Below are 100,051 nucleotides of genomic sequence, written 5' to 3'. Positions count from 1 at the left end.
CGACCGCCTGAGCACCACCGATATCGCGCGCGCCATCGGCCTCAGCCAGCCCGCGATCTTTCGGCATTTTCCGACCAAGGGCGACCTCTGGCGGGCCGTCGCCAACGACATCGCGGATCGCTTGCAAGCTGACTGGGCCGCCGCCGAAGCGGGGGCCCGCGGCCCACAAGCGCGCCTCAGGGCACTGATTGGCGCGCAACTGACGGCCATATCCGGGACGCCCGCCCTGCCGTCGATCCTGTTCTCGCGCGAGTTGCAGGTGGACAATCAAGGCCTGCGCGATGTGATCCGCGGGCTTCTCAGCGCGTTCCAGGGTCGCCTGGTCGCCGCTATCCGGGATAGCCAGACAACGGGCCAGCTGCGCCGGGACGTCAGCCCCGAGGATGTCGCCATCCTGCTGACCTCATTGGTGCAGGGTGTCGCGATCCGCTGGACACTGGGGGCGCGGAGCGGATCGCTGGTGCAAGAGGGCCTGCGCCTGTTCGAGGTGCAGATGGCGCTTGTCCGCGCGCCGCAGGACATGCCACATGACTAGCCCGCGCACAGGTTCCCGCGTTGCGGGTGGCATTGCCATCGCCTTCGGCGTTCTGACCCTGGTTTCGGGTGGCACGACGCTTCTGGGGGCGCTCGATATGGGGGCCGTGGTGGCCTTCGTGCTGTGGTTCAACACCGGGGCCGGGCTGGCCTATGTCGTCGCGGGCATCGGTCTGTGGCTCGGGCGGCATTGGGCCTTCCCCCTCTCGCTTGCGATCTTCGCGGCGACGCTTCTGGTGTTCGCGGGCTTCGGGTTTCACGTTGCCCGTGGCGGAGCCTTCGAGATGCGCACGGTTCTTGCCATGGCCCTGCGCAGTGCGGTCTGGGGGGGTATTGCCATCGTGGCATGGCGAATGCGGGACCACGAGCGATGCCGGACGGGGTAAGGCACGGACGCGCGACGAATACGGCGTGATGGCCTCGATATCATCCTCGACCACACCCACGGGATCGTCTGGCCGACCACAATCGGGGAGCAGCTCATGCCGGGCGCGTCACGGGGCCCGCTGCTTGTTCGGCGGCATTCGCCGCGCCGCGGCGGCAATCGTGATCACCACCGAGATCAGCATCAATGCCATGATTATCGAAAACGGGACCGCGACGACGATCATGACATCCCTGACCGAACCGACCCCACCCACCGCCATCACGGCGCCGGTGATCGCGGCGATGACCAGGGCCCACATGATCGAATGGATCGGGGTTTCGGACTGACCGCTGCCAGCAGCACCGATCGACTTGATCGCGATGATGGCCGCGGTCGAAGCCGCCACGATCAGGACCAGGAAAAGAAAGACGAGAACCGCTTTGAGAACGGTGGCCATGCCGGGAGAAAGCATGATGTTCACCGTCTCGTAGATGCGAAAGGCATGCTCGGCAGAAAGGATTGATCCACCGGCGGTCCCGTCCAATTCCAGAAGAAGCGCAGATCCTCCTGTTCCAGAAAACCAGACAATGCTCGCGGCTGTCGGGCCGAGAATGGCACAGAGCACAAACTCCCGGACGGTGCGCCCGCGCGAGATCCGGGCCAGAAACAGGCCGACAAATGGGGCACGGGCGATCCACCAGGCCCAATAGAATACGGTCCAGTCGCTCTGCCATTCGCGCTGCGCCTGACCGGCCCCGGACGCCGAGGCGTCATAAAGACCGGCCATCTGGGTCGGCAGGTTGCGCAGATAGGCCAGCGTCCCCTCGGAGGCTAGGTTGATGACCGCACGGCCACCGCCAAATATCACGAACACGCCGAGGATCGCGAATGCGAGGTAGACGCCGAGCTGAGAGGTCCATTTTACCCCCCGGTCCACGCCCGAGACGGCGGACGCAATGGCCACCGAGATCGACACAACCAACGCGGTCAGCAATGCGGTCAGCGGTGGGTTTCCTGCCTGGTCGGCGAAAAACCGGCTTCCCGTCAAGACGAAAAGACCCGAGGAGATCTGCTCGAGCCCGAGCACGATCGTCGTGATTATGCTCGAGATGATCGCAAGGATTGAAATGACGTCAACGGCGTGGCCGAACCCCCCTTCGAGATGCTTCCCAAACAGAGGCGCAAGGCCCGAACGCATGGTCAGCGGCTGACCGTAGCGGTGGCAGGCCAGCCCGAGCGCAAGAGCGACCATGGCGTAGGAGGCCCACGCGGTCAGGCCCCAATGCAGGAACACGAACTGCATCGCGGTTGCCACGCCCGCCTCGGATGCGGGCAAGACCTGTCCGGCCATGATTTCGGGATTCTGTGCGAAGTGGGACATCGGCTCGCTCACCGAGAACGCGAGGATGCCGGCACCGATTCCGGCACAAAACATCATCGACAGCCAGGATAGCGTGCTGTGCTGGGGCACTGACCCTTCAGGCCCAAGCCTGATCCGCGCCGATACCGGCAGACAGACCAGTACCACGCAAAAGACCAGGACCGCTGCTAAAAGGAAATTATACCAGTTCGCGAAGTAGGAAATCGTTGCGTCTTTCAGGAAGGTAAGCGCATTTCCCGATGCCTCGGGCAGCATCACCATGAAGATGACCATAATCAGAACGAGAAACTTGGCCGATATGGCGACCACGGGGTTGAACCCCTCGTAGATGCCCTGCTTGACAGTCCGGATTTCGAGACATGTGGTGACATTCGCCAGGGCGGATATGGGGGTCAGCGCGCCTGCGGCTGGCCAATGGATTCCGGCAAAGTTGTTACCGGCAAATTGGGTTCGTCTTGCCATTCGCAAATGTCTCCCCTTTTGTCCGGGCCGTTTCGGGATGGCCGCGCTTGCGCAGGGGACATCGGTTCGGAACCGGGTCGGCTATGGGAGCATTTCCACTGTTTTCGGGCCCCGTGTCCGTGATGTGGTTCACATAAGGCCATTCATTTTCTTGGTGTCAGGGGTATTGGACGATACCTGGGCCGGTCGCGAAACAGGTCACCATTCGGAAGAACAGGTTGGCATCGGGGGGGCGTGAGACCCAACGGGGACACAACAATCCGGCGGGTGCGAGGTGGAATACAGGCATGATCCCAGGCCGTGGTTCAGACCACGCCAGGGGCACCCAACTCGCAGAGGGCATCCAGGTCGCGCACCTTGATCCTGCCGCGGCCGATCTCCACGATGCCGCGTTCCTTCAGCGCTGTCAGCGATTTCGAGACGGTTTCCCTGGTGGCCCCGATATGTTCGGCAAGCTCGCCTTGGCCAATGCGAATGGCGCCGTCTTTCCCGACGGTCTGAAGCAGGTAAACCAGCCTGCGGGCCAGCCGCACGCCGACCGGCTGGAACGCGTAGTCGTTCAGTTCTTCGCTCATCCAGCGCAGGCGACCGATGGTGAGATACAGAAGGTCAATGGCCAGGTCCGGGTTGTTCCGGAGTTCTTCCTGAAGACGGCTCCCACGGACCTTCAGGAGCCGCGAATGCGCTTTGGCGGTGACGGTCGCGCTGCGTCGCCCGCCATCAAAAAGCGCAATCTCACCAAACACGGTTCCGGGCTTGAGCAGGATATGCGCCAGCCTGCGGCCGTCGCCGGACAGGGTGCTGATTTCCAGCAGCCCGTCGCGAAGCACATAGAGGGCATCCGCTTCATCGCCCTGCCGGAAGAGATCCTGGCCCTTGCGCAAGGTGTTCTCGGTGCCGAGTACGGCCAGCTTGTCCAACAGTTTGCCAGGCGCGGCGCGCGAGACGCCAAGAACGCCGGGAAACCGATCGGCATGTGGGTCGCTGCTGTCGCTCATCCCGAACAAACCTGGCATTGCGGCGCGGGCCTGGGTGGATGGTGCAGCGCCTCGCCCCGAAAACCGACCGCGGGTGGTTTCTTGCTGGCCGCGCTCACGGGGCGCTCAATTTCTGGTTCGCGGCGGTCAGTTTGGCATGCGTGTCCCGCGCGAGGCTGCCCTGGAGGTGAAGTCGCAATTCGGGGTTTTTCCTGCAAAGCTGGTTCAGCGTTTGCGCATCCACAGCGAAATAACGCGCCTTCCGGGCCAACGTAACCGTTGCGCTGGCGGGACCGCCGTCAAAGCAGGTCAGCTCTCCGATCACGCTTGGAGCCACCAATGTGCCGACGGGTTTGCCGCTTGCCGACACGTCGGCCATGCCATCGGACAGGAAATACAGGAACCCGATTTCTTCGCCCTGCGTGGTGATCTGGATGCCGGCATCGGCATCGACCCAGGTGCCGGCGGATAACAACTGCCGCGCATCGGGCGGGGCAAGGTCGGGAAACCAGGCCGCGATCAGATCCTGCTCCTCCTGGGAAAACCGGGCCCGGCTGGTCAAGAGGTAGTAGCGTGTCATGCCGACGATGCTGATCACAATCCAACTGATCTGGATAATCGCGGACCAGAGGTTAAATTCCGCTGTCAGAGACGCAAGGATAAACGCGGCTGCCGACAGGTTGAGCAGCGCGTAGGTATATCCGGCACCTCTTATCCTGCCGGTCTGAAGCGCGGCGTAAGAGCCGAGATACAAGGTGACGCCAAGAAAGCCCATGACTTCGAATGCGGCAGCAGGCAAGAGGTTCGACATGGTGCGGTTACCCGTTCGGTTAAAGGTTTCGGCTTTCGAGCGGATTGCAACTCAATGGGTGTTTTCGGGGGGTCTCGATCAAGTCCGCCAGGTGGCTTCAAACGATTGTTAACGCGTGATCGGTCGGCACTCCATAGGTTCGATATGCACCGAAGTCTCCGGGCGTGATCAGAGCCCGGTCGATGCCCGTATCCCGGACAGCCGTTCGAGTTCCGCCGCAAGGCCCTCTTGCCTGAACAAACGCTCGGCCAGATCAAAGCTCTCGCGGGCGGGGTCGGCCTTGTTCGCAGCTGCAAAGATCAAGCCGAGGCAAGTGTGAGCGCGGGCGACGAACAACCCCTTGGGCTGATCGAACTGGGACAGAAGATCGCCCAGAAGGGCTTCGGCTTTTCTTCGCCCGGTCATCCGCAGGTAGATTGCCATGGCGATGTCGGCGAGACCGAGTTTGGGAGCCGGAGCGTCGATCTTGAGATCACCGGTGATCGTCAGGAGAAGCTCTGCCCGGTGCAGCAAGAAGAAGCGGCGGGTTTCGACATGGCCTTTTGCCGCGATCATGGGTTCAATCCGCCGCAAGTGCCGCCAGCCACGCCAGATCCGTCCGTGCGCAAACAGGGCGAAACCGATTTGGATCGTCGTCGCATACCGCGACGTGAGTTCGCCGCGTTCCAAAAAATCGTCGTGGATGGCCTGACGCCGTTCCAGCGATCCGGGGATGCCAAGGGCGAGTTCGGCCGCAAGTTTCAAACCTTCGAAAATCAGTCTCACTTCGCTGTTTGCGGGCGCGATGGCCAGCCCGGTTTCGGCCAGTGAGATTGTCGTATGGCTGTCATTGGCCTCTACCGCGTTCAAGGCGCGATTCCAAAGTCCGACCAGGTAGATATGGGTTTGGCTGTAGGGATCGCCGCGCGCCTCGATCTCGTCATTCACTTCGGATGCGCGGCGCAACATCCCGTGTGAACGATAGGCGGCCATCATGTGAAACATGCGATTGGCGTAGATCGCCGGATCGTGCAGGTCTTCGGTGAAGGCGCGCGTCTCCTCGAAGAGCCGTTCCACCTCTTCGATTTCGCAAAGCCCGCTGTCGCTGAGGGCGCGCATCAATACGATCTTGGCATAGGCGATGGTTCTCTGATGGCCAAGGCGGGTCGCCATCTCAAGCGCGTCGGTCGCCATCTGTCGGCTTTCTGCGAAATTCGACATGTGGCAATGCGCCTTGGCGGTCAGGATAAGCATCAAAGTCAGGGTGGGCGAGCCTTCGTCTGTGCGCAGGCGCGGCAGCCAGGTATCTGAAACCTCGATCACGGGCCTGAAGCGGTCCATCATGTCCAGGCAGCGCAGTTGCATCGACACCGCGTCTTCCAATTCGTCCTGCCCGAACTTGGCCGCATCCGCATTGATCAGGCGAAAGGCGCGATCCATAAGCGCAAGACAGCTTTCCAGCGCATAGAAACCATAGGCCTTTCGCGCGGCTTCCCGCAGATACTTGACGGCACGTTTCGGCTCGTCAGCCTTTTCGAAGTGATCGGCAAGGACATCGGCAATTCCGGTCGCCCGATCGCCGGTAACGCTTTCCAGGGCTTGCGCCACGGATAGGTGCATTGTCTTCCGGGTCGATGATGGAAGCGTGGTGTAGATCGAGTCGCGAAACAGAATGTGGCGAAACCGGCAGGTGCCCCGGGGATCGGCCGGATCGGGCTCGACAAGCCCCTCTGCCGCTTCGAGCAGCCGATCAAGATCCGCATCCGAATGATCGGCCACCATTCCAAGCACGTCGCGGCGGAAGCTTCGCCCCTGCACCGAGGCCGCGCGCAACAGCCCCTTCGTGGCAGGTTCGAGCTGGTCAAACCGCGCCAGCGCAATGTTCTGGATTGCGCCAATTCGTCCGGCTTCGACTTCGCCGGCGCGATTTGCCGCGTGGTGCAGAATCTCGATGGCGAAGAACGGGTTGCCCTCGGACTGCCGTGTCACCCGTTCGACAAGCTTTTCATCCGCTGCCTCACCGACAACGGAGCGAGCGATGGTCCATATGTCTGCGGCCTGCATCGAACCGGCCTCGATACTTTCGATGCGGTCTGTCGGCATCCGTTCGGGCCAGCCCACCGGCCGCGTGGTGCCCAATATGCGAAACGGGGCCGGAGCGGACTGTATCACCGCCCTGAGAACTTCCAGACTGAGCGGGTCAATCCAGTGCAGATCCTCCATCGCAATCAGGCACCCCTCGTCCTGACCCAGTGAGATCAGGCCAGCAGTCAGGGCACGGAGCAGGGCGGTCTCGTCAAGCGAAACCGCCTCGGAGCCCGACGACTCCTTTTCCGCAACCAGGGTGAGCAACACCTTTCGATCAGCCGGTTCGGAGGGCAGGATAGGGGCCAGACTGGATTGAAGCGCCTCGGTCGACATGCCGTCGTGCCAACCGCTATACCCCCGCAAGATCTCGATCAGTGGGGCCAGAGGCCGGGCGGTCGTGATTGGATGGCAAGCCCCGACGATAAGCCTACGGTCACCCAGTCGGGCCGCGAATTCACCCAGGATGCGCGACTTGCCAATGCCCGCCTCGCCGACGATCAGGCCCGCGGGGCGACGCCTGTAGTTCTCCGAGTGCCAGCGCATCAACTGGGCAAGCTCCGCGGCGCGGCCGACAAATTCCCCCCTGTTCCCGCCGACCCCTTTCGGCGGGCTGGGACCATCTGAAATCACCTCAAGCAATTGAAATATCGGAACCGGCGCGGCGAAACCTTTCAGCTCACGCGGGGGCAGCGGCCTGAAGTTTGCCAAACCCGCAGTGTCTATGGCGACGCTTTCCGAGCAGATCACGCCGTTCGGGTCCGCCAATGATTGCAGTCGTGCCGCGAGATTGATCGTGTTTCCGCTGGCCCCGATTGTTCCATCCGTATCACGCCGGGTGATCAGCACTTCGCCAGCCGCCAGCCCCACCCTAAGCTGGGGTGCAAGGCCAAAACGCGCCTTGTATTCCCAGGACTTGGCGCGCACCGCCTCGCATAGCTCGAGCCCGGACCGGCAGGCGGCCAGGGACGCGCGATCAATGGAGGTCGGCGCGCCGAACAGGGCGAAGAACCCGTCCCCCATGTCGTTGATGATCGTCCCACCATGAGCCGCCACGACGGATTGCGCGACGTCGAGGACATCTTGCAGAAGTAGAAAGCTTGCTTCCGGTCCGAGACGCTCGCTCATCTCGGTTGAAGCCAACATGTCGACCATCATGACCGTCGACAGCCGCAACTCGCTCTGCGTGTGCAGTTTCTTTGGCATTCCGACCTGAGGATCATCGGTATCACCAGCCATGGAAGCACCCGGTTTTGCGCGCCGCGCGGACACCGCTACGGTCTTTGGGTTCACGCTTCGGAGACCGCATCAGTCCGCGGCTGCGTCGTTGTCGAGAACCCGCATTATTCCGTCGAAGACATCCTTATCGGCGTGTTTGCCGATGATGCAATCATTATGCGCATATCCTTCGATCAGGGTCCGCGTGAACAAACCCGCGTCACCCGGCATTTTTTCCTTCAGCCATTGCTGCGTGTAATAGCCGCTTTCCGGCTGAACGATCTGGTTGATTGTTCCCGAGACGATGTGGATCGGCAGTTTCAGGCGTTCGGGATTGCACAGGTAGATATCTTCGCCCGTGCTCGACACCGCCATTCCGCGCTCCATGATCAATCCGAGCTGTTCAAAGGGGCTGGTGGCAATCTCGCCGAACATCTGCCGCATCGCGTCATGGGTCGCCTCATTCAGGTTCTTATGGGCGATGACCGGGCCATACAGGCCGTAAATGCGGTGACAGGTCGGGCTGTAGCAGACGTGATCAATGCCAAAGGGCGCATTCCAGTCGACGGAATTGTGCAACTCGTCGAGGGGGATCCGGTACCCCTCGGTTCCGGGTTGCGGCGACACCGGATTGATCTTCGGAATTCCATCCTTGAGAAGACCCTTGATGGCCTCCCAATCGGGGCCGTCGCCCAGTTCGTTCCGGACGATGCCGGACAGAAACGGGGGGAAGCCATTGCTGAAATCATGGGCAAGGCCCAGTTCGGATTTGACCACGTTGAACCAGTTGGCTGCCGGGTGGACGGTGAATTGCATCAACACCATCCGACGCACCTGTTCGGTCGGGACATGCCCGCCCAACAAAGCCATCTGCGCGGTCAGCGCGCCGACGCAATGGGCGACGATCTGAAGGGATTCCGCCTTTGCTTCACCCAGCACATGGGTCACCGCCCTGGGCCAGTCCTGGGCTGCGACATCGTCAAGCGTATAGTCCGTCTGCGTTGGCGTGACCCGGGGGCTGAGCCGGCTGTCGAACCCCCAGACGTCGTAATTCTGTTCCAACAGGCGCTTGACCAGCGACGTCTCGGTGGTCTTCAGGGCGAAGGTCAGCGATGTGGTCGACATGCCCGGCGCCAGCAGGATCGGCCCTTTCACCGGCTTGTCGGGATCAGGTGGCGGGAAATGGAACAACCGGATCGGTGGGTCGTCATCGGTCTTCGGAAGTGAAATCACCTTCAGCCTGGAGCCGCCATATTCCTCGCCATCTTCGGGCAGGGCCTTGAGCGTATCGTCGCTTTGTGACGGGAAATCCTCCATATAGGCCGGGAAACCGCCATAGGCGCGGAAAACCAGCCCTGCAAAAACCTGGGCGATCCCGGCGCCGAAATACGCCTCCAGCCCTGTCGCCAATTCGCTTGTCCAGTTGTCGCCGCCACTGGTCGCGCCCTTGTTCAGCAGGGTCAGAAAGGCGCTCTGCAGCAGCGTGGGCTTGGTCGATGTCCGTCTTGCCTTTGGCGGTTTGGCCATCGCCGCACCAAAGGTGGAGCTCGATATTGCCTGCGTGGCCTGATCTTCAAGATCCGAAACCGCAACGGCGCCTTCGAACCCGGTCCTGATCGTTTCCATCTGCGCGGCCAGATCCTGCAGGTCGAGCCTGATGATGCCTTGCAGAGGGGTGGCCGCACCAGCCGGACCTATGGGTTCCAGATCAACATAGAGCGTGGTCAGATCGGTCCACCAGAAGGATCCGGGGGCCCGCCGCAGATATTTGGTGCCTGTCATGGTCCAGCTTGTCCCGGCCGTTTCTTCCGGCGTCAATGTGCAGGTGTAGGTCATCAGCCAGGTTTCGACCGCATTTTCATCCGGCACCAGCAGATCGAATTTGCCATCCGATACGGTGTATGTGACAGGATCTTCGCCTTCCCCGGCAACAAGATGAACGTTTCCGCCAAGCTTGGCATCGGTGACAGATGCGATCACGTTGCCCTTCGCATCACGGCCGAGCGTGGACGGGGCGCCGACCGTGAAATCCGCCCGCAGAGACCGCTTGGCAGCATGGCCTAGCCCCGCGGCAACCTCGTAGTGGTTGCTGATGTCGTGGTCTTGTGAAACCCGGCGGTCAGAAATGTACCCACGCATGGTTTCGTCGAACCCGAAGCTGGGTGAAACATCGCCGAGCGCATCGAAAAATGCGTTCAGAAACGGTTGCAGGCTACCCTGCGATTGGCTCTCGCCGCCGGCCAGGAACAAGCCGCGCAGATCCTCGGCCAACTGCGCGAACCCGTTGCCAAGGTCGCCGTATTCGTAGGTGCCGTTTTCGTTCGACGGTATTGAAAACCCGACATCAATGAGGAACGAGGCGACGTCATTGAAGTTATAATCTGGTATCATGCCCACCAGGAACGCGGTGATTTCGGCCAGTATCGCTTTCCAGTTGGGCTCCTCTGCCTTGCAGGCTTCGGCGATTGTCTCGGCCAGCGTTGCAGCGGCACCGATGCCCATGGCGATCCTCGGCAAATCCAATCCGCCCTGCGCCGCCGGGTCGTCCGGGAGGGGTGGCGGGGCGGCACCGGCGTCGACCCTTTTTTCCGCTTTCTTCGGCGCGCCGACCAGTTGGTCCATCGCGCGTTCGGTGATCGCCGAAATCGTCAGCAGCGGATTGACGCCAAGCGCTTTGGGCACCACCGCGCCGTCGCAGACCAGGAGGGTTTCATGGATCGTATTCTGACCGTCACCCTTGTAGACCCGGCAATCCGCATCGGTGACACCGTCGGCATCACTGTCGGACATCGGGCAACCACCCAGCGGATGGACCGAGACGATGTTGCGACCAAATTGCTTTTGCCAGATCGGGTTGGCGATGTAATTGGCCCAGATCGCATCGGATGCTTCGGTCAGTTTCTCATTGTCGCGTATGAAAGACGGCTCGCTGCCCGCGCCTTCCCAGTCGACATGGACATAGCCCAGTTTCTTCGGGTCTTCTGGTGCTCGGTATGTCAGATTTCCCGACGCGCTGTCATGCGACATCAGCAGATAGGACTGCATCTGCGTCATCACGCCCTCGTAGCTGAGCGTGGCCGGATCGCCGCCCGATTGCAGCGCCTCTCCCAACCCCTGCAACGCGCCTAGCCGGGCCCGTGTATCGGGGAAACCGGCGTAATCGGCGGTCAGCACATCTTGCAGGAAGAACGCAGGCGGATAGATGGCGGCCAACGGCCCCGGTGCGACACCGTCCTCGATCACCATGCCGGTCTCAAGTGGCTTGTCGTCATCCATGTCCACGCGGATGACACCGGTGATGCAGGGTCCGGGCTGAAAAGCCGGCGAAACCGACGACCCGCTTCCGGCGGTATGGTCCAAGGGAAGATTGCTGCCCGCCCCGATACTGTAGAGCGGGGTGGCGGCCTCGTCCGAACCATTGCTGCCCGGCAGGTTGGCCCCAAATCCAAAACCCAGAACGTCGCCATTGGCCGAGAATTTGGTTCCCAGCGCTTTCGACAGGGGCAGCCCGTGCACATCCTTGGAACGGGCAAGAATTTCAGTGCTTCCCACAGCCCCGGCGGCCAGGATCACCATGTCGGCCGCGATGGTTTTCCGGGCCTGTCCATCGACCGACTTCGACCGGTCGAGCACATGAACCTTCCAGCCGCCGCCCTTGACCGGCTCGACCGTGGTGACCTCGGTTTCGGTCACGATCTCGGCGCCCGCACGCTTGGCATCGGGCAGGTAATTCATCAGCAGGGTGTTCTTCGCACCGTAATTGCAGCCCGAACAGCAATCGCCGCACATGGTGCAACCGGCCTGATTGAAACCGAACGCGTTCAGGCCCGCCTCGAACGTCACATTGATTTCGGCGCGCTGGAAATCCTGTTTCATTGCCGCCGCGCTTTGTTCAAGCGCCTGCAGTTTGGGCGGGTTGTGTTCCTCGGGAAGCTCGATCGCGCCGAGGTTTGTCATCACCCTGGCAAAATGCGCCGACAGGACATTTCCAGGCGGTTCCGGTTCTCCGTCACCCTCGGCGGGCTTTTCGTTATCGCTCGGAAGATAGGCCCGCGGCCAGCCGGACTTGAACACCCGCATGTCGGGCTTGATCGAAACGCCCGCATTCACCAGAGAACCGCCGCCCAGGCCGTTGCCGACGATGACATGAACGTCATCGTTGACCCGCAGTTCCATCATTCCGTTGGCATCCGGGTCAAGCGGGCCCTCGCGCGCCGTTATCACCTGCAATTCCTTGCGCGCGCCCACCAGATCCCTGGGGTATTGACCGGGCAATATCTCGCGCCCGCGTTCCAGCAAGCAGACGGGCTGTTTCTCCGGCGCCAGACGCGAGGCGGCAATGCTGCCGCCATAGCCCGATCCGACGATCACCACCTTGAAATGGGGCGACTGCCCTTGCGCGAACAATTCGTCGAGGGATATTGATATCGGCGCCATCGTGAAGCGTGTGCCCGTTTGATCCGTCACGATGTTCCCCCGGTTTCGTTCTCACGATCATTGCCCGTCTGGTGCTGCTCCATGATGTAGGCTTGCTTGACGCGATAGGCCTCGGCTGCCTTGGCGCTGAACGCATCCCAAAGACCCTGGTTGGCCGAAACCGCGCGCTGCAGCCCCTGCGCCAACGGGTTTTTGTCGGGCGTGCCGTCTGCCGTGACAACCCGAACCTTTGAAGGCGCTGCATCGTCGGCCTGTTGCGGGACGTCGCAGACACGAAGCGATGCGACGTTCAGATCCTCGTCGATGAACACGACCGCACCCCCGAGACGGGTGCCGAACATCGGTGTGTCCATATCCCAACCGCCCGTGTTGTAGATCGCCGGTGGCGTGGCAAAGCCCGGGACGGTGACGCGTGTTTCAAACGGCTTGTGCGTATGTCCGAATATGAACGTCAGATCCTCGACCTCGGCACCCGGAAGTTCGTCGGATATCTGGCGTTGAACCGTGTCCGAGATATAGGTTTTCAAGCCCGCCAGACTGTCGGCGCCGAGGGTCTCGTGATAGCTGAAACGCTCCATCTGGCTGAAGTTGCCCAACGTGCTGTCGACAAAGGCCCTGGCGGCGTTTTCGGTCCAAGTCCGGGCCTTCGCCGTGTGCGGCAATGGCAGGCCCGCGGCCAGCTTTTCGGCCAGGATATGGGCCAGCCTGTGGTCGAACCGCAGATCCTGGCGCCCGGTCATCAGCGCATGGAAAGCGCGTGTGATATCTGTGCCGAGCTCGCCATTGTCGCCGTCGGTGGACCATATGAAGTCGATCCAGCTGGAATTCAGCCGCTCAAGCGTTTCGGCGTCGAACGAGATATTTGGCGAGCCGTTCAGCAGCGATGTCAGCGTCGACATCAGCCGGTACATGGACTCGACGAAATGGCCATGGTGAAGGACGACCATCCGCTTGTTGTCGTCGGACCTTAACCCCATGTTCGGATAGAACGTTGTCGCCGGTTTGAACCCCTTGTCGGTCAGGATCCGATCCATCAACGCCGCCGCGGGCTGCGTCTGGGGGTCGGCAAAAGCAGGGGTGGTGTGCACGTATTTGTCGTCCGCCTCGGACGCGCCGATCATGTCTTGAAAGCGCGTTACCGTCCACAATTCGTGGTCGTGATTGCCGGGCAGGAAAATGAACGGGCCGAACGCATCGCCGGCCCCGGCATTCATGAGCGAGTCAAGAAACGCGCCGAACGTCTGGATGGAAGATTTGGGCGTTCCGAGGGACAGGTCGAATATATCGCCGAGCAGCACGACAAAGGGCAATTCCTCAGGCTGCGGAGCGGGGTCAAACGTTTCGAGTGTCTTGATCAGCGCCGCCGAAAACGCGTCACGCAAGGGACCGGCGCTTGCCCCGGTGCCGGAGGTTCCGTCAGTCGCAGGCGTATCGGTGAGCAGCGCCGAGTGCGATCCCAGGTGAAGGTCGGACAAACAGATGTATTTGATCTTCGATTTCGATGCATGCATTGAATTGCTTGTTGAAAACTCACCTTTTCCATCGCTCCGAACGGTAGTCTGAATACCTTGGTATGACCAAGACATTTCTGTCCATGAGCCGACCCGGGGTCGTGTCAGTGGGCCTTGTGTTGCGGCCGGTCAGGCCGGTGCGGGCGTTGTTGCGGAACGCCTGCCCGAGGCATGACTGCCCTTACCCCGCCGACATGCAGCGCGCGCCCTGTTGCCCCGGTTTCCGAGGCGCGGGCCGCAGGTCGATATTGCGTGACTTCAATCTTGCCTAGCAATTTTGTTTTTTGATAGGTATAAACGTGCCAAGCAAAAGATGGAAATGATAGGCATGACCTCTCTGAGCAGCATCGCAATGAGTGCCTATACCGACCTGGTGCGGCTTCTGAAGGATGACGCCTTGTCCGGTGTGGAGGGCAAACCGACCCTGAAAGAGCGGGGCGACAAAGGTTATTGGTACGCGGCGCGGCGTGTCGGCACCGAGATGCGGTTCATCTATATCGGCGAAGACAGCGACGAGACGCGCGCGCGCATCGCCCGCATCGAGGAGCTGCGCGCGACCGCGAAGGATCGGCAGGCCGAGCGGTCGCGGCTGGTCCGGCTCTTGCGGGCGGAAGGCATGACGCCCACCGACCGGGCGACCGGCTCCATCCTCTCTGCGATGGCCACGGCCGGCACCTTCCGCCTGGGCGGCACCATTGTGGGGACGACTGCGTTCCGGCTCTATGAGGGCGAGCTTGGCATCCGCCTGCCCCTGGGCGGCATGGCCAATACCGGCGATATCGACATCGCGCAGTTCGAGAAGCTCAGCCTTGCCTTGCAGGATCAGGTCGATCCGGGTCTGGCCGAGACCTTCTCGGCGCTGAAATTCGATCCGGTGCCCGGGCTTGCCAGGGGTCGGACCTGGCGATGGGCGCAGGGCGGCAGTGGTCAGTTGGTCGAGTTCCTGACACCGGCCTTCGGCGAGGAGACGATCCGCAACCTGCCCGCGCTTGGCGTCGGCGCGCAGGCGCTCAACTACCTCAACTTCCTGATTGCCGAGCCGATCCATGCGGCAGCCCTCTACCGGTCCGGTATTCTCGTGCAGGTGCCGCGCCCGGAGCGCTTTGCGATCCACAAGCTGATCATCGCCGATCGGCGGCGCGAGGGGGCAGGCAGCCTCAAATCCGCAAAGGACCGGGAGCAGGCGGGTTTCCTGATCGAGGCGATGGCCGAGGACCGTCCCGATGATCTGGCCCGGGCCTATACCACCGCGCGCGAGGTCGGACCGCGCTGGCGCGCGCATATTGACACTTCGCTGAAGCGCCTGCCCGAGACCAGGACCATCCTCGAAAGCCTGGGCGCGTCGTCGTCAGGGCGATGACCGATCCCGCGCGTCGGGTCAGATAATGAACCTGTCCCAACTTCCATAATGTTCCTTGCTGCGCTTGCCGCGCGGCAGGCTGAGCGCGATGAGAGCGATCCCGGCGAGGATGCCGACAAGGCTGCCTGCGACCGTGCCGCCGTCCAGGAACCACGGCGCGGTGATGAGCCAGAGGCCGAAGAGGATGTTGAGGAACCGCAAGGGCCGCGCGACCTCGGCCCAGGCGATGACCGCCGTGGTCAGGACCAGGGCGCCGAGCAGGTGGTCGCTGTTGGCCATTGCCGCGTCGTTGCCGAAGATCGCGCGCGACAGCATCAGGACAGCACCGATCCCCGCACTAAGCCCGAGCGTCCATGGAACGGTGACGCCGCGCGCGCTTTGCCGGAAGACCTGCATCGGGCGCGCGTCGAAGCTCATTTCGCCGCCCGTCGTGCCACCGGGCAGCGCATCGCCGCGGAAGAACGCGCGCCAGAACGGCCTGCCCCGGCGCGTGTTCCAGACCATGAACTGCACCATCGCGACAATCTCATCGAGCGAGAATGGGATCATGATCAGCATGGCCAGCGCCGCCAGCAGGCAGATCGTGCAATAGGTGCCGATGGTGATCGGCTGGATGATGATGAAATAGATGCTGACCACGCCGAGCGGCCCGACCACGATCCCGAACAGCGCGACCATCCAGGGCATCGTGCGCCAGCGCAGGCGGCTGCCCATCACGCCCATCAATATCTCGAACATGTAGCTCATGGCGCCCAGGCCGCCATCGGCAATGGGCCAGGCTTTCGACACTTCCGAAGTGATGATGTATTCGGTCCCGTTCAGTGCGACGGGCGAGGAAAAGAACGGCTCCCACACGGCATCGACATGGCCGAGCTGATAGGCCGACAGAATGCGCGACAGGATGAAGCCCACGACACCGAGCGCGATGATCGGCAGGCGCTGGACATAGGTGGAGGGGCAATAGGTCCAGCCGGGCGGGATGTCGCTATCGTCCATCATCCCCTCGCGCGACATGCCCGGCATCATCGGGATCAGGATCGTCAGGGCGACCACCAGCGCGCCGATCAGCGTGTCATTGGCATAGACGGCCGCATCCGGCGTCCAGAACACCAGCGGCGCGGCCAGCAGCCAGACGCCGAGCGCGGCATTCGCCCATTGCGCCCAACCGTTGCCGGGGCGCAGCGACAGGGCGGCAAAGACCATGATGGCCAGCCCGGTGAAGACATCGTTCCACGCGGTCAGCCAGCTGCGGGTCGCGGCGGCCCAGAGGCCGCGATCCTCCGTCACGCGAAGGACCGCCGCGCTGAATTCGGTCTGGTCGAAAGTGCCGAACACCGATGGCGCGGTGGCCAGCCACAGGCCGAGAGCCATGACCAGCCAATGCACCCAGAGCATCGAGAAATGCATCTGCCGCATGTGTTGATCATGCTCGCGCATGGCGGTGTCCGCGTCTGCCTCGGTCGGCGCCTCCTCGGTCGCCTCTTCCGCGGCGGCGGTCTCGACCTTGGCCGCCGAAACGCGGGCGGCGTTCAATCCGTTCGCCTCATACCATCCGTAGGGGTCGTCCTTCAGGCGCTGAAGGATGCCCGGAATGTCATCGCGCAGGCTGTGTTCGGGCGTCCAGTTCAGGTGCTTTTTCGCCGCCGACAGGTCAAGCTCGTAGTGGTCGCTGGAAATATCGACCATCCAGGCCTGGATGAAGGCATCCTCGCCGAAGACCTCGTTTTCGGTCCAGGCACCGAGCTTGGCCAGTTGCGGCGGCACGTTCCAGGTGATCCAGTCCTCGCCATGCAGCTCGCGCCCGATCAGCCGCTGCAAGTCTCCGAACGGGATCGGGTCGGTTTCACCCAGAAGCACGGGAAAGACGTCCGGCAGTTTGGCGCGCCGGTCAACGATGCGTTCCACCGCGTCGAGGAAATCATCCAGGTGCAGAAACGCCTGCCCGCGCGACAGATCGCCGGGATAGACCTTGCCGTTGAAGCGTCGTTCGTGAATGCGCGCGATCTGGTGGGCCAGGAACGCCGATTTTCCGGTGTCGTCATAGATACCGGCGGGGCGCATCAGCACGAGTTTCTCATCGCCCCGCTCCTCGCGCAGCACCTTCTCCGTGCGCACCTTCGATGCGCGGTAGGGAAACTTGGGTTCGAGAGGATGATCCTCGTCTATCGGTTCCCCCGGCTCGGTCGGCGCATGGGCCAGCATGGTGGAGGCAAAGACGAACTGTTCCAGCTCGAACGCCTGAAGCCCCTTCAGCAGCCGCCGTGAACCCTCGACCGTGACGGCATCATAGGCGGGATTATCCTCGCCGCTGAGATCGAAATAGCCCGCAAGGTGAATGCAGGCGGCGATCCGGTCGCCATAGGCCAGCCGCACACGATCAAGCGCGGTATCGACGCTTGCCTGATCGGTGATGTCGAAACAGACACATTCGGCCTGATGCGGCGGGTGCGGCGGCGCGTACCGGTCAAGCCCGACGACCCGGTAGGTTCCGTGCAACCGGCGCACCACGGCGGACCCGAGATACCCGCTCGACCCTGTGACAATTACGACAGGCTTGTTGTCATCCGACATGGTGCTGCTCCGGCTTCAAGCTATGTGCGCAGGAATTTCACCAGCGCCGAGAGCGCGAGACCCAGAGCCACCACGACCAATTGCCAGGCGATTCCCACGCCGGGCATCATGCCGTCCCCCATCATTCCGCCATCGACCATGGATCCCGCCCTTCGTTCGAATTCCATGGGTTCCCAACGATCGCGTCGGCATCTGGTTCCAATTTCCAGCGCCGGACGGATGGACGCAGCGTTTGCGAGTCATGTTGATCGCTACAGACCGCCTTCGACGATGGGCAATGCCCCGTCTAGACGGTCTGGTTCATGTTTTCGCCCCTGGCTGACGACCGCACATCGGGACGGTCGCCGGATCAGGGGGCCGGGATCACACCTTGTTGGAGGCGTCGCTCGAATAGGCGAAAGGGTTGATCCTGTCCTCGGATCAGACCGTGTTCACCTTGGGATAAAGGAAGACCTGCGCGCCGATCTCGACGCGGGGGTAGAGGTCGATGACATGCTCATTGGTCAGGCGGGCGCAGCCGTTCGACACGGCGGTGCCGATGGTGGCAGGCGCGTTGGTGCCGTGGATCCGCAGGTAAGTATCGTGCCCGTCCGCATCGTAGAGATAGAGCGCCCGCGCGCCGAGCGGGTTCTCCGGCCCGCCGGGGACACCGTCGGCGAAGCGGGCATAGCGTCCGGGTTCGCGCCGGATCATCGCATCCGTCGGCCGCCACCTCGGCCATTCCGCCTTGCGTTGCACGGTGAAGGTGCCGGCCTCGTAAAGGTTCGCGCGACCGACACCGACGCCGTAGCGGATGGCCAATCCGCGATCCAACATGAAATAGAGGAAAAAATCGTCCGGTGTGACGTGAATATCGCCGGCCAGCCAATCGGTCCGATAGGTATTGACGAGTTGCGGCAGGAAGCGTTCGGGCAAGGTGGCGGGATGCGCCAAACTGCCGGTCGCGCCGAGGGCCGCGGTTGCGCCGATGCCGGCAATGAAGGCCCGACGGGCCGTGTCCATGGTCATAATTTTTTCCTTTCTATCAATTGTTGGGACAGCGGGGCCAACCGCCCTAACAATCCCAGCTTCGCTTCTCTTCCTTTCACATGGCCGTCCTGGCCTTGTCCTTCGTTACCAGCGCCTACTGCGCCTGTTCCTCACGCACCTCGTCCACCAATCGCTGAAGAACCTCCTGTTCCACCGCGCCCGGAACCAGGTTTTCACCCAGAATGAATGTCGGCGTTCCCGTGATGCCCAGAAGATCGGCAAGCCGCATCGAGGTCTCGATATGCTCGGCGACCTCGGGGGCCTCCATGTCGGCGCGCAGCTGGTCGATATCCAGGCCGATCTCGGCCGCGATGGTCAGGACCGAGCGTTCCTCGGCGCGGCCGCTCATGTCCATCATGGCCCAGTGAAACTCCTCGTAGAGCCCCTGTTGGCGCGATGCGAGGGCTGCGCGGGCGGCAAAGACCGAACCTTCGCCGAGGATCGGCCACTCGCGATAGACCAGGCGGATACCGGGATCGGCCTCGACCAGGTTTTCGATGGTCGGTGCGGCGCGGCGGCAATAGGGGCAGTTGTAGTCGAAGAATTCCACGATGGTGACATCGCCATCCGCGTTGGCCAGCACGGGCGCGTTGGGATCCTGTTCGAGCTGCTCGCGCTGTGCGGCGATCATGTCGGCGCTGCCGGTCACCCGTTCCTGCGCCGCACGTTCTTCGAGGATTGCGATGGCCTCCACCAGAATCTCGGGATTTGCCAAGATGGTCTCGCGCACCAGTTCACGCACGCGATCCTCGGTCATGGCGTCCTGGGCCGTGGCGGCAAGCGGCAGGACGAGCAGCAATGCAGCGACGAAAATTCGTTTGATCAAGGTCATTTCAACGGTCTCCCTGGGCGGAAATTTCCGCCTCTGTGCGAACGGCCTGCATCTCTTGGATTCTGTCAGGCCATGTGGATTGAATATAGGCGAGAATATTCCAGATTTCCTGTGGTGTCAGGATGTCGGCAAAACCCGGCATGCCGCTGTCGAAGGGAAGCCCCATACGGGCCATCACCTCTTCACCGCCAAGTGCCGTGTAGTTGTAGAGCACCGCATCGGAATGGTGCCAGGTATGCCCGGTGTCGTCATGGGGCGGCGCGGGCAGGATGCCATCCGGCCCCGGTGAGCGCCAATCCGGCTGGCCCTCAAGTTCGGCCCCGTGACAGGCGGCGCAGTTCTCGGCGTAGAGGGTGGCCCCCTGTGACAGGTCCACAGTCTCGGGCATGATCGGCAAATCCTCGGAGGCCGTCTGTGCCGAGGCATTCCAGGAGGGCGCGACCAGGCTGGCGATCGCGATGACGGCGAGGGGAATGTGCAAGCGTTTCATCATCATGCCACCCGAACCCAGGTCATCATGCCCGACACCGCATGGGACAGCATATGGCAATGCAACAGCCAGTCGCCCGGATTGTCGGCGGCAAAGGCGATCTCGCGGCGTTCCGCGCTGTCCATCAGAAGCGTGTCGCGCATCGGACCAAGCGTGCCGTCGGCCAGAACCTCGCGGAAATGTATTCCGTGCAGGTGCATGGCATGTGGAAAGGCGGTATCGTTCGAGATCGTCAGCCGCGCGATCTGTCCCCTGTCCAGCGTGGCCAGGGGGGTGTCCGGCATGCCGACCATCCCGTTGAAGGCCCAGAACTGGTTGGCCTGGGCCATCTCGCGGAAGCCCGTCTCCTCGCCGTCGAGCATGGCCCCGCGGAGCGTGCCCATGGCGCCGCCCTCCATGTTCAGGGTCAGGTCGACGCTGTCGCCCGACAGGTTGAACGCATCGCCGGGATTGGGCGGCAGGGCGTCCGGTGTGCCGCGCCGTGCCAGGCTGGCCTGACCCCGGACCTGGAACGAGACCTGCGGCGTGCCGCGCGCCTCATCGGCGCGGGCCAGATAGGCCGTGCTGCCCTGTTCGGCTATGACATCGACGATCAGGTCGGCACGCTGGCCGGGGCCAAGCACAACCACCTCCTCCAGTGGCTCGGGCGCGGGCAGGGGCATCCCGTCCAGCGCCATGGTCCAGCCCTCGAGCCCGAACAGCCCGAGAGCGAAGATCCGGGCATTGGCCGCGTTGATCAGGCGCAGGCGCAGGCGTTCGTTGCGCTGCACGGTCATGGTCTTGTCGAAAATGCCGTTGGTGAGGACGAGATTGCCCAGGCGTCCGGCATGGCTGCGGGCATGCGCGCTCTCGAAATCGCCCGAGATCTGCCCGGTTTCGGGGTCGATCAGCCAATCGTCGAGCACCAACACCTCCTCCCGGTCGATATCGGGCGGCGTGTCCTCCTCGACGATCAGCGCCCCGTGCAACCCCCTTGCAACCTGCTCCATCGAGCGGTTGTGGGAATGATACCAATAAGTTCCCGCATCGGGCAACACGAAGTCGTAATCGAAACCGTCTCCGGGCTCGACCGCCGCCTGTGTCAGGCCGGGCACACCGTCCATCGCGTTGTCGATGCGGATGCCGTGCCAGTGAATGCTGTGGGCCTGCGGCAGGCTGTTGACCAGGCGCCGTTGCAGCCGCCCGCCCTGGGCCACGCGCAGGACCGGGCCGGGGGCGGTGCCGCCATAGCCCCAGATATCGGTGGCGGGATAGCCGTCGGGGGCCAGCTGGACCGATGCGGTCATCGCTTCGATCGTCTCGAACGCGACCGTCGCCATCGCCTGACGCGGCAGCAAGCCGAGCAGGGCGGTGGCCGCGGCAGAGCCTGCCATGAACTGTCGTCGGGTTTGCATGATCGTCTCTATCCTTCAACATCCGTGTTTTCCGGGCAGATGGCCCTGCCCGGAAAAATCAGGTCTTCACTCCCGGACCCAGTCTTCATCTTCGGGATCCATGAGATAGGTGGCAATCGCCAATCGGTCTTCCGGGGTCAAGAAACTGGTGCCGTATTGCACCACCTCCCCCATTCCGCCGCCAAGGACATCCCCCGACGGCGTGATGCCTGTTTCGAGCGCATAGACCAGTGAGTCCACCGTCCAGCCCCGGTCGATCAGATGCTCCAGCCGAATCGACGGCGCATGATCGCCGCCGGGCAGCGCGTCATTGCCCGCATAGAAGGACGAGGTAATTCGCGCGCCGACGATGTTGCGACCGGTATGGCAGGCGCCGCAATGGGCCGCACCACGGGCCAGTTCCCGGCCCCGGTTCCAGATATCGCTGCGCCCGTCCACCGGTTCCGTTTCCGGGTCGGTAAGGAACGCGGCCCGCCAGAGCTTCAGGGTCCATCTCAGGTTGAAGGGGAACCCGACGTCGTGGTCAGGGGCCGCTTCGGCGACCGCCGGCACGGTCTGAAACGCCGCCCAGAGATCCGCAATATCCTGATCCGTGAAATCCGCGTAGAACGGATAGATGAAGGTCGGATAATAGGGCTCACCCTCCGGGCTGATGCCCTGGCGGATGGCGACGGCAAAATCCTCGATGGTCCAGTCCCCGATGCCATGCACGGGATCGGTGGTCAGGTTCGGGGAATAGTAGGTGCCGAACCGCGTCTCCAGTTCCACGCCGCCCGCAAGCGGTGCGCCGCCCCCCTCGGCATTGGTGTGACAGGCGATGCAGCCGCTGGCACGGGCCAGATAGGCCCCGCGACCGACATCGCCGTCAAGCCGGATCGGGTCGGGTCGCGTTCCGATGGGCCAGAGGATGACGGCACCCGATGTTGCCGCAACCACGCCGATGAGCAGCCCTGAAAGTTTCCACCACTTCATGGATCAATTCCGTGCTGCGCGAAATTGGGTATGGCAGGCCGAACAGACCTGTGCCGCAACCGTGAAGACCCGATCCACCGGCATCTGCGCCAACATCTCGGGGTCGGGTTCGGTGGCCGTGCCGCCGCCCATCATGGAGGGGCCGCCACCCATCATGGTGGAATTGTCCACCGGTTCGAGCATCGCCGATCCTGGCGGGTTATCGGCGGCCTCGGCCAGCGCCCCGGCGACGACTTCCATCCGCATTGCCATCGCCTCGAAGGTCTCCCAGTCCTGCCAGATTTCCGCCCGTGCATAGGAGGCGGCGTCGTCGCTGCCTTCGGGAAACAGCGCCGTCATCGTCTCGCCCGCATGGCGTTCGAGCGCGGCCGCCGCGTCGAGCACGGCCTCGCGGGCATATTCGGTCCGGCCTCGCATCATGGGCGTCAGATCGCGCACCGTATCGCGCATCGCGACCATGCCATCCATGCGTTCGCGCACGATGCCGGTGGCACCCTGATGCGACGCGGCAAGGGTTGCCACGAGCAGGCCCCCCGCGGTCAGGGTCGCCAGCGTCTTCTTCATAACTCGGTCCTCGGTCTTGATTGTCTTGGGGGTTACATCAAGACCGGCCCTCGTGGGGGCGGGGGATCATAGACCTGGATGAAGGGCGCCAGGTGGTGACCGGGATGGATCAGCGAGACGAGAGCGGCACGCCGCGCGAAGGACACGCCCTGCTGCCCGTTCATCACGCCCGAGAGGGAGCAGTTCAGTCCGGGATGGCAATGACCGCCGATCTCGGGGTGATCCGGCGCCGACTGGCCATGATCATACGCGGCAAGCGAATGGCTGTCCTGCGCCTCGGGCGCCTCGTCGATCCGGTCGGTGATCGCGCCGTTGGCATCCGGCAGCGCATTGGTCAGCAATCCGAGCACCATGAGGGCAATCAGCAGTAGCGACCGTATCGGTTCGTTGATGTGGAAGAACCACCGCATCAGGAAATGCCGTTCTCGCGCTGCAACTCGCGGATATACCGAACGATGGCCCGGACATCGGCGTTGGTCAGGCCTTCGATGACCGGCATGTTGCCGAATTCCCAGTGATGCGCAGGCACGCCATTGCGCGCGGCCATCAGGAATGCCTGGTCGGAATGGTGATTGGGTCTGTAGGTCGGATGGATAAGCGGCGGCGCGACGCCGTTTTGTCCGGCGGCATTCGTCCCGTGGCACGCGGCGCAGGCAACCTCGAACACGCGCTGTCCGACCTGCGCCTCGGGAGACAGTTCCGCTGGCAGGGCGACATCGACGATGGGCCCGCCCGCCTCGACATCGGAAAGGTCGGGTGGCTCCATGGAATGGGTCGGCGCGGTGTCTTCGCGGGTGAGGAAATTGGTGGCGGCAAGGGCCAGGCCGATGATGAAGAAGGCGGCGATGCCGAGACCTGCTTTTGACATTTGGGCGTACTTTCGTGGAAATTCCGGCGGCGGGGGTTTGGGGGGTCAGATAAGGCGCACCTGGGTGCCGAGCGGGGTGCGGTCGTAAACCTCCTCGATCTGTTCGTTGAACAGGCCGATGCACCCGTTCGAGGAGCGGCGTCCGATCTTGCGCGTGTCCTGGGTCCCGTGGATTCGGTAATATTGCCAACTGAGATACAGCGCCCGCGTCCCGAGCGGGTTGGTCGGGTCGCCGCCGGGCACATAGGCCGGCCATTCGGGGTTGCGCTCGCGCATTGACGGGGTGGGGGCCCAACCGGGGTTCTCGCGCTTCTCCACCACTTCGGTATAGCCCCGGCGGGTCAGTTCATCGGTCGCGGGAACGGAGGTGGGGTAAAGCCGCATCTCGCCATCTGCCGTCCAGTGCTGAAGGATCCGCCGATTGGTGTCGGACAGGATGACCCCAACCCCCAGGGCGTCGAAGTGATCGCGCCAGTCATGCACTGCGAAAGACGATATGTTGCGCCGGGTTTCGGCACCTGACGCGGGGCCGTCGGCAGAGGCGCGAAGCACGGTCGGGGCCGCCAACGCAGGCACTCCGATCGCCGCCACCGTCAGCATCCGACGTCGCGTGATGGTCTGTATCTTGTGTCTGCTCATGCCTGCCATTGTCCTCGAACGCGTTTCGTTTACTTTTCGAGCCTTCCAGCCCGGGAAGGTCAATCCAAATGCGGCTTACAAAGTCGTGATTATTGTATCGCTATGTAACATTGACCTTCCAGTGCTGGAAGCAACTCAATGGTCCGAAACAGCGATTAACAGCCGAGGTGATTCAGGTGAGCAACAGGTCAGATCAAAGTCAGACCGGAAATCGGTTTGCCAGGTTCGGGATGATTGCGTGCTGCCTGATCATGGTCGCACCCATCGCGATTGTGCTGCTGACCGGCGGGGTTGACGCGGTTCTGGGCAATATCGGCCTGTTCCTGCCGCTTGCGGCCTGCCTTGGGCTGCATGTGGTCATGCACCGCATGATGGGCCGATCCTGTCACGGGGCGGCGGAATCACCCGAAACCGAGGCTGCCCCGCAGCAGGACGTCGTGCCGGTCGCGCGCCGCGGAACCGTTGCACAAAGCCATTGAGCATGCGGCCTCTTTGGCGCAAGGTCGGCTTGTTCGGCCTTTTGCTTGGACTGGGCGGCTGTGGTGTCGCGCTCCGGCAATGCCCCAATCCGGCGCTGACGATGGATGATGTCGAATCGGCTGTGCCGGGCGCCGGGGCCAATTGCCGAGCCGTTGAAAACCTCGGCGAAGGCGTTTACCGGGTAGAGTGCGACGGCAACCGCACCGGCTTTGTCGTTCGTTAGCCGCGGACAAGATCAAGAAAGGGAAACCGATGGGCAGAATGTCCTCCTTCCGGTGGGTAATCGCGCTGGTCGCCGTGGTCCTGTCCATGCCGCTGCCCGCCATGTCGGCGACCTCCGATGTCGTATCCAGCCCCGCCCTCGAGGTCAGGCTGGTGACGGCGGAGAACCAGGTCGCGCCGGGGGCAAGTTCGATCTCTGCCGGTCTCGACATGTCGTTGTCGGAGGGCTGGAAGACCTATTGGCGCAGCCCGGGCGAGGTGGGCCTGCCGCCCGAGCTGGATTTCACCGGATCGGACAATGTGGCCGAGGTCGAGATCCTGTGGCCTGCACCGGAGCGTTTCACCGCCTTCGGCATTCAGAATTTCGGCTATTCGGGAGAGGTCGTGTTGCCCGTCCGCATCCGTCTGGAGCGGCCGGGAGAGGCTGTCAGCCTGCGGGCCGAAGCCAATGTGCTGGTCTGTTCGGACGTCTGTGTGCCGTCCAGTTCCACCTTCGCGCTCGATCTGCCCGCGGGGGGGGCCGGAACGCAGGACGCGATCGACCGGACCTCGGCGGCGCGGATCGCGACCTTTGCCGCAAGGGTGCCGCTCGTTGGCCCGACCGAGGCGATCTCGGACGTTGCCGTCTTCGTGAACGAGGATGACCGGACGCTGACCGTCACGGCACAAGGAAGCCATTCCTTCGAGGCCCCGGACGTGTTTCCCGAAATGGGCAGTTTCACGGCGTTCGGCGAACCCGATATCCGGCTTGCGGATAACGGGCGCGCGCTATGGGCGCAGTTTCCGATCTTGTCGCTGGACCCGGACGCGCCAGCGCCCGTGATCACGCTTACCGATGGCGATCTGGCGCGCACGGTCGAGGCGCGCCCCCTGGACGCGTCCCCGCCGGCCCCGTTTGCACTCCAGGTCGAGCGCAGGCCGATTTCCGCCCTGGTCTGGATCGGGCTGGTCGCCTTTCTGGGCGGGCTCATCCTGAATGTGATGCCCTGCGTTCTTCCGGTGCTGTCGATCAAGCTGGCATCGGTGATCACCGGAAGGGACAAGACCGGCGGGGAAATCCGCGCCAGGTTTCTGGCCTCGGCCGTCGGGGTGATGGCGTTCATGTGGGTGCTGGCCGCAGCGACGTTCGGCCTGCGCCAGGTCGGCGTCACGGTGGGGTGGGGATTGCAGTTCCAGAACCCCGGCTTCCTGGCCCTGATGGTCGTCATCCTGTCCATCTTTGCCGCGAACATGCTGGGGCTGTTCGATATTTCCTTGCCGTCGCGGATGCAGACCCGCCTGGCCGACAGCGGCGCGCGGCGCGGCTATGGCGGGGATTTCGCCACCGGGGCCTTTGCCGCCATGCTGGCCACGCCTTGTTCCGCGCCCTTCCTGGGCACCGCCATCGCCTTTGCGCTGACCGGCGGCATCGTCGATATCGGCGTCGTGTTCACCGGGCTCGGGCTTGGCCTTGCCACGCCCTATTTCGCGGTCGCCGCCTATCCACGCCTGGCGCTGATCGCGCCGAAGCCGGGGCGGTGGATGATCGTGCTGAAGGTGGTTCTGGGTCTCTTGCTGCTTCTGACCGCGGCCTGGCTGGTCTGGGTCTTGTCGGGCGTGGCCGGACCGGTTTCGGTGTCGGTGACCGTCGGGCTGGTGATCGCCCTGATCGGTCTGCTGACCGTGAAGCGCGTGCCGCCGGTTGCAAGATGGGCCGGCATCGCGGTGCTGGCCGTGGCCCCGATCTACGCGGCGGGCCAGTTCGCGGATCAGGACGGGGCGGTCCGGGAGGCGGGCACCGAATGGATCAACTTCGACCGGGCCGCGATTGCCCGCCATGTCTCGCGCGGAGAAACCGTGTTCGTCGATGTGACCGCCGATTGGTGCCTGACCTGCCAGGCCAACAAGGTTCTGGTCCTTGACCGCGACCCGGTGGTGGAAGCCCTGGCCGCGGACGGTGTGATCGCCATGCGCGCCGACTGGACGCGACCCGATGAGGATATCTCGCGCTATCTGGCCGCCTTCGACCGTTACGGCATCCCGTTCAACGCGGTTTATGGCCCCGGCGCCCCGGAAGGGATCGTGCTGCCGGAGCTTCTGAATGCCGAGGTGGTCATGGAGGCGCTGCGCGAGGCGGCGACCAGCGCGGTGGCCGCCGCCGACTGAGCCCCGCCGCTGGCGGGCAGGTCAGTCTACAAGATCGGCTGAAAGCGCCTCGAAGCTTTGCCGCGCAGGACCGGTTTCGGGAAGCAGCGGCTCGGCGCGGGCAAGGGCGTCGCGCGCGGCATCGAGCTCGCCCAGAACCCGGTACGCATTGGCCAGCCGCAACCAGCCCTCCAGGTCGTCCGACTCCTCCTCCAACCGGGCAGCAAGGCGCGCGACCATGGATTGCACCATCGCGGCGCGATCCTCGGCGCTCAATTCCGCCGCGGCCTCCATGTCAGCCGCACTCGGGCCGGGGGTGTCGGTTCCGGCCATCAGCATCATCGGGCCGACAGGTGCCCGCCCGATGCGTTCTCCGATCCGGTTCAGGCGGGCGACAAAGATCTCCATCCAGGGGGTGATCTCGGTTTCGACCGCAATCCGGTTCGCCAGGGCATCATAGGCCATTGCGCTGCTGCCGGATTGTTCAAGCGCGATGGCCTGATAGTAGACCGCTGCCGGATTGAGCGGATCCAGTTCGACCGCCCGGTCAATCGCGGCCTCGGCGGGCGGTGTCACGATCCCGTCCTCATTGGCAATCATCGCCTCGGCCAGTTGCGAGAACGTGGCCGAAGAGGCTTCGGAACGCTCGGAGGCGACGGTAAACGCCTCGACCGCCGAGGAATAATTGGACATCCGCATGTATGTCCGGCCAAGCAATATCCAGCCCTCATGCGCACCCCCATCCGGTTCGGCCTCCAGGCGGTTGCGCAGTTCGGCGGCCAGGCCTGCCATTTCGTTCGCCGCCGCGCGTTCCGCCCCACGCTCGGCGAAGGGCACGCTTGGCACGTCGGGTTGACCCAGGACGACGTAGAGCCCGACGCCGCTGGTCAGGACGACCGCGAGGACAGGAACCAGAACCCAGGCGCCGCGCCGAGGCGACGAGGCAGTGCGGGTCTGCGCGCCCGAATAGGCCAGCAGCCGCCGCTTGACCTCGATCCCGGCGTCGCGGGCTTCGGCACTGTTGATCAGCCCGCGCGCTTCGTCCCGCTCGATCTCCGCCAGTTGGTCGCGCAGAATGGCAACCGCGCCTGCCTTGCGGTCCCCCCTGTTCTCATCACCCCGGCGCAGCGTCAGCAGCACGAACAGGATCGCAACGGCCGCCATGGCCGCGAAGATCAGGAAAAGCGTCATTGGCGGGTCTCCGTCGTTGGCGGGGTGTCGATGACCGACCGGAGGGCGTCCTCCTCTTCGGCGGTCAATTCATCTGGTTTCTCATGTTTTTTTCGCCGTGCCTGCCGAATGACGGCGATGCCGATGGATGCGGCCAGAAGCACCAGGACCAGCGGCGCAAGCCACAAGGCATAGGTCTGTGTGTTGAAGGGCGGGCGCAGCAGAACGTAGTTGCCGTAGCGCGCGACCATGGCTTCCAGAACCTCGTCATTGCTGTCACCGGCAACGATGCGCTCCCGAACCAGCACCCGCATGTTGCGCGCGATGCCGGCGTTGGAACTGTCGATGTCCTGGTTCTGGCAGACGACGCAACGAAGCTGCTGCGACACTTCGCGCGCGCGGGCCTCCAGCGCCGGGTCGTCCAGCATCTCGTCCGGCTCGACCGCCAGGGCGATGGTCGCGGAGGTCAACACCACTGCGAGGACAAGAAGAAGTCGGGTGATCATGTCATGCCTGCCTGCCGGGCCTGGGCGAGGGCGGTCGTGAAGTTACGAATTGCCACATCGCCCAGGATCGGACCAATATGTTTGTAAAGAACCGTCCCGTCCGGGCCGACGATGAAGGTTTCCGGAACCCCGGTCAGGCCCCAGTCGAGGCCAACGCGCCCGTCGATATCGGAGCCGATACGTACGTAGGGATTGCCAAGCTCGTTCAGCCAGCGGGCGGCATCCTCCGGCTCGTCCCGGTAATTGATGCCGAACAGTTGCACGCCTTCCTCCGCGACCAGGCGGGTCAGAACCGCGTGTTCGGCCCGACACGGGACGCACCACGAGGCGAAGACGTTGACAATCACCGGTGCATCGTTCCCCTCCAGATCAGCGTTCGAGAAGCCCGGCACACCGGTTCCCGCAACCTCTGGCAACTCGAAAACGGGCGCAGGCCGGGAGATCAGCACGGACGGGATGGAGTTCGGATCGCGTTCGGGGTTCAGGCCCCACAGGAAGAACGCACCAAAGACCAGAGCGACAATGACCGGGCTGGCGAAAAGAAGGCGCTTCATGGGTTTACTCCGCGGGGGTTTCAGCGGCCGCGGATCGGCGGGCCGAACGGCGTGGCGCGCCGATACGCAGACGCCTGTCCGACAGCGACAAGCCGCCACCGAGAACCAGCATTGCCGAACCGATCCAGATGAAATTCACCAGTGGTTCATAGAGGATGCGCAGCGTCCAGGCCCCCCGCGCCTCGGCCTCGGCATTGGCGGGTTCCGTCAGCGAGGCATAGAGATCGCCTGCCAAGGTGGAGCGGATTGACGATTCCGTCGTGCTGTATTGCGCGACGGGATACTGCCTGCGTTCGGGGTAGAGTGTCGTCACGTAGTCGCCGTCGCGTTCGACGACGAGGGTTCCCCGGTTGGCGACATAGTTCGGCCCGGTGATCCGCTCGACGCCTTCATAGACCACATCGAAGCCGGCAATCGAGATCTCCGTGCCCGGCGTGACGAACACGATCTCTTCCGATTTCCAGGCCGTCGATCCGACGAAACCCACGATCGCGACGGCAAGACCGAGATGCGCCATCGTCATCCCATGGGCCGCGCGGGGCAGGTTCTTCGCGCGGCGCAGCGCCTCCCGGAGGGGCACCTCGCCAAACCGGATCCGCCCCGCCCATTCCATCACCGTGGCAAGGAGAAGCCAGACGGCAAGCGCAAGGGACAGATAGGCCAGAACCGGCCCGCCTTCGGTCAGGTACCAGACCACCAGCGCGGTCAGGCCCGACAGCACGGCCGCGAATTTCAACCGTTGCAGGACACCCGCAAGATCGGCGCGTTTCCACGACAGAAACGGCCCGATCGCCATGACAAAGACCAAGGGCAGCATTATCGGGATGAAGGTTGCGTTGAAGAACGGTGGCCCGACGGAAAGACGTTCTCCGCTGAGGGCTTCGATAAACAACGGATAGAGCGTGCCGAAGAGGACGGTGCCGGTCGCCGAGGCGAGCAGCAGGTTGTTCACGAGCAATCCGGCTTCGCGGCTGATCGGACGGAACAGGCCGCCGGATTCAAGCGCCGGGGCGCGCCACGCGAAGAGCAGCAGGGATCCCCCGATGCTGATCCCCAGAAGCCACAGGATATAGAGCCCGCGTTCGGGATCGACGGCGAAAGCGTGGACCGACGTGAGCAGCCCCGACCGCACGATGAAAGTGCCCAGAAGCGACATGGAGAAGGTCAGGATCGCAAGCAGGATCGTCCAGCTTTTGAACGCGTCGCGTTTCTCGGTCACGATGGCGGAATGCAGCAGCGCGGTGCCCAGGAGCCACGGCATGAAGCTGACATTCTCGACCGGATCCCAGAACCACCAGCCGCCCCAGCCAAGCTCGTAATAGGCCCACCATGACCCGACAGCGATGCCGGCGGTCAGGCTGATCCAGGCCGCCAGCGTCCATGGCCGCACCCACCGCGCCCAGGCCGCATCGACCCGCCCTTCGATCAGCGCGGCGACAGCGAAGGAGAACACGATCGAAAAACCGACATAGCCGAAATAGAGCAGCGGCGGGTGCATGGCGAGGCCGACATCCTGAAGCAGCGGATTGAGATCCTGGCCATCCGCGGGGGGCGGAAAGACCCGCTCGAACGGGTTCGACGTGAACAGCATGAAGCTGAAGAAACCGACGCTGATCCAGGCCTGCACCGAAAGGGTCCGGGCGCGCAGCCCCTCCGAAATATTGGTGCCGAAGAACGACACCCCGGCCCCGAACACGGTCAGGATCAGCACCCACAGAAGCAAGGAGCCCTCGTGGCTGCCCCAGGTGCCCGCGATCTTGAACAGAAGCGGCTTGAGCGAATGGGAGTTCTCGACCACGTTCAACACGGTGAAATCGCTGACCACGAATGACCGCATCAGCGCCGCGAAGGCAACCAGGGTGAAGGCCACCTGCGCCAGCGATGTTGCCCGCGCCGAACGCATCCAGAGCAGGTTGCCACGGGACGCGCCGAGCATCGGCAGCACGCTTTGAACCAGCGCGAAGCCAAAAGCGAGCGTCAGCGCGAATTGTCCGAGTTCAGGGATCATGTCGTTCCTCGATATTCGATTTCGGGATACGGGCGGAAATCACCCGGTGCGGTTTCAGGCCCATTCACGGAGGCCGCCGTATCGATCGGCAGGGTGAGGGTGGCGATCAGACCCCCCTCGGGCGCGTTGGACAATATGACATCGCCGCCATGTGCCCGCAAGATACCACGGGCGATCGACAGACCCAGGCCGTGCCCGCCGGTATCCAGGGACCGCGATTGTTCCAGCCGGTGGAAAGGCGCAAACACGTCCTCCAGCAGGTCGTCGGGAATGCCCGGACCATCATCGGCAATGCGGATTGCCAGAACCTCGCCCTGAACGTCATAGCTGACCCGCGCGTTGCCGCCATAGCGCTGCGCGTTCTCGATCAGGTTGCGCACCGCACGCCGGAATGCGAACGGGCGCACCGACACCGAAACCTCCGGCCCCGGCGCAAGCGAGACAGGAGTGGTCAGTGTCTGGTTGATGTCGCCGAGCATCTGCCCGACCTGGACGCGCTCGGACGCCTCGGAGGCACTGACGCCGCGGGCATAGGACAGGGTCGCATCCAGCATCCCCTGCATCTCTTCGATGCTGGAGGTCAGTGCATCGCGGGTTTCCGTGTCATCCACCATCTCCGTTCTGACCCGCAGCGCCGTCAGCGGCGAGCGCAGATCGTGGCCAATGGCGGCCAGCATGCGCGTGCGATCCTCGACAAACCGGGTCAGACGTTGCTGCATGATACCGAAGGCCGCCGTCAGATCGCGCACCTCGGTCGGGCCGGTCGGTTCCACAGGCTCCATATCCTCACCGCGGCCCAGACGTTCGCTGGCCACGGCCAGGCGTCTCAAGGGGCCGGTGATCCCTGTCATCAGGAACCAGAATCCAGCCGCCAGAAGAACCGCGGCTGTCCCCACGAAGGTCACGGTCGAGCCCCAGGCCCATTGCAGCGGGGGCCGTTCGAACCGGGTCTCGACATTCAGCCAATCGCCCCCCGACAGCGCGATCGAAACGCTCATCTCCAATGCCGACAGATCGCCCCGCATCATCGCGACGTGCATTTCTGCCATATCGGGTGAGAGATGCGACAAGGGCATGATCGTCCCCTCGACGTCATGCACATCTACCCTGATCTCTCGGGTGAACTGATCGCCGAGCAGCCTTCTGATCCTGTCCTCGACCGGTCCGGCGACATTGTGATCGGCTTCCTGAACCTGCGGGCTTTCGGTCACGTCAAAACGAACCAGGGGTGAATTGGCGGCCCGCAGGATGGACGCGTGCAATTCGATCGGGGCCTCCTCCAGAAGGCGGGCGACGCTTGCGGCACGACCTGCCGCTTCGAAACCCAGTGCGGCACGAACGGCAAGGCTGCGTTCATCGACAAAGAAGAACAGGCTCACGATCTGGGCCGCCAACAGAACGCCGAGAAGAAGCAGGATCAATTGTCCGCGCAAACTCGAGAAGAAGCCGCGGATCACGACGCAACCTCCACGTCGGTTGCCAGGCTGTAGCCGCCGTTACGGACGGTCGTTATGATCCGCGGACGCATCGGGTCGGCCTCGATCTTGCGGCGCAGGCGGCTCACCTGATTGTCGATTGTCCGGTCGAACGGGCCGGCGGATCGTCCGGCGGTGAGGTCCAGAAGCTGTTCGCGGCTGAGGATCAGCCGGGGCCGTTCCAGGAAAGTGATCAGCAGGCGAAACTCGGAATTGGAAAGGCTGTCCTTGATCCCCGTATCCGACAGCAGCGCGCGCCGATCCACGTCAAGGCTCCAATGGGCGAACTGGACGGTTTTTCCAGCCAGGCGCCCGGCGAGGGATTCCAGGCGGTCGCTGCGCCTGAGCACGGCCTTTATCCGGGCCAGAAGCTCGCGCGGGTTGAACGGTTTGGGCAGATAGTCATCCGCACCGATCTCAAGCCCGATGATCCGGTCCATGTCATCGCCAAGCGCCGTCAGCATGATGATCGAGCACGACCCCGAGGCGGACAGCCTGCGACAGACCGACAGCCCGTCCTCGCCCGGCATCATGACATCCAGCACGATCAAGTCGAAACTGCCGACGGCAAGTTTCTGGTCCATATCCGCGGCATCCGTCGCCGAGGTCGCCCGCAAGCCGCTTTTTTGCAGGAACCGTGTCACGGCATCCCGGATTTCGCGGTGATCGTCCACGACGAGGATATGGGGGCTTTCTGACTTCATCGCGTAAGTCCTATGCAAAAGGACGGGGTGTTTCCGCCTCGGAATTGTCACGGTATGTAACAAGGGCGGAAAACACGACGGCGCGATACATTTCCAGCCCACGGATTCCTGTACGCGGAACCGGTGACATCGCGATCATCCATCACCCTCGGATCCGCAAGCCCGGACAGTCAAGAGCGGAGCGGATAGCAGGTCGTTCGGCCACATCTGTTCCTTTTCCGTTCACGGCCTTGGGGTGGGCCCTCTTTCCCCGAGCGTGCGCCTTGCCGGTCGCGATCCGCAGGTTGCGGCTATGCCGTCGTGTCAATCAGATCCTCATCAGGGCATGTCGCGGCAAGATCGGCCAGGATCGGGCAATCCGGGCGGTGATCTCCGGCACAGGCGTGAACCAGGTGCGAGAGGGTCGCACGCATCTGCGCAAGTTCCGCGATCTTGTTGTCGATACGTTCGAGATGCTGTTCGGCGATCTCCTTGACCTCGGAGCTGGCGCGCTGGTCATCCTCATAGAGCGCCATCAGATTACGGCAGTCTTCTATGGTAAATCCAAGCGCGCGGGCGCGGCCCAGAAAGGCAAGCTTGTGCACGTCCCTTTCCAGAAAGTTGCGATATCCGTTTGCGCTCCGCAATGGCCGCACCAGGCCGATCTCCTCGTAGTAGCGGATCGTCTTGGGCGGCAGGCCGGACTTTTCGGCGACGTCTCCGATGTTCATGTCGTAACCCTCCTCATTCCGCGGCGACGGGGGTGGGGACCGGCACAGCGCTTTCGGTGACGACCGGCGTCTCGGCCTCGCTCATTGCGGGGCGCACCCAGCGAAGCCGCAGCGCATTCGTCAGGACGAAGACCGAGCTGAACGCCATTGCGCCCGCCGCAAGCACGGGCGACAGCAGCAGGCCGAAGGACGGATACAGCACGCCTGCGGCCACCGGGATCAGGGCGACATTGTATCCGAACGCCCAGAACAGGTTCTGCCGGATGTTCCGCATCGAGCGCGCGGACACCTGGAACGCGTTCACGACACCCCGCAGATCGCCCGACATCAGCACGACATCGGCCGATTCGATGGCCACGTCGGTTCCCGTGCCGATGGCGATGCCGACATCGGCATGGGCCAGCGCCGGCGCGTCGTTGATGCCATCGCCGACGAACGCGATCCGCTGGTGGTTGCCCTTCAACGTGTCCAGCGCCGCCACCTTGCCATCGGGCAGGACACCGGCGAACACATGGTCGATGCCGATTTCCCGCGCGATGGCATTTGCCGTTTCCGCCTTGTCGCCGGTGATCATGGCCACCTTCAGCCCGAGATCGTGCAGGGCGCGAATGGCGGCGGTGCTGGCGGGTTTCACCGGATCCGCCACGCCGATAACTGCCGCGACCTTTCCATCCACCGCCGCAAAGAGCGCTGTCCGTCCCTGTTCCGCGATACGGCGTTCCGCATCCGCCAGGGACGCGATGTCCAGACCTTCACGGGTCATCAGACGATCCGCGCCGACCAACACATCGTGCCCGGCAACCTTGGCCCGCACACCGAGACCGGTGATCGACTCGAAAGCCTCGACGTCATGGCGGGCCGCCCCCTCGGCCTTGGCCGCCCGCACGACGGCATCGGCAATGGGGTGTTCGGATTGTGCCTCGACCGCCGCGACCAGCGCGAGCATCTCGGGGCGGTCAAACCCATCGGCCAGCACAAGGTCCGTCAGTTCCGGGCGCCCTTCGGTCAGCGTGCCGGTCTTGTCCAGGGCCACGACATCAACGGATGTGAGTTCCTGAAGCGCGTCACCCTTGCGAAACAGAACACCCATCTCCGCCGCGCGTCCGGTGCCCACCATGATCGAGGTCGGCGTCGCCAGACCCATGGCGCAGGGACAGGCAATGATCAGGACCGACACGCCCGCCACAAGCGCATAGGACAGCGCCGGCGATGGCCCCAGCAAGAGCCAGGTCAGCACCGTCACCACGGCCAACACCATGACCGCCGGAACGAACCAGAGCGTGATGCGATCCACAATTCCCTGGATCGGCAGCTTGGCACCCTGTGCCTCTTCCACCATTCGGATGATCTGGGCGAGCGTTGTATCCGTCCCGACGCGCAGGGCGCGAAACTGAAAGCTGCTGGCCCCGTTGACGGTCCCTCCGGTCACGTGGTCGCCCTCTGCCTTCTCGACCGGAACCGGTTCACCGGTAATCATGCTTTCATCGACACGGGCGCTGCCTTGGGTCACTTCCCCATCCACCGCGACGCGTTCGCCGGGGCGGACAACCAGAATATCGCCAACGCCGATCTGTTCGATGGCAACATCCGTCGGCTCGCCGTCCACCAGGATCCGCGCGCTGCTTGGCTGGAGACCGAGCAGCTTCTGGATCGCGGCGCCGGTGCGGCCCTTGGCGCGTGCCTCCATCCAGCGCCCCAGAAGGACCAGCACGACAATGACGGCGGCCGCCTCGAAGTAGACCATGCGGGACGCTTCGGGCAGAAGCGTGGGCGCGAACAACGCGGTCAGCGAATAGAGATAGGCCGCGCCGGTGCCGACAGCCACGAGGCTGTTCATGTCGGGCGCGCCCTTCAGCAACGTGGCAAAGCCCTTGGTGTAGAAGTGCCGGCCGGGCCAGAACATGACGATGGTCGTCAGGACGAACTGGATCATCCAGCTTGTCTGGTGGCCGATCGTGCGACCGATCAGCTCATACACGCCCGGCACCAGATGCGCGCCCATTTCCAGCACGAAAACGGGCAGCGCAAGGGCTGCCGCAAAGATCGTCTTGCGGGCGAATGCGCGGGCTTCGTCTTGCTTGCGGGTGCTGCGGTCCTCGGAGGACGTGTCGCCGGTTGCCTCCGCCGGGTAGCCGGCCTCTTCGGCGGCCTTCAGCAGATCGGCCAGATCAAGCGATCCCTCGGCAAAATCGACGGTCGCCGTTTCAGACGCAAGATTGACATTGACGTCGAGGACTCCGGGCACCGCTGAAAGGGCTTTCTGCACGCGGCCCACGCAGGAGGCACAGGACATGGAGGAAATGTTCAGCCGCACCGATTGCGTTCGGGCAGGATAGCCCGCCTGGCTCAACGCCTCGACCACGTCGCCGACCCGGGATCTGGAATCGACCTGCGCCTGCGCCGTTTCGGTCGCGAGGTTCACATTCACCTCGGTAACGCCGGGCAGGGCGGAGAGAGCGCGTTGGACCCTGCCAACGCATGAAGCGCAGGACATGTTCTGGACTGAAAGCCGCAGGCCTTGTGAAGTTTGCATCGACGTCTCCTTGTTCATCCCGACAGCATTTAAGGCTTCCATTAACTGGAAGGTCAATGGAGTTCAAATAACTTTTTTCTCCTTGACCTTCCCATGTGGGAACCACCCATCTTCGTCGCCAGGATAAAGGAGATCACCATGAACAGATTCACTGTACCCGACATGAGCTGCGGGCATTGCACTGCGGCAATCGAGAAGGCGGTCAAGTCAATCGACCCGACAGCGACGGTCGCGTGTGACCTTGAGACCAAGACCGTTGCCGTCGAGACCTTCCTGAGCGAACGCGCCGTGTCCGAAGCCATCCGCGAGGCGGGCTACGAACCGTCATCTCTTGCCGCGACATGAGAGCCACCGGGGGCTGACATCTCCCGTGTCAGGTGCGAGATGCGGGGCAGGCCGGTCTTGACCCGCATCTGATCGGCCGCATCCAAGGCGTCTCCCAAGCGGGGTCTTCCGACACGAGGGCAAACTCGCGGAACTGTTCGATGCGGCTGACCGGAAACGCCGGACAGCGGAGGCCGGGATAGGCTGAGCCCGCGGTTCGGACCCAGTATCGAACTTGAAAGATCTTGCGATAGTGCCCGTCTTGTCACCTGCGGCACAAGATGTCGTGGCGGCTGGCGGCCGCTATCAACGCTGCGAGGGGTGTCGGGATCGTTTCGGATGACCGGGCCGATTTCAGGGCATACCGGCTTGGATGGTATCCAGGAGATTCCGGACAGAGTTTTGTCGCGCAATGTAACGGCCTCTCGATTTGCGACCCGCCGATACACGGCATGGAAGTGACTGGTATTCCATCGCAAAAATCACGTGCCATATAGGTCTCATCGCAACACCGGATACGAGGTTTTCCAAATGAAACGCACTACTCTTCTGGCAGCAATCGCAGTGACAACGGCCATCGCTGGCAGTGCGGCCGTCGCGAAGGCCAATCATGGCCATGGCGGCCAACCGAATGCCGCGTCGCCCGCGGGCACCATGCAGGACGGCGGTCCCGGCATGGGCGGCATGATGGACATGATGGGCGGCATGGACGGCATGATGGACATGATGCGGCAGATGCACGGCGGCATGATGGGCGGCGGCATGATGGGCGGCACCATGATGCAGATGTTCGACGCAGATGGCGACGGCACCGTGACGCCCGAGGAAATGCGCGGCCAGTTGGAGGCAAAACTCGCCGAATACGACAGCGACGGCGACGGCGCGCTCTCGATCGCCGAGTTCGAGGCCCTTCACAGCGCCATGATCCGCGAGATGATGGTGGACCGGTTCCAGTATCTGGACGCCGATGGTGATGGATCGGTCACGTCGGAAGAAATGACCGCACCGGCCGACATGATGGACCGCGCGCAAATGATGCGCGATCGCATGATGCCCGCGCAGTCCGACATGGACGCGGACATGAGCGACGGCAACATGATGAACGACAACTAAGCGATCGGCGCCGGCGCAATGCCGGCGCCGCATCCTTCTGGCCTTATGGAGGTTTTCATGATGGGTTTTGGTATGGGCGGGATCTGGATGTTGCTCCTCATCGTCTTCCTGGTGTTGGGGATCTTCGCATTCGTCAAATATCTGTCCAGGTAAATGAAAGGAAACCGAGAATGGCATATACCTACGATCGCATTCTGAACGACACCGGCATCGACGACGCCGAAATGCGCGTTCGCGCGGCCCTTGAGGACAAGGGCTTTGGCGTCCTGACCGAGATCGACGTCAAGGCGACGATGAAAAAGAAGATCGACGTCGATATGGCCCCCTACCTCATCCTCGGGGCCTGCAATCCCGGCATGGCGCACAAGGCCATCGGGATCGAGCCGCGGGTGGGCGCGATGCTGCCCTGCAACGTGATCCTGCGGGAGGTGGACGGCGGCACCGAGGTCAGCGCCATCGACCCGGTCGCATCCATGCAGGCCATCGACAACCAGCAGCTCCACGAGGTCGCGGGCGAAGTTCGCGACATGCTTCGCAAAGCGGTCGATGCCGCTTGATCGCACTGCATCCGGCATGAGGCCGCGAATGGCACATTGGTCTATCCCCCCCGGGATCGCCAAGGCGGCCATCGCGGCCTTTCTGGTCGTGGGTCTCGCGATCCTGTTCATCGGGCCGCTTGCGGGTGTGATCGAGCGTATCGACGGCGACCGGATTGCCGGATGGGTCGAGGCCGCGGGGCTTTGGGGTCCGATGCTGGTCATCGCCCTGATGACGGTCGCGATCGTCGCCACGCCAATCCCGAGCGCACCGATCGCATTGGCGGCGGGGGCGGCCTACGGACATGTGCTGGGGACCGTCTACATCGTCGTCGGTGCCGAACTGGGCGCGCTTGCCGCATTCGCACTGGCGCGATTTCTCGGCCGCGATGCGCTTGTCCGCTGGCTTGGCGAAAAGGTCGATGCGGGCTTGCTGGGGTCGCAGAACGCGTTGACATTCACGGTCTTCGTCAGCCGCTTGCTGCCGTTCATTTCCTTCGACATCGTCAGTTACGCCGCAGGGCTGAGCAGGCTGCACTTCTGGCGGTTCGCGGTCGCGACACTGGCCGGAATCATCCCGGCAAGCTTCGTTCTCGCCCATTTCGGCAACGAGGCGGTCAGCGGCAGCTCGTCCCGCGCCACCTGGGCCGCCATAGGGTTGGGTGTGCTGACGCTGACGCCGCTTGTTGTCGTGGCCGTGCGGGACTTGCGAAGGCATAGGGTGCGCCATGACTGATCGCCGCGCCCCGGTGCGGCCTCCATCCGATCTGACGAGCGCCGTCAGATCGACACGTAGAACGCGCCGTCCGGCGATCGCTGACGGCTTCCAAGCCAATCCGTTGTTTGAGGAAACCCGGCCATGCTGACCGCCGCCATACCATTTCCGGACATAAGCCACGAGCTGTTCTCGATTGAGATCGGCAGTTTCACCTTTGCGCTGCGCTGGTACGCGCTTGCCTATATCGCCGGCCTGTTGATCGGCTGGCGCCTCTGCGTGATGGCGGTCAGCCGGCCGGCACTGTGGTCCGGGGCCGGTGCGCCGCTGGACCGCCGCCAGATCGAGGATCTTCTGACCTGGATCATTCTGGGCGTCATCCTCGGCGGGCGGCTCGGCTTCGTGCTGTTCTACCAGCCGGAATACTACCTGGCCAATCCGCTGGAGATACTGAAGATCTGGCGGGGCGGCATGTCCTTCCATGGCGGTTTCCTTGGCGTTGCCACCGCGGGGCTGGTCTTCAGTCTGCGCCACAAGGCGTCGGTGCTCAGCGTGGCCGACCTGCTTGCGCTGGCGACCCCGCCGGGGCTGTTCCTCGGGCGGCTCGCGAACTTCATCAACAATGAGCTCTGGGGCCGGCCCACCGACGTTCCCTGGGCCGTGATCTTTCCGGGGGACGCCGCGCAGGATTGCCTCGGCGTCGTTTCCGTTTGCGCCCGTCATCCCTCGCAGATTTACGAGGCGCTGCTCGAGGGCCTGCTCCTCGGCACCGTTCTGATCTACCTCGCCTGGCGGCGCGGTTGGCTGAAGATGCCAGGGGCGCTGACCGGGACATTCCTGGTCGGATACGGCGCTGCCAGAAGCTTCGTGGAGCTTTTCCGCCAGCCGGATGCGCAATTCGTCGCGCCCGGAAACCCGGTCGGTCACGCGATCCATTTCGGCGATTGGGGTCTGACGATGGGGCAGGTGCTGTCCGCACCCATGATCCTGGTTGGGCTGGCGTTGATATTGTATGCGGTCAGGCAATCGAGAACGGCAACCGAGCGGGACTCCAGCCTTGCCGGGTGACGGGTCGTCGTCACTGATGGGAGAGACTTGGAAAATGCCACGGTATCAAAGGGACTGACCGCCGACCATCGACCGATGCCGTCCCGGCGGATCGACCTGATGTAAGCCGGAAGCCCTGTTTGTGTAACGATCCCGAAAGCTCGGCGTCTACTGCTTAGACTCTGATGCTTTGGGCCATGGCGCATGAGAAAGACAGGCAGACCGGGCTTGAGGTCCGACAGCCATGGTCGGCCAAGCGTCGGGACACGGGGATCAGGTGGCATCGCAGCACCAAAGATCGCAACAAGGAGACGTGAAATGACCACAACCCTCCATCTTGCCGTCCTCGCGGCGATCCTGTTCCCGGCCCCGACCTTCCTGGTCTTCGGGGGCCTGTTCAACGCCATCGCCAACCGCGGGAGGGTCGCATGACACGCTTCAACCGTCCCTCGCTGCGGTTTCTCGGCGCTGCCGGAACTGTTACCGGATCGCGCTACCTGCTGGCGATCGGCAGGCGGCGTATTCTGGTCGATTGCGGCCTGTTCCAGGGCTTCAAGCAACTGCGCGCGCGAAACCGGAAACCCTTTCCGGCGCGACCCTCCACCATCGACACGGTGTTGCTGACGCATGCGCATCTGGACCATTCCGGCTATCTTCCCGCACTGATCCGGGCCGGCTATGGTGGCCGCGTGATCTGCACCCGTGCCACGACCGAGCTATGCGGTCTGATCCTGCCGGACAGCGGCCACATCCAGGAAGAGGAGGCGCGCTATGCCGCGCGCCGGGGGTTTTCCAAGCACAGGAGTCCGAAACCGCTCTACACGCTGAAGGACGCCGAGGCGGCGCTTGATCGGTTCGATACCGTGGATTTCGGGCAAAAGGTCGATCTGGGCGACGGTATCACCGCGACCTTCATTCCGGCAGGGCATCTTCTGGGCGCGGCGCAGATCCGGATCGAATTCGGCGGAACGGTCATCCATTTCAGCGGCGATCTGGGGCACGACCCGGACCCGTTGATGCCTCCGCCCGACCCCTTTGCCGGTGCCGATGTTCTTGTCTGCGAATCCACCTATGGCAACCGCGCCCATCCCGACATCGACGCCGAGGCGGAACTGGCGCCGGTCTTGAAACGGGTCTTCGCACGGGGGGGGACAGTCTTGATCCCGTCTTTCGCCGTCGGTCGCGCCCAGGGGTTGATGCTGCATATTTCGCGGCTGATCGAGCGCGGCGAGATCCCGTATGTTCCGGTCTTTCTCAACAGCCCCATGTCGGTCGACGCCACCGACATCTACCACCGGCACCATGACGAGCATCGTATCAGCCGCGAGGAATGCGTGGCGATGTTTGAACTGGCCAAGCGGGTGAACACCGTCGCGCAGTCCAAGAACCTGAACACCCGCCAGGGGCCGATGATCATCATCTCGGCAAGCGGCATGCTGACCGGCGGGCGCATCCTGCATCATCTGGCCAGTTTCGGCGGCGACCGCCGCAATGCGATTCTGCTGTCGGGCTTCCAGGCGGGGGGCACGCGCGGTGCCGCTCTGGCCGATGGTGCGCGTCACCTGCGGATGTTTGGCCGCGACTACCCCATCGAGGCCGAGGTCGTGCAGCTTCGGTCGTTCTCGGGTCATGCCGATGCCGAGGAGATCCTGCGCTGGATGTCGGCCGGTCCTGCGCCGCGCATGACCTATGTGACACATGGCGAGCCTTCGGCATCCGATACCCTGCGCTTTCGCATCAACCATGAGTTGGGCCGACCGGCCCGCGCGCCCGACCATCTGGAAACCGTGTATCTGGACCATCCGCGATGACCGAGACGCTCGCACTCGTCCCCTCGGGAATAGACACATACCGCCAACCGGTCGTCTACATGCACGAAGACTGCCACATCTGCCGCGCGGAAGGGTTCGCCGCCGAGACCCGAATTCGCATCGACCTGCGCGACCGCTGGATCATCGCCACGCTGAACGTGGTCGCGCGCGGTGCGTGGCTGGCCGTGGATCAGGCCGCGCTGTCGGTTTCAGCCTGGCAGGCGCTGAAGGCGCAAGCCGGCGACCGGGCAGGGTTCTCGCATCCCGAGCCGCCGGTTTCGTCGTCAGCAATCCGGGCCAAGGTCTATGGAGGGCGTTTGCGGCAAGAGGATTTTGCCGCGATCATTGGCGACACGCTCGACAGCCGCCTCTCGGATCTCGACCTCGCCGCATTCATCACCGCCAGCGCCGGAAACCGCCTTGACGAGCGGGAGACGGTGGCCCTGACCCGCGAAATGCAGGCTGCGGGCGAAACGCTTGATTGGGGTGGCCAGACCGTCCTGGACAAGCATTGTGTCGGCGGGTTGCCGGGCAACCGGACAACCCCGATCGTCGTTGCCATCATTGCAGCGGCAGGGCATCTGATCCCCAAGACGTCGAGCCGGGCAATCACGTCCCCCGCCGGGACTGCGGACACGATGGAAGCCATGGCGCCGGTGGCGCTGGACGCCGCGGCGCTGCGCAAGGTGGTCGAAGCCGAAGGCGGCTGCGTGGTCTGGGGCGGCGGGCTGAACCTCAGCCCCGCTGACGATCACTTCATCCGCATCGAGAGGCCGCTGGATTTCGACAGCGTCGGACAATTGGTCGCCAGCGTCCTGTCAAAGAAGGCGGCTGTCGGCGCAACCGATGTGTTGATCGACCTGCCGGTCGGGCCAACGGCCAAGGTGCGCTCGGCGCAGGCCGCGGCGGCCCTGGGATCCCGCCTGAGCGCGGTCGGTCAGGCCATCGGGCTGCGCGTCGCGCTTCACGAAAGCGATGGCACGGCCCCGGTCGGGCGCGGCATCGGCCCTGCGCTCGAGGCGGCGGATGTGCTGGCGGTGCTCCGGCGTGCTCCGGCTGCGCCGACCGATTTGCGCGACCGTGCGCTGGACCTTGCCGGTCGGTTGCTCGACATGGCGCCGGGTGCTTCTGGCAAGACGGGCAGGGCGCGGGCAGAGAAATTGCTCGACAGTGGCGCGGCAGACGCGAAATTCATGGCGATCTGCGCCGCACAGGGCGGGTTTCGCGACCCTGGCGAAGCGCCGCAGCGCGCCGAGATGCTGGCCCCGGCGGCAGGATACATCACCGCCATCGACAACCGTTTGATTGCCCGCATCGCAAAGCTTGCGGGCGCACCGCGCCAGCAACGGGCGGGTGTGCGTCTTCTGGTGCGGGTCGGGGAACCCGTGGAGACAGGACAACCGCTCTATGAAATCCACGCCGAGACGACCGGAGAGCTGGCCTATGCACGCGCATATGCCGAGGCCCATGCCGGCGCGCTCAGGCTGTCGGAGGATACCGCATGATTCTTGTCCCGTTCCCGGACATGAACCCGCTCGCGCGATCGCTCGCGCCGGCATTGGATGCAGATCTCTCTTTGCTCGACTGGCATCGCTTCCCCGACGGTGAAAGCCTGATGACCCTGCCGGACGACATGAGAGATGCCGATGTCGCGATACTGGCGACGCTTCGTGATCCTGACCGCCTGGCCCTGCCGCTGCGGTTCGCCGCACAGACGGCCCGAGAGCTGGGGGCCCGGAATGTCGGGCTGATCGCGCCCTATCTGGGCTACATGCGGCAAGACCGGCGCTTTCGCGATGGACAGGCCATCAGCGCGAAGCTGTTCGCGGGATTTCTCGCCGAGAGTTTTGACTGGCTGGTGACGGTCGATCCCCATCTGCACCGCATCGCGCGGTTGGAGGATGTCTTCACGATCCCGGCCAGGCGGGTCGCGTCCGCCCCGCGTCTGGCCGAGTGGATCCGGACCAATCTGCCCGATGCCGTCTTGCTGGGGCCAGACAGCGAAAGCCAGCAATGGGTCGCCGAAGTGGCCCGGCTTGCCGCACGGCCCTACGAAGTCCTGCGAAAGGTCAGGACCGGCGATCACCAGGTGGATATCAGCGTGCCCGAGAGCGCCGCTCTGCTTGAGGGCACTCCGGTGATACTGGATGACATCGCGTCTTCCGGCAGGACGATGGCGCGCGCCGTCGAGCGATTGCTTGCAGCCGGAACCGGTTCGCCGGTCTGCCTGGCCATCCACGCGGTCTTTGCGGAAGGGGCCCATGACGTCATCATGTCAGCCGGAGCCGCCCGGATCGTCACCACCGATACCATACCGCACCCCTCAAATGCGATCGGAACCGCCGCTATGCTCGCCACGGCGGTTCGATCACTTGTGTCGGGTCTTGACCTTCCATCTAGTGGAAGGAATAGGTTGACACCGACTTGCTCCGATAGGAATTCCCAATGACCGATCACGCTCATCACTCCGCCCCCGAAGCCGACATCTATGTTTGCCCGATGCACCCGGAGGTGCGGCAGAACGGTCCGGGCGATTGCCCGAAATGCGGGATGCACCTTGTGCCGGAATCGGAGGCCGGTGCCGATGCAGGGCACGGCCACCACGGGCATGAGCATCACGGGCACGACCACCAGGCAAGCGCCGCCCCGGCGGACGGCAGGTATGATACCGTCCCCGCCGGATATGACGGGGCCGTCTATACCTGCCCGATGCACCCGCAGGTTCGTCAGGTCGAGCATGGCTCCTGCCCGATCTGCGGCATGGGGCTGGAGCTTGAATCCGGTATCCCGGCAGAGGATGGCCCGAACCCCGAACTGGTGGATTTCACCCGCCGTTTCTGGGTCGGCACGGTGCTGACCATTCCGCTCCTGATCCTGACCATGGCGCCCTATGTCGGGTTTCCCGAAGTGCGCGAGATTTTCGGCGAGCGCGCAACCCTCTGGATCGAACTGGTCCTGGGAACCCCGGTGGTCCTGTGGTGCGGCTGGCCCTTCATGGTGCGCGGCTGGAATTCGTTCAAGACGCTGAACCTCAACATGTTCTCGCTGATCAGCATGGGCGTGATGGCGGCCTGGATCTTCAGCGTCGTCGCCGTGTTGGCACCGGGCATATTCCCCGATGGCTTCCGCGACGAGGAAGGACATGTCGGCGTCTATTTCGAGGCTGCGGCGGTGATCGTGACGCTGGTGCTGCTTGGCCAGGTGATGGAGCTGCGCGCCCGTGAAGGCACCGGCAAGGCGATCCGCGCGCTGCTGGACATGGCGGCCAAGACCGCGCGGGTGATCCGCGACGATGGCTCCGAGGAGGAGATCCCGCTGGAGGATGTGCAGGTCGGCGACCGGCTGCGCGTGCGCCCCGGCGACAAGGTACCGGTCGATGGCGTGGTTCTGGATGGCCGGTCCTCGGTCGATGAAAGCATGATCTCGGGTGAACCCGTGCCGGTCGAGAAGACCGAGGGCGACCCGGTCACGGGGGCCACGATCAACGGCACCGGCAGCCTGGTTATGGAGGCGACGCGGGTCGGGTCCGACACGATGCTGAGCCAGATCGTCGAGATGGTGTCGAACGCGCAACGTTCGCGCGCACCGATCCAGAAATACGCCGACCGGGTGGCGGGGTTCTTCGTTCCCGCCGTGATCGCAATCGCGGTCCTCTCCTTTATCGCCTGGGCGGTCTGGGGGCCTGCGCCCGCGCTGTCCTATGCGTTGATTTCGGCTGTCGCGGTCCTGATCATCGCCTGTCCCTGTGCGCTTGGGCTTGCCACGCCGATGTCGATCATGACGGCGACGGGACGGGGCGCGCAGGCCGGTGTTCTGATCAAGAACGCCGAGGCGCTGGAGCGCTTCGAGAAGGTCGATACCCTGATCGTCGACAAGACCGGGACGCTGACGATGGGCAAACCACAGCTTGTCGCCGTCCTGCCCGAGCCCGGTCATGACGAGGCCGAGGTTCTGCGCCTCGCCGCCTCGCTGGAACGCGGATCGGAGCACCCTCTGGCCGAAGCGATCGTGCGCGGCGCGGAGGAGCGTGACGTGAAAATGGCCAATGCCAACGATTTCGAGGCGGTCACCGGCAAGGGCGTCAAGGGTGTCGTGGACGGCCAGGCGGTCGCGCTCGGCAATCTGGCGATGATCCGCGAACTGGGGCTGGAGGCGGGCGAGTTGACCGCCAAGGCCAATGACCGCCGCGACGAGGGCGAGACGGTGATGTTCGTGGTGCTGGATGGCGAGATCGCCGGTCTTGTCGCGGTCGCCGACCCGGTAAAGGAGACCACCCCCGCCGCGATCAAGGAGCTGCACGATCTCGGGTTCCGCGTCATCATGGCGACCGGCGACAACGAACGCACCGCCAAGGCGATCGGCGCGCGTCTCGGCATCGACGAGATCCGGGCCGACGTGCTGCCCGAGGACAAGGCGCGCATCATCAAGGAATTGCAGGCCGAGGGCCGCAAGGTCGCGATGGCCGGGGATGGCGTGAACGACGCACCGGCGCTGGCGCAGGCCGATGTCGGCATCGCCATGGGCACCGGCGCCGATGTGGCCATCGAAAGCGCGGGCATCACGCTGGTCAAGGGCAACCTCGACGGGATCGTGCGGGCGCGGCGGCTGGCGCGGGCCACAATGCGCAACATCCGCCAGAACCTGTTCTTCGCGCTGGTCTACAACGCCTCCGGCGTGCCGGTCGCGGCGGGCGTCCTGTTTCCCGTCTTCGGTATCCTCATCAGCCCGATGTTCGCCGCCTTCGCCATGAGCGCTTCGTCGATCTCGGTGGTGCTCAATTCGCTGCGGCTGAGAGGGGCCAGAATATGAGACAGGACATCATCCGGGGCACGCTGGCCGCTCTCGCGCTCACCGTCACGGCGAACATGGCGGCTGCGCACGAGTTCACCGCGGCACTTCTCGTGACCGGCGAGAACCGGGAGGCGCGTCTCGCCGAGGCGGTCAACGGGTTCCTGCTGGCGGCGGACGAGCGCGACGGGCATCCCGCCGAAACGTCGGACGGTCACCTGGGCGGGGTGGATGTGCAGCTTCTGCCGCTGCCTGCCGAGGCGGCGGGCCAGGTCGCCGGGTTGGTCGGAACGCCCCGGACACCGGCCGACGTCCTGGTCGTGATCGGACCGGAACCGGACGCATCCGCCGCCGCATCGCCTGCTTTCGCGGGCGTCGTGCTGCGTCCCGGCGTGCTTCCCGACGGTTGGGCTGCCGAGAATGACGCCAGCAGCTTTGCCGCCCGCTACCAAAGCACCTACGGAACCGCCCCCACCGAGGCCGCTGCATTGGGATACAACGCGGCCCGGCGGCTGGATATCGCGATCCGCCCGCTCGACGGGGTCGCGCCAGCAGCGGCGCTTGAGGCCGCCCTCGCAGAGACCGCAAGCGGCATGGACTGGCAGGCGGACGTTCGATGAAGGAAAGACCAGGCCCCGGTTCCGGCGTTGCCCCCACAAACCCCGATGACGCGGCCATATCGGACCGGAGCATCGTGCCCGCGCCGCTGCCCCCCATGCCCGCCTTCGCCACCGGCGATATGTGGGCTTTGTGTTGATGATGGCGGGTGTTCTGATGCAATGGGCGACACTGTTGACACTTGCAATCTTCCCGGTGCTGGTCTGGATGTATGCACGTCTCGCCCTCGCCGAGGAACCCTGTAAGCACCACGCCGCAACTGTTCCCGCGTTCACTCCGCACCGGCGGGCGGGCCTGGTGAGTACAAGCAAGAAACGGACAGGAATATGACAAGACCCAAGAAGATCGGACCCCCCGCGACAGCGACCCGGAAAACGGTGGCGATTGCCTCGCTGCTTGCATTCGGATTGGCAACGGGCCTGTTCGCCCAGTCCGATGAAGTCGACGCCGACCGGCCAAGAGTGAACACCGAGATGCATGGCGCCGCCGCCGGGGCACCCGCGCCCAGTCCCGATTCGGTCATCGTGCCCGAAACCCTGCGCGCACCTTCCTATTTTGGCCAGATCGCGTTCGAGCAAAGCTGCGCTGCGTGTCATGGTCAAAACGGCGCTGGCGGAACCGGCAATGGTCCGCCGCTGATCCATCCCATCTACGAGCCGGGTCATCACCCGGATGGGGCGTTCCTGCGGGCAGCGACGGCAGGCGTGCAGTCGCATCACTGGAATTACGGCGATATGCCCGCCGTGGAAGGGGTCACGGAAGAAACCGTTGGGCTGATCGTCAGCTACATCCGCGAAATGCAGCGCGCCAACGGGATCGAATGATGGCAAGACGCCCCGACCCGCCGACGGTGCAGGGAACCGTCGTGCTGATCGGAGGCACGGGCGATGTCGGCGGGCGGCTGGTCCGGCTGCTCGTCGATCATACGGCAGCCCGAATAGTGCTGGTATCGCGCACTGGTGCCGGGGCGGGCGATCGGGTCGAGGCGCTGCGGCTTGATATTGCCGGGAGGGACGCCGCCGGAAAACTGCCGCCTGGCGCGACGGTGGTAAACCTGACCGAAGCAACCCCCCCATCGGTCGCGGCCGAAATTGTCCGCAACGGCGGACGTTTCCTCGAGACCTCGGCGTCACCGGATTACCTGACGGCGCTGCGACGGGACGTGCCGGAGGGCGGCGGTCCGGGCACCGCGGTTCTGTGCGTCGGGACCGCGCCCGGCCTCAGCACCTTGATGGCAGCCGAACTCCTGCGCGATACTGAGGCAGACAGGGTCGATATCGGATTGGAACTTGGCATGGGGCGCCATTATGGACAGGCCGCGACGGAATGGTCGATCGGCGCCCTCGGCCGCCCATATCGGCTGTCCGATTCCGCAAGCACCCTGGTCGCGCCTGGTGCCCTCCGACGGCTGTTTGCTTTCGGGCGGAACAGTCGGGCGCGACCCGCGCTTGGGATCGGCTTTGCGGTGGATGGTGTCGCGGATGGTTCGGGCAGCGGCCCGCCGGCCCTTGTCCGTACATTCCTGGCGATTGATCCGCCTTTGGTGACGCGCGCTGTCGGCCTGCTCTTGCGGCTCGGTCTCGGCCCTGTGCTGTCGCGGCGCAAACGCGGCGTGACGCGGGCCTTGGGGCGGCTGCCGGAACTGGGCCAGGCGCGCACCCGGATCGCCGTCGAGGTGCGGGATTCTGACGGCAGCGTCATTGCCTCGCGCCATGTTTCTGCCGGGGATCAGGCCGAAGTGACGGCGGCGATGATCCTCGCCACGATCCGCGCATTGTCGGCGGCGGACAGGCAGATGCCCGGCCTGTCAACCATCGTCGATCACCTGACATTCGCCGGGGCGCTGAACGATCTGTGCCTCCTCCTGCCGGGCATGGCCGTCGAGACCTGGTCGACCGGGCGCATTGGAGGAAACCCGTGAACCGCACCAGGAACCTCCTGCGGTTGGCCCGGATTGCCACCGTCCTGGCGAAAGACGTCTGGACGCTCCGGCGATATGATCCGGCCAGCGGCGACACTGGTGCACCGGATCGGTTCGCGCAAAACCTTCTCGCCCTGGGGCCGGTTTTCGTCAAGCTTGGCCAGATCCTCAGCACCCGCCCCGATATTCTCCCCGAAAGCTATGTCGCGCGGCTTGCGGAATTGCAGGAGCATGCGCCCCAAGTGGATTTCGCCACGGTGCGGCGCATCGTCGAGGATGAGCTGGCAACGCCGCTGGAAACCGCCTTTGCCAGCTTCGAGGCCGAACCCGTCGCCGCCGCGTCCCTGGCCCAGGTGCACAAGGCAAGCCTGGCGGATGGCACGGCGGTCGCGGTCAAGGTGCAGCGACCGGGGCTGGAGCCGCTGTTCCACCGCGATCTCGACGCGCTCGACCTTGGGCTGAGGATCGCGCGGATGGTGCTGCCGCGCCGCCTTCGGCGCACGAATTTGCCGGCGTTCCTCTCGGAGTTTCGGCGCTACTCGCTGGCCGAGCTCGATTTTCGCGCCGAGGCGGCTGTCATGGACCGGTTTCGCGGGAATCTCGCCGGGCAGGACCGCATCCGAATTCCAAGACCCTATCGCGACCATGTGACAGCCCGCGTGCTGACCATGGACTGGGTCCAGGGCCTGCGCCTGTCCGAAGTCTCCGCCGCCCTTCCCGAACAAACCCGGTCCGCACTGGTCGAGGCGCTTGTGTCGATGCTGCTGAAGATGTTCGTGTCGGACGGGCTGTTTCACGCCGACCTGCATCCCGGCAATATCGTCTTTCATGCCGACGGCACTGTGACCCTGCTCGATTTCGGCATGTATGGCGAGTTGAGCGCGGCGCAGCGCGACCGCTTCGTGCTGTACTGGATGGCCGTGGCACAGCGACAGACCCGGCGCGCCTATCACCATTTCAGCGCGCAGACCGAGGCCCTTCCGGGTGCCGATCACGCGCTGTTCCGGCAAAGATTCGAGGGGCTTGCGGCGAAATTCTACGCAGCCCCCTCGCGCGAGGCCAGTCTTGCGCGAACCTATCTTGCGATGATGCGCGCGGGCTACCGCGCCGGTTTCGTATTCCCTGCCTCCCTGATGCTCCATGCCAAGGCGCTGACCACCGCGGAGGCGCTGCTGTTCGTGCTGGCACCCGACGCACGGTTCGACGATTTGTCGCGCCCGTTCATCGCGCGCGAGGTTGCCGCGCGACTGGCGGCCAGCGACCCGTTGGGGCGCCTCTCGCAGGTGCTTCCCGAGCTTCTGCTCACCGGTGCCCTGCCGCCCGCCGAGGCGATTGACGAGACCTGGGACGCTACCGCAACCCAGAAAATGGGGCGCGGACTCCTCGAGGCCGTCATCCCATCCGGCGAGGGAATTGGCCGCGCCGCGCTGACGATGCTTTTCAGTCACGTCGCCCGGCACCATCTGGGCAACGAGACCGACGCGATCCTTTCGGACACCTGGGCGGGGTACGATCGGCTTGAACGCGACCTTCCGCTGGCGCCGAATGTCGGCGCAATCCTGACAACGCATCTTGCCGCGCTGACGCTTGCGCTGCACCGAACGCTGGTCGCGCGAGGGCGGTCAGAGGCGCAGAGCCACGAGGTCATCCATGCGATCGGCTGGGACATCTACGATCGAATGGCCGATCCGCCGTTCGAGATCGCCCGCGCCATCACCTCCGATCCGGCCAAGCGAATGCGCATCGCGACGGGCCTGTTTCGCCATTTCCCCTTTGGACCACCGGCCTATGGCTGGCGCGACGTCGAGGCGGGTGGCAATGTCGTCGCCTTCGACTGCACGAAATGCCCGGTGGCCGCGTTCTTTGCGGCCCATGAGGCGTCGGCGCTGTGCACGGCAACATGGTGCGCACTCGATTTCCCGGTGGCCGAGAAATGGGGCGGGCAACTGGTGCGTCCCAAGACCATTGCCGGGGGGCATGATCATTGTGATTTCAGGTGGCATACCGCGCCAGTGTTGGACAAAGACAAAATCGGAGAGGCAGCAGAGCATGCAGGACAAGGATAGAAACGACACCTACCGCGAAGGCTCGATCACCCTGGGCGGTGCTGTCGCCATGGGAACGGGCGTGATGATCGGCGCGGGCATCTTCGCGCTGACCGGGCAGGTCGCCCAGCTTGCCGGACCGCTCTTTCCGCTTGCCTTCATCGCGGGCGCAATGGTGACCGGCTTCAGCGCCTACAGCTACATCCGGATGTCGAACAAATGGCCCTCCTCGGGCGGGATCGCGATGATCCTGCAAAAATGCTATGGCCCCGGCGCGGTCGCGGCGGCCGCCGCCCTGCTGATGGCTCTGAGCATGGTGATTGCCGAAAGCCTGGTGGCGCGGACATTCGCAACCTACGTCCTGCGCGCCTTCGACATCGAGGGCGGGCCGCTGGTGCCGACCCTCGCCGTGGGCGTCATTGTCTTCGCCTTCCTCGTGAACATCGCCGGCAACCGGTCGGTCGGGCTGTTCTCGCTGATCATGGCGGCGATCAAGATCGGCGGCATCGGATTGTTCGGAATCGCCGCGATATGGTCCAGCGGCTTCCAGTTCTCGGCCGCGTCCGAGACCGCGCAGGATTACAGCGTGACCGGCTTCATTGCTTCCGTGGCATTCGCGATCCTGGCCTTCAAGGGCTTCACCACCATTACCAATAGCGGGGCCGAAATCACCGAACCGCACCGCAACGTGGGCCGGGCGATCATGTTTTCGATCGCCATCTGCGTGGCAGTCTATCTGCTTGTTGCCTTCGGTGTCGGCTCGAGCCTGACCATCGACGAGATCGTCGCGGCACGGGATTATTCGCTGGCCGAGGCCGCCGAACCCGCCCTGGGTCAAACCGGCTTCTTTCTGACCGTGATCCTGGCGGCGGTGGCAACGGCCTCCGGCGTGCTGGCCAGCGTGTTCGCCGTGTCGCGGATGCTGGCGATGTTGACGGATATGAAGATGATCCCGCATCGGCATTTCGGAATGTCCGGCCCGATCCAGCGGCATACGCTGGTCTACACCGTTGTCATCGCGTCCCTGCTGGCAGTGTTCTTCGACCTCGGCCGGATCGCCTCGCTCGGCGCCTTTTTCTACCTGGTCATGGACATGGCCGTGCACTGGGGCGTGTTCCGCTACCGGCGAGAGGAAATCGGTGCCTCCGGCGCGGTGCTGCTTGCGGCATTGGCGTTCGATGCCGTGGTGCTGGTGGCGTTCACGGCGATGAAACTTCAGAGCGATCCGCTCATCGTGCTCTATGCCGTTGGCGGCATCGCCACTGTCTTCATATTCGAACGGATCTACCTGTCGCGGTGGCTGGCGCCCGGCCAGGCCGCACATGACCACTGATATTTTCCGGCGCGACGGCAGACTGGCAGAGGCCGGACCGGAAAGGACATCGTCCCGGCAATGACAGGGCTCCGATTCATGCCTGGAGCGCGCGGATCAAGGCGGCCAATGCGGTCAGCGCCAGGACGGAAAGCCCGAACATCAGCACCGCGGCAAGCACATATCCCGACCGGCCGGCAACTCTCCGCGCCAACCCGCCGAGCCTGTCTGAACTCTCGATCGCGGTGACATAGAGCGGCAGCGCGCTCACCAGCGTGGCATAGAGATAGACGCCGGAGATGTTCTCGAAAAGGACCGAACGCGCCAAAGTCGGCGCCACCACCCGAAGCGCGGTCGCGCGGCTTCCTCCAAAGGATCCGAACCAGTCGGCCGACAGGACATAGATCACGGCATGCAACGCGATGAAGCCGACAACGCGGACCGGCATATCCACGAGGAGCACAAGCGTGATCCCGTAGCGCTGGTCCGGCTTCGAGACGATCCACGCATACAGGAAGAAACTCACGTAGTTTACGGCAAAGACAACCGGCAGACCGTTGGTAATGACCTGCCGCATGAACCTTTCAAGCGGAGGTCCGCCGCCCGCCAACATGGCACCGAACCCCGGTGTCAGCGCGACAAAGGCCAGGAGCGGCGGCACCAGGGCGAGCAGGCTGAACACGAAGGTGTTTCGCACGAAGTGGATAGCGGGCATATGAATGGCGAAGTATCTTTGCATGTTCATCAGTCTTCCATGCTCAGCGGCAAAAGGTCGATGGGCATGCTGGACGGCACGAGAACTATTTCGTGTCCTGGAGGATCGCAGCATTCGTGTCGTCACGATCCGCCAGTGTCTCGGCGAGCATGGGTTTCGTCCTCGTCTTCCGGCTGGCCGTGACCGAAAAGGTCGGCCTTTTCATGCGCACGGTCTTGATGTTCAAACTCCAGGCTGGAATGACCGATACTGAATTTCTCCTTCAGCCGGTCCTTGATCGCGCCCTTGATCTTCTCGGCCTGATCCCAGCCGTCGGCCGTCAGCACGACGTGGCAATCCAGCGCCGGTTCGTGCTCCTGCATCTGCCACAGATGTACGTGATGAACGTCTGCGACACCGTCGACACCCCGCATCGCCTCGACGACCTCGTCGCCGTCGATCTCCGGCGGGCTGCCGAGCATCAGGGTTCGGATCGGGCCGCCGATCTCGGTGAAAGCGAGATAAAGGATGTATAGAGCGATGCCGATGGTGATCGCCGGATCGACCCACCGCATGTCGTAGAGGAGGATGAGCGAGCCGCCGATGATGACCGCGACGGAAGCCAGGGCGTCCGACAGGTTGTGCAGGAACAGCGCGCGGATGTTCACGCTGCCTTTCTGCATCGAATAGGTAAGCATCGCCGTCAGCGTGTCGATGAATAGCGCGATGCCGCCCAGGATCACCACCGTCCAGCCCGCCACCTCGGGCGGGTCGATCATGCGCATGCCGCCTTCGTAGATCAGGTAGAAACCGATCAGGATCAGCGTGGTGTAGTTGACCAGCGCCGCGACGATCTCGATCCGCCCGTAGCCGAAGGTCATGCGCTCATCCGCGGGCCGCCGCGAGATTTTCCGGGCGGCAAAGGCGATTACCAGCGATGCCATGTCCGAGAAATTGTGCAGCGCATCCGCGATCAACGCGAGGCTGCCGGACAGGATGCCGCCGATGACCTGCGCAACCGTCAGAAGGCTGTTGGCCCAGATGGCGATGGAAACGCGGCGGTCGCCGGATTCGGGGTCGATATGGGCGTGACCGTGATCATGCGGCACGGCTTGTCTCCTCGTGACTCAAGTCGGATCAACCCGCGGCACAACTCTCCGGCGGATCGTTCACGAGGGAATGTAGTCTCTATAGCGACTATAGCTTCAAGCCTCGATTTTCAGGCGCTGTCTTCACCTGACTGTTCGTCATCGTGCACCGCCTTGTGGTGCTCACCATGCGCGTCTTTCAGGATTTCGACGCCCCCCCAGGCCGCTATGCCAGCGACGATCACGCCCACCACAAGGTCCGGCCAGTTCGTCCCGAGCCAGGCCACGAGCCCCCCCGCGACGACGATACCCAGATTGGCGGCGAAGTCGTTCCAGCTGAACGTGCTTGCGGCGCGGATGTTCACATCCGGATCGCGAAGCCGCGCCAACAGCCAGACGCAGACCGTATTGATGACCGCTGCCACAAGGGCCATCGCGATCATCATCGTGCCAAGGGGATCCGACCCGCCGACATAGCGGCGCCAGGCATCGTAAAGAATGCCGAGGGCGAAGAGGATCAGCAGGCCGCCCGAAACATTTGCCGCGCCTCGCTTCCACTTGGCGGAGCGGGACAGCGCGAAGAGGCTGATCGCGTAGACGAAACTGTCAGACAGATTGTCGAGCCCATTGGCGATAAGCGCGCTTGAATCGCCGAAGGCACCCGAGGCGAAGAAAGCGATTGCCAGCCCGATGTTGAGACCCAGAACGATCCAGAGTGTACGTCTTTCCGATGCGTTCTTCTGCTCTGCCATGCCCGGTGACCAAATCTGATGAATAGCCGAAGAGAAACCAATACCGGCCTACTTGGGTTCCTCAAAGGCCCTCAGAATGGCTCAGGCGCCGATCTCTTCATGGTCGGTCAGGCATTCGGAATGATCGCGCAGCACCTCGAGCACACGGCAATCGGCCGTCTGCCCGCCGCTGCACTCCTGCACCATCCGCTTCAATTCCGTGCGCAGCGCCTTGAGCCGCGCCAATCGTTGCTCGACCTGCTTGAGCTGCCGACGCGCGATCGCATCCGCTTCGGCGCAGGATTTTCCCGGATGATCGCCGAGATCGAGCAGTTCGCGGATCGCCTCCAGCGAGAACCCCAGTTGCCGCGCGTGCCGGACGAAGGACAGGCGATCCAGCTCGGCATCGCCATAACGGCGCTGGCCGCCCTCGGTCCGGTCGGGCTCTGGCATGAGGCCGATCTGCTCATAATACCGGATGGTCTGCACTTTCGTTCCGGTCTTCTTGGCCAGCGTCCCGATCGTCAGCATATCAGGCCCTCCCCATTAGCTACAGTGTATGTAGCTTCAAGCCGCGCGCGTCACAAGCTTTACGTGGCTTTTGCAGATCGGTGATTATTGGCCGATCTGTAACATTGACGCTTGAACCTGCACTAGCCAGAGGATGTAAATGCACAGAAATAATGGAGAATCGACTTCGGGCGGATACTGAAACCGTGGGGGTTCGGCAGACGCCGACATTCTTCATGAATGCAAGGCCGCTGGAACCGTTCGACGAGGCTGAATTGCGGCGCGACGTGGCCGCGGAATTTGCGGTCGCGCAAAGCTGAACACCGGTGAAGGGAAGAAACAGATGAAGAGGCCGCGCTGCGGAAATGCCGTAACCGTCCTTGCAATTCTTGCGGGATTGTCGGGCCCGGGACTGGCCGGATCGGAGGATGTCGTGATCGCGGATGCCTGGGCCCGCGCAACCATCGGCATGAGTCGGCCCGGTGCCGCCTGTCAGACCCTGCGCAACACCGGCGATGCGGATGTGACAGTGATCGAGCGCCATGTACCGGCCTCTGACATCCAGCGCCTGCTGGAGGATCGGCCGGACGCGGTCGGCCGCGCGGCGCCGGATATGCCCTCCGGATCGACCGAGGTCTACAGAAGCGACCCAGACTCCTGACAGATTCCCAAGCGAGGCATTAGAAATTGGAATCCCTCTCCCCCATGGCGCTTGGCTTTTTCGGAAGCCTGGCCGCCGGATCGCTGACTGCGATCGGCGCGGTGCCCGTTCTCTTCGGGCGTCTCCCCTCGCGGGCCACGCGCGATCTCCTGCTTGGCTTCGCGGCAGGTGTCATGCTCGCGGCTTCTTTCTTCTCGCTGATCATCCCGGCCCTCGACGCGGCCGAACTGCAGTTCGAGAACGCAGCCGCCCCCGCAGCCATTGTCTGCATCGCGATCCTGTTGGGTATGGGCGTGATCGCCATCCTGAACGAAAGGTTGCCGCATGAGCATTTCAAGACGGGACGCGAGGGACCGGAAGCCGCCTCGCTGCGGCGCGTCTGGCTTTTTATCATCGCGATCACCATCCACAACTTTCCCGAAGGGCTTGCCGTCGGCGTCGGGTTCGGGGCTGACGGAGTTTCGGGCGGCTTGCCACTCGCCATCGGCATCGGATTGCAAAACGCCCCCGAAGGTCTCGCGGTCGCGGTCTCGCTGTTGGGCGAGGGCTATTCCAGGTTTCGCGCATGGGGCATCGCCGCCCTGACCGGCCTCGTCGAGCCGGTTGGCGGGCTCCTGGGGGCCGGGATCGTCAGCATCTCGCAACCGCTGTTGCCGTGGGGCCTTGCCTTCGCCGCAGGTGCGATGCTCTATGTCATCAGCCACGAGATCATTCCCGAGACACACCGTTCCGGCCATCAGAACCGGGCAACGCTCGGCCTTGCCCTGGGTCTGGTGATCATGCTGTTCCTCGATGTCTGGCTTGGCTGACCCAGCCGGGCAAATGAATTCACCCTTGCTTTGGCCTGGCTGCCTCGGGCGGCGGCTTTTCACGACTTGCAACAGGCCGGTCCTCGGCCTGACATCCTGACAGCGGAACCACCGAGCAAGCCGCGCGGCAGATCTATTCCCGTTCGAGCCGCCTTTCAAAAGCCGCAAGGGTGGCATCGCTCACATGATGCTCGATCCCTTCCGCATCGCGTTCCGCGGTCTCTTCATCAATGCCCAGGCTGAGCAGAAATGCGACGACGATCCGGTGACGCCGCTTGCAGGCCTCGGCCAGCTCCTGTCCCGTCTCGGTCAGGAATATCGAACGGTAGGGCTCCCTCCGGACAAGGCCGACGGTTTCGAGCCTCGAGACGTTCTTGGTCACGGTGGGCGGTTTCACCCCAAGCCGCTCGGCAATATCGACCGGCCTGGCCTCGCCCCGTGTCTCGATCAGTTCCGCGATCAGCTCGACATAGTCTTCGGCCATCTCGCTCTCATGCGCCAGGCGCACGGTCGCGAACCCATCGGCCTGCGCCTCGGGTGCCCTGTCGGTCGCTTCCCGCCTGTATGGCTGCGGTTTCGTCATCCGCCCACAGTGCCGCGAGAGATCAGGATTGACAACGAGGGATTGACAACAGGTTTCCTTGGGGTAGATAAATTAGCCATGTCTAACTTATTCACCCAGAGGCCAAAGTGATCCGAGATTTCGCGACAGTCCTGCTTGCCACAATCGCGGCTGTGTTCGTTCTCGCGGGCCCGGGCGCGGCGACCCCCGCCAGAGAGGCCCCCTGGCTTCCCGAGGCGGCGGCGTATCGGCTGACCCTGTTTCTCGGCAATCTCGAACCCGTGCCCTGGGACGAGGTCGCAACCGCCTGGTCCGAACCCTATCGCGGGTCGGAATTCACGGTCGGCGGGTTGGCATGGCTCGGGCGCGAAAGCGCGGTTGACACCGACCGGCTGGAAGCCGCCATCGCGCAACAGGACCGGCAGGCGGTCTTTGCCGAGGCAACGAGGCTGATCGCACTCAGGATCGAAGAGGAACTGGAACGCGCCGTCACGGCGCAGGATCCGGCGGCGGCGCAGCAGGCCGTTCGGACGGGCCGGGAACTCTACCGCGCATTCGCGGATGGCATCGCCGCCGCCGATCCGGAGGCCGCAAGACGCATCGGCATTGCCTGGCTGGAGCTCAACAGCAGCACCGGATTCGCCGGTGTTCTTGGTGCCGGGGCCACCCCTTCCGACACCGACACCATGATGGCCGCGCGCGCAACCATCTCCGATTACATCGCTCAGAACTACCTGGTGGAGGATTTCGCGCCCCGCCAAACGCTGAGCACCTTGCCCGAAATCGCCGCTCTGGGCGACAGCAACGTCGAGGTGCCGCCCGCCCTGCCACCGGGCTCGGACATCTTCGATCAGGATCCGCTGCCACTGCTGGTCCTCAACTTCGAGGAGCAGGGCATCGACGAGACCGGCCTGCCGCTGGTGGCCTATGGCGACATGCTGTTCGACAGCGCGCAGATATTCGGCGGCCCGGCGCGCGATCTCGGGATCGCCTGCTCGACCTGTCACAACCGCTCGGACGTCAACCAGCGGCTGTTCATTCCCGGTGCCAGCCACCAGCCGGGCGCGATCGACGTCGATGGCGCCTTCTTCAACCCGATCTTCAACGACCGGCGCGATGACCCCATCGACATTCCCAGCCTGCGCGGCCTGCGCTTTACCGGGCCCTATGGCCGCGATGGCCGCTTTGCCAGCCTGCGCGACTTCACCCGCAACGTGATCGTCAACGAATTTGCCGGTGACGAGCCGACGCCCTTCATGCTGGATGCGCTCCTCGCCTACATGCTCGAATTTGACTTCCTGCCGAACTCCATGTTGACGACCGATGGCCGCCTGACCGATGCCGCCCCGGACGCGGCGTGGCGCGGCGAAGTGATCTTCAACACGCCCTTCGCCGGGCTCGGGGACCGGTCCTGCGCCAGTTGTCACATTCCGGACGCCAATTTCCTCGACCGGCAGGCCTATGACATCGGCTCGGTCACGCCGGCCTATGCAGGCGCCCGTGCCGGGGCGATGGATACGCCCACGCTGCTTGGCACGCTCTATACCGCGCCCTATTTTCACGACGGGTCGCTGCCGACCCTGGGATCGGTCGTGGATTGGTTCGACGAGACCGCGTCACTCGGCCTGAGCGAGGCCGAGCGGGCCGACCTGACCGCCTACCTGGAGACCGTCGGCGCGGCGGATGCGCCCTATGAGGCGTTCGACGAGGAGAACACGGCCTTCCGCCTGGCCTTCTCAGAACTGACGACCTTCGCCTCGACGCTCGACACGCTGCTGCCACGGCGGGACGCGGCGCACATCCTGCTTCTGACCGACACCGTCGCCGCGGACCTTGCGGCGGATGCCAGCACAATGGCGAACCTTGCCGCGCGGCCCGAAATCTACGCGCTGGCCGAACGGCTGGTCGCGGTCGGGGCTGCCGTGCGCGATGAAGACTGGGCCGCTGCCGAAGAAAGCTGGTCCGCGTTCCAGTCCGAGGCCCGCGCACTCGAAGAAAGGGCATTTTGATGGCAATCCGCATGAATCGCAGGATGCTGATGATGATGGCCGGTGCGGGCGCGGTGTCGCTGGCGGCGCCTCTCCTGGCGCAGGGCACGGCATTGCGCATTGCCTTCATTCCGCAGGAAAACCCCGAAAAGCTGCTTGGCGACATCGAGGCGATCACTGGCTGGCTGGCGGCGCAGATCGGCGTGCCGGTCGAAGGGTTCGTCACCATCGACCACGCCGCGGCGGTCGAGGCGTTGCGAAATGGCGATGCGGATATCTCCTTCATGGGCGCGCTGCCCTTCGTTCTGGCCGAATCCGAGATCGGGGCCGTGCCGCTCCTGTCCGAGGTCTACCGGGGCGCGCCGAGTTACACGGGGCGCATTTTCGTGCGCCGCGACAGCGGTATCGCCTCGCTGGCCGACCTGCGCGGGCGCGACATCGCCTTTGCCGATCCGATCTCGGAATCGGGCTACCTCTATCCGCTGGCCGAGTTCGAGCGGGCCGGCCTGATCGACGGCCCCGACGGGGCCGGGGCGTTCTTCGGCCGCATCTTCTTCGCGGGCGGCTACCAGCAGGCAATGCAGGCCATGGCAGAGGGCCTGGTCGATGCGGCGGGGGCCAGCCAGTATGCCGATCTTCTGCTGACACCCGATCAACAGGCTGATGTGACCTGGATCGCGGAAAGCGAACCGATCCCCAGCCACCTGGTGATCGCGCGACCAGGGCTGGATGCCGATCTGCAAGGCCGCTTCGTCGATGCCATGATGCAGCTCAACGAGCCGGAAAACCGTGACAGGCTGCGCTATCTCTACGGCCCCGATGGCTATGTCCTGGCCGATTCAAGCGCCTATGACGGCGTCCGCGAGATGGCACGGCGATACGGGCTTTTGCGATGAGCGGTGCGATTGAAATCGACGACCTGGGCTATTCTCATCCCGGCATGGCGCTTCCGGCGCTGAGGGAGGTTTCTCTCGTCGTGCCGCAGGGCGAAAGCGTTGCCCTCATCGGGCCGTCGGGGGCTGGCAAGACAACGCTTCTGGCATTGCTCGACGGCAGGCTACAGGGTTGGTCCGGGCGGGTTGCCGTCCTTGGGTCATTGCTCGATCCCGACCGACCGCCGCCGAAAGGCCGCCGCGCGGATACCGGTTTCGTGTTTCAGGAATTCGCCCTGGTCGAGAGGTCGACGGTTCTGCGCAATGTCCTCAACGGCCGCCTCGGGCGCATGTCTCCCTTTCGCGCCCTGATGGGGTCGCCGACCACCCGCGACCAGGAGGTTGCGCACAGGGCACTTGTCGATTGCGGCATCGCGGACCTTGCCGGACGCAGGGTCGACAGCCTCAGCGGCGGGCAGCGTCAGCGCGTGGCGATCGCGCGCTGCCTGGCGCAGGAACCCCGGCTGATCCTGGCCGATGAACCGGTCAGCAACCTCGACCCTGCCCGCGCGGGCGAAATCCTTTCGCTCTTGACCGGCGCGGCGCGGGCGCGCGGGGCAACGGCGCTGTTCTCCTCGCATCAGCCCGACCTGGCGCGCCGCTTCGCGCAACGCATCGTCGGGATGCGAGGCGGGCGGATCGCATTCGACGCCCGGACCTCGGACGTGACCGAGGCCGCGACGGCGGAACTTTACCGCGATGAAGCGCCGACACCCGCAATCGGCCTCAGGGCGGTGTCGTGATGCGGTTTCGGAGCGGTGGCAGCTTCGCGGCGGGCCTGCTGGTCGCCGCGGCGGTCCTCTGGTCTTTCGCCACGACCGATGTGGAACTGTCGCGCCTGATGTCGGCCGGCCCGCGCATTGCCGATTTTCTCGGTCGCATGTTCCCGCCGGACCCGACGGTAATGCAGGAGATCATGACCGGCAGCGCGGAAACCCTGCGGATCGCCATTCTCGGTTCGCTCGGGGCGGTGATCCTGTCGATCCCCCTTGGCATAGTCGCGTCCGAGACGATGGTATCGCCCGCGCTCTATCGACCGGTTCGGACGCTTCTGGCCGTGATCCGGGCGATCCCGCTGATCCTGGTGGCCATGCTGATGGTGGGGGCGGTCGGGCTGGGTCCGCTGCCCGGTATCATCGCGGTCGCCTTTCATGCGACGGGGATGCTCGCCAAATTCTATGCCGAGGCGATCGACGGTGTCTCCCGCGCGCCAATCGCTGCGCTGGAAAGCGCGGGTGCCGGTCCGCTGGTGCGGCTCAGACACGCGATCTGGCCGCAGATGGCCCCCGTCGTCGCCCGCGACACGATCTTCCGGTTCGAGCTGAACCTGCGCGAGTCGCTGATCCTGGGGATTGTCGGCGCGGGCGGGATCGGGTTCTACATCCAGACCTATGTGCGCTCGTTCCAATATGACAAGGCGGCCAGCGTCACGATTGCCGTTGTGGTCATGGTCATCGCGATCGAGATCGTCAACGCCGCGCTGCGCCGCCGCTTTACCTGATCCTCACGCATAGATGTCGATAGGCGTCCCATCGCGCACCATGGCATAGATCTCCTCGATCTGGCGATCCGAGACCGTGATGCAGCCTGCTGTCCAGTCACGGACATTCGTCGGGTCGATGCCGCGCCGTGGCCCGCCATGGATGAAAATATCGCCGCCCGGTGACCGGCCCTGCGCCTCCGCGAAGGCGATATCCGCCTCGTTCGGATAGGAAATGCCGATGGACAGGTGAAAAAGGCTGTCCGGGTTGCGGCGATCAATCAGGTACGAGCCCTCCGGCGTCCGACCGTCCCCTTCGAACTGCTTGTGACCCACGGGCGCGAAACCCAGGCCAATGGGATAGCTCTGCAAGGTGCCTTCCGCGCCATCCAGAACCAGCAGGCGCTGCGCCTTGTAAACGCGCAGCCGCGTGACTTCGGGCCCGTCATAGGTCCGGAACCTGCTTGCGCAGGCCGACAGGAACGCGGCCACGCCGCTCAACAGCATTATCCGCCGTGAAACCCTTGATTTCAGCACTGCCCGACACCCATTCTTGCGAGGTCTTGATAGCCACGGTTGATACGGTATCGGGCAGGCCGGATCAATGCCCGTGCGCCAGTGCACCCTTCGCCATGTGCTCGCCCACGGGTTTGCCGCCGGAAGGCGGGGTCTCGGCCCGATGACCGTTCAAAAGCCGCAGCGCATTGGCGACCACCAGCAGGGACACGCCCACATCGGCGGCAATCGCGCCCCACATCGAGGCCATGCCAAAGGCGGTCAACCCGACGAACAGCGCCTTGGTCGCCAGCGAGATGCCGATATTCTGGTGAATGATCGACATGGTCCGGCGCGAATGACCGATGAGCCAGGGCACGCGGCCGATGTCGTCGGTCATCAGCGCGATATCCGCCGTTTCGATGGCCGCGTCCGATCCGACGGCCCCCATGGCAATGGCATAATGCGCCCGCGCCATGGCCGGCGCGTCATTCACGCCGTCGCCGATCATGGCCACCACGTCGTGACGTTCGACCAGCTCCTCGATGGCGGCCACCTTGTCCTCGGGCAGCAGCTCGGCGCGCACCTCGTCGATGCCGACTTCGGCCGCGACCGCGCGGGCGGTGCGCTCATTGTCCCCGGTCAGCATGATGATGGATTTGACACCCTGCGCGTGCAGCCGGGCCACGATCCCCTTGGCATCGGGGCGGATGCGGTCACGCAACTCAAGCACGCCGGTCACGCCGGTTTCGTCACCGACCGCCACCAGCGTGCTGCCCGCGCCTTCGATCCGGTCGCGCAGATCCGCCGGAATCGCATTGCCGAAACCCTTCTCCTCGGCAAAGCGGTCCGAGCCGAGCCAGATGGCCCGGCCATCCGCGCGCCCCTCCAGGCCGCGCCCCGGCACCGTGCGCGTGTCTTCTGCGGCGGAAACCTTCACGCCGTCGTTCTCGGCCCGCGCAAGAATGGCGCGCGCCAGCGGGTGCGAGGATCGCGCCTCCAGACCGGCGGCCATCGTCACCAGGTCACGCGCAGAGGTGTCGCCCAGGGGGTGAACCGCCGCCACCTCGGGCTCGCCCATGGTGATCGTCCCGGTCTTGTCCATCGCCAGCGCCGTGGTGCGGCCCGGCGCCTCGACATAGGCCCCGCCCTTGATCAGCACCCCGGCCCGCGCCGAGGCGGTAAGCGCCGCAACAATCGACACCGGCGTCGAGATGACCAGCGCACAGGGGCAGGCGATGACCAGAAGCACCAGCGCATTGTAGAACCAGTAATCCCAGGCCCCGCCCATGAGCGTCGGCGGCAGCACCGCAATGGCAATGGCCAGCACCATCACGATGGGCGTGTAGATGCGGGCGAATTTCGCCACCCACTGTTCGACCGGCGCGCGTTTGGAATGGGCATCGCCCACCATGCGGATGATCTTGGCCAGCACCGTGTCCGACGCGGCCTTGGTCGCCCGCACCGTCAGCGTGCCTTCGCCGTTGATCGTGCCGGCATAGACCTCGTCGCCGGCCTCTTTCGGCACCAGCGCGCTTTCGCCGGTGATCGGGGCCTGATCGACGGCGCCAGCGCCCTCCACAACCTCGCCGTCCAGCGGGATACGGTCGCCGCCGCGCACGATAAAGCGGTCATCCACCGCGACCTCGGCCGCCGGAACGTTCGCCTCGGTCCCATCCGGCCGGATCACCCGCGCCGTGGGCGGCGCAAGGTCAAGCAGGGCGGAAACCGCGTTGCGCGCGCGCCCCACGCTCCAGCTTTCGAGATAGAGCGAGAGCGAGAAGAAGAAGGCGACGGTGGCGGCCTCGAAAAATTCGCCGAGGCCGATGGCACCGGCCACGGCCACGACCATCAGAAGGTTCATATCGGGCGACAGCCGCCGCGCCGAAGACCAGGCCTTTGGCGCCACCAGCCAGACGCCAAGGACGATGGCGACCGCGAACAGCCCCGCCTCGACCAGGGGCATGGCCGTGTCGTCATGACCCGAGAAGATCCCGATCGCGCCCGCCAAGCCCGATTCGGCGATGTGATAGAGGAAACCCGCCGCCCAGAACCCGCCACTTAACGCGGTGAAATATTTCTGCCGCGCCAGATGCGCGGCCTGGTCTTCCGCCGCGTTATCGGCATCCCATGGCTTGGCGCTCATGCCCGTGCTTGCGACCAGTTGCGCGACCTCGTCATCCGAAATCCTTTCGGCGCTGTCGAGAACGGTCATGCGCCCATTGATGACGTCGAACGCGAGATGTTCTGTCCCGCCAATTTTCGGCCCGACCACCCGGTTCAGGATCGCGACCTCCTCGGCACAATCGAGGCCCGAGACCTGAAAGCTCCTGCCATTCGCCGGTACTGGTTGCGCCGCCACGGCGCCAGCACCCGACCCGCAGCAGGCCCCATCCGCGCCATGCGAACGGGAGTGCTCCGACCGGGCCTGGTTGCCTGAATGATCGTGGCTGTGATCATGGCGCTGGTCATTGGAAGACATCGATTCGACCTCACGATTAGCGAATTCGAATCGGATATAGTCCCTACAGCCACTAGAGCTTCAAGAGGGGTATCGGCTGATCCTTTCGACCAGAACAGCCACGGATCAGACGCAGACAGGCCTTGGACGAAGCTCGGCTGAACGTCGTCAAAGGCCGCCGGTTCAACTATGCGCGACCATGCCATCCTCGGCGGGATAGAGAACCGCCGTCGAGCCGATCTCTACATTCGGGTAGAGGTCGATGATATGGGGCATCACCATCCGCACGCAGCCGGAGCTGGCGCGGCTGCCGATGGACCAGGGCTGCGGCGTGCCGTGAATCCTCAGGTAGGTATCGCGGTTGCCGACATAGAGATACAAGGCGCGCGACCCGAGAGCATTGGTCGGGCCAGGTTCCATCCCGTCCTCGTATTGTGCGTAAACCTCGGGCTCTCGCTCGATCATGTTCCGTGTCGGGGTCCAGTGAGGCCATTCGACCTTGCGCCGAATGGTGTATGTCCCGGGCTCGTAGAGACCGCCCCGCCCAATCGCCACACCATAGCGCATCGCGGTGCCGCCTTCCTCGATGTGGTAGAGGTAGCGCGCCACGGCATCGACATGAATGTCGCCGGGGGTAAGCCGGTCGTTCGCGGCGACCCGCTGCGGCAACAAGCGCGGATGCAGACCCCAGGGGTTGGTCGTGGCCGGATCGTAGCCGAGCGGCGTCACTTGCGCGTCCCAGGCCGCCTTCTGCGCCGCGTCGGGCCAGGTGCTGGCCAGGACCGGGGTAGAAATCGCTGCCGAAAACAGCGCCGTGGTCGTCTGGATGAAGTGTCGTCTCGTCAGCATGTGCTTTGCTCCGCTCTCGTGATCACCTGTCGCTGGCCCTGCCAACCTGAATTTAGCAGTGCCTGGGGCCTTCAGCAATTATCGGTTCAAGACAAAATGCCCCAGGCGAAGGCGCGTGCCACGAAGATTGTCGTCGTCCGGGCCTTTGGCAAACCCGTTCTTCAAAGATCATGGGCCGGCATCTTGTCCTCCTCAGACGCCTTGCTGCCCTCGACAGGAATTTGCGCCACACCGGTCAGTGGTGCGAGTTGTCAAGAATATACGCACATCGCCGCCCCCCGGTTCCGTCTGCCGTCTTTTTGACTGGCATGGACTTTCTCAACTGTCCTCGCTCACGCCACTTCGGTCAGCGCGTCGATGACGGGACATTCGGGTACGTCGTCGCCGGTGCATTGTGCCACTGTAGACGACAAGACCTGTTCGATGCGCCTGAGATCCGCGATCTTGGCGCGGACCGTGGCGAGATGGGCCGTGGCGAGGGCCTGCACCTCTCCGCAGGTCTGCTGCCCGCCATCGACCATTGCGAGCAGATCGCGAACCTCGTCCAGCGTGAACCCCAACCCGCGCGCGCGCAAGACGAAGCGCAGCCGCGTGACATGACTGTCATCGTAGACGCGGTAGTTCTTGCTGGAGCGCGGCGGCTCCGGCATGACGCCGATAGTCTCGTAATAGCGGATCGTCTCGAGGTTGCATCCCGTCAGTCTGGCCAGATCTCCGCGCCTCAGGATCTTCACCGACCTGTGATCATTCTTCACGTCAGCCCCCCTTGAGCCTGTATCGGCTACAGACCCTAGGTTGAGATCATCAACCAGGCAAGGACGATTCGAACCATGACTGAAACCACATCCTCGGGTCAGGCGACGGGCGCAGGCGACACACCGGTCGACGACAGAAAGGCTTGGGCGACAACCGGGTTGGGCTTTTTCGGCGCGCTGGCCATGACCTCATGCTGCATCCTGCCGCTGGTACTGGTCAGTTTCGGCGTGACCGGCGTGTTCATCGCGCAACTGGGCGTTCTCTACCAGTACAGGTGGATCACCTTCGCGCTGAGTGCCGCCTTCATCGGCTACGGCTTTTACAAGGCCTACCGCCCGACCCCGGCGGAGGCCTGCGCCGATGGCACCTGCGCGCGTCCCATGAACCGGTCCCTCATGCGATCCCTTCTCTGGCTCGCCACCGCGATCGTCGCCGTCGCGATGATCTTCCCTTACCTTGCCCCCTACGTTCTGTCCTACTGAAAGGCCAAGCCCATGAAACCGATCCAACGCGCCATCGTAGCCTTGGGAATACTCGCAGCGGCTCCCGCCAGCGCCGAAGAACAACGCATCAATATCGGCGTCGGCGAACTCACCTGCCCGACCTGCTCGTTCACGGTTGCGGCAGCCATGCGGGGCGTCCCCACGGTCGAGATCATCGACTTCACGGAAGGTGAGGAGTTCGGCACCGGCACCTATATCGTGGCCTTCGACGATCAGGCGGCCAACCCCGACATGATCATCGACGCCGTCCTGTCCAACGGGTATCCCGCCGAGTTGCTCCAAGCGGGGGATTCCTGAGCACGGAAGCGTGGGCAGGGCCATGGATGACACGCAGATGCTCCGTCTTCTTCCGGCCTTTGTCATTGCCGCCCGATGCTCATGATCCGCGGCGGCGGTGGCATCCGAATGACACCCGATACACGGTATTGAAGAGAAACACCCCATGACAAGCAGTTACGACCTCATCGTGATCGGTGGCGGCACCGCTGGAAATGGCGTGGCCCGGATGGCGGCGGATGCAGGCTGGAGCGTTGCCAGCATCGACAGCGAACCCCATGGCGGCACCTGCGCCCTGCGCGGCTGCGATCCCAAGAAGATGCTCGTTGCCGTCACCGAAGGCGTCGAATGGGCCGAAAACATGAAGGGCAAGGGGCTGGAGGCGCAGCCTTCGGTCAACTGGCCCGACATGATCGCCTTCAAGCGCGGCTTCACCGACACCATGCCGCCGCGCATCGAAGGCGGAATGGAAAAGGCGGGGATCGACGTGCTGCACGGCGAGGCGCGGTTTACCGGCCCCGATACGATCGAGTTGAACTGCAAGACCCTGACCGCGAAACATTTCCACATCGCCACCGGCGCGCGGCCGATGACGCTGAACATCCCCGGCGAAGAGCATCTGACCACCAGCACCGAATTCCTCGAACTGCCCGAACGTCCCGACCGCATCGCCTTTGTCGGCGGCGGGTTCATCGCCATGGAATTCGCGCATATCGTCAAGCGCGCGGGCGCCCGCGACGTGACCGTGCTGGAAATGGCGGACCGTCCCCTTGGCAATTTCGACCCCGACCTGGTCGAAATGCTGGTCGAAGGCACCGCGGAACTTGGCATCGACCTGCGCACCAAGGCGAAGGTGGCGAAGATCGAGAAGCAGGGCGACGAATTTGTTGTCACGGTGGAACGCGCGGGCGGCACCGAAACCGTGACCTGCGACCTGGTGGTGCATGGCACGGGCCGGGTGCCCAATATCGACCGGCTGAACCTTGAGGCCGCCGGTGTCGAATACTCCCGCCGTGGCATCAAGGTGAACGACGCGATGCGCACCACCAACCCGACGATCTTCGCCGCCGGTGACTGCGCCGATAGCGGCCTCAATCTCACCCCCGTCTCGGCGGCGGAGGGCCGTATCGCGGGCAAGAATCTTCTGGCCGGCCAGGACGCGCGGCAGATCAGGTATCCGCCGGTCCCGTCCGTGGTCTTCACCCTGCCGATGGTGGCCACGGTGGGTCTGTCGGAAGCGGAGGCGAGGGAACAGGAGCTGAAATTCGATGTGCATTTCGAAAAGACCCAAGACTGGTATTCGTCGCTGCGCGTCGGCGCGAAACACACAGGTTTCAAGGTTCTTGTCGAAGAAGGCAGTGGCAAGATCCTCGGCGCGCATCTGATCGGGCCGGGCTCCGAGGAACAGATCAACTTGTTTGCCATGGCCATGGGTGCCGGACAGACCGCCAACCAGATCAAGGCGATGATCTTCGCCTATCCCAGCTACGCCTCCGACATCGGGTCGATGGTGTGAAACGAATATTGACCGCGCCACGAGGACGGCACCGGTTGTCAGAATAAGGAAATCAAATTGGACCAGACCGTCAAAGCGGACGACTGCTGTTCGACCGAAGAGGCCAGCAGCGACCAATATGACCTCATCGTCGTGGGCGCCGGATCGGCCGGGTTCTCCGCCTCGATCACGGCGGCAGAGGCCGGCAAGCGGGTCGCGCTGGTCGGGCACGGCACCATCGGCGGCACCTGCGTGAATGTCGGCTGCGTGCCGTCCAAGGCGATGATCCGCGCCGCCGAGGCGGTCCATGGCGGCGCGTCGGCGGCCCGGTTCCCCGGCATCGCGGCCAGCGCCCACGCGGTGGACTGGGGCGCCGTGGTCGAAGGCACCGCCGATCTGGTCGCGGAGATGCGGCGGAAGAAATATGTCGACCTGCTGCCCGCCTACGAGAATGTCACCTATATCGACGAAGGTGCCGCCCGCCTGGTCGAGGGTGGCGTCACGGTCGGCGGGCGGGTGATCTCCGCGCCGCGTGTCCTGATCGCCACCGGCTCGCGCCCGCACATGCCCGCAATCGACGGGATCGAGGATGTGGCGGCGTTGGATTCCTGGGGGCTGCTGACGCTGCCCGACCGGCCCGACAGCCTCATGGTTCTGGGGGGCGGCTACATAGGTTGCGAACTGGCGCAGATGGCCTCGCGGCTGGGGGTGAAGGTGACGCTGGTGACCCGCTCGCGCCTACTGCCCGGCGCCGAGCCTGAGGTCGCCGAGGCGCTGGCGCAGGCGCTGATGGCCGAAGGCATCGCCGTCGAGACCGGCCTTGCCTACACCTCGGTCGCACAAGCTGCGGGCGGCGTCACTCTGGCACTCGACCGGGATGGCAAGACCGAGGCGCTGACGGCGGAACGGCTGGTCGTGACCACCGGACGGGTGGCCAATTCCGGGAATCTCGGGCTGGAAGACCTTGGGATAGAGACCGATGCGCGCGGACGGGTCAAGGTCGGCCCCGACATGGCCACCACACGGCCCGGTGTCTGGGCGGCGGGCGATGTCACCGACCGCGACCAGTTCGTCTACATGGCGGCCTATGGCGCCAAGGTGGCAATCAACAACGCCCTCGGACTGGAGCCGATGCGCTATGACAACGCGGCGATGCCCTGGGTTGTCTTCACCGACCCGCAAGTGGCCGGTGTCGGCCTTTCGGAGGAGCAGGCGAAGGCCGCGGGACACGAGGTCAAGACCAGCGTGCTGACCCTGGACAACGTGGCCCGCGCCGCCGCCGCCCGCGACACCCGTGGTGTGATCAAGCTGGTTGCGGACGCCGATACCGACCGTCTTCTGGGTGGCCAGATCGCGGCACCCGAGGGCTCGGACACGATCCAGACGCTGGCCATGGCGCTCAAGTTCGGCATGACCGCACGGGCGCTCGGCGAGACGATCTTCCCCTACCTGACCACGGTGGAGGGGCTGAAACTCGCCGCGCAGACCTTCGACAAGGACGTGGCCAAACTCAGCTGCTGCGCGGGGTGAGGGATGCACCTTTGCCCTGATGCAGGACCGCCTGCCCAACGGAGGTGGAACTGACGTGGCCATCGCATCCGCCAGTACCGTGCGAATGACAGGCGACCTTCGCGGCGTGGCGGGACAGGTCACGGGGTCGTGGCTGGACACGCGCCCTCGCCCTGCCTATCTTCCACTCATGCGTCGGTTCTCGCCCATATTGCTCCTGGTCTTTCTCGCCACGTTCGTGGTGGGAAACATCGCGCATGCGGTAAATGCGAATAATATGACGCTGCAAATGGCCGCAATGGATGGCAGCGCGTCGGCCATGGAGGACTGCGAAGAGTGTCCGTCAGATGGGGAAGGCAGAGCGGACTCGACATTGTGCCAACTCGATTGCACTGCCCCCGCCATGGTGACCCTGACGGCGTCCGCATCCTTTGACCTTGTGACGCCAGCCCCTCGTCAGGACCGGCCCCTCGGCATGGTCTTTCAGCACCGACTGCGCGCGCCGCCGGACCCTTTCCCTCCCCGAACCCTCATCTGATCCGACGGCTGGCCGCCTGCAAGGGCGTGTTTGTGACCGTTGGCCCGCGCCTCGGCGCGTCTGACCGACGCCTTGAGACGCAAGACTCCTGCGCCATGCGGGCGCAGAACGGCATAGATCAGATGAGACACACACATGAGATCGAAGTTTACACCGGCGCTGTCGCGCCGAGGCTTTCTGGCCAGTTGCGCCGCAACCGGCGCCGCGCTTTCCCTGAACCCGGCCTGGGCCGACACCGACGGCGCTTCCAACCTGCGCGCCGCGCCAACCTCCGCTCTGGCCTTCGACGGCGATACGCTTGTCCTCGCGGATGCGCAGCTCCGGCGGTTTGATCCGTCCGGCGAGGTTGTAATCCTGCCTGCCCCGCGCATCCCGATCAGGACGTTGGCATGTCACCCGGATCGCCCGGGGCGGATTTTCGCCGCGCCGGAGGGCGGCGGCGTCGTCCTGTCTCTGGATGGTGGCCGGACATGGACCGCTGCTTCGGGCGGCTTGCCGCAAGCGCAAATCATGGCGCTCACCGTTGCGGCGGGTGCCCCGGACACTGTCTATGCCGCCGTCGCGGAGGACGGGCTCTGGCGCAGCGAGGATGCGGGCGAAAGCTGGTCTTTCGTCATGGACCGGCCCTGGATCGCCGAGGCCGAACGCGAGGTGCTTTCGCTCGCGTCGGTCAATCTCGCCAGCGGAATGGGCGGCATCTGGATCTATGCCGGAACCGAACGCGGCCTGACCCGTGTGCCCGACTGCTTCTGCCGCTGGCAGGACGTGGTGGCGGGCGACGCGATGGATGCGCTGGTGGCGGGGACACCGCCCGCCCCGGAAGCACCGCTGCCCGAGGGCGAACCCGTCAGCGCCCTGGCCTCGGCCCCTGCCGCCCCGGAACGGCTCTATGCGGCGCTGCCCTCGGGGCTTTGGACCTCCGAGGATGGCGGCGTGGCTTGGGAAAGCCGGTCCAATTCGCAACCACAGGGCCTTGCCGTTGACCCGGCTGACCCGAACCACATCGCCGCCGCCACATTGAACGAACTGAAACACAGCCGGGACGGGGGTGGCAGCTGGGTCACCCTTGCGGCTTTCTGAGAAAGGAACACCGACCATGAAGAAGATACTTGCCATCACGCTGACGATCGCCGGGGCCGCCACGGCCGCCTATGTCACGACCGATCGCGACACCCGTCCGGCCCTTGTCGGATCCGCCGCCGCGCAGAGCGTGGAGCCCGTCACCATCTGGCGCAGCCCCGGCTGCGGCTGCTGCGACGCCTATGCCGAATACCTGCGCACCGAAGGTTTCGAGGTCAACGTGATCGACGATCGCGATTTCGACCAGAGATCCGTCGAAATGGGCGTGCCCGAGCGCGGCATCGGCTGCCATCTCTCCACCATCGACGGCTATGTCGTCAGCGGCCTGGTTCCCGCCGAGATCATAGAGCGGCTGCTCGCGGAGCGCCCCGACATCACCGGCATCACGCTGCCCGGCATGCCCCCGAACGCACCGGGCATGGCACCGGCGCAAACCGGAACCCTGCGCACCTTTGCCTTCGGGCCGGACGGCGTGTCGGTCTATTCCGATGAATGACGGCACGGGGTTGTCGGGATGACACCCTGGCGACCGCTTTCCCGCTACTCGGCGGTGGCGGGGCCTTGCCTCGTGGTCCCGGCAATCCGCAAGCACATAAGGAGTTTGACATGAACGGAACAGCAGACGGCCCGTGGACGGGCTTCATGGGGGACTGCATTGGCCAGTTGATGAGTGGCCCCATGATGGGCATGATGCTGGGGGGTGGGCTTGTCTACCTGCTGCTGATTGCGGTGCTGATCCTCGCGGCGGCGGCCCTGATCAAGTATCTGCGGAGGGCGATATGACACGTATCGGGCTGGTTTCCGGGGGTGTCCTCGCTCTCGCCGCGGGCGTGACCACCTGGGTCATGGCGGCCGAAGGGCAGGACATCCCGGAAGGGTTGACCTTTCTCGGTGCGCCGGTGACGGCGGACCAGATAGCGCTTGGGCAAGACCTCTACGCGGCCAATTGCGCCTCTTGCCACGGGGCGAACCTGGAAGGCCAGCCCGACTGGCGCAGGCGGACCGAGGATGGCCGCATGCCCGCGCCTCCCCATGATGCAAGCGGTCACACATGGCGCCACGCCGATCGGCAGCTGTTCACGATCACAAGGCTGGGTGTCGGCGCGGCGGTACCCGGCTACGAGAGCGATATGCCCGCATATGAGGGTCTCCTTTCGGATGACGAGATCGCCGCCATCCTCGCCTTCATCAAGAGCACATGGCCCGAACGCGAACGCGAGGTTCAGGCCGAGCTGACAGCCAATGACGAGGATGAATCATGACCTCATGGAGACAGCGAACCTGGCGCCAGGTCTCACCGCTCCCGATCGACGGTCGGAACGACGGATTGGCCAGCCCCGATCCGACGGACGACGCATCCATCGTGACTGTCTGCGCCTCATGGTGCGCATCATGAGGCGGCGCGACCTGCTGGCCGGCGCGCTGGCCTTTGCCGCGGCGCCCGCAGCCGCGCGCCCCCTGATGCCGCTGCACCAGACCTCGCGCGAAATTCTCTCTCCGCCCTTCGTGGATGGCGGCGGGCGCGACCTGAGCCTGGCGGATTTCCGGGGGCGTGTGGTGTTGCTCAACATCTGGGCCACCTGGTGTGCGCCCTGCCGCGAGGAGATGCCGACGCTCGACCGCCTGCAGGCGCGGCTCGGTGGGGACGATTTCCACGTCCTGCCGCTCTCCATCGACCAGGCGGGACTGGGTCCGGTGCGCCGCTTCTACCAGCAGATCGGCATCCGGCATCTGAACATGTACCTGGCCGAGGACATCCGCGCGATGTTCGCCTTCGCCGTCATCGAACTGCCCACGACCCTGCTGATCGACCGGCAGGGGCGCGAACGCGGCCGTCTGACCGGCCCCGCACAATGGGACAGCCCGGAGGCGATCGCACAATTCCAGACCGTCATCGCTGAGAGGGGCAGGTGAGGTTGCCGGACACGTCCCATGACCAGGGCGCGGCGGCGCTCTGAGACGGCCCGCCTATCTTCCGCTGGTCCGGCGCGGATGTTTCGGACCGCTGAAGACGGGCCGTGGGGCGGGCTGGCGCAGGGCCGCCCCATGCCGCCAGAGGAACAGCCCCCAACCGGCAACCCAAAGCACCGGCGCGGCAGCCTGCCAGATCGCGCCCTCCAGCGGAAGCACCCGCGCCACGGCGGCAACCCAGAGCAGGCCAAAGCCGACCAGATCGACGACCGCGGGCCGCAGATGCTCGCCCCGCCGCGCGACGGCACGCGCGGCCATTGCGTAGATCGCGCAGGCGACCGCGCCCGCGGCCAGCGCATGGATCGCGTCCGTCTCACTGATCGGCAACAGACCAAGTCGCACCAGCGCGACAAGCGCCAACCCGATCGGAAGCCACGCGTAGCCAAGATGCAGCATCATGAGCAGGCCGTCCTGTCGCACGGCGCGCGCGTGCCAGAGCGCCAGCCGACCCGCCTCCACCCCCGCCGCCAGCAGCAGCAGGACCGGCGTCAGCGTCTCATGACCCTGCGCCGTCGCGCCCATCAGCAAGATCGCGGCAAGCGCGGCGGCGCTGACAAGACCGAGCCATCGCGCGGCCCGCGCCCGCGCATGCCCTGACGCACCTTCCCCGACCCGGTTCCAGGTGAAGGCCGCCACGATACGTCCGCCGACCATCGACAGCAGCAGCGCGAACAGCAGCAGCGGCAGGCGCGGCGGGATCAACCCCCAAAGCAAAGCCACCTGGCCCAGGGTCAGACCGCAGGCGAAGAGGGCCAGGATCGCCCCGCGCCTCTGCCGGGCGCGCAGGGCCGCATGGATCAGGATGACGGAAACGGCCGTCATGAAGGCGGCCGAAGCGCCGAGGAAAAGCCACCCTCCATCCCCGGCCCCCGCAAGCGCGGCCAGGCGCGACACCACCCAGGCCGCCATCACCCAGACCAGGCCACGGCGCGACAGCCACCCCGGTCCCGCCCAACTTGCCATCGCCGTCAGGGCATATGCCGCAAATCCCGTCGCGGCGAATCCGAACAGCATTTCATGCGCATGCCAGGACAGGCCGGGCGCGACCGGATCCGGCACCGGCCCCCACTGGGACAGGACGATCACGACGATCGCCCAGGTTCCGGCGGCGATGAACAGCGGACGATGCGCAGAGGCATGGGGCCGGTTCCCGTGCGCGCTTGTCGAAAGGTCTCCTGCGGTCATGCGATCTCCGGCCTTGCTGCGCGCTGTCAGACACCGTCCAGACGAATGACGCAATCCGCCAGGGTGCCGCGGTTGAGATCGGCGATGAACGCGGCCTCGGCCTCGGCCAACCGCCCCCGCAAGCGGCAATGCGGGGTCAGCGTGCAGGTGCCGCCGCCGGCCGCGAAGCAATCGACCAGCGCCTGGTCGGCCTCCAGCAGCGCCACCACATCGCCAAGCCTGATCGCTTCGGGCGCGCGCGCCAGCATCGCCCCGCCACCGCCACCGCGCCGCGTCACCAGCAGGTTCGCCGCGGCAAGCCTCGAAATGACCTTGGCCAGATGATGCCGCGAAACCCGGAGCTCGCGCGCAAGCTCGGCGGTGGTAAAGGCGCGGGTCGGCTGGCCTGCCATGCACATCAGAACGCGCAGCCCGAAATCGGTAAAGGAGGTGAGGCGCAAGGTCGCGTTCCCGATAAGATAATTGAGTTCCGCAATCGCCGGATGATATGCGCAATTCAGATACCAATTCGCCGCCGGTGCCGCAAGATGCGGGGCGGCACGCCTTGGAAGACCCGACCATGACGAACGCGAGCGAGAGCGGTGGGTGCAGTCCGCACGCCGGACAGGCGCAAGCGGCTGTGACGTTGCTGGCGACTGTCTCGGCCCCCGGACGCGGCGCAACCGACCGGGTGCTGGCCAGGGTTGCCGATCAGATGAAACACGACGGGATCCGGTTGCTCGGCGCCTTGCGCGCGGCCAGGGGCGCGGGCGCAAGCGGGCATTGCGACAGCGACCTGACGCTGCTGCCGGACGGGCCCGAGGCGCGGATCACCCAGGATCTCGGGGCCGGATCGACGGCGTGCCGGATGGATGCCGGGGCGCTGGAAGCGGCGGTCGCGATTGTCACGAACCGCCTGACCGGTAAGGGCGCGGATCTGCTCATGCTCAACAAGTTCGGGCTGAGCGAGGCCGAGGGCCGCGGCTTCCGCGCGCTCATGGCCGAGGCGCTCGGGCGTGGCGTCCCCGTCCTTGTGGGGTTGTCCGAGACCCATCGCGCCGCATTCGACCGCTTCGCGGATGGCATGGCCACCGCCCTGCCCCCAGACGAGGAAGCGATCCTGGCCTGGTGCCGGGCGGCTGTCCGGGGCGGTGACGCAGGCCCTGCCCCATCACAACCCGACGCCATCTTGCCGGATCGGACGGGGTCCGGGTCCGGCGCGCAAGCCAGACGGGAGCCCCGATCATGACCACAGACACCAGCACCCCCCCTGCCCCTCCGCGCGTCCCTCCGCGCGCCCCCCGCGCACCAAGACCCGGACCGGGCGCGCTGTCCCGCCTGGCCTGCCTCGCGGTGCAGCCGATCCTGTCACGCACCGTGCGCCGGATCGCGGCGCGTCACCCCTCGCTTTTCGCGCGGCTCGGGCCGCATCAGACCACGGACTTCCTAATCGACCCGGTGGAGCTGCCCTTTGCATTGCACCTGCGCCCCGACCCCGAGGCGCTGATCTTCCGCGCCGTGCCGCGCGATGCCGCCCCTCGGGCCGGGGCGGTGATCCGGGGCCGCTTCATGCTGCTGCTGGAGCTTGTCGATTCCGAGGAGGACGGCGATGCCGCCTTCTTCTCGCGCGATCTCGAGGTCTCCGGCGACACCGAGGCAGTGGTGCGCCTGCGCAATGCGCTGGACGACGTCGACGGCTCCATCGCCGAGGAGACCGCCGCCATGTTCGGACGCCCCGGACGGGCGATCCTGGCGCGGTTGCGGCGGGCCTATCTCAACGACAGTGAATGACAGGAAACCAGATGAGTCTTGCCGAATTGATCTGCCCGGCGGGCACCCCCGCCGCGTTGCGCACCGCCGTCGATGCCGGGGCCGATGCGGTCTATTGCGGCTTTCAGGATGCCACCAACGCGCGCAATTTTCCGGGGCTGAACTTCACCCCCGATGAACTGGCCGCCTCGGTCGCCTATGCCCATGCCAAGGGCGCCAAGGTTCTGCTGGCGCTCAACACCTATCCGCCCGCGGGCAAGGTCGATCTGTGGCGCCAGGCCGCCGATACCGGCGCGCGGCTTGGGGTCGATGCCTTCATCGTCGCCGATATGGGCGTGGCCGATTACATCGCGCGCACGCATCCCGCTGTGCGGCTGCATCTCTCGGTGCAGGCCGCCGCCTCCAGCCCCGAGGCGATCCGCTATTATTGCGAGAATTTCGGCGTCAGGCGCGTCGTCCTGCCGCGCATCCTGACGATCCCCGAGATCCGCCAGATCCGCGCCGAAATCCCCTGCGAGATCGAGACCTTCATCTTCGGCAATCACGGGCTGATGGTCGAGGGGCGGTGCAGCCTGACCAACTACCTCACCGGGCAATCGACCAATATGGACGGGGTCTGCTCGCCCGCCTCGGACGTGGACTATGCCCGCCATGCGGATGGCTCGATGTCCTCGCAGCTTGCCGGGTTCACCATCGACTGTTTCGGGCCTGACGAAAAGGCGGGCTATCCGACGATCTGCAAGGGCCGCTACACCGCCCCGCACCGGCCCGAGGGGTATTATGCCTTCGAGGAACCCGTCAGCCTCAACCTCTCCCGCCTCCTGCCCGAGCTGATCGACGCGGGCGTGCATGCCTTCAAGATCGAGGGGCGGCAGCGCTCGAAAAGCTATGTGCGCGGCGTCGTGCGGGCCTTCCGCAAGGCGGTCGACGACATCCGCGCCGGACGAGAGGCGAACATGGCCGACCTCGTCGCCCTGACGGAAGGGCAGAAACAGACCCAGGGCGCATTCGAGACAAAGAAATGGCGGTGACCGCGATGACGAAACTGACCCTTGGCCCGATTGCCTATCACTGGTCCGCCGAGGCACGGCGCGACTTCTACGCCCGCATTGCCGATGAGGCCCCGGTGGATGAGGTCTATCTGGGCGAGGTGATCTGCTCCAAGCGCGCGCCCTTCCACGAGGCCGACCTGCCCGCCACGATCGAGCGGCTGGAGGCAGCGGGCAAGACCGTGATCCTCTCGACCCTGGCCGAGGTGATGCTGAAACGCGAACGCAAGGCGACGGCAGACATCGCCGCGATGGACGCGCCCGAGATCGAGATCAACAATGCCGCCGGACTCTATGAACGCGGCCACCGGTCGCATCGCATCGGCCCCTTCATGAACGCCTATAACGAGGCGACCATCGCCTGGATGGCGGGCCAGGGCGCAACCCATGTCTGCCTGCCCGCCGAATTGCCCGCCGAGGCCATCGCGGTGGCCACAGGCGCGGCCCGCGCGCTAGGGCTCGGCGTCGAAATGCAGGTCTTCGGCCGGGCGCCGCTGGCAGTGTCCGCGCGCTGCTACCATGCCCGCGCCCATGGCCGGACCAAGGATAACTGCCAGTTCGTCTGCGAGGAGGATCCCGACGGGATGCCCCTGCGCACCCGCGACAACCGCCCGGTCCTGCGCGTGAACGGCATCCAGACCCAATCGGAAAGCTATGTCGACCTGTTGCCCGAAACGGCGCAGATCGTCGCCGCCGGCGTCACCCATCTGCGGCTGATGCCGCAGGCGGTGGACATGGTCGGGGTCGCCGGGCTCTTTCGCGCCGTGCTGGACGGCACGCTTGCCGTGCCCGAGGCCGATGCGCGCCTCGCCGCGCTCTGCGAGGGCACGGACCTCAGCAACGGGTTTTATCATGGCGCTGCCGGGTATCGCCGGATCGCATTGGCCGCGCCCGCCTGACCACATTGCAGGGATAGCCCCCCCGTGCCCGCGACAACCGCCCAACAGATGCGGGCCTGGACCGGCCCCGCGATCCTGACCTATGGCCCGCGCCCGTTCTTCTTCGGCGCGGGCGTTTGGGCCACGGTCGCAATGACGCTCTGGATCCCGATGCTGACCGGCCATCTCGCGCTGCCAACCGCGTTCGACCCGGTCAGCTGGCACGCGCATGGGTTTCTTTACGGCTATCTCGGCGCGGTGATCGCGGGGTTCGTGCTGACCGCGGTGCCGAACTGGACAGGCCGCCTGCCCATCGTCGGCTGGCGCCTCGGCGCATTGGCCCTGCTCTGGCTGCTCGGGCGGATCGTGATCGCGGTGTCCGCCTTGATGCCGCCGCTCCTCGTCGCCGCGATAGACCTGGCCTTTCCGGTCGTGTTCGCCGCCACCATCGCGCGCGAAATCGTGGCGGGGAAGACGTGGCGAAACCTTGTCGTCCTGGGCTTGCTGGCCATGTTCACGACGGGAAACCTCCTCTTTCATTGGGAGGCCGCGCAAGGCGCGAACGCCGCAAACGGGGCTGGCCTGCGGCTTGGCCTTGGAACAGCGGTCATGCTGATTGCCGTGATCGGAGGCCGTCTGGTGCCGTCCTTCACGCGCAACTGGCTGGTCAGGCGCGGCGCGACCCCCCTGCCGGCGCCTCCGATGCAGCGTTTCGACAAGCTCGCGCTGCTGGTTCTGCTGGCGGCCCTCATCCTCTGGCTCATCTCGCCGCTGCACCCGGCGACCGGTGGCGCTCTGCTGCTGGCGGGGCTCCTGCACCTTGTCCGACTGGCCCGTTGGGCGGGGCACCGCACCCTCGCCGACCCCCTGGTGGCCGTCCTTCACGCGGGCTATGCCTTCGTGCCGCTTGGCGCGCTGGCTCTGGCAACCAGCATCTTCGCGCCCGGCTGGCTCGGGGCGGCGGCGGCGCAGCATCTGTGGATGGCCGGGGCGATCGGTGTGATGACGCTTGCCGTCATGATGCGCACGATCTTGACCCATACCGGCCAGCCGCTTCACGCAGGGCGCTTGGCACTCGCAATCCACATCGCCCTTGTGCTGTCGGTCTCGACCCGCATCGCGGCCTCGCTATGGCCCGAGGTCGCATCGCTTCTCTTCGCGGTCTCGGGGCTGCTCTGGATCGCCGCCTTCGGCGGTTTCGCGGCGGGGTTTGGCCGCTTGCTGCTGCGCCGGTCCCCGCGTCCTCTGCGGTGACGCCCCGCGCCCGTCTCAGGCAAACGGGTTGACCAGCCGAAGCCGGTCTTCAATCAGCAGCCCATCCTGCATGTCTTCCGTCCACAGCGTGGTGCAGCCTGCAACAAGGGCTGCTGCGACGATCATCGCGTCATAGACCGAGACCCGGTAGCGTTCCGCCAGGGCGCGCCCCACCTCATGCGTGTGCAGGGTCAGGTCTTCCACCGGGCAAAGGGCCTGGATGCCGGCCAGGAACGACCCGGTCTCCTCCCAGGTCAGACCGGCCTTACGGCGGCAATTGACCAGCGTTTCGTTGAGAACCTGCACGCTGATGCGCGGCCCCTGCCCCACGATCGCCTCGGCCCGATCGGCCTTGGGGCCGTCATCCAGCAGGTAGAGGATGACATTCGTATCGGCAAATTCAGCGCTCATGCGCGGCGTCACGGCTCAATCTCTTGGACGCGGGCAACCGGCCCCGGAACGCGCGCAGCGTCTCAAGCACCTCGTCGGCACGTGCCCGACGCTGAACCCTCACCGCGTCGTTGTCCTTCACCAGGTCGATCTGGTCGCCTTCCTTCAGGCCAAGCTCACGCACCAGTTCTGCGGGCAATCGGACCGCAAGGGAATTTCCCCATTTTGCAACTTGCATCGCTGCCTCCTGCGGCGTGGATATCTATATGACAATGTATATCCATGCCGCTCGGAAAACAAGGTTCGCCCCCCCTGTCCTAACCGGCCCCCTCACAGACGATCTGAACCTCCCGAACTTCCCTGTTCTCCGCCGTGATCGCGGCCAGCAGGCGGGTCAGGTAATGGGTGCGCACATAGCTGGCGATGAACCGCGAAGGCGCCAGCAGCGTCAGGATCCCGTTCTCCACCTCCAGCACCTGCAACGGCGCAAACCAGGCGCTGTAAAGGGCCTGATCCTGCGCCTGCAATCGCCGCGCCGCCCCATCCCATCCGGTGCCATCCGCCTCGGGAAGCGCCAGGTCGCGCCTCAGCGGCACCACGTTGCTTTCCGGCTTCGGCTCGGGCGCATGGCTCATCCGGGCCACGAAATCGGGGCCGACCGCGTCCCAATGCGGCATCGTCGCGCCAAGCACCCGGTCCAGGTCGATGCGGTACTGCGCCACCCTGCCCCGCGCCGCCGGAACCGATACCGCGACCCAGCCGAGGCCGCGCAGATGCGCCATCTCGCGTTTCGCTGTGCGCTCGGTCACGCCCCACATCCGCGCCATTTCCTTCAGGCCCACGGCGAAGCAGCCGCTGCGCCAGTTGAACCGCGCGGTGATGATCAGCGACAGCCGCAGGGCCAGGCGGGCCTCGACGGCATCGCCGCGCGCCGCGGTCACAAGAAGCGCCGTGAGAATATCGTATTTGACTGCCGCGGCACCCGGCCCGGTGATCCTTTTTGCCGGGGCGACCCCGGCTGCGTTGTTCTGTGCCACGTCAAGCTCCTGCTCCGGTGCCGTGCCTGGTTTGCCTCCGGGTTGGCGCCATCCTTTGTCTTCCGCAAAGGCGATCTTAGACGCTTTTCCCGATCATGGCCTGATTAGCGTTGGAAACGCGAAATTTGTCAAGGATTCGAATCCGATGCCGCAATCCGGAAATCAATATCAGATTGAAAAGAGGTATGTATTGGTATTGGGGGACGTCTTGCGTGCCCCCCGAAATGGCCTGTGTGTCCCCCCAACATCTTGTTGGCGCCTCCTCGCGTCCCCCTAAATACGTCGGCGGATCTCCGACCGGCGATGGCGCGTGGGGGCGGGCCGATTCGCCGCGCGCGCCCTGCCCCGCCTGGGCCTGGACCGCATGTTTGCCGCCTTGCGTGTAAGAATAACGGTCTCGACAAATTGCGCAACTTCAGCGTAAATCGTGAAAACCGCATTATCTACGTCCGAGGTGCCATGCTTACCCATACCGATCTCAGAACCCTCCAGGCCCGCTCGCTCAAGATGCAGGGCTGGATCCGGCAGCAGACCTTCTCACCCGAGAGCGAGAAGACCCTGCGCCGCTTCTCCTCCTGGGAGGTTTCGGAACTGATCTTCGGCATGAACCAGTCCACCTTCCGGGGCAAGCTGGCCGCCGATCCCACCTTACCCGCGGGTAAGGTCGAGCCTGACGGGCGCCAGCGCTGGTTCACCTTGGACGAGGTCAACACCCTGCGCCGCAAGCTCAAGCCGCGCGGCAAGCCGCTGCGGCCCCGGCGTCCGGCAGGCCGCGCCTTCCGCACCGCGATCGCCAATTTCAAGGGCGGTGCCGGCAAGTCCACGGTGGCGCTGCATTTCGCGCATGCCGCCGCGCTGGATGGCTACCGGGTGCTCTGCGTCGATTTCGACCCGCAGGCGACGCTCAGCCACTCGATGGGCCTCACCGATGTCAGCGAGGAAAACACCGTCTGGGGCATCATGGCCCGCGACCTGGTGCGCGAGACCGAGATGCAGAACAATGCCCCGCGCGGCGCGGCCAGCGGCACCGCCCTGCCCCGCCGCGCGATCCCGTCCAGCATCACCGATCTGGGGCTCCAGGATCTGCGGCTGGCCGACTTCATCCAGCCGACCAACTGGCCGACCATCGACCTGATTCCGTCCTGCGCCAACGCGGCCTTCGTCGAGTTTGCCTCGGCCCAGTATCGCCACCTGAACCCGGAATGGTCCTTCTTCGCCGCCGTCAGCCGCTTTCTCGACCAGCTGCCCGATGACCAATGGGATCTGATCCTGTTCGATTGCCCGCCCGCCATCGGCTACCAGTCGATGAACGCGGTCTTTGCCGCCGACATGCTCTACATCCCCTCCGGTCCCGGCTATTGGGAGTATGACAGCACCACCAGCTTCATCGGCCAGCTCAGCGAGGCGCTGGAGGATCTGTCGCACGGGTTCGAGGGCACCTTATCCGCGGGTAAGATCGCATTGCCCAAGGTGTTCCACGACATCCGTTTCCTGCTGACCCGCTACGAGCCCGGCAATGACCTGCACCGGGCGATGTTTGAAGCTTTTGGTAAGGTGTTTGATGATAAGCTGGCGCGCCATCCGGTCGAGATGACTCGCGCGGTCGAACAATCCGGGCGGTTCCTCAGTTCGATCTACGAAATGGATTACCGCGACATGACCCGCGAGACCTGGCGCCGCGCCAGGGCCAGTTTCGACCGCGCCTATGGTGAATTCAAAGAGACGATGCTGCCCCATTGGGAGGCGATGGCGACGGACACCTTACCCGCGGATAAGGTCGTGTCCGCGCCGCTGGTGGAAGGAGACCAGACATGACCCGCAAGAGACGGATGTTCGATATCGAGTTGCCCGAGGACGATGCCCCGACGCCCGAGGCACCGGCCCCGGCCGCGCAACGCCGTGGCCCGATGGCCAGCGCCATTTCCGAGAACGCCGAGGCGTTGCAGGCCCGCCGGTCCGCGGCCGAGGCCATCCGCGAGGAGAATGACGCCCTGGCGCATGAATACGTGGCCCTGCGCGAGGCGGGGCACGTCGTCCAATCTGTGCCGCTCGACGAAGTGCATTGCTACCTGCTGGTGCGTGACCGCCTGCCCGGCGACGACATGGAGCTGGCCGAACTGATCACCTCGATCCGCGAGCTTGGCCTGTCCAACCCGATCCGCGTGCTGCCGCGCCCCGATGGCACCGGGGTCGAACTGGTGCAGGGCTACCGGCGGCTCTGCGCCTATCGCAGGCTGCTTGAGGAAACCGGCGACGAGGCATGGGCGCGCATCCCCGCGCTGGTCCTGCCTGGGGCGGCCGATGTCTCCGGGCTCTATCGCCGGATGGTGGATGAGAACGTGATCCGCAAGGATCTGTCCTTCGCCGAGATGGCTTATGCCGCGCAGAACTACGCCGCCGATCCGGCCACCGAGGCCACCGATCTGGGCGAGGCTGTCGCCGCTCTGTTCCAGTCCGCGCCCTATTCCAAGCGCAGCTATATCCGCTCCTTCGCGCATCTGCTGGACAGTCTCGGGACGGCGCTGAGCTTCCCGACCGAGATCCCCCGCGCCCTGGGGGTGGAGCTGTCGCGGCTGCTCAAGGACCGGCCCGAACTGGCCGAAGGCATCCGCCGCGAGGTCAGGGCGCTTGGCGACAACCACAACATCCGCGACGAGCTGGACGTGCTGCGCCGCTACGCCAAGGCGGATGAGTTCGACATCCTGCCGGAGGGTGCCGCAACGGCGAAACCCGCCGCGCGGGCGGGGCAGGGCGGCGCCAAGGCCAAGACCACCTTTCACATCCGCAGCGCCCATGGCCAGGTCAAATGCACCGCCGGTCAGGGCCGCTTGGAGATCAAGGTCGCGCGCGATTTCACCTCGATCGACCGCGCGCGGCTGGAACAGGCGATTGCCACGCTGGTCGACGGGCTGGAGTGACCTTACCCGCGGATAAGGTCACAAAAGCCCCAACCTCTCGGCACGGTCCAGCAGCATCCTGACCGAAGACGGCTGCCAGCTTGTGCGCCCACGCGGCGTGCGTTCGCGCATCGCCTCCAGCCGGTCGCAGATCGCCTGCAAGGTAATATCGGGGTCCGCCCCCTTGATGGCGGCGACAATGGCGGGCAGGCGGTCATCGCCCGCGCGCCGTCCGGCGCGGCCAAGGACGGTCTCCGGCAGGAACCCGTCACGGACATAGGCGTTCACAGCCCGCAGCAGGCGGCTTTGCGTCCAGCGGCGGCCGTGGGGCAGGGGGCCGTTAATGATCCGCAGCACATCTTCCCAGGCCATGTCTGGCCGGAGGCGACGGACCTGCGGCACCCAATCCTGCGCGGTTTCGTTCAGGCGCTCCATATAGCCATCCTGACGCGCCAGCCGCACCTTGCGCAGGGCGGCAGGGTCTTTGGCCCTCAGCCCAGGGTTCCCGCCCACACGGCCTTTGGAGCGCGCCGAGGCAAGCCCGGCCTTGGTGCGTTCGCGGATCAGGGCGCGTTCGAACTCGGCCGCTGCACCCAGAACCTGCAGCGTGAACTTTCCCTGCGGGGAGGACGTATCGATCGGATCGGTCAGCGAGCGGAAGAAGGCGCCCTTCGCCTCCAGCCGCTCGATCACCTCCAGCAGATGCGAGAGCGACCGCGCCAGCCGGTCGATCCGCACGACGACCAGCGTGTCGCCTTTGCCAATGCGTTCCAACACCCGCGCAAGCACCGGCCGCGCACGATTGCCGCCCGAGGCGTGTTCCTCATGGATCTCGGCGCAACCCGCGGATTTCAGGGCCTCGGACTGGGGCAGGGGGGTCTGATCCTCTGTGGAGACGCGGGCGTAGCCTATCAGGGGCATGGAAACGGGCCGTTTGCAATTTAGGGTATCACCACTAAACGACCGTTTGTAAACGGATGCAAGAGCGCTCTCTGTGGTCTTGCTCAGCGCAAAGCCCTTGGTTTCCATAGGCTGAGCGCGATGAGAGCGCCCTCGCCGACCATCGCCCGCGCGTGCTATATGATGAGCGTGGGTGCAACCCGATAAAACCCTTGGGTAAAATGCAAAATCCCACTATTTTGCACATATGAAGCCTCAAGCGCCTGCCTTTCTTGATGACTCGGACGCTCTCTTCCTCGATGCTGAGGAGGTGGAGGAGTCGTCCGAGGACGATCTGTGGTTCCTGCCCGGTCCCATGGAAGAGGAGCCGGATTATTTGCCACCCGGACCGCGGGCCGAGCCGCGTGAAGCCGAGGCTCTCGACGATTGGCGGAAAGCAGAGGCGGGTCATGCCGCGCGTCTTGCCCGTGTGGCCGGTCGCGTCGGCGCGCTGGACGACCGACTAAAGCGCAGCCCGGAAGGATGGCGGCACAGGCTCGCCCTGATCGAGGCTGCCGATCTCAGCTGGTTCGCGGGTGACCGCATCGGTCCGGATCGGCTGGCGCTCTGGATGTCCCTGCGCATTTCCGGCCTGCAAGACGACACCGCCGCACTCGCGCGTGTCGGTTGGGCGGTACGTCGTCTAACAGGGGGGCCAGGCCCAGAGGTGGACCTGTCTGCCTTCCTCGACCGTCGCGATCCCGAAAAAATGGCAGATGAAGCCGAGCCGTTCGCGGACCGCGCGGGAGGATGGCTCGACCTGATGGCACAAGCCGCCGATCTTCACCCGATAAGCCGCGCCTGCGCGGGTTATCACCTCTGGAGCCTCGCGGGACTCGGGCAGCAGGGTGACCGAATGGAAGCGGCAGTCACGGCCGCGCGGATCGCGGCCAGCGACGGCAAGGGCGCAGTCTTTGCGCCTCTGGTCATGGGCGGGGCAGGGGGGCTGCGCGCGGGTGGCTCACCCGCCGACCGTCTGGCGCGATGGCTTGACGGGATGGAGACCGCCTGCCTGACCGCAATGCGGCACCTAGACGATATCGAGGCATGGTCAGCGAGGGCAGAAACCGAGATGACCCCACTCTCGGGCCGCACGCCCCCAGCCTTGTGCGCTGTTCTGACCGAATGGCCACTCGTCTCCGCCCCGATGGCCGAGGCTCTGACCGGCGCCAGTCGCGCCGCCGTCCAGCGAAACATTGCCTGGATGGAGGAAAAGGGTCTGGTCCGCGAGATGACGGGGCAGGGGCGGTATCGGATGTGGCGTGCGGCGAACTGAAGTCAGCAGCGACCTGCACACCCATTCGGTCAAGCGCTTTGTTGAGCGGGCAGGTCCCCATCAGCGAACAGGTTCGGGAAAAGGCGTTCCCGGTAGTCGAGAGGAAATGCAAGTCGCACGGGCGTCTTTGGCGAGGTAGATGACAGGTACCTCCGCCCTGCAACGCGCTGATCACGCCGAGCCCCATGCCATCGTCGATGGCATAGACCCCATTGATCTGGTCGCCGTATTGGGTCAGGAAGGTTTCCATGACGGTCTGCGCGCGTTCCCTGTTCCATTCCGCCGTCTGGCTGTCAAGCACGCTGATACCCGGATAGGCATCTGCAATCGGGTCGAGGAAGCAGTTGCCGCGCAGGATCGACACGGTGTAGCCCGGCGTGCCTTCGACCACCACGATATTGCCTTCGCCATCCAGCGCATCGGCCAGCATGTCGGCGGCCTGTTGCGCCTGCAAGCAGTCATCGGGGCCGGTATGGCCAACGATGTAGCGCCGCGCCTCAACACATTGTGAGTAGATGTAAACCCGTTCCAATCCATCACCGGACAGGCCCGGAATCGTCGTTGAAGAGCGGCTTCCTCCGTGGCCCCGGTCCAAGCGCTGCATGGTATATTTGTCTCATGCAGCTATCTGATTAGCTTTTTGCTGCAAGTTCCTTCTTTGGATCGTGGAAAGGGATCGGCACGACTACGCCGCCGCGTGTTTCCCCCAGCTTGTCAACGGTCAGCTCCGTCTCGAGGTCTGCATGCTCGATTTTCAGCATGCCAAGTGCGATGTTCTTCTTCAGCCGCGGGGAATAGACCGCCGAGGTGACCGTGCCGACCTGGATTCCGTCCTTCATGAGCGGCCAGAAAAAATCGTTGACGCCAACAAAAGGCTCCCCTTCGATCTCCAGACCGACGAGCTTCTGCCTGATGCCCTTTTCCCTGATCCGTTTCAGCGCGTCCTTGCCGACGAAATCGGCTTCCATGTCGAGGCTGACCAGACGGTCGAGGTTCAGCTCGAACGGGTTGTTGGCCAGGTTCATATCGGCGTGATAGGACAGCATTCCCGCCTCGATCCGGCGAATGCCGGATGTGTGGCCCGGTTTGAGACCCATGGGCGTGCCGATATCCATGATGTGTTCCCAAAGACGGTTTCCGGCAGACCCGTCGCGCAGGAAGATCTCGTAGCCAAGCTCGCTCGACCAGCCGGTGCGCGAAATGATCAGCGGCACCCCGTACCAGTCATATTCCATGAAATGGTAGTATTTCAGTTCGGTCGGGGCGTCGCCGAAACACGCGCGCAGGATATCGCGGGATTTCGGGCCCTGAAGCTGTAGAGGCGACACGTCGGGCTCGGTGATTTCGACATCCATATCGGCGTTCACCGCTACGCCGCGCGCCCATAACAGGACGTCGCTATCGGCGATGGACAGCCAGAAATGGTCCTCGGCCAGTTTCAGCACGATCGGATCGTTGATGACCCCGCCATCCTGATCGGTAATCAGCACATATTTGCACTGCCCGACCTTGCAGGCCGAAATGTCGCGGCAGCACAGGTACTGGGTGAACTTGGCTGCATCCGGCCCCTTGATCTCGACCTGACGTTCGACCGACACGTCACACAAGATCGCCTGTTCGATCAGGTTCCAGAAGTTCTGCTCCGGGCTGCCGAAATCGCGCGGGATATACATGTGGTTATAGACCGAAAAACCCTTGGCGCCCCAACGCAGAGCCGCGTCGGAGTAAGGGGACTTGCGGACCTGAGTACCAAAGCTGAAGTCGGCAAAGCGAAGTTCGTGGTTCGTGCTCATGTTCGTGTTCCAGTCGGTGAATGTGGGAGGGTCATCGCTTCTGGCGCAGCAGATCGCGGAGTTCATTCTTGCGGATTTTTCCGGTGGTCGTCTTTGGCAGTTCGCCGAAGATCACCTTCTTGGGACGCATGTAGCCGGCCAGGTTTGCCTTGGCATGGGCCAGCAGGTCTTCTTCAGTCACCGCGCCGCAAAGTTCGACAAAGGCGCAGGGCACTTCGCCCCATTTCTCGTCGGGCATGGCCACGACCGCGACGAGGCTGACGGCAGGGTGGGAATAAAGCGCCTTTTCCACCTCGATGGACGAGATGTTCTCGCCGCCCGAGATGATGATGTCCTTGGACCGGTCGCGGATCTCGATGTAGCCATCGGAATGCTGCACCGCGATGTCGCCCGACCAGAACCAGCCGTCCTTGAAGGCCTTCGCGGTCTCCTCGGGCGCCTTCAGGTAGCCCTTCATGACGATATTGCCGCGAAACACGACCTCGCCGGGGGTCTGAGCGTCCCAGGGAACAGGCTCTCCTGTCTCGGGGTCGAGAACCAGAACGTCTTCTTCCAGCTCATAAGCCACGCCTTGCCGCGCCTTCAAATCGGCCCTTTCCTGCGCGGGCAAGTCGGCCCAGACAGGTTTTTCGGCGCAAACCACGGCGGGGCCATAGACCTCGGTCAGGCCGTAGACATGGGTTATGGATATGCCCATCGCCTCCATCCCCTTGATCACGCTGGCGGGCGGTGGCGCGGCGGCGGTCATCATCTTGATCTTTTGCGGGAAGTCGCGCTTTTGTTCGGCCCCACTGATCATCGACATGATAATCGGCGCACCGCACAGGTGGGTCACGCCATGATCGGCGAAGGCGTCATAAATCGCCTCCGGCCTTGGCGCGCGCAGGAACACATGGGTTCCGGCGAGCATGGTGATCGTCCAGGGGAAGCACCAGCCGTTGCAGTGAAACAGCGGCAGCGTCCACAGATAGACGGGGTGGTGCGGCATTTCCCAGGTGACGACATTGTTGACCGCATTGGTCCAGGCGCCACGGTGAGAATAAACAACGCCCTTGGGCCGACCCGTGGTTCCGGAAGTGTAGTTCAGCGCCAGCGCGTCCCACTCATCATCGGGCAGGGTATAGGCGAAGGTGGGATCGCCTTCGGCCAGCAGATCGTCAAAGGTGAGCTCGCCGATCCTTTCGCCACCCGGTCCTTCGCTGTCTTCGATATCGACGATCAGGAGATCGCGGCCGGATTGCGCGACGGCTTCGGCGGCCATTGCCGAAAACTCGGTATCGACCAGCAGAACCTTCGCCTCGCCATGTTCAAGAATATAGGCGATCGTGCCGGAACCGAGCCGCGTGTTGTTGGCGTTCAGGACCGCCCCCAGCATCGGCAGCGCCAACGCGCATTCCAGGGCCTCCGGGATGTTCGGCGCGATCAGGGCAACGGTGTCGCCTTTGCCGACACCTCGTTTGGCCAGTGCCGAGGCCAGCTGCTTGCACCGCTCCGCGACCTCACCCCAGTTGCGGCGGATGTGCCCATGGATCTGCGCGGGCAGTTCGGGGTGCACACGCTCCACGCGCTTGAGGATCGAAACAGGGGACAGCGCCGTATGATTGGCGGCATTGCGCGCCAGTTCGGGCCCATCAAACGTCATTCACCCGTCCACTCTGGCATGGATTCCTTACGCGTGAAGGCACCGATCCCGGCCTCGGCGTCGCGCGCCATCATGTTCTCGACCATTGTGCGGCCGGCAAAGGCATAGGCTTCTTCCAGCGGCATTTCGGTCTGTTCATAAAAGGCACGCTTGCCGATCTTGACCGCAGACGGCGATTTGTCGGCGATGATGCGCGCCATTTCCATGGCCTTCCCCTCAACCTCTGCCACTGGCACCACATGGTTCACAAGACCCATTTCGGCGACACGGGCGGCGGGTAGAAACTCGCCCATCAGCAGCATTTCCATCGCCATCTTGCGCGGCACATTGCGCGACAGCGCAACCATGGGCGTGGAGCAGAAAAGGCCGATATTCACGCCCGACGTGGCGAATGTCGCATCCTCGGCGGCCACGGCCAGATCGCAGGACGCCACCAGCTGGCATCCTGCCGCCGTGGCAATCCCCTTGACCTCGGCGATCACCGGCTGCGGCAGGCGCACGATGCGCAGCATCATCGCGGAACATTTGGCAAAGAGGTCCTGGAAATACTGGAACCCACCGTCGCCGTCTTCGCGGCGCGCGGTCATTTCCTTGAGGTTATGACCCGCACAAAAATGGTCGCCGCCGCTGCGCAGGATCACGACCTTGACGCTGCGGTCCGCCGCGATTGCGTCCAGCATGTCGGACAGGGCGGCCAGCATCGCCTCTGACAGGGCGTTGATGGATTTGGGTGCATTCAGCGTCAGAACACTGATGCCGTCCTGGTCCGAGCGCAGGATGAGTTGTTCGGTTTCCATTGTGCCGTCCATGATTTATACCAACGCGCCGCCGGCCGATTTCCACGCACCAACGCCGCCGGACATGTTCAGAATCGGCGAGAGGCCCATCTCGATGGCCACCAGCGCCGCCATGGCGGACCGTCCACCGGATGCGCAGTAAAAGACATAGGTCTTGTCCTGATTGAATTCGGGTTTGTGCGCCGGGCTTTCGGGACAGATATGGAACTCCATCATGCCGCGGGACGATGATACGGCCCCCTTTATGACGCCTGTCCTTGCCTGCTCCTTGCCGTCGCGCAGATCGACGAAGACGTGAGCGGGGGAGGTCGCCAATGCCAGCGCATCTTCGGCGCTGATTGCAGGTACACGCCCCAGGGCATCATTCACGATATCCTTGGCACTCTTGTTGATGGTCTGTGACACGATCAGATTCCTTGTTTGGACGACACCAGGCCGCTGTTGTCAGATCGCCAGGTCGAGGCGCGGTTTCCAGAACGGGCGGAACAGCTCGATCTTGGGACAGCGGTTCATCACGACCTTGAGGCCGGCGTCTTCGGCAAGCTTTGCGGCGGCATCGTCGTAGACGCCGATCTGCCCCCAGATCACCTTGGCCCCGATGGCAATCGCCTTTTCGGTGATGGCATAGAGTTCGTCCTTGGGACGAAAGACCTCGACCATATCAACAGGGCGATCGATCTCTTCGAGCGAGTGAACCACCGGAATGCCGCGAATTTCGGTCAGGTTCGGGTTCGGGTTTACCGGGATCATGTCGTAGCCGGTTTCATGCAGCACGCGCAGCACCCCATAGCTGAATTTGGTCTTGTCAGCGCTGGCACCAACCATCGCGATGGTTTTCACCGACTTCAGAATGTCGGCAAGGTATTTCTGGTCGTAATCGTAGAGTTCATCCAGCGCTTGGGCGGGCATGTCTCAGGCCTCCTTCGGGGTCGCGATATCCGCCTTCAGCTCATGCGGCTCCAGCGGATCGAGGAAAGGGTTGCGGTAGAGTTTGTCGTGGCTTTCGACGCCGATTTCGAGCGTGATGTCGGTCATCGGGCGTGCGACGCAGAGCAGGACATATCCGTTGTTGATCTGACGGTTGTTCAGCGCCACCTGACGTCGCTGATCGACCTCACCATCGGTCAGTTTGGCCGCACAGGTGATGCAGCCGCCGTATTTGCAGCCATAGGGCAGGTCGACCCCTTGCTCGCGCAGGGTCTCCAACAGCGGACGGCGCGCTTCGACCTGATAGGCCGCGCCGTCGCGGTTGGCGATGGTTATGGTGCGTGTCGCGGTCAAAGCCAGATATCGCTGGTGCAGTCGCCGCCGGGGTAACGGGTTTCGTGGCAGCGGCTGGGGCCGTTCGGTTCCTTGCCGAAATCGACGATGAAATCCTCGTTGATCTTCATGCCGCCGTTTTCGACATCACAGTCGATCATCAGCATGACACCGCCCTGTGTGCGGATCTCGGGGTAGAACTGGTTGTCCCAGGTCGAGAACAGCGAGGTCGTGACATAGAGCCGCTTGCCATCGAGCGAGAGCTGATACATCTGCGGCCCGCCCGCGATTTTCACGCCGTTGACCTCTGGTGCCTTGCCCAGCAAACCACCCATCCAGACCTGACCGGTCAGGACCGGGTTGTGCGGATCGGAGATGTCATACTGGCGCATGTCACCGTGCAGCCAGTTGTTCAGATACAGGTATTTGTCATCCATCGACACGAGGATCGCGCTCATCACGCCCGGCACCGGAATGGGCCATTCGGGATGCGGTTCGTTCTCGACGTCGATGATCTTTTCCCATTCCCACTTGCCGGCCTCGGATTTCCAGAAATGGATCACGTTGGCCGACAAGGCCGCGCCACAGAACCCGTGGCTACTGTCGGGATCATGATGGAATTTCACCTCCAGAGGGATCAGCCCGTCTTCGCCCAGATACATGGTTTCGACCGGCTTGCGCGCTTCGAAATCCCAGATGTGCAAGCGGCGGCCGTATTTCAGGTGCCCCACTTCCTCCAGATCGAAGCCCGGCATGAAGGTGTTGGGCGCGGCCCACTCGGAAGACACCATGACGTTGTGGCGCGGCTGGTACCAGAAATCATAGGAAAACGGGATGTCGCCCATGGTTTCTTCCCACCGGCCCTGAATCTCGAACTCCCTGTTCAGATGCAGGTAGCCGCCTGGCGCTTCGCCTTTCGCATCGCCCAGAAACGAAATGATGATCTCACTGCCCAGGCAATGCACGGTATGGGGGCCGCTGAGGTTGGCCTTCGACTTGATCTCGGCCCCGTCGATCACCTTGTGCAATCGCGGCGCGCGTGGATCGGTGGCCGTGTCGATAACGTGGATGTTGTTGGACCGCACGCCGGGAACCAGCAGATACTTGCGCGACATGCCCGCATCGTCATGGCACGAAGAACAGGCGTTCCACCCCATGTGGTGCAGTTCATCCCCGATGCCGGGCATCTCGAGCCGGTGGATGACCTGGCTATAGGTCGGGCTGTCCGGGTCCGCATCCACGGTCGCCAGATAATCCGGTTTCTGGATGCCGGTGCCGGTATAGATGGCGATCGTGTAGAGCAGTTTCTCGCGGGGGGCCTTGATCGCCTCGGTCGGACTTGCATAGCCCGGGCCGCAACATGCGCCGTCCATCATCACATTCCTCCCTTGCGATAACTTCACACTTCTCGTATTTCGATAATGAGATTCTCGCAAGGTAAAAAGTATGCATCTGGAAAGACTCGTTTGGATCCTTGAAATCGTCGGGCAGAAGGGTGAGGCAACGGTGGCCGAGATCTGTGCCCATTCGGACCTGCCCAAGCCTTCTGCCTACAGGCTTGTGCAGGATCTGGTCGATGTCGGGCTGCTGGAACCTGTCGCCCGCGGGCGGTTTGCGATTGGCATCCGCCTGAAGCACATAACGCATAGCGATCAGTCTGACCGTGCGCTGCTTGAACTGATTGCGCCAACGCTGAAACAGGCGGCTGCCGAAGTCGGTGCCGCGTTCTTCCTGTCGCGCCTGCGCGGAAAATCCGTTGAAATCATCCACGTCGAGACGCCCGACACCGGAGTGTCCTTTCTTCATCCGGGTTTAGGCAAGCGCCCCTTGCATGCCTGTTCCTGCTCGAAGGCTGTCGCGGCGTTTTCACCGGATCTGTTCCCGACCGGCGACATGGAAGGGCAGTTGCGGGCATATACCGAGTTCACCGTAACGAACCTGCATGATCTGGAAGCGGAGTTCGAAACCATTCGTCAGCAGGGCTTTGCGGAGTGTGTGGAAGAGATTGAGCGCGGCATGTGCTCCGTCGCGGCTCCTCTTGCACCAAGCGGCCCTGGGGCCATGATGTCCATCGGTGCGACGGGATCCATGCGGGTGTTCACGCCGGCGTTTCGTGAGAAGCTAGGTCGCCAGATCGTCCAGATCGCGGGCGAGTTGTCGACCGGCCTTGGATGGGGCGTGGCGCAGGAGACAGGAAGAACGAGCCTGCCCTGACGCGCGCCGTCCTCCAGCGAGCTCTGGTGCAGTTGCAGGGCCGGGGCCAGCCAGCCCATGCGTTCGGCGCGGATGTTGTTGCCGATCACCGGGCCATTGATCGGAATGGGTCTAGAAGGAGCTGGTGCCGTCCATCAGCCGGGGCGGTCGGGTCCAGACATGCGCCGCGGTGCCGCCGGAATTGGGGAAGGCGACGGGTAGCGGCCAATCCACGAGGCCAGGCAAGCCTGTGGATGTTCTCTTGCGGTGAATACTCATTGCCCCGTCAGTATCAAAGGAATTCCACGGACGGGCCGAGGGCCTTCGAGCAGGGAGAGGAACGCGACGGATTGAAGGCCGCGACCGAACCCGCTCTATGTCGAACGATCACGCGCCCGGACATCCTCCAGCAACGCATAGAAGGCGGGCAGCACCAGCAGGATCAGCACCGTTGCGGCAAGCAACCCGAAGACGACCGAGATCACCAGCGGTTTGAGCGTCTGCGCCTGGGTCGAGGTTTCGAGCAGCATCGGGGCCATGCCCATGATGGTGGTCGAGACCGACACGAAGATCGGTCGGATCCGGGCGCGCACGGCCTCGCTGGCGGCGTCGGTGGCTGAAAACCCCTCGGTCCGGCGCGCCTTGATCACACCGACGAGAAGGATCGCGTTGTTCACCACGATTCCGGCCAGTGACGCGGCCCCCACCAGCGACGGCATCGAGATGTTGTACCCCATGAGCGCATGGCCCCAGATCACCCCGAGAAAGGCCAGCGGGATGGTGACCATCACGATCAGCGGCTCGACATAGCTGCGAAACTGGAAGCTGAGCACGATATAGACACCGACCAGCCCGATCAGGAAACCCCGCAGGATCGAGGCGACGGTTTCCGCCGAATTCGCGGCCTGGCCGCCGACCTCGAAACCCAGGCGCGGGGTGTTGGCAACCAGATCGGGCAGGAAGCCCCCGGTCATCTGCGCGGTGATTGCGTCGGCGTTGCCGACCCGCCCATCGACATCGGCCGAGACGGTCACTGTGCGCACTCCGTTGCGCCGGGTGATGCCGCTCCAGCCGCGCGCCTCGGTGATGGTGGCGATGCTGGCCAGGGGTACGGTATCGCCTGCGGGCAGGGCGATCTCGAAGGCGCCCAGATCGGCGCGGGTGGCGCGGTCGGTATCGGACAGCCGCACCTCCAGATCCCAGGCCAGGTCGCCGCGACGGATCTCGGCAAGCTGTGTGCCGAGGAAGGCCGCCCGCAATTGCCCCGCGACATCGCCCGCGGTCAGCCCGAGCGCTTCGGCCCCCGGCGCGAGGCTCAGCCGCAGTTCGGGCGCACCGGGGCGCAGGTCGAGGATCGCGTTGCGCACACCGGCATAGGTCTCCAATTCGGCCAGCGTGGCGCGGCCTGCCGCCTCCAGCGTGGCGAGGTCGGGATGGGTCAGGCGCAGCTCCACCGCGATGCCCTGCGGGCCGATGCCCGGCTCGGTCAGGATCAGCGAGTTGACGCCGGGCAGGAGGCCGATTTCCGCGCGCCAGAGCGTGACGATCTCGTCAAGCGTGCTGGTGCGCGTTTCGGCCCCCAGTAGATCCACCCCGACCGTGGCGACATGCGCGCCGCTTTCGCCCGCCGACAGGTTGCGGCCCAACCGGGTGATGCGCCGGACCACGAGGGGCTGCGCGTCGGGCTGGCCGGGGGTGAGGCCGGCATTGACGCGCTCCAGCGCGGCCTCGACCTGGTCTACCGCCTCGATGGTGCGCGACAGCGGGGTGCCCGCGGGCAGCATCAGCCGCGCCTCCAGCACGTCGCCGTCGATCTCGGGCAGCGCCTCGCGCTTGATCACGCCGCCGCCCAGGGCCCCCACGGTGACGATCAGCGCGCCCAATGCCAGCCCCGCGACGAGCCAGCGCCAGCGGATCGCGGCTTCGGCCAGACGGCCCACGCCCTTTTCGCGCAACCTGTCGAACCCCGCATCGAAGCGGGTGCGGAAGCGCGAGGGGGCGGTGTCCTTCATCCCGCCCTTCAGGTGGTGCGGCAGGATCAGGAAGGCTTCGATCAGCGAGGCGGCGAGCGCCGCCAGCAACACGACCGGCAGAACCTCCAGCACGGCGCCCAGTTCGCCCGCCAGAAAGGCCAGGGGCAGGAACACGGCCAGCGTCGTCAGGAAGGACGAGATGACGCCGGGCATCACGGCTGCGACGCCCGCGGCGACGTTCTCCACCGTGGCGCCCTTGGCGGCATGCACCGCGATGGAATCCGCGATCACGATGGAATCGTCCATCACGATCCCGATCGCCATGAGCAGCGCCACCAGCGTCATCATGTTCAGGCTGAGCCCGGTCAGCGCCATCCAGAGGAACGCGCCCGCAAAGGCCACGGGCAGGCCCATCGCGGCCCAGATCGCGAAACCGGGGCGGAAGAACAGGCTCATGACCCCGATGACCAGAACCAGGCCGATCACGCCGTTCTGCACCAGCATCAACAGCCGGTCGCGGATGATGGAGGTCACGTCCTGAACCACCGCGACAGTGATCGTGTCGGGCAGGCGGGCCGTTTCCTCGGCCACCAGCGCCGCAACCCCGTCAAGCACGCGCAGCGCGTCGGCATCGCGCGCCTTGGCCACGTCGATGATGATTGCCGGCGTGCCATCGACAAGGGCGCGGTCCTGGGGTGGCTCGAAACGCTCCGCGATCAGCGCCAGGTCGCCGAGTGTCAGGGTCGCGCCATTTTCCAGCACCAGCACGGGAATGGTGGCCAGCGCGGTGGCCGTGTCGCGCTCGGCGGTGAAGCGCAGCGTCAGATCCGCGCCCGGACCTTCCAGCGTTCCGGCGGGCAGGTCGATGTTCTGGGCAGAGATCGCCGCGGCCAGGGCCGCAGGCGTCAGGCCGTGGCTTTCGAGCACGGCCCGCGTCGCGGTGACGGACAGCGTCCGGGTGCCGAGCCCGCCGCGGCTGACGCGGGTGACGCCGGGGAGGGCGGAAAGGCGGTCGGTGAGGGCGTCGGCGTAGAGGTCAAGCTCGCCCAGGGGCAGGTCGCCCGAGATGGCGACCGACGTGACCGGGTCGGCGCGGTGCAATTCGCGCACGATGGCCGGATCGGCGCGGTCCGGAAAGGCATCGATCGCCGACACCTCGGTGCGCAGCGAATTGACGAAGCGCAGCGCGTCATTGCCCGGTGCCATGGTCGCCACGGCGCGGCCACGACCGGTCTGCGCGCTGCAGGTGAAGGTCTCCAGACCCTCGACGCCCTGCACCCCATCCCAGAGCGGCGCGCAGATCGCGGTTTCGACATCCTCGGCGGCGGCGCCCCGATAGGGCACGATGATCTCGGCCTCGACGGCGCGGAAATCGGGAAATGTCTCGCGCAACAGGCCGGGGGCCGCAAAGAGACCGGCGGCGAGGAACAACAGCAGCAGCAGGTTGCCCGCCGTCGGGTGGCCGGTGAACCAACGGATCATTCGGGCGGCTCGACAGGGGTGAGGGCCATTCCGGGGATGGCCGGGACGATGTCGTCGATCACCACGCGGTCGCCGGGGGACAGGCCTTCGGTGATGATGACGCGCCCGTCCTGGGCGAAGGCGGTGGTGACCGGGCGCAGTTCCAGCAGATCATCGGGGCCGACCACGCGCACCATCCCGGCATGAAGGGCTGCTTCGGGGATCGCCAAGGCAGCTGTCAGGGGCGTGCCCTCGAACGTCAGGCCGACCTGCATGTTCGGAACAAGCGGCAGGCGTCGAGGCGGGTCGGCCCCCTCGTAGGGATCATCGACCGTGACCACGACGGGCACGGTGCGGGCGCGGGCATCCAGCGCCCCCTCGATCCGGACAACGCGGGCGGGCCAGATCTGCGCCGGATCCGACAGGGGGCTGAGCGTCACGTCGATCCGCGCGGCAGGGCCCTCGCGCATCATCTCGGCAAGGGTGGTGCCGACGGGGGCATCGCCCAGGAGGCTGCGAAAACTGTCGATCGCCAGATGCGCCACGACCTCGGCCGCCGCGATGCCGTCGGCACGGATCACCACCTGTCCGGGCGCGACGGTCTGGAACCTCTCGGCGTTTACCTCGGTCACGCGCAGGTCGAAAGGCGTCGTCAGCGCAGTGCGCTCGAGCGAGCGCCGCGCCCGCGCGATGGTGGCCTCGTTCCGCGCGATCTGCGCCGTGATCCTTGCCGCGCGGGACGGGATCAACGCCAGGCTGTTCTCGAGTTCCGCCACCGTGCGGCGGGCCAGGAGTGTCGCGCGCTCGGCCTCGTCGGCGCGGGCCTGCGGGACGGTGCCCTGTTCGGCCAGCCTGCGGGTGCGCTCCAGGTCGGCTTCTGCCAGGCGCAGCCGGTCCTGCTCCAACGCAAGAATGCGGGCTGTGTTCTCGGCCTCCGCGTCCAGCTGCGCGCTCTCGGCCTCCAGCGCCGCCAGGTCGGCCTGCGATTGCGCCAGTGCCAGCTCGTAATCGGCAGGGTCGATGCGCAGAACCTCGGTCCCTTCCGGGATCAGGCGACCCGGCTCCAGGTCGGGATGACGCCAGATCACCTCGCCCTGGACCTCGGCCACGGCAACCCAGGTCTCGGCGGCGTGCAGGTTGCCCCATGCCGTGACGGTGGGCCGGATGTCTTCCGCCGTGATCGTCAAGACCCGGACGGGCAGGGCGGGGGCCGCGCCCTCGACCCGCGCGGGGCCGGGGGCGGATGAGACCATCCAGACCGCCGCCGCAATCCCGAGCGCAATGGGCGGCAGAGCAAGGAGCGGGGCCAGGCGCATGCGATCAGCCCTGCGCCCGGCGCGTCCGCGCCAGTGTGCCATCGCGCAGGAAGACCTGATGACAGACCGCGCCGACAATGAGCATGCGGGAATTGCTGGTGGGGGCAGCGGCGGCAGGCATGGTGCGGATCCCTTTCGGGTGGACAATCGCGACTCGGGATTGTGGTTGCGGGTGACGACAGTGTATGTTAGCGAGTTATAACTAACAAGAGGGTACCGCATGGCCGGACGTCAAAGCGCGGAAGACCGGAAGGCGCAGATCGTGGCCGAGATGCTGCGCCTGGCCGACGAGATCGGGCCCGACCGCCTGAGCACCACCGATATCGCGCGCGCCATCGGCCTCAGCCAGCCCGCGATCTTTCGGCATTTTCCGACCA

Annotated in this window: 94 protein-coding genes and 3 pseudogenes; 46 read left to right on the top strand and 51 right to left on the bottom strand. The window is 64.6% G+C overall.

Annotated features, from left to right (window positions below):
• Both HNS34_RS16210 and HNS34_RS16205 read left to right on the top strand, forming a co-directional pair.
• Positions 1-535: TetR/AcrR family transcriptional regulator (locus HNS34_RS16210; RefSeq protein WP_172321138.1), on the top strand; the 535-nt coding region annotated here is incomplete at its 5' end.
• Positions 528-920, top strand: coding sequence for a hypothetical protein (locus HNS34_RS16205; RefSeq protein WP_172321137.1), 393 nt, complete (start codon positions 528-530; stop codon positions 918-920). The genes HNS34_RS16210 and HNS34_RS16205, both read left to right, overlap by 8 nt.
• Before the next feature lie 108 nt (positions 921-1,028).
• On the opposite strand, the gene HNS34_RS16200 is transcribed toward HNS34_RS16205, so the two are convergent.
• The 7 genes and pseudogenes from HNS34_RS16200 to HNS34_RS16175 all read right to left on the bottom strand — a co-directional run bounded on the left by HNS34_RS16200 (position 1,029) and on the right by HNS34_RS16175 (position 13,762).
• Positions 1,029-2,744, bottom strand: coding sequence for a BCCT family transporter (locus tag HNS34_RS16200; RefSeq protein ID WP_172321136.1), 1,716 nt, complete (start codon positions 2,742-2,744; stop codon positions 1,029-1,031).
• Between the two features lie 305 nt (positions 2,745-3,049).
• Complete coding sequence (locus tag HNS34_RS16195; protein WP_172321135.1) at positions 3,050-3,742, bottom strand: Crp/Fnr family transcriptional regulator; 693 nt, start codon at positions 3,740-3,742, stop codon at positions 3,050-3,052.
• Positions 3,743-3,836: 94 nt separating this feature from the next.
• Entirely contained in the window at positions 3,837-4,532 is a 696-nt protein-coding gene (locus HNS34_RS16190; RefSeq protein ID WP_172321134.1) for a cyclic nucleotide-binding domain-containing protein, read from the bottom strand.
• A 168-nt stretch (positions 4,533-4,700) separates the two neighbouring features.
• On the bottom strand, positions 4,701-7,835 hold the full coding sequence (locus HNS34_RS16185; RefSeq protein WP_172321133.1) for an ATP-binding protein: 3,135 nt from the start codon (positions 7,833-7,835) through the stop codon (positions 4,701-4,703).
• 69 nt (positions 7,836-7,904) lie between these two features.
• Complete coding sequence (locus tag HNS34_RS16180; RefSeq protein ID WP_328700555.1) at positions 7,905-11,387, bottom strand: GMC family oxidoreductase; 3,483 nt, start codon at positions 11,385-11,387, stop codon at positions 7,905-7,907.
• 9 nt (positions 11,388-11,396) lie between these two features.
• Positions 11,397-11,990 (bottom strand): annotated as a pseudogene (locus HNS34_RS21105) (GMC family oxidoreductase N-terminal domain-containing protein); the annotation flags it as partial.
• A 287-nt stretch (positions 11,991-12,277) separates the two neighbouring features.
• Positions 12,278-13,762: a metallophosphoesterase gene (locus HNS34_RS16175; protein ID WP_172321131.1), complete on the bottom strand. Its 1,485-nt coding sequence runs from the start codon at positions 13,760-13,762 to the stop codon at positions 12,278-12,280.
• A gap of 328 nt (positions 13,763-14,090) precedes the next feature.
• Here HNS34_RS16175 and HNS34_RS16170 point away from each other — a divergent pair, with 328 nt between their 5' ends.
• The gene (locus HNS34_RS16170; protein ID WP_268879103.1) at positions 14,091-15,122 is read left to right on the top strand and encodes a nucleotidyltransferase family protein; all 1,032 of its coding nucleotides are present in this window, start codon (positions 14,091-14,093) and stop codon (positions 15,120-15,122) included.
• A gap of 18 nt (positions 15,123-15,140) precedes the next feature.
• On the opposite strand, the gene HNS34_RS16165 is transcribed toward HNS34_RS16170, so the two are convergent.
• The 11 genes from HNS34_RS16165 to HNS34_RS16115 all read right to left on the bottom strand — a co-directional run bounded on the left by HNS34_RS16165 (position 15,141) and on the right by HNS34_RS16115 (position 24,481).
• Positions 15,141-17,693, bottom strand: a complete 2,553-nt coding sequence (locus tag HNS34_RS16165) for an NAD-dependent epimerase/dehydratase family protein (RefSeq protein ID WP_172321129.1) — start codon at positions 17,691-17,693, stop codon at positions 15,141-15,143.
• Between the two features lie 20 nt (positions 17,694-17,713).
• Positions 17,714-17,860 (bottom strand): hypothetical protein, encoded by a 147-nt coding sequence (locus HNS34_RS16160; protein WP_172321058.1) that lies wholly within the window; start codon positions 17,858-17,860, stop codon positions 17,714-17,716.
• Between the two features lie 253 nt (positions 17,861-18,113).
• A complete protein-coding gene (locus HNS34_RS16155; protein WP_172321149.1) occupies positions 18,114-18,695 on the bottom strand; it encodes a L,D-transpeptidase in 582 nt (193 codons plus the stop codon).
• A 121-nt stretch (positions 18,696-18,816) separates the two neighbouring features.
• Positions 18,817-19,554, bottom strand: coding sequence for a DsbA family protein (locus tag HNS34_RS16150; protein WP_172321128.1), 738 nt, complete (start codon positions 19,552-19,554; stop codon positions 18,817-18,819).
• A gap of 1 nt (position 19,555) precedes the next feature.
• Entirely contained in the window at positions 19,556-20,044 is a 489-nt protein-coding gene (locus tag HNS34_RS16145) for a c-type cytochrome (protein WP_172321148.1), read from the bottom strand.
• A 2-nt stretch (positions 20,045-20,046) separates the two neighbouring features.
• On the bottom strand, positions 20,047-21,438 hold the full coding sequence (locus HNS34_RS16140; RefSeq protein WP_172321127.1) for a multicopper oxidase family protein: 1,392 nt from the start codon (positions 21,436-21,438) through the stop codon (positions 20,047-20,049).
• Between the two features lie 66 nt (positions 21,439-21,504).
• Positions 21,505-22,410 (bottom strand): cytochrome c, encoded by a 906-nt coding sequence (locus HNS34_RS16135; protein ID WP_172321126.1) that lies wholly within the window; start codon positions 22,408-22,410, stop codon positions 21,505-21,507.
• A 3-nt stretch (positions 22,411-22,413) separates the two neighbouring features.
• On the bottom strand, positions 22,414-22,974 hold the full coding sequence (locus tag HNS34_RS16130) for a c-type cytochrome (protein WP_172321125.1): 561 nt from the start codon (positions 22,972-22,974) through the stop codon (positions 22,414-22,416).
• A 32-nt stretch (positions 22,975-23,006) separates the two neighbouring features.
• The gene (locus HNS34_RS16125) at positions 23,007-23,384 is read right to left on the bottom strand and encodes a hypothetical protein (protein ID WP_172321124.1); all 378 of its coding nucleotides are present in this window, start codon (positions 23,382-23,384) and stop codon (positions 23,007-23,009) included.
• Positions 23,384-23,842, bottom strand: coding sequence for a c-type cytochrome (locus HNS34_RS16120; RefSeq protein WP_172321123.1), 459 nt, complete (start codon positions 23,840-23,842; stop codon positions 23,384-23,386). The genes HNS34_RS16125 and HNS34_RS16120 overlap by 1 nt, the downstream gene beginning before the upstream one ends.
• A 45-nt stretch (positions 23,843-23,887) precedes the next feature.
• Entirely contained in the window at positions 23,888-24,481 is a 594-nt protein-coding gene (locus tag HNS34_RS16115; RefSeq protein ID WP_172321122.1) for a L,D-transpeptidase, read from the bottom strand.
• A 251-nt stretch (positions 24,482-24,732) separates the two neighbouring features.
• Between HNS34_RS16115 and HNS34_RS16110 the strand changes: the two genes are divergently transcribed.
• The 3 genes from HNS34_RS16110 to HNS34_RS16100 are packed head-to-tail and all read left to right on the top strand — an operon-like array spanning position 24,733 to position 27,328.
• The gene (locus HNS34_RS16110; RefSeq protein ID WP_235952772.1) at positions 24,733-24,960 is read left to right on the top strand and encodes a DUF2933 domain-containing protein; all 228 of its coding nucleotides are present in this window, start codon (positions 24,733-24,735) and stop codon (positions 24,958-24,960) included.
• Between the two features lie 2 nt (positions 24,961-24,962).
• Positions 24,963-25,184, top strand: coding sequence for a hypothetical protein (locus tag HNS34_RS16105; protein WP_172321121.1), 222 nt, complete (start codon positions 24,963-24,965; stop codon positions 25,182-25,184).
• A 29-nt stretch (positions 25,185-25,213) separates the two neighbouring features.
• The gene (locus HNS34_RS16100; RefSeq protein ID WP_214647508.1) at positions 25,214-27,328 is read left to right on the top strand and encodes a protein-disulfide reductase DsbD family protein; all 2,115 of its coding nucleotides are present in this window, start codon (positions 25,214-25,216) and stop codon (positions 27,326-27,328) included.
• Positions 27,329-27,349: 21 nt separating this feature from the next.
• Here HNS34_RS16100 and ccmI read toward each other — a convergent pair whose 3' ends face one another.
• From ccmI to HNS34_RS16060, 8 genes are all read right to left on the bottom strand, one after another.
• On the bottom strand, positions 27,350-28,498 hold the full coding sequence (gene ccmI, locus HNS34_RS16095; protein ID WP_172321120.1) for a c-type cytochrome biogenesis protein CcmI: 1,149 nt from the start codon (positions 28,496-28,498) through the stop codon (positions 27,350-27,352).
• Positions 28,495-28,983: a cytochrome c-type biogenesis protein gene (locus HNS34_RS16090; protein ID WP_172321119.1), complete on the bottom strand. Its 489-nt coding sequence runs from the start codon at positions 28,981-28,983 to the stop codon at positions 28,495-28,497. The genes ccmI and HNS34_RS16090 overlap by 4 nt, the downstream gene beginning before the upstream one ends.
• On the bottom strand, positions 28,980-29,537 hold the full coding sequence (locus HNS34_RS16085) for a DsbE family thiol:disulfide interchange protein (protein ID WP_172321118.1): 558 nt from the start codon (positions 29,535-29,537) through the stop codon (positions 28,980-28,982). The genes HNS34_RS16090 and HNS34_RS16085 overlap by 4 nt, the downstream gene beginning before the upstream one ends.
• A gap of 4 nt (positions 29,538-29,541) precedes the next feature.
• On the bottom strand, positions 29,542-31,545 hold the full coding sequence (locus HNS34_RS16080; RefSeq protein WP_172321117.1) for a heme lyase CcmF/NrfE family subunit: 2,004 nt from the start codon (positions 31,543-31,545) through the stop codon (positions 29,542-29,544).
• Entirely contained in the window at positions 31,542-32,966 is a 1,425-nt protein-coding gene (locus tag HNS34_RS16075; protein WP_235952771.1) for an ATP-binding protein, read from the bottom strand. The genes HNS34_RS16080 and HNS34_RS16075 overlap by 4 nt, the downstream gene beginning before the upstream one ends.
• A 32-nt stretch (positions 32,967-32,998) precedes the next feature.
• Positions 32,999-33,724 (bottom strand): response regulator, encoded by a 726-nt coding sequence (locus HNS34_RS16070; protein WP_172321116.1) that lies wholly within the window; start codon positions 33,722-33,724, stop codon positions 32,999-33,001.
• A gap of 290 nt (positions 33,725-34,014) precedes the next feature.
• On the bottom strand, positions 34,015-34,434 hold the full coding sequence (gene cueR / locus HNS34_RS16065; protein WP_172321115.1) for a Cu(I)-responsive transcriptional regulator: 420 nt from the start codon (positions 34,432-34,434) through the stop codon (positions 34,015-34,017).
• 13 nt (positions 34,435-34,447) lie between these two features.
• Positions 34,448-36,967 carry a heavy metal translocating P-type ATPase gene (locus tag HNS34_RS16060; protein WP_235952770.1) on the bottom strand — a complete coding sequence of 840 codons (2,520 nt, stop codon included), beginning with the start codon at positions 36,965-36,967 and terminating at the stop codon, positions 34,448-34,450.
• 138 nt (positions 36,968-37,105) lie between these two features.
• Between HNS34_RS16060 and HNS34_RS16055 the strand changes: the two genes are divergently transcribed.
• The 14 genes from HNS34_RS16055 to HNS34_RS15990 all read left to right on the top strand — a co-directional run bounded on the left by HNS34_RS16055 (position 37,106) and on the right by HNS34_RS15990 (position 53,218).
• Positions 37,106-37,312, top strand: coding sequence for a heavy-metal-associated domain-containing protein (locus tag HNS34_RS16055; RefSeq protein ID WP_172321114.1), 207 nt, complete (start codon positions 37,106-37,108; stop codon positions 37,310-37,312).
• Positions 37,313-37,822: 510 nt separating this feature from the next.
• Complete coding sequence (locus HNS34_RS16050; protein ID WP_172321113.1) at positions 37,823-38,404, top strand: EF-hand domain-containing protein; 582 nt, start codon at positions 37,823-37,825, stop codon at positions 38,402-38,404.
• A 170-nt stretch (positions 38,405-38,574) separates the two neighbouring features.
• On the top strand, positions 38,575-38,961 hold the full coding sequence (locus HNS34_RS16045) for a DUF302 domain-containing protein (protein WP_172321112.1): 387 nt from the start codon (positions 38,575-38,577) through the stop codon (positions 38,959-38,961).
• 28 nt (positions 38,962-38,989) lie between these two features.
• Positions 38,990-39,676 (top strand): TVP38/TMEM64 family protein, encoded by a 687-nt coding sequence (locus HNS34_RS16040; RefSeq protein WP_172321111.1) that lies wholly within the window; start codon positions 38,990-38,992, stop codon positions 39,674-39,676.
• A 123-nt stretch (positions 39,677-39,799) separates the two neighbouring features.
• Positions 39,800-40,723 (top strand): prolipoprotein diacylglyceryl transferase, encoded by a 924-nt coding sequence (lgt, locus tag HNS34_RS16035; RefSeq protein WP_172321110.1) that lies wholly within the window; start codon positions 39,800-39,802, stop codon positions 40,721-40,723.
• Between the two features lie 407 nt (positions 40,724-41,130).
• Positions 41,131-42,513, top strand: coding sequence for an MBL fold metallo-hydrolase RNA specificity domain-containing protein (locus tag HNS34_RS16030; protein WP_172321109.1), 1,383 nt, complete (start codon positions 41,131-41,133; stop codon positions 42,511-42,513).
• A complete protein-coding gene (locus tag HNS34_RS16025) occupies positions 42,510-44,018 on the top strand; it encodes a thymidine phosphorylase family protein (protein ID WP_172321108.1) in 1,509 nt (502 codons plus the stop codon). Before HNS34_RS16030 ends, HNS34_RS16025 begins: the two co-directional genes overlap by 4 nt.
• Positions 44,015-44,962 (top strand): ribose-phosphate diphosphokinase, encoded by a 948-nt coding sequence (locus HNS34_RS16020; protein ID WP_172321107.1) that lies wholly within the window; start codon positions 44,015-44,017, stop codon positions 44,960-44,962. Before HNS34_RS16025 ends, HNS34_RS16020 begins: the two co-directional genes overlap by 4 nt.
• 50 nt (positions 44,963-45,012) lie before the next feature.
• Positions 45,013-47,322, top strand: a complete 2,310-nt coding sequence (locus HNS34_RS16015; RefSeq protein ID WP_235952777.1) for a copper-transporting P-type ATPase — start codon at positions 45,013-45,015, stop codon at positions 47,320-47,322.
• Complete coding sequence (locus tag HNS34_RS16010) at positions 47,319-47,921, top strand: hypothetical protein (protein WP_172321106.1); 603 nt, start codon at positions 47,319-47,321, stop codon at positions 47,919-47,921. The genes HNS34_RS16015 and HNS34_RS16010 overlap by 4 nt, the downstream gene beginning before the upstream one ends.
• Positions 47,922-48,326: 405 nt before the next feature.
• Positions 48,327-48,743 (top strand): c-type cytochrome, encoded by a 417-nt coding sequence (locus HNS34_RS16005; protein ID WP_235952769.1) that lies wholly within the window; start codon positions 48,327-48,329, stop codon positions 48,741-48,743.
• Complete coding sequence (locus HNS34_RS16000; RefSeq protein WP_172321104.1) at positions 48,743-49,840, top strand: KR domain-containing protein; 1,098 nt, start codon at positions 48,743-48,745, stop codon at positions 49,838-49,840. The genes HNS34_RS16005 and HNS34_RS16000 overlap by 1 nt, the downstream gene beginning before the upstream one ends.
• The gene (locus HNS34_RS15995) at positions 49,837-51,906 is read left to right on the top strand and encodes an AarF/UbiB family protein (protein ID WP_172321103.1); all 2,070 of its coding nucleotides are present in this window, start codon (positions 49,837-49,839) and stop codon (positions 51,904-51,906) included. Before HNS34_RS16000 ends, HNS34_RS15995 begins: the two co-directional genes overlap by 4 nt.
• Positions 51,890-53,218, top strand: a complete 1,329-nt coding sequence (locus HNS34_RS15990) for an APC family permease (protein WP_172321102.1) — start codon at positions 51,890-51,892, stop codon at positions 53,216-53,218. Before HNS34_RS15995 ends, HNS34_RS15990 begins: the two co-directional genes overlap by 17 nt.
• A 76-nt stretch (positions 53,219-53,294) precedes the next feature.
• On the opposite strand, the gene HNS34_RS15985 is transcribed toward HNS34_RS15990, so the two are convergent.
• From HNS34_RS15985 to HNS34_RS15970, 4 genes are all read right to left on the bottom strand, one after another.
• The gene (locus tag HNS34_RS15985) at positions 53,295-53,912 is read right to left on the bottom strand and encodes a hypothetical protein (protein ID WP_235952768.1); all 618 of its coding nucleotides are present in this window, start codon (positions 53,910-53,912) and stop codon (positions 53,295-53,297) included.
• Positions 53,913-54,034: 122 nt separating this feature from the next.
• Positions 54,035-55,000: a cation diffusion facilitator family transporter gene (locus HNS34_RS15980; protein WP_172321100.1), complete on the bottom strand. Its 966-nt coding sequence runs from the start codon at positions 54,998-55,000 to the stop codon at positions 54,035-54,037.
• A gap of 110 nt (positions 55,001-55,110) precedes the next feature.
• Positions 55,111-55,731 (bottom strand): cation efflux transmembrane domain-containing protein, encoded by a 621-nt coding sequence (locus tag HNS34_RS15975; RefSeq protein WP_172321099.1) that lies wholly within the window; start codon positions 55,729-55,731, stop codon positions 55,111-55,113.
• 81 nt (positions 55,732-55,812) lie between these two features.
• Positions 55,813-56,241, bottom strand: coding sequence for a MerR family transcriptional regulator (locus tag HNS34_RS15970; RefSeq protein WP_172321098.1), 429 nt, complete (start codon positions 56,239-56,241; stop codon positions 55,813-55,815).
• Between the two features lie 158 nt (positions 56,242-56,399).
• Here HNS34_RS15970 and HNS34_RS15965 point away from each other — a divergent pair.
• The 3 genes and pseudogenes from HNS34_RS15965 to HNS34_RS15955 form a co-directional block, all read left to right on the top strand.
• Positions 56,400-56,540 (top strand): annotated as a pseudogene (locus HNS34_RS15965) (disulfide bond formation protein DsbA); the annotation flags it as partial.
• A gap of 77 nt (positions 56,541-56,617) precedes the next feature.
• On the top strand, positions 56,618-56,881 hold the full coding sequence (locus HNS34_RS20780; protein ID WP_268879101.1) for a DUF411 domain-containing protein: 264 nt from the start codon (positions 56,618-56,620) through the stop codon (positions 56,879-56,881).
• A 26-nt stretch (positions 56,882-56,907) separates the two neighbouring features.
• Positions 56,908-57,690, top strand: coding sequence for a ZIP family metal transporter (locus HNS34_RS15955; RefSeq protein WP_172321097.1), 783 nt, complete (start codon positions 56,908-56,910; stop codon positions 57,688-57,690).
• A 133-nt stretch (positions 57,691-57,823) separates the two neighbouring features.
• Here the strand turns inward: HNS34_RS15955 and mntR are convergent, their stop codons facing one another.
• The gene (mntR, locus tag HNS34_RS15950) at positions 57,824-58,273 is read right to left on the bottom strand and encodes a manganese-binding transcriptional regulator MntR (protein ID WP_172321096.1); all 450 of its coding nucleotides are present in this window, start codon (positions 58,271-58,273) and stop codon (positions 57,824-57,826) included.
• Between the two features lie 152 nt (positions 58,274-58,425).
• Between mntR and HNS34_RS15945 the strand changes: the two genes are divergently transcribed.
• From HNS34_RS15945 to phnE, 4 genes are read left to right on the top strand one after another with little or no spacing between them, the layout of a single operon-like run.
• Positions 58,426-60,261 carry a cytochrome c peroxidase gene (locus HNS34_RS15945; protein ID WP_328700552.1) on the top strand — a complete coding sequence of 612 codons (1,836 nt, stop codon included), beginning with the start codon at positions 58,426-58,428 and terminating at the stop codon, positions 60,259-60,261.
• A complete protein-coding gene (locus tag HNS34_RS15940) occupies positions 60,261-61,136 on the top strand; it encodes a phosphate/phosphite/phosphonate ABC transporter substrate-binding protein (RefSeq protein WP_172321094.1) in 876 nt (291 codons plus the stop codon). The genes HNS34_RS15945 and HNS34_RS15940 overlap by 1 nt, the downstream gene beginning before the upstream one ends.
• Positions 61,133-61,915 (top strand): phosphonate ABC transporter ATP-binding protein, encoded by a 783-nt coding sequence (locus tag HNS34_RS15935; protein WP_172321093.1) that lies wholly within the window; start codon positions 61,133-61,135, stop codon positions 61,913-61,915. Before HNS34_RS15940 ends, HNS34_RS15935 begins: the two co-directional genes overlap by 4 nt.
• Complete coding sequence (phnE, locus tag HNS34_RS15930; protein WP_172321092.1) at positions 61,915-62,673, top strand: phosphonate ABC transporter, permease protein PhnE; 759 nt, start codon at positions 61,915-61,917, stop codon at positions 62,671-62,673. Before HNS34_RS15935 ends, phnE begins: the two co-directional genes overlap by 1 nt.
• Before the next feature lie 3 nt (positions 62,674-62,676).
• Here the strand turns inward: phnE and HNS34_RS15925 are convergent, their stop codons facing one another.
• The 4 genes from HNS34_RS15925 to HNS34_RS15910 form a co-directional block, all read right to left on the bottom strand.
• Positions 62,677-63,159: a L,D-transpeptidase family protein gene (locus tag HNS34_RS15925; protein ID WP_172321091.1), complete on the bottom strand. Its 483-nt coding sequence runs from the start codon at positions 63,157-63,159 to the stop codon at positions 62,677-62,679.
• A gap of 94 nt (positions 63,160-63,253) precedes the next feature.
• A complete protein-coding gene (locus tag HNS34_RS15920) occupies positions 63,254-65,629 on the bottom strand; it encodes a heavy metal translocating P-type ATPase (protein ID WP_172321090.1) in 2,376 nt (791 codons plus the stop codon).
• Between the two features lie 162 nt (positions 65,630-65,791).
• Entirely contained in the window at positions 65,792-66,457 is a 666-nt protein-coding gene (locus tag HNS34_RS15915; protein WP_172321089.1) for a L,D-transpeptidase, read from the bottom strand.
• Between the two features lie 332 nt (positions 66,458-66,789).
• On the bottom strand, positions 66,790-67,212 hold the full coding sequence (locus tag HNS34_RS15910; protein ID WP_407925872.1) for a MerR family transcriptional regulator: 423 nt from the start codon (positions 67,210-67,212) through the stop codon (positions 66,790-66,792).
• A 75-nt stretch (positions 67,213-67,287) separates the two neighbouring features.
• On the opposite strand from HNS34_RS15910, the gene HNS34_RS15905 reads away from it, so the two are divergent.
• The 9 genes from HNS34_RS15905 to HNS34_RS15865 all read left to right on the top strand — a co-directional run bounded on the left by HNS34_RS15905 (position 67,288) and on the right by HNS34_RS15865 (position 74,528).
• A complete protein-coding gene (locus HNS34_RS15905; RefSeq protein ID WP_172321088.1) occupies positions 67,288-67,695 on the top strand; it encodes a mercuric transporter MerT family protein in 408 nt (135 codons plus the stop codon).
• A 12-nt stretch (positions 67,696-67,707) separates the two neighbouring features.
• The gene (locus HNS34_RS15900; protein ID WP_172321087.1) at positions 67,708-68,013 is read left to right on the top strand and encodes a heavy-metal-associated domain-containing protein; all 306 of its coding nucleotides are present in this window, start codon (positions 67,708-67,710) and stop codon (positions 68,011-68,013) included.
• A gap of 145 nt (positions 68,014-68,158) precedes the next feature.
• Positions 68,159-69,508 carry a dihydrolipoyl dehydrogenase family protein gene (locus HNS34_RS15895; RefSeq protein WP_172321086.1) on the top strand — a complete coding sequence of 450 codons (1,350 nt, stop codon included), beginning with the start codon at positions 68,159-68,161 and terminating at the stop codon, positions 69,506-69,508.
• A gap of 51 nt (positions 69,509-69,559) precedes the next feature.
• Entirely contained in the window at positions 69,560-71,017 is a 1,458-nt protein-coding gene (gene merA / locus HNS34_RS15890; RefSeq protein WP_407925874.1) for a mercury(II) reductase, read from the top strand.
• A 652-nt stretch (positions 71,018-71,669) separates the two neighbouring features.
• Positions 71,670-72,614, top strand: coding sequence for a WD40/YVTN/BNR-like repeat-containing protein (locus HNS34_RS15885; protein WP_172321084.1), 945 nt, complete (start codon positions 71,670-71,672; stop codon positions 72,612-72,614).
• 16 nt (positions 72,615-72,630) lie between these two features.
• A complete protein-coding gene (locus HNS34_RS15880) occupies positions 72,631-73,110 on the top strand; it encodes a DUF411 domain-containing protein (protein WP_172321083.1) in 480 nt (159 codons plus the stop codon).
• 110 nt (positions 73,111-73,220) lie between these two features.
• Positions 73,221-73,397, top strand: a complete 177-nt coding sequence (locus tag HNS34_RS15875) for a hypothetical protein (RefSeq protein WP_172321057.1) — start codon at positions 73,221-73,223, stop codon at positions 73,395-73,397.
• Positions 73,394-73,876 (top strand): c-type cytochrome, encoded by a 483-nt coding sequence (locus tag HNS34_RS15870; protein ID WP_172321082.1) that lies wholly within the window; start codon positions 73,394-73,396, stop codon positions 73,874-73,876. The genes HNS34_RS15875 and HNS34_RS15870 overlap by 4 nt, the downstream gene beginning before the upstream one ends.
• A 130-nt stretch (positions 73,877-74,006) precedes the next feature.
• Complete coding sequence (locus HNS34_RS15865; RefSeq protein WP_172321081.1) at positions 74,007-74,528, top strand: TlpA disulfide reductase family protein; 522 nt, start codon at positions 74,007-74,009, stop codon at positions 74,526-74,528.
• Between the two features lie 54 nt (positions 74,529-74,582).
• On the opposite strand, the gene HNS34_RS15860 is transcribed toward HNS34_RS15865, so the two are convergent.
• Both HNS34_RS15860 and HNS34_RS15855 read right to left on the bottom strand, forming a co-directional pair.
• Positions 74,583-75,770, bottom strand: a complete 1,188-nt coding sequence (locus tag HNS34_RS15860) for an NnrS family protein (RefSeq protein ID WP_172321080.1) — start codon at positions 75,768-75,770, stop codon at positions 74,583-74,585.
• A 26-nt stretch (positions 75,771-75,796) separates the two neighbouring features.
• On the bottom strand, positions 75,797-76,210 hold the full coding sequence (locus HNS34_RS15855; protein WP_172321079.1) for an RrF2 family transcriptional regulator: 414 nt from the start codon (positions 76,208-76,210) through the stop codon (positions 75,797-75,799).
• 119 nt (positions 76,211-76,329) lie between these two features.
• Between HNS34_RS15855 and HNS34_RS15850 the strand changes: the two genes are divergently transcribed.
• The 5 genes from HNS34_RS15850 to HNS34_RS15830 are packed head-to-tail and all read left to right on the top strand — an operon-like array spanning position 76,330 to position 80,700.
• The gene (locus HNS34_RS15850) at positions 76,330-76,998 is read left to right on the top strand and encodes a DUF2478 domain-containing protein (RefSeq protein WP_172321078.1); all 669 of its coding nucleotides are present in this window, start codon (positions 76,330-76,332) and stop codon (positions 76,996-76,998) included.
• The gene (gene ubiT / locus HNS34_RS15845) at positions 76,995-77,540 is read left to right on the top strand and encodes a ubiquinone anaerobic biosynthesis accessory factor UbiT (RefSeq protein WP_172321077.1); all 546 of its coding nucleotides are present in this window, start codon (positions 76,995-76,997) and stop codon (positions 77,538-77,540) included. Before HNS34_RS15850 ends, ubiT begins: the two co-directional genes overlap by 4 nt.
• 11 nt (positions 77,541-77,551) lie before the next feature.
• Positions 77,552-78,550 carry a ubiquinone anaerobic biosynthesis protein UbiU gene (gene ubiU / locus HNS34_RS15840; protein ID WP_172321076.1) on the top strand — a complete coding sequence of 333 codons (999 nt, stop codon included), beginning with the start codon at positions 77,552-77,554 and terminating at the stop codon, positions 78,548-78,550.
• Positions 78,551-78,555: 5 nt separating this feature from the next.
• On the top strand, positions 78,556-79,467 hold the full coding sequence (gene ubiV, locus HNS34_RS15835) for a ubiquinone anaerobic biosynthesis protein UbiV (RefSeq protein ID WP_235952767.1): 912 nt from the start codon (positions 78,556-78,558) through the stop codon (positions 79,465-79,467).
• 24 nt (positions 79,468-79,491) lie between these two features.
• Positions 79,492-80,700, top strand: a complete 1,209-nt coding sequence (locus HNS34_RS15830) for an NnrS family protein (RefSeq protein ID WP_328700551.1) — start codon at positions 79,492-79,494, stop codon at positions 80,698-80,700.
• Between the two features lie 15 nt (positions 80,701-80,715).
• Here the strand turns inward: HNS34_RS15830 and HNS34_RS15825 are convergent, their stop codons facing one another.
• The 3 genes from HNS34_RS15825 to HNS34_RS21040 all read right to left on the bottom strand — a co-directional run bounded on the left by HNS34_RS15825 (position 80,716) and on the right by HNS34_RS21040 (position 82,127).
• On the bottom strand, positions 80,716-81,111 hold the full coding sequence (locus HNS34_RS15825; RefSeq protein WP_172321074.1) for a PIN domain-containing protein: 396 nt from the start codon (positions 81,109-81,111) through the stop codon (positions 80,716-80,718).
• Positions 81,101-81,328, bottom strand: coding sequence for an AbrB/MazE/SpoVT family DNA-binding domain-containing protein (locus HNS34_RS15820; protein ID WP_172321073.1), 228 nt, complete (start codon positions 81,326-81,328; stop codon positions 81,101-81,103). Before HNS34_RS15820 ends, HNS34_RS15825 begins: the two co-directional genes overlap by 11 nt.
• A gap of 79 nt (positions 81,329-81,407) precedes the next feature.
• A complete protein-coding gene (locus HNS34_RS21040) occupies positions 81,408-82,127 on the bottom strand; it encodes a DnaA N-terminal domain-containing protein (protein WP_172321072.1) in 720 nt (239 codons plus the stop codon).
• 459 nt (positions 82,128-82,586) lie between these two features.
• Between HNS34_RS21040 and HNS34_RS15810 the strand changes: the two genes are divergently transcribed.
• Together HNS34_RS15810 and HNS34_RS15805 are read left to right on the top strand one after the other, a co-directional pair.
• Entirely contained in the window at positions 82,587-83,942 is a 1,356-nt protein-coding gene (locus HNS34_RS15810; protein WP_172321071.1) for an AAA family ATPase, read from the top strand.
• Positions 83,939-85,045: a ParB/RepB/Spo0J family partition protein gene (locus HNS34_RS15805; protein WP_172321070.1), complete on the top strand. Its 1,107-nt coding sequence runs from the start codon at positions 83,939-83,941 to the stop codon at positions 85,043-85,045. The genes HNS34_RS15810 and HNS34_RS15805 overlap by 4 nt, the downstream gene beginning before the upstream one ends.
• A gap of 18 nt (positions 85,046-85,063) precedes the next feature.
• On the opposite strand, the gene HNS34_RS15800 is transcribed toward HNS34_RS15805, so the two are convergent.
• Complete coding sequence (locus tag HNS34_RS15800) at positions 85,064-85,945, bottom strand: recombinase family protein (protein ID WP_172321069.1); 882 nt, start codon at positions 85,943-85,945, stop codon at positions 85,064-85,066.
• A 226-nt stretch (positions 85,946-86,171) separates the two neighbouring features.
• Between HNS34_RS15800 and HNS34_RS15795 the strand changes: the two genes are divergently transcribed.
• Complete coding sequence (locus HNS34_RS15795) at positions 86,172-87,239, top strand: helix-turn-helix domain-containing protein (RefSeq protein WP_172321068.1); 1,068 nt, start codon at positions 86,172-86,174, stop codon at positions 87,237-87,239.
• Positions 87,240-87,447: 208 nt separating this feature from the next.
• On the opposite strand, the pseudogene HNS34_RS20770 reads toward HNS34_RS15795, so the two are convergent.
• The 8 genes and pseudogenes from HNS34_RS20770 to HNS34_RS15755 form a co-directional block, all read right to left on the bottom strand.
• A pseudogene (locus HNS34_RS20770) lies at positions 87,448-87,669 on the bottom strand (substrate-binding domain-containing protein); the annotation flags it as partial.
• A 202-nt stretch (positions 87,670-87,871) separates the two neighbouring features.
• Positions 87,872-89,032, bottom strand: a complete 1,161-nt coding sequence (locus tag HNS34_RS15785; protein ID WP_172321140.1) for a glycine cleavage T C-terminal barrel domain-containing protein — start codon at positions 89,030-89,032, stop codon at positions 87,872-87,874.
• A gap of 31 nt (positions 89,033-89,063) precedes the next feature.
• Positions 89,064-90,674 carry an AMP-binding protein gene (locus HNS34_RS15780; RefSeq protein WP_172321067.1) on the bottom strand — a complete coding sequence of 537 codons (1,611 nt, stop codon included), beginning with the start codon at positions 90,672-90,674 and terminating at the stop codon, positions 89,064-89,066.
• On the bottom strand, positions 90,671-91,471 hold the full coding sequence (locus HNS34_RS15775; RefSeq protein WP_235952766.1) for an enoyl-CoA hydratase: 801 nt from the start codon (positions 91,469-91,471) through the stop codon (positions 90,671-90,673). Before HNS34_RS15775 ends, HNS34_RS15780 begins: the two co-directional genes overlap by 4 nt.
• Positions 91,472-91,486: 15 nt before the next feature.
• Positions 91,487-91,876, bottom strand: coding sequence for a rhodanese-like domain-containing protein (locus HNS34_RS15770; protein ID WP_172321065.1), 390 nt, complete (start codon positions 91,874-91,876; stop codon positions 91,487-91,489).
• Between the two features lie 39 nt (positions 91,877-91,915).
• Positions 91,916-92,380 (bottom strand): CoA-binding protein, encoded by a 465-nt coding sequence (locus HNS34_RS15765; protein WP_172321064.1) that lies wholly within the window; start codon positions 92,378-92,380, stop codon positions 91,916-91,918.
• Positions 92,381-92,383: 3 nt separating this feature from the next.
• On the bottom strand, positions 92,384-92,752 hold the full coding sequence (locus HNS34_RS15760) for a 2Fe-2S iron-sulfur cluster-binding protein (protein WP_172321063.1): 369 nt from the start codon (positions 92,750-92,752) through the stop codon (positions 92,384-92,386).
• Positions 92,749-94,107, bottom strand: coding sequence for a selenium-binding family protein (locus tag HNS34_RS15755; protein ID WP_214647507.1), 1,359 nt, complete (start codon positions 94,105-94,107; stop codon positions 92,749-92,751). Before HNS34_RS15755 ends, HNS34_RS15760 begins: the two co-directional genes overlap by 4 nt.
• 70 nt (positions 94,108-94,177) lie before the next feature.
• Here HNS34_RS15755 and HNS34_RS15750 point away from each other — a divergent pair, with 70 nt between their 5' ends.
• A complete protein-coding gene (locus HNS34_RS15750) occupies positions 94,178-94,945 on the top strand; it encodes an IclR family transcriptional regulator (RefSeq protein ID WP_172321062.1) in 768 nt (255 codons plus the stop codon).
• Between the two features lie 353 nt (positions 94,946-95,298).
• Here HNS34_RS15750 and HNS34_RS15745 read toward each other — a convergent pair whose 3' ends face one another.
• Positions 95,299-98,379, bottom strand: a complete 3,081-nt coding sequence (locus HNS34_RS15745) for an efflux RND transporter permease subunit (RefSeq protein ID WP_172321061.1) — start codon at positions 98,377-98,379, stop codon at positions 95,299-95,301.
• The gene (locus HNS34_RS15740; RefSeq protein WP_172321060.1) at positions 98,376-99,674 is read right to left on the bottom strand and encodes an efflux RND transporter periplasmic adaptor subunit; all 1,299 of its coding nucleotides are present in this window, start codon (positions 99,672-99,674) and stop codon (positions 98,376-98,378) included. The genes HNS34_RS15745 and HNS34_RS15740 overlap by 4 nt, the downstream gene beginning before the upstream one ends.
• 220 nt (positions 99,675-99,894) lie before the next feature.
• Between HNS34_RS15740 and HNS34_RS21100 the strand changes: the two genes are divergently transcribed.
• Positions 99,895-100,051, top strand: a 157-nt coding sequence (locus tag HNS34_RS21100; protein WP_172321059.1) for a TetR/AcrR family transcriptional regulator, incomplete at its 3' end; no start/stop codon positions are given.

It is taken from the genome of Alterinioella nitratireducens (genome assembly GCF_013155465.1).
Lineage (GTDB): Bacteria > Pseudomonadota > Alphaproteobacteria > Rhodobacterales > Rhodobacteraceae > Alterinioella > Alterinioella nitratireducens.
The sequence above is the reverse complement of the archived record's forward strand: the minus strand, read 5'-3'. Positions and strand labels throughout refer to the sequence as shown.

Excerpts from the sequence above, each read along its gene's own strand:
- HNS34_RS16205 (WP_172321137.1), top strand. The coding sequence starts at position 528 with ATGACTAGCCCGCGCACAGGTTCCCGCGTTGCGGGTGGCATTGCCATC.
- HNS34_RS16200 (WP_172321136.1), bottom strand. The coding sequence starts at position 2,744 with ATGGCAAGACGAACCCAATTTGCCGGTAACAACTTTGCCGGAATCCAT.
- HNS34_RS16195 (WP_172321135.1), bottom strand. The coding sequence starts at position 3,742 with ATGAGCGACAGCAGCGACCCACATGCCGATCGGTTTCCCGGCGTTCTT.
- HNS34_RS16190 (WP_172321134.1), bottom strand. The coding sequence starts at position 4,532 with ATGTCGAACCTCTTGCCTGCTGCCGCATTCGAAGTCATGGGCTTTCTT.
- HNS34_RS16185 (WP_172321133.1), bottom strand. The coding sequence starts at position 7,835 with ATGGCTGGTGATACCGATGATCCTCAGGTCGGAATGCCAAAGAAACTG.
- HNS34_RS16175 (WP_172321131.1), bottom strand. The coding sequence starts at position 13,762 with ATGCATGCATCGAAATCGAAGATCAAATACATCTGTTTGTCCGACCTT.
- HNS34_RS16170 (WP_268879103.1), top strand. The coding sequence starts at position 14,091 with ATGACCTCTCTGAGCAGCATCGCAATGAGTGCCTATACCGACCTGGTG.
- HNS34_RS16165 (WP_172321129.1), bottom strand. The coding sequence starts at position 17,693 with ATGTCGGATGACAACAAGCCTGTCGTAATTGTCACAGGGTCGAGCGGG.
- HNS34_RS16160 (WP_172321058.1), bottom strand. The coding sequence starts at position 17,860 with ATGGAATTCGAACGAAGGGCGGGATCCATGGTCGATGGCGGAATGATG.
- HNS34_RS16155 (WP_172321149.1), bottom strand. The coding sequence starts at position 18,695 with ATGGACACGGCCCGTCGGGCCTTCATTGCCGGCATCGGCGCAACCGCG.
- HNS34_RS16150 (WP_172321128.1), bottom strand. The coding sequence starts at position 19,554 with ATGACCTTGATCAAACGAATTTTCGTCGCTGCATTGCTGCTCGTCCTG.
- HNS34_RS16145 (WP_172321148.1), bottom strand. The coding sequence starts at position 20,044 with ATGAAACGCTTGCACATTCCCCTCGCCGTCATCGCGATCGCCAGCCTG.
- HNS34_RS16140 (WP_172321127.1), bottom strand. The coding sequence starts at position 21,438 with ATGCAAACCCGACGACAGTTCATGGCAGGCTCTGCCGCGGCCACCGCC.
- HNS34_RS16135 (WP_172321126.1), bottom strand. The coding sequence starts at position 22,410 with ATGAAGTGGTGGAAACTTTCAGGGCTGCTCATCGGCGTGGTTGCGGCA.
- HNS34_RS16130 (WP_172321125.1), bottom strand. The coding sequence starts at position 22,974 with ATGAAGAAGACGCTGGCGACCCTGACCGCGGGGGGCCTGCTCGTGGCA.
- HNS34_RS16125 (WP_172321124.1), bottom strand. The coding sequence starts at position 23,384 with ATGCGGTGGTTCTTCCACATCAACGAACCGATACGGTCGCTACTGCTG.
- HNS34_RS16120 (WP_172321123.1), bottom strand. The coding sequence starts at position 23,842 with ATGTCAAAAGCAGGTCTCGGCATCGCCGCCTTCTTCATCATCGGCCTG.
- HNS34_RS16115 (WP_172321122.1), bottom strand. The coding sequence starts at position 24,481 with ATGAGCAGACACAAGATACAGACCATCACGCGACGTCGGATGCTGACG.
- HNS34_RS16110 (WP_235952772.1), top strand. The coding sequence starts at position 24,733 with ATGGTCGCACCCATCGCGATTGTGCTGCTGACCGGCGGGGTTGACGCG.
- HNS34_RS16105 (WP_172321121.1), top strand. The coding sequence starts at position 24,963 with ATGCGGCCTCTTTGGCGCAAGGTCGGCTTGTTCGGCCTTTTGCTTGGA.
- HNS34_RS16100 (WP_214647508.1), top strand. The coding sequence starts at position 25,214 with ATGGGCAGAATGTCCTCCTTCCGGTGGGTAATCGCGCTGGTCGCCGTG.
- ccmI (WP_172321120.1), bottom strand. The coding sequence starts at position 28,498 with ATGACGCTTTTCCTGATCTTCGCGGCCATGGCGGCCGTTGCGATCCTG.
- HNS34_RS16090 (WP_172321119.1), bottom strand. The coding sequence starts at position 28,983 with ATGATCACCCGACTTCTTCTTGTCCTCGCAGTGGTGTTGACCTCCGCG.
- HNS34_RS16085 (WP_172321118.1), bottom strand. The coding sequence starts at position 29,537 with ATGAAGCGCCTTCTTTTCGCCAGCCCGGTCATTGTCGCTCTGGTCTTT.
- HNS34_RS16080 (WP_172321117.1), bottom strand. The coding sequence starts at position 31,545 with ATGATCCCTGAACTCGGACAATTCGCGCTGACGCTCGCTTTTGGCTTC.
- HNS34_RS16070 (WP_172321116.1), bottom strand. The coding sequence starts at position 33,724 with ATGAAGTCAGAAAGCCCCCATATCCTCGTCGTGGACGATCACCGCGAA.
- cueR (WP_172321115.1), bottom strand. The coding sequence starts at position 34,434 with ATGAACATCGGAGACGTCGCCGAAAAGTCCGGCCTGCCGCCCAAGACG.
- HNS34_RS16060 (WP_235952770.1), bottom strand. The coding sequence starts at position 36,967 with ATGCAAACTTCACAAGGCCTGCGGCTTTCAGTCCAGAACATGTCCTGC.
- HNS34_RS16055 (WP_172321114.1), top strand. The coding sequence starts at position 37,106 with ATGAACAGATTCACTGTACCCGACATGAGCTGCGGGCATTGCACTGCG.
- HNS34_RS16050 (WP_172321113.1), top strand. The coding sequence starts at position 37,823 with ATGAAACGCACTACTCTTCTGGCAGCAATCGCAGTGACAACGGCCATC.
- HNS34_RS16045 (WP_172321112.1), top strand. The coding sequence starts at position 38,575 with ATGGCATATACCTACGATCGCATTCTGAACGACACCGGCATCGACGAC.
- HNS34_RS16040 (WP_172321111.1), top strand. The coding sequence starts at position 38,990 with ATGGCACATTGGTCTATCCCCCCCGGGATCGCCAAGGCGGCCATCGCG.
- lgt (WP_172321110.1), top strand. The coding sequence starts at position 39,800 with ATGCTGACCGCCGCCATACCATTTCCGGACATAAGCCACGAGCTGTTC.
- HNS34_RS16030 (WP_172321109.1), top strand. The coding sequence starts at position 41,131 with ATGACACGCTTCAACCGTCCCTCGCTGCGGTTTCTCGGCGCTGCCGGA.
- HNS34_RS16025 (WP_172321108.1), top strand. The coding sequence starts at position 42,510 with ATGACCGAGACGCTCGCACTCGTCCCCTCGGGAATAGACACATACCGC.
- HNS34_RS16020 (WP_172321107.1), top strand. The coding sequence starts at position 44,015 with ATGATTCTTGTCCCGTTCCCGGACATGAACCCGCTCGCGCGATCGCTC.
- HNS34_RS16015 (WP_235952777.1), top strand. The coding sequence starts at position 45,013 with ATGCACCCGGAGGTGCGGCAGAACGGTCCGGGCGATTGCCCGAAATGC.
- HNS34_RS16010 (WP_172321106.1), top strand. The coding sequence starts at position 47,319 with ATGAGACAGGACATCATCCGGGGCACGCTGGCCGCTCTCGCGCTCACC.
- HNS34_RS16000 (WP_172321104.1), top strand. The coding sequence starts at position 48,743 with ATGGCAAGACGCCCCGACCCGCCGACGGTGCAGGGAACCGTCGTGCTG.
- HNS34_RS15990 (WP_172321102.1), top strand. The coding sequence starts at position 51,890 with ATGCAGGACAAGGATAGAAACGACACCTACCGCGAAGGCTCGATCACC.
- HNS34_RS15985 (WP_235952768.1), bottom strand. The coding sequence starts at position 53,912 with ATGCCCGCTATCCACTTCGTGCGAAACACCTTCGTGTTCAGCCTGCTC.
- HNS34_RS15975 (WP_172321099.1), bottom strand. The coding sequence starts at position 55,731 with ATGGCAGAGCAGAAGAACGCATCGGAAAGACGTACACTCTGGATCGTT.
- HNS34_RS15970 (WP_172321098.1), bottom strand. The coding sequence starts at position 56,241 with ATGCTGACGATCGGGACGCTGGCCAAGAAGACCGGAACGAAAGTGCAG.
- mntR (WP_172321096.1), bottom strand. The coding sequence starts at position 58,273 with ATGACGAAACCGCAGCCATACAGGCGGGAAGCGACCGACAGGGCACCC.
- HNS34_RS15940 (WP_172321094.1), top strand. The coding sequence starts at position 60,261 with ATGGCAATCCGCATGAATCGCAGGATGCTGATGATGATGGCCGGTGCG.
- HNS34_RS15935 (WP_172321093.1), top strand. The coding sequence starts at position 61,133 with ATGAGCGGTGCGATTGAAATCGACGACCTGGGCTATTCTCATCCCGGC.
- phnE (WP_172321092.1), top strand. The coding sequence starts at position 61,915 with ATGCGGTTTCGGAGCGGTGGCAGCTTCGCGGCGGGCCTGCTGGTCGCC.
- HNS34_RS15925 (WP_172321091.1), bottom strand. The coding sequence starts at position 63,159 with ATGCTGTTGAGCGGCGTGGCCGCGTTCCTGTCGGCCTGCGCAAGCAGG.
- HNS34_RS15920 (WP_172321090.1), bottom strand. The coding sequence starts at position 65,629 with ATGTCTTCCAATGACCAGCGCCATGATCACAGCCACGATCATTCAGGC.
- HNS34_RS15915 (WP_172321089.1), bottom strand. The coding sequence starts at position 66,457 with ATGCTGACGAGACGACACTTCATCCAGACGACCACGGCGCTGTTTTCG.
- HNS34_RS15905 (WP_172321088.1), top strand. The coding sequence starts at position 67,288 with ATGACTGAAACCACATCCTCGGGTCAGGCGACGGGCGCAGGCGACACA.
- HNS34_RS15900 (WP_172321087.1), top strand. The coding sequence starts at position 67,708 with ATGAAACCGATCCAACGCGCCATCGTAGCCTTGGGAATACTCGCAGCG.
- HNS34_RS15895 (WP_172321086.1), top strand. The coding sequence starts at position 68,159 with ATGACAAGCAGTTACGACCTCATCGTGATCGGTGGCGGCACCGCTGGA.
- HNS34_RS15885 (WP_172321084.1), top strand. The coding sequence starts at position 71,670 with ATGAGATCGAAGTTTACACCGGCGCTGTCGCGCCGAGGCTTTCTGGCC.
- HNS34_RS15880 (WP_172321083.1), top strand. The coding sequence starts at position 72,631 with ATGAAGAAGATACTTGCCATCACGCTGACGATCGCCGGGGCCGCCACG.
- HNS34_RS15875 (WP_172321057.1), top strand. The coding sequence starts at position 73,221 with ATGAACGGAACAGCAGACGGCCCGTGGACGGGCTTCATGGGGGACTGC.
- HNS34_RS15870 (WP_172321082.1), top strand. The coding sequence starts at position 73,394 with ATGACACGTATCGGGCTGGTTTCCGGGGGTGTCCTCGCTCTCGCCGCG.
- HNS34_RS15865 (WP_172321081.1), top strand. The coding sequence starts at position 74,007 with ATGAGGCGGCGCGACCTGCTGGCCGGCGCGCTGGCCTTTGCCGCGGCG.
- HNS34_RS15860 (WP_172321080.1), bottom strand. The coding sequence starts at position 75,770 with ATGACCGCAGGAGACCTTTCGACAAGCGCGCACGGGAACCGGCCCCAT.
- HNS34_RS15850 (WP_172321078.1), top strand. The coding sequence starts at position 76,330 with ATGACGAACGCGAGCGAGAGCGGTGGGTGCAGTCCGCACGCCGGACAG.
- ubiT (WP_172321077.1), top strand. The coding sequence starts at position 76,995 with ATGACCACAGACACCAGCACCCCCCCTGCCCCTCCGCGCGTCCCTCCG.
- ubiU (WP_172321076.1), top strand. The coding sequence starts at position 77,552 with ATGAGTCTTGCCGAATTGATCTGCCCGGCGGGCACCCCCGCCGCGTTG.
- ubiV (WP_235952767.1), top strand. The coding sequence starts at position 78,556 with ATGACGAAACTGACCCTTGGCCCGATTGCCTATCACTGGTCCGCCGAG.
- HNS34_RS15825 (WP_172321074.1), bottom strand. The coding sequence starts at position 81,111 with ATGAGCGCTGAATTTGCCGATACGAATGTCATCCTCTACCTGCTGGAT.
- HNS34_RS15820 (WP_172321073.1), bottom strand. The coding sequence starts at position 81,328 with ATGCAAGTTGCAAAATGGGGAAATTCCCTTGCGGTCCGATTGCCCGCA.
- HNS34_RS15810 (WP_172321071.1), top strand. The coding sequence starts at position 82,587 with ATGCTTACCCATACCGATCTCAGAACCCTCCAGGCCCGCTCGCTCAAG.
- HNS34_RS15805 (WP_172321070.1), top strand. The coding sequence starts at position 83,939 with ATGACCCGCAAGAGACGGATGTTCGATATCGAGTTGCCCGAGGACGAT.
- HNS34_RS15800 (WP_172321069.1), bottom strand. The coding sequence starts at position 85,945 with ATGCCCCTGATAGGCTACGCCCGCGTCTCCACAGAGGATCAGACCCCC.
- HNS34_RS15795 (WP_172321068.1), top strand. The coding sequence starts at position 86,172 with ATGAAGCCTCAAGCGCCTGCCTTTCTTGATGACTCGGACGCTCTCTTC.
- HNS34_RS15785 (WP_172321140.1), bottom strand. The coding sequence starts at position 89,032 with ATGAGCACGAACCACGAACTTCGCTTTGCCGACTTCAGCTTTGGTACT.
- HNS34_RS15780 (WP_172321067.1), bottom strand. The coding sequence starts at position 90,674 with ATGACGTTTGATGGGCCCGAACTGGCGCGCAATGCCGCCAATCATACG.
- HNS34_RS15775 (WP_235952766.1), bottom strand. The coding sequence starts at position 91,471 with ATGGAAACCGAACAACTCATCCTGCGCTCGGACCAGGACGGCATCAGT.
- HNS34_RS15765 (WP_172321064.1), bottom strand. The coding sequence starts at position 92,380 with ATGCCCGCCCAAGCGCTGGATGAACTCTACGATTACGACCAGAAATAC.
- HNS34_RS15755 (WP_214647507.1), bottom strand. The coding sequence starts at position 94,107 with ATGATGGACGGCGCATGTTGCGGCCCGGGCTATGCAAGTCCGACCGAG.
- HNS34_RS15750 (WP_172321062.1), top strand. The coding sequence starts at position 94,178 with ATGCATCTGGAAAGACTCGTTTGGATCCTTGAAATCGTCGGGCAGAAG.
- HNS34_RS15745 (WP_172321061.1), bottom strand. The coding sequence starts at position 98,379 with ATGATCCGTTGGTTCACCGGCCACCCGACGGCGGGCAACCTGCTGCTG.
- HNS34_RS15740 (WP_172321060.1), bottom strand. The coding sequence starts at position 99,674 with ATGCGCCTGGCCCCGCTCCTTGCTCTGCCGCCCATTGCGCTCGGGATT.